This is a genomic window from Tistrella mobilis, assembly GCF_039634785.1.
GTDB classification, from domain to species: Bacteria; Pseudomonadota; Alphaproteobacteria; order Tistrellales; family Tistrellaceae; genus Tistrella; species Tistrella mobilis.
On sequence record NZ_JBBIAB010000005.1, the window covers coordinates 1 to 115343 of the forward strand.

Sequence of the window (115343 nt, forward strand, 5' to 3'; positions counted from 1 at the left end):
CAAAGACTTCGAGAACCTCTCACGGATGGCTTTGGCATTCCTCCGCCTCGCGATGATCCGGATCATGATGCGCAGAATCGCAAGGAGCCGGAAATCATAGATAACTTCTCGGACGGACTCTTACGGAATCGACTGAGCTAGACCAACCGGGCCCTGTCATGACATCTGCGCGAGTGGTGTCGGTCCCCGGATCATAAGAGACTGCCGCGATGGCAAGGCCCGTATATTGGCGATAGTCTTTAAGAGGGATCTTAAAGACAGAGGCGACCCTACTGGTGACGTTAAGAGCGGAGAGATCCACCGTACAGTTACGCAACGTGATCTGGGGAGTCAGGATGCGGCCAGGGAGGAAGCCGCTTTCTGATGGATCACCGTATGCAGGATCGCCAGTGAAAAACGCATCATAAAGACCGGGGCCCATGCGCGTGTCGGCCATCAGAAGATTGCTGTAGCCGATCAGATGTGCCACTGGCCCCTTGATACCACCGATGAAGAAGCGGTGGACTTCCGTGCCCGTTGCGTCCTCCAGGTAGAAGCCGGGAGCGTTGTCCTCCACTTCGCTGCCGAACGATTGATCAATCTTGCCGCCCTGAAAGTAGATGCCACGGCAATTCTTCAGCGCGATCGGTGTTGCGGTTGTGTTCTCCCATCGGCAATCATTCAGATAAATATTGTTGGGAGCAACGCTGCCTGCTCCCACATCTTTAAATATTGACAAAGCGGCACCCGTCATCACAGGGGCGCCGAGTTTGCCGACTCTGTGAAAAACCAAACGAGACAGGGTGATGTCCTGAGAATTTAGGATGCGGAGTGCGGTAGAAGGTGATGTTCCATCTTTTCCATAGAAGGTAACATCCTCGATGAGGCTCTCATGTGCACCACGAATGCTCAGCATGGCGCCCGTGCCCAGGTCACCGGCCCTCAGCTGCAACCGTTCCATCACGATGCCGGTACCGTTGAGTTCGTATTTCCACGCTCTCAAACCGTCGGCATCTGCCGGCATATCTTGAAAACTGATGAGAGAGAAATTTTTTCGGGCGCCGGTAACTCTCATGCCCCGATTGATGAATAGTGTCTTCGTAACCTTGTAGGTGCCGGGCGGGAAGTGGACCGTGACTAGATCTTTTCGGCCCGGATGAGTGGGAGGTGGGTCGGCTGGCGGGTTCATCTGGTCGTCGACAGCATCGAATCGCCGTGCTGCATTGAGTGCAGCCTGGATGGAGTCCGAGTCATCCCTGCTGTTGTCACCTTTCGCGCCCCACCATTTGACGCTGAGGGGTTCTGCGCTTTCTACAACGCGCAACCAGCGGCCGGGGCCGAAGGCCGGCTGAAAAGCGAGCCCCTGGTCAGCCTCCATTGTGGAGGTCGGATCATATCGAAAGGTGCCGCCACTTCCGTCGCCGGTCTGATGATATCCGAGGCACAGAATCGTTTTGTACTGGGTAACATCGACCGCAGGAATATCAGCCACCGTATCAACGATGACCATCGAGGTGCTGCTATATGCTGCCATATTCACGCTCCGCATTGGCACGATTGGCGAGGCAGTCCAACGGACCTGTTCCTGGCCTTGCGGATGCAGGGTAGCAGAGACGATGTAAGCCTGATTGCGGGTCATGTCGCCGCATTGCTGCCGCATCACCGCACTTGCCGTGACCTCGCCACTTGACCAGCCGGGCTCGACGCGGTCTTAGTATGGCCCGAGCGCGGGAGCGTGGCCGGAAGACGCCGCGCCTGGCGCCGCGGTCGGTACCGGCCGGTGGCGATCGCGGTGAGGAACTGCGACGACTGCCGGTCTGACACCCATAGCGGACGCTGACGAGGAACGAAGACGGCATGTCACTGGGGCTGAACGCCGGCCGCCGCCGCGAAAAGCGGCGCCGGCGGATGATGATGCTGAAATGGCTGGCGGGGCTGGCGATCATTGCCGGTGCGGGCGCCTATGCCTATCGCACCGGCGCGATGCTGGCCGAAGGCGAGGTCCGGCGACTGGAACAGTCCGTCGCCGACCTGAATGTCAGGCTTTCGGAACTGGGCGCCGAGAATGCCCGCCTGCGCGAAGCGCGCGAAAGCGCGCTGATCGAGGTGGAACAGTGGCGCCAGCGCTATCAGAAGGATGTCCCGACGGGGCAGCTGGCCGAGATCCTGACCCGTGTGCAAAGCCGGATGGCCGACGGGGTGAAGCCCGAGCGGCTGAATTTCGTGATCGGCGCGGTCAGCAACGAGCGGCGCTGCGAGGGCGGCCCGGTCACCAAACGTTTCATTCTGCCGACCCCGCTTTCCACCGGCAGCAATGACGCGGTGACCTTCGCCGACGGGCTGATCACCGTCACCGGCCGGGGCGAGACCTCGGTCAACGACAAGGGCGACCGCGAGGCCTGGTTCGATCCGTCGCAGCCGGTGACGCTGCGCTTCATCGAGATCGGCGGCCGGGCGACCGAGGCGACGGGCACGCTGCCCTTGCAGCACAGCATGGTCATCGGCGACCGCGAATACCGCTTCGCCATCCGGGCCAGCAATCGCAGCTTCGTCGAGGTGTCGTCGGACGTCTGCGCCTATCCCTGAATGCCGACGCTGAACGGGGGCCCGGAACCCCGGTCCGCCGCCCGCCCCGCCGTCATCGAACGATCATGCCGCGGTCATGGGGGCGACATCTCGCCGGGGCATCCTCTGCCCCGGCTTCCGCGGCGGCCCGATGGTCGGGCGGAAGCGGCGATTGCATTCACGGAAAGGCCGACCTTTGCCCCGGGCTCGCCCCCGGGGCATTTTTTTGCGTCGCCACCGGCTTCCGGGAGGCTTGCTCCGGATCAGGGGGCATGCCAACGTCTCGGCCCAGAGCTGATATCTGACCGGTTCCGGAGACGAGAGGATGATCCGCACGGGTTGGCGGCCGCTGACGGCCGCAGATCTCGACCGTTTGAACGAGATTGCCGATGCGGTGCATCTCGATTTCCCGGAACGTGCAGAGGTTCCGGCCGAGCGGCTGCGCCTGTTTCCGGCCGGCTGCTTCGCCGCGATCGCCGACGACCGGATGATCGGTTATGCGGTGACCCATCCCTGGATCGACGGCCGGCCGCCGGCATTGGACAGCCTGCTGGGCGCGATCCCCGGCGACGCCGACTGCCTGTATATTCACGACGTGGCCCTGCTGCCCGCGGCGCGGGGGCGGGGGCTCGCCCGGCAGCTGGTTGGGATGCTGGACCGGCTGGCCCGCGATCATGGCCTGCCGCGTCTGACATTGACGGCGGTCGGCGGATCGGCACCCGGATGGGCCGCGATGGGTTTCAGGGCGCGTGACGTGGCGCCGGGCTCGCCGCTTGCCGTGAAGCTCGCCAGTTATGAAGCCGATGCCCGCTATATGACCCGGGAGCCGGACACCCATGGATGACCGCCTGATCGCCATCGAAGAACGCATGGCCCATCTGGAGCGCATGCTGGACGAGGCCTCGGCCGAGATCCTGCGCCAGGACCGGCTGATCGACGGGCTGGTCCGGCGGATCCAGCGGCTTGAAAACCGGCTTGCCGAGCTTGCGTCCGGCATTGATGACGGGCCGGAGCCGGGCGCCTCCTTCATCCCCTGATACATACCCCGATCCACAGATCGATCGGGGGCGGGCAAATTTTTGTCGGGTCATCGGGGCGCGGCGGAATGCCGCAGTGCTGCCGGATTTCCGTGGCCTGCGCGGGGGCCGGCCCGGCCGGCGGTGTGGCCGCACGGCGATTTCTTCTTGAAGCCTGCGTGTCCGGGCAACAAGTGATTCATATCGGAGCCTGAATGAACCCGCATCGCTCCGGTCCGGATGGCATACGGCAGGGCCGTTCGGGAACCGATCGCGGCTCTGAACCGCGACATGCGCGATAGACCTTCACGTCTGCCGTCGTTCGGCGATCAGGGTGACCCTTATCCGGCCGCATGGGCCGGTCGATCCGACGTCGGCGGACGCGAACCAGACGCAAGGGCTCTGGCTGGCCCCCGCGGCAATCGCTTCAACGGACGGGAAGGGCGATCATGGAGCAGCCCAAAACCTCTTTCGCCAGTCTGATCGAGAAGGACCGCGAGGAACGCACCTCGCAGGAATGGTCCGGCACTTTTCTGGAATACCTGGAAAAGGTCCGGGACAATCCCGAGATCACCAAACTGGCGCATGCCCGCATTTACGACATGATCATGAGCAAGGGCGTGGATCTGGTCGGCGGTGCCGACGACCCGCGCCTGCAGCGCCTGTTCGGAGACGAGCCGGTGAAGACCTACCGGTTCTTCTCCGACGAGTTCTTCGGCATGGAACGCACCATCCAGCAGTTCGTGCGCTATTTCCATTCCGCCGCCCTGCAGGGCGAGGAAAGCCGGCAGGTGCTCTATCTGATGGGCCCGGTCGGTTCGGGGAAAAGTTCGCTGGTCGAACGGCTGGAACGCGGGCTGGAGGAAGCCCCGCCCATCTACGCCATCGACGGCTGCCCGATCCGCGAGGAGCCGTTGCATCTGATTCCCCGCCATCTGCGCCGGGAATTCGAGAAGATGCTCAACGTCCGCATCGACGGCGATCTCTGCCCGATCTGCCGCTGGCGGCTGAAGGAGGAGTTCAACGGCCGGTATGAAGAGATGCCGGTCAGAACCGTTTCGATTTCCAAGCGCGCCCGGCGCGGCATCGCGGTCGTGCCGCCGGTCGATCCCAACAACCAGGACACGTCGGTCCTGATCGGGTCTGAAGACATCTCGAAACTCGATCGCTTCTCCGAGGGAGATCCGCGGGTTCTGGACCTGAACGGCGCCTTCGACGCCGGCAATCGTGGCATCGTCGAGTTCATCGAGGTCTTCAAGAACGAGACCGAATATCTCCACGCCATCCTGACTGCGACCCAGGAGAAATTCGTGCCCGCCCCCGGGCGGCACGGCACGGTCTATGTCGACGAATGCATCGTCGCCCACTCGAACGAGGCCGAGTGGCAGAAGTTCAAATCCGACCACACCAACGAGGCGATCCTGGATCGTATCGTGATGATCCGGGTGCCCTACAATCTCAGGCTCTCGGAAGAGGTGAAGATCTATTCGAAGATCCTGGGCAAATCGGGCTATCGCCATCACATCGCGCCGCACACGCTGGAAGTGGCTGCGATGTTCGCAATCCTGTCGCGGCTGGCGCCGACGCCCAAATGCGATCTGATGACCAAGCTCAGGCTTTATAACGGCGAGGAGGTGGTCGAGAAGGGCCGGGCGAAGAAGATCGATGTCGACGAACTGCGCGACGAGGCGATTTCCGAAGGCATGAGCGGCATTTCCACCCGTTTCATCGTCAAGGCGGTGGACAATGCCCTTGCCGACAGCCCCGACGGCATCACGCCGATCCATATCCGCGAGGCGCTGATCGCCATGGTCAAGGGCAGCGAAATGCCCGACGACCGGCGTAAGCACTATCTGGAGCTGCTGCAGGACACCATCCACAAGGCCTATCTGGAGATCCTGGAGAAAGAGATCACCCGCGCCTTCGTGTATGCCTATGAAGAGCAGGCCGAGACCCTGTTCCAGAACTATCTCGATCATGCCGAAGCCTATATCAACCGCACCAAGGTCAAGGACCGCAACACGCGGGAGGAGCTGCAGCCCGACGAGGCTTTCCTGAAGTCGATCGAAGAGCAGATCGCGATCATCGGCACCGCGGCCGAAGGCTTCCGGCAGGAGGTCATCGCCTATCTCTGGGCAGCCACGCGCCGCGGCGAGAAGGTGCATTACTCGTCCTATGAGCCGCTCAAGGATGCGATCGAGCGCAAGCTGACCAATTCCGTGCGCGACATCAGCCGCATCATCACCAAGGCCCGGACCCGCGACGAGGATCAGCGGGAGAAGTACGACCAGCTGGTCAAGAACCTGCTGGGCAATGGCTACAACAGCTATTCGGCCGACGTGGTGCTGAAATACGCCGCCAACAATCTCTGGAAGGATTGAGGCGGGCGGCGGTCCGATCCAGCAGATCGCGGCCGGCCGGCGGGCCCGTTCCGGGCGTCGCCGGCCGATCGCGGCAGCAGAGGGATGGCAGAGCTGCATGGCGACGATTTTCCGGGACTATGCCCAGAGCGAAGGCCTGCGCAGTGACCGCAGCGCCGGTGACCGTCAGCGGCATCGCGACAAGGTCCGCCGGGCAATCCGCGACAATATCGCCGATCTGGTCGCCGAGGAGGCGATCATCGGCCAGTCGCGGGAGAAGACGATCAAGGTGCCGATCCGCGGCATCAAGGAATACCGCTTCATCTTCGGTGACAACCAGGGCGGCGTCGGCCAGGGCGATGGTGATACCGCCGAAGGCCAGGTGGTCGGCAAGGCCGGTGACGGCCAGGGAAAGCCCGGCCAGGGCCCCGCCGGCGACCAGGCCGGCCGCGACGTCTACGAGACCGAGATCACGCTCGACGAGCTGATCCAGATCATGTTCGAGGATCTGGAGCTGCCCGACATGGAGCGGCGCAAGCTGCGCGAGGTGATTTCGGAGCGCACCCACCGCCGCAAGGGCTATCGCAAGAGCGGCATCCGCGTTCACATGTCGAAACGGCGGACGGCGATTGCCCGCGTTCGCCGGCGGATGGCGACCGGCACACCGCCCGTCTCGGATCCTGATCTCGATGCAGCCGAGGACGCCGAAGACGAGCTGCCGGAGGATGAGATGGCGGAGGATGAGATGACGGGTAACGACGGTGCGGCCGTCGCCGGTACCCGCTTCCGCTTCCGCAAGGACGATCTGCGCTATCACCGCATCCGCCCGCAGGTGGAGCCTGAAAGCAATGCCGTGGTGATCTGTATCATGGATACCTCGGGCTCCATGGATACGATGAAGAAGTATCTGGCGCGGAGTTTCTTCTTCATGCTCTATCAGTTCGTGCGCACCAAATACGACACGGTCGAAATCGTGTTCGTTGCTCATGATGCGGTGGCGCGCGAGGTGAACGAGCATGATTTCTTCCATCGTGGCGAAAGTGGCGGCACGCTGATTTCCAGCGGCTATGAAAAGGCCCTGGAGATCATTCGCGAGCGCTATCATCCGTCGCTGTGGAACATCTATTCCTTCCACTGTTCGGATGGCGACAACTTCCCATCGGACAATGACCGGACGGTCGCGGCTGCGAACGAGCTGTGCGAGGTGTCGAACCTGTTCGGCTATGGCGAGATCAAACCCAATGCCTGGCGGTTTCGCGATGCCACGATGCTGGACGTCTTCCGCCGCGTGACCGCGCCGAATTTCCACATGCTGTCGATCGAGCGGAAGGAGGATGTCTGGCCGGCCTTCCGGGCTTTCCTGACCAAGGAGAAACGCCCGGAGGAGGCACCGGCCGAGGCGGCGGCGGGCGCCTGATGGCGCATCCGCCATGCCGCGCCTCGTTGTTCCTCGTCTCGTCGGACATGACCGGGAGGGCCTGCCCCCATGGGCATGAGCTGGACCATGCGCGATCTGGAAGAATGGGATGCGCGCATCCGCGACAAGGTCGCGGAATACGAACTCGATTGCTATGATCAGGAATTCGAGATCTGCGACCGTGACCAGATGATCGGCTTCATGGCCTATCACGGCATGCCGTCGCACTATCCGCACTGGTCGTTCGGCAAATCCTATGAACGCCAGCGCACGCTCAACGACCTGGGCGTGGCCGGCCTGCCCTATGAAATGGTGATCAACAGCAGTCCGAGCATCGCCTATCTGATGCGCGACAACTCGCTGTGCCTGCAGATCCTGACCATGGCCCATGTCTATGGCCATAACGACTTCTTCAAAAACAATTTTTACTTCGCCCGCGGCACCCGCGCGGAACTGATCCTGGGCCAGGTGAAGATGCATGCCGATCGGGTGCGCAGCTATGTCGAGGATCCCTCGATCGGGCTGGAGGCGGTGGAGAAGGTTCTGGATGCCGCCCATGCGCTGTCGTTCAACATCGGCCGCAACCCGGCCGTGCCGCGGCTGTCGCCGGCCGAACAGCGCGCCCGGGCGCTGGACCGGGCGACGGGCACACCCGACCCCTATGCTGCGATCCATGCCCGCAAACGTCCGGACGAGGCGGCGACAAACGCCGATCTGGAACGGCTGCCGCTGGATCCGGACCCCGACCTGCTGCTGTTCATTCGCGACCACGGCGCCTATCTGGCCGACTGGCAGCGCGATCTGATCGGTATCGTGGACGAAGAAGCGCGCTACTTTCTGCCCCAGATGGAAACCAAGATCATGAACGAGGGCTGGGCCAGCTTCTGGCATCGCGCGATCATGAACACGCTGGGGCTGCCGCCCGACATCCACATGGAATTCCTGGTCCGCCACAATCAGGTGGTGCGGCGCATCCCGGGCGACGTGAACCCCTATTGCCTGGGGCTCGCGATCTGGGACAGGCTGGTGGCCGAGGAAGAGGGGGCCTGGGATCCGCGGCGCGGCCTGCCGGCAGCGCCTGCGGCTGCCACCCGGCAGAAGCTGTTCCAGATCCGCGAAAGCGAGCGGGATGCCAGCTTCCTGCGGCGCTTCCTGGACGAGGAGCTGATGCGCGATCAGGACCTGTTCGCCTATGAACCGCGCGGCAATGATCTGGTGGTGGCGAAAGTGTCGAATGAAAGCGGCTGGCGCGAGGTGCGCGACCGGCTGATCCGCCAGACCGGCACCAATGCCATGCCGATGATCCGGGTGCTCGACGGCGATTACGGCCGCAGCCGCGGGCTGCTGCTGGAACACGTCCATGACGGCCGGGATCTGCAGCTGGGCTATGCGGAGAAGACCCTGGATCACGTCTACACACTTTGGGGTCGAGAGGTGCACCTCAAGACAACGGTGAATCGCGAGACGGTGATTCTAAGTCGCGGAACGGATGGGTTCCGCACGAGGGTGGTTCGCGACGAGTGACCTTATGTTGACAAGCTGCATCATTGGTGGTTGAGTCCATCGTCGACTTCGCTCCGACAGCGAACAAGAACACCGGGAAAGCGATCAGGACGGGCCCGATGGTGTCTTCATCACCATGGGGCCCGATACCGTGGTCGAAGCGGCGTAACCGTCTCCGGCGATGGCCGGAGGGGGTGGCGGGTCAAGAGGTTCGACGACGTGGCCTGGGGAGGCGTGCAGTTTTCGCGCGAGCCGTCAGAGACCGGCATGCCCGCCGATGCGGGGCAGCCGGAGGGGGCATCTGTGTCTCCGGTTCTGCCTGCGCCGCCGGTTCTGACCTTGCCGGCCACCGCCTGTGCCGGGCTTGAGCCCGCACTCATCGCCGCGGCCCTGTTGTTTGCGGGCGTCGGCATCTGCGCAGGTCTTCATCTGAGCGGTATCGTGCAGCTGCCCGGGGCGGCCCTTGGCGGCGGCCTTCTGTTGCTTGCGGTCGCCGGTGCGCTGGTCGCGGGCGGGCTGTGGTGGCGCTTCAGGCGGATCTCGGCGTCGCCGCACCATCTGATCGACGGAACCGGGCTTCTCTGGGATCGGACGAATGACGGCGTGGTCCTGTTCGATGCCGCGGCGCGGGTGATCGGATGGAATGGCGGCGCCGCCCGGATGACCGGGCTGGATGCCGGCCGGGTGGGGGGCTACACCATCCATCATGTTCTGGCGGGCGAGGATCTGCCGCGGCGGCTGGAGGCGATCCGGGATCAGGTGATGGAGACCGGCAGCTGGCGCGGTGCCCTGGATTTCCGCCGTCCCGACGGCGCGATCGGGCGGTGCGAGACCCTGGTCATGCGTCTCGCCTCGCCCCAGAGCGGCGGCGCCGTGTCGATGATCGCGATTGCGCGCGACGTTACCGACCAGACCGAGGCGGAGCGGGCGGCCGATCTGAGGGACCGGCGGCTGAAGGCCCTGATCGAGAACGTGCTGGACGTGGTCCTGGTGCTGGAGCGCGACGGCAGCGTCGCCTTTGCGAGCCCCAGCACGCGGCGGGTTCTGGGGCGGGCACCGGGAGAGGTGGCGGGGACCGCCTTTGCAGCACTGCTCCATCCCGAGGATCGCAGCCGTGTCGCCGAAGTCTATCGCGCGGCTCTTGCAGACCCTGGTGTGACCGCCGTTCTGGAATTCCGCCTCCGGCATTCGCTGGGGCACTGGGTGACGGTGGAGGCGATCGGCCGCAGCCGGATCGAAGATCCGGCGGTGGGCGGTGTGGTGGTCAATCTGCGGGATGTGACCGGCCGCAAGCGGGTGGAAGTGGCGCTCAGGGCCGCCAAGGAACAGGCTGAGTCGGCCAACCGGATCAAGTCGCAGTTCCTGGCCAATATCAGCCACGAGCTGCGCACCCCGCTGAATGCGGTGATCGGATTTTCAGAAGTTCTGACGGCGGGTTATGCCGGAGACCTCAGCGCCAAGCAGAGGGAATATGTCGAGGATATCCGGGTATCGGGCCAGCATCTGCTGTCGCTGATCAACGATATTCTGGACCTGTCGAAGGCCGAGGCCGGCAAGCTGGAACTGGTCGAGGAACAGGTCGTGGTCGATGCGCTGATCGGCCAGGCGGTCGGCATGCTGCGGGAACGGGCCGAGGTGGCAGGCATCAGCGTGTGTTCCGAGGTTCTGCCGGGGCTGCCCGTGCTTTCCGGCGACGGCCGCAAGATCAAGCAGATCGTGCTCAACCTTCTGTCCAATGCGATCAAGTTCACGCCTGCCGGCGGGCGGGTCACGATAACGGTCGGCCGCGGCAGCGATGGCGGGTTGCGCATCGTGGTGGCGGATACCGGGATCGGCATGTCGCGCGACGAGCTGGATGTGGCGCTGGAGGCCTTCGGTCAGGTCGACAGCAAGCTGAACCGGCGGTTCGACGGCACCGGGCTGGGCCTGCCGCTGGCCCGGATGCTGGCCGAACTCCATGGCGGTTCGCTGACACTCGACAGCGAAAAGAACATCGGCACCACGGCGACACTGCTGCTGCCGGCCGCGCGATTGGGCGGTGCCGTCGGGTTGGGAGCCGCTGCCGGCGGCTGCCCGCCGGATCGTGCAGCGGCGGGACCGTCCTGATATCGGCCGCGTCCGGCGTCAGCCGGTCAGCAGATCAGGATGGCGGCGATAGGTCCAGACCGAGGCCGGCCAGAGATTGAACGGTATGAAACGCGTGCGACGGCCGTCTACCCGGGTCCGGTCGAAGGGCACCGGGCTGTCATACCAGTAGGTGAACTGAACGAAGCGGCCGGCGGCCGGTCGGGCGAGGTCGAGCGCGTCTTCCAGCAGCCGTGTCCGCAGGGCATCGGGCCGGCCACGGAGCGGCAGGCCCGAGACCACGCCTGCAATCTGCGGTTCGGCACCGCCGCCGATTTCGGTGGTGATCAGCCGGCGCATGTCGAAGGCCGAGCCGTTGAGCACGGTGGCCTGCGGGAACATGCGGCGGACATGGTCGGCGAAGCTGGGGTTGAGTTCGATCAGGATCAGGCGGTCTTCCGGAATGCCGCGGTCGAGCAGCGCCCGGGTCACGACGCCCGTGCCGGGGCCCAGTTCGACCACCGGCCCGTCGGCCGCGGGGTCGATCTCGGCGGCCATGGCGGCGGCGAGGGCGCGGCTCGAAGGTTGCTGGGCTCCCGTGCGGAGAGGGGCGCGCAGGAATTCACGCAGAAAGAGGCTGTCTGCCATATGTCGCCATCCGTTCATGCGCGCGCGCCCCGCGGCTGGAACGGCCCGACCGGGGCGGGTGCTGGTTCATCTGAAACGTCATCTTCTTTTATAGGAAGCCGACGGATGCACCCGGGTGATAAGGCGAGGACAACTGCATGGCCTTGTTGGGACATGCAGTGCCGTGCACGGAAGAAGCACATCCGCCTTCATCATAGACATGAAGCTGATCTGCGATCCATGGTTGATGAGATCATGGTGCCGGCCCCCGCCGTGCCCTGCGATCGAGGGTCAGTGAAAATCACGCGATCGCAGGCGGATCTGGCCGGCGGGCGCGGTTGTCGTCGGCGCGGTCGCGTCCAGCCGGATGCCGAGGGCCGCCAGATGTTCGGCCGCGGCCCGGTCGTCGGCACGTCCGACCGCGGCGGTCAGCATCGGCTCGGCATCGGCCAGGGTTTCGACCAGCAGATGGATGATCTGCCCCGATCGCTCCAGCCGGCCGCGCGCGGTGAGCACCCGGCCGGTATGAACCAGGACGCGATGGCGATCACGAATGTCGGGCCGAACGATCAGATTGGCATAGCCGGTTTCATCTTCCAGCGTGATGAACACGATGCCCTTGGCGGTGCCCGGCCGCTGGCGGGTGGTGACCAGCCCGGTCACCGATATGCGCCGCCCGCTGGTGATGCCGCCGAGCGCCGAAACCGGTACCACGCCGCTGCGGTCCAGCTCGGCGCGGATCAGGGTAATCGGATGGCGGCGAAGGGTGAGGCCGGTCGAGGCATAATCCTCGACCATCGCCCGTGCCGCCGGCGTCGGCGGCAGAGGAGCCGGCGCCTCTGCCGGCCTGCCGCCATCATCCAGCCCGGCGAACAGCGGCAGGGCTGCCCCCGCCTCCATCCGTCGCAGCGCCCAGAGCGCCCGGCGCCGATCCAGCCCCATGCCACGGAAACCGTCGGCTTCGGCGATGCGCATCAGGGCAACTGGTGCCACCCCCGCCAGCCGGGTGACGGCGGCCGGGCTGTCATAGCCGTCGGGCGGTCGCCGCTCGGCGATTCGCCGCCCATCTGCTTCCGCAAGCCCCTTCACCAGACGGAAGCCCAGGCGTAGCGCCGGCAGACCTGCCGCACCGGCGGCGGTGGTGGTCGGCTCCAGCGTGCAATCCCAATCGCTGCGGGCGATGTCGACCGCCCGGATCTCCACCCCATGGGCTGCGGCATCGCGCACCAGCTGGGCCGGTGCATAGAAGCCCATGGGCTGGCTGTTGAGCAGCCCGCAGGTAAAGGCCGCCGGGTGATGGCATTTCATCCAGGCCGAGACATAGACGATCAGGGCAAAACTGGCGGCATGGCTTTCCGGAAAGCCGTACTCGCCGAAGCCTTCGATCTGGCGGAAGCAGCGCTCGGCAAAGTCGCGGTCATAGCCGCGGGCGACCATCCCTGAGACCAGCTTGTCGTGGAAACGGTTCACCGATCCGGTGCGGCGGAAGGCGGCCATGGCCCGGCGCAGTTCGTCGGCTTCTTCGCCGGTGAAGCCGCCGGCGACCATGGCGATGCGCATCGCCTGTTCCTGGAACAGCGGCACGCCCATGGTCCGCTGCAGCACCGCCTTCAACTCGTCCGACGGATAGTCCACCGGCTCCAGCCCGTCGCGCCGGCGCAGATAGGGGTGAACCATGTCGCCCTGAATGGGCCCCGGCCGGACGATCGCCACCTCGATCACCAGGTCGTAATAGGTCCGCGGCTTCAGGCGCGGCAGCATGTTGAGCTGGGCCCGGCTTTCCACCTGGAACACCCCCACCGCATCGGCCCGGCAGAGCATGTCATAGACCGCCGGATCCTCGGGCGGGAGGGTGGCCATGGTCCAGCTCTGGCCGGTGGTCTGCCGGATCAGGTCGAAACCCTTGCGCACCGCGGTCAGCATGCCCAGCGCCAGCACGTCGATCTTCAGGATGCCGAGCGCATCCAGATCGTCCTTGTCCCATTCGACGAAGGTGCGGTCGGGCATGGCGGCATTGCCAATCGGCACCGTCTCTTCCAGCGGCCGGCGGGTGAGCACGAAGCCGCCGACATGCTGCGACAGATGGCGCGGAAAGCCGAGCAGGCTGCGGGCAAGCGTGATGGTCGCCCGGATCCGCGGCGCATCGGGATCGATCCCGGCAGCCCGCAGGGCCTCGCGGTCGAGCGGCTCGTCGGAATGACCCCAGATCTGACCCGAAAGCCGGCCGGCGGTATCCTCGTCCAGCCCCATGGCGCGGGCGACCTCGCGCAGCGCACTTTTCGGCCGGTAGCTGATGACCGTGGCGGCAAGTGCGGCATGGTCGCGGCCGTATTTTTCATAGAGATGCTGGATCACCTCTTCCCGGCGTTCATGCTCGAAATCGACGTCGATATCGGGCGGCTCGTCGCGGGCGTCGCTGATGAAACGCTCGAACAGCAGGTCGACCCGGGTGGGGTCGACGGCGGTGATGCCGAGCAGGAAGCAGACCACGGAATTCGCTGCCGATCCGCGCCCCTGGGCCAGAATGCCGCGATCGCGTGCGAAGCGCACGATCTCGTCCACCGTCAGGAAATAGGGCGCATAGCCCTTGCGGCCGATCAGCCCGAGTTCGGTTTCGACCCGTTTCCGGATCCCGGCCGAGGCTCCCTCGGGATAGCGCCAGGCGAGCCCTTCCCGCGTCCGGCGCTCCAGGGTCTGCTGGGGTGTTTCGCCGGGCAGGCCGGTCTCCATCGGATATTCATAGGAGAGTTCGTCGAGCCTGAAGTTCAGCCGGTCGGACATCCGGCGGGCAGCTGCAAGGGCGTCGGGATAGCGGGCGAAGCGGCGGGCAATCTCAGGCGGTGGCTTCAGATGGCGTTCGGCATTCCGGGCGAGCCGCCGGCCGGCCCGGTCGATGGTCACATGCTCGCGGATGCAGGTCATCACATCGGCGAGCATCCGCCGCTCCGGTACATGCATGCGCACGTCGCCGGTGGCGATCATGTCGATGCCGAGCCGGCCGGCCAGCGCATCGACCCGGGCGATGCGGGCGTCGTCATCGCCGGCAAGCAGATGGCGCGCCCCCAGATGCACCGCATCGGGGAAGGCGGCCGCCAGCCGGCTGGCGGCCGCGGCATGGGCATCCCAGTCGGAGTGGGGGCCGGTTGCAGGGCACGACATCGGCGGCAGCAGGATGATCTCGTGATCCTCCGCCATGGCCAGAATGTCGGCCAGGGTCAGCCGGCAGGCGCCTTTGGGCGCCCGACGCTTGCCCAGGGTCAGCAGGCGGCAGAGCCTGCCATAGGCTTCCCGGTTGCGCGGGTAGAGCAGCATCGGCGGCGCATCTTCGGGGTCGAGCCTGGCGCCGACATGCAGGGCAAGGCCCAGCTTGCGGGCCGAGACATGGGCCCGGACCACGCCGGCCAGGCTGGACCGGTCGGCGATCGCAACCCGGTCATAGCCGAAGGCGGCAGCGGTCGCGACCAGTTCCTCGGGATGCGACGCCCCGCGCAGAAAGCTGAAACAGCTGGTGATCTCGAACTCGACATGGGGGACGGGCTGCATCGGTGCGGAACCTGTGGCGACAGCTGAGGGTCCAGGGACAATGGTCTGAAAAATCAGGCAAAGATGCCGTGGACGAACCAGTCGTCTGCGGCTGCGGCGTCATCGGCGGCCCCGTCCCCGTCGAGCACCAGCCCGGCCGATCCGCGGCTGCGGAACACCCAGAGCCTGAGCCCGTCCTCGGTCTCGACCCGGTAATAGTCGCGGGCCTCGGCCGGGGCGCCGGGGCTTTCCCACCAGGGGCCGGTCAGCCGTTCGGGGCCGTCGGCCAGATGCACCCGATGCAGCCGGCCGCGCCAGCGCAGCCGGGCCGGCGGATCATCGGGCAGGGCCGCCACCACCAGGGCCGGCTCGGGCCGGGCGAGCAGCCGCGCCGGCCGGGGTGCCGTTACCCGATGGGGGCCGTCGTCGATCCGGACAACCCGCTGCGGGGCGATGGCAGCGGGGATCAGCCTGATCGCCGTTTCGGGCATCACCCCGGCTTCGATCCTGACCGCCCGGACCCGGCCATTGCCGAGCCGGGCATCGATCCGGTCGATCAGGGCGGCGACGGCAGCGCTGCCGGTACCGGCTGAAAGCGGGGCCTGGCCAAGCCCCGGCAGCGATCGGTCCAGATCGGCGAGCGGCTGGACCACGGGTGCCGCCAGAACCATGACCTCGATCCCGAGGCCGGGATCGATCCGGTCCAACCGTTCGGCCAGCAGCCGCATCATGTGCCGTGGCTCCCGGCTGGCGAGCGCCAGGCCCAGCTCGGCGCGCTGCAGGCGGCCGTCGACCAGATGGACCGACAGCGCCAGCCGCCGGGCACCGAGGCCGGCGGCACCCAGATCGGCCACCAGATCGTCGACCAGGGCGGCGGTGGCGGCAGCGATATCCTCGGCCCGTCCGATCGGCTCCGCCCAGCTGATCCGCACCTCGACCGGCGCCGACGGCCGGCGGGGATGCAGGGGATCCGGCGCCCGGTCGTACAGCCGGTCGAGCAGGTCGAGCAGCCCCGGCCCGAAGCGTTCGGCAACCGAACTGCGGGGCAGCGCATCCAGGGCATCGACCCGCCGGATGCCGAGCCGCGCCAGACCTTCCGCAACCCGCCGCAATCTTTCCCCATCCAGACTGATCATCTCCGGCGGCAGGGGGCCGACCAGCCGGGCGAGGGCGGCCCGGGTCTCGTCGGGGCCGGCCCGGTCATGTGCCACCACCACGGTGGCATCGGCCGGGGGATATGCCTGTACATGTGCCTGTACGTGGGCCCGGGCCCGGGCGAGGGCAGAGGCGGCGAGCGGTGTGGGGGCGATCGCCGCGGTCAGGCTGAAGCCGCGCCCGCGGATCAGGGTACCTGCCCGGGCGATCAGACCGGCCTCCCCCCGGAAGAGATGCGCAACCCCGGTGATGTCGAGAAGCAGCCCCTGATCGCCGTCGAGGCCGACTGCGGGCGAAAAGCGGTCGGCAAGATCGGCAAGCCAGGCCAGGGCCCGACGGTCGCCCCGCGGGTCTGCCGGGGCGAGCAGGATATCGCCGGCGGTCCGCGCCCGGGCTTCGGCCAGCGTCATGCCCGTCCGGACCCCGGCGGCCCGGGCGGCGGGATTGGGGATGGTGATCATCGGCCCGCGCGGGCCCGGGGCATGACAGGCGGCTGGGCCGTGGCGCCAGTGCCGGGCAGCATCGGCATCGCCGGCCGCCTGCGCGATCAGAATCTGGCGGTCGACGGCGAGCAATGGCAGATGCAGAGCCAGAATGCGCCGGCCGGAGCCGGCGCCGGCGGGGCGTGCGGGATCGGGGTGAGGGCTGGACATGAGAGATACTGAACCCCGGGGCAAGGCGGGACAGCGGCCCCGTGCCGGCGCGGGCGTCCGGTTCCGGGGGCGGGTCAGCCGGCGGTGAGCGGCCGGTTGCCCAGGCTGCGGGTGAGGGTACGGCCGAACCAGCCGCCGGTCCCGGCCTGGCGGGTCGGCAGGCCGTGTACGACCTGGCGTGCCGCCGCGGCACCCGGACCGTGGATCACGTCCAGCATGCCCGCACCGGTCGTATCGTCCCGGTTCGCCTCCGGCCCCTCGGCCGCCCAGGCGACGGTGAAGCGGGCGGGCAGGGCGCCGCGCGCACGGAGCAGGTCCAGCCGCCAGTGCAGCCGGCCGATCGGGCGGGCGGCATAGCCTGCCGCAGCCGGCCATTGCGCGGCTGTGCCGGGGGCCGTGGTCACCGCCCAGCGACTGGCGGCGGAACTGGCCGGCAGACGGTCGAGCAACAGGGCGGGATCGGCATCATGGGTGGCGGTGGCGGCAAGGATCCCGGCGGCGACCGGGCGGAGCATCAGGGCCGGTGCCCCGCCTTCGGCGGCGGCGAATTGCAGGCGCCGGGTGGCGAGCGGGTCGGCATCGGCGACCTCTCCCACCACGGCGGCGACCGCGCCGCTGCGCACCGCCTCTTCCATCACCCAGAGCCGTTCGGCACTGCGCCGGGCCGGCACCACCAGCAGCCGGGAGGGATCGAGCCCGAAACCCGCCAGCCCCGGCGCATAAGGGGGCGGCCAGCCGCCGACCCAGAGAACCGGGCCGCTGCGCAGGCGCGCTGCCGCCGCGGCCCAGCTGGCGGCAAGCCCCAGCCCGGCACCATGGGCGGTGCCGGCTGAAGGATGATCCCCCGCTTCCGCGGTCACGATTTCATGCAGCCGGGCCAGGCTGAGCCCGCCTTCGCCCAGGCGGGCATCGATGGCGGCATGACCGGTGCCGATCACGGCGCCCGCCTGGCCACGGTCATCTCCGGTGGTGGCATTGCCGCGGGTCTCGATCCGGGCGATCACCGCCCGCAGCTGCTCGACCCGATCGGGCACCGGGGCTGCGGCAAGACCGGCTGCCGCCGTGTCGTCGAGTTGATCGTCGCTGGCCTGGGGGTCGGGGTCGACCGCGGCCCGCGCGGTTGCTGCGGCAGCGGCCGCGAGCAGGCGCGAAGGCCTGACCCGGATGGCGGGATCGCGCCGGGTGAGGGTGGAAGGGGGTGCGAGACGGGTCGCGGATCCGAAAGCCATGCCATCCTCCGTCGTTGGGCCGCCTTCCGGCACTGGCCACGGGGTGAAAGGAACACCGGCAGAACCGGCCGGTGACGAAAGGAGCGGTGGTGCCGAAATGAGAGCAGGGCAGGTGGTCCCGGCGACCATCAGGTGCAGCTCCGCCATGGCCAGGCTGTGCGGCCGGCCGGGCTGCACGGCTATGGAAGAGGCGGTGCCGGCGACCCGGTCATCGGCCGCGGCCGGTGTGCGCGGACGGCGGGGGCCATCCCTGAAGATGCGGACCACCCGGCCTGGTGCCGGCGCGATGGTCGTCGGCCTGATCGGTATCATCGCTGCCTTCCTGCAAGAGGGGCCGGTGATGCAGGCCAGGCCTGTGCGGGCCGGACTTGCGGGGCCGTTCCAGCGGACCGGGGGGGCGTCCGTTTGTTCTCTTTTTGTTCTAGTCCGGCTCGCAGGTGGAGTCAAGCGGGGGGCAGACATCCGGTGGCTGCGGCCGATGGCTGCGACAGATCGGCATCGGATGACGGTTTCGCTTGCCTCGACCGGCCGGCCGCGCGAGCATCGGAGTGTAACGAGGCCGTCATATCGCCGGATGGCGATACGGAACGGCCCGCGATCTGACGGGGCCGCCTTCGCTGCGGGCATCCTGCATCGCCGCCGACGGTTCCGCTGCCAAGGAAGGGACGGATCGTCCGATCCGCTCCGACGCGCGGCGCGCCTCTTCTGTGCCGACTTGTCCTGCTGCCGCCCGCGCCCGTGACACCCGACATCGGACGACCTCCATCCGTTCCGGATGCTGGGGAGGATGCCATGTCCACCAACACGGCAGAGGGCAGGCCCGCGGGGGCCCTGCCCGACAGAGTTCCGGCGGCGCCGCGGTGCGCCGTCCTCATCGGACCTTATGGAACCGGCAAGACCAGCCTGCTCGAGGCCATGCTGTGGATCTCGGGCACCACCGGCCGGCTGGGCCGGGTGGCCGACGGTACCGCCCGGGGCGACGCCTGGCCCGAAGCACGCGGCCAGATCTCGGGCGGGTTGACCCTCAACACCGCCCGCATCGACTATCTGGGCGAGCGTTGGACGATGCTCGACTGCCCCGGGGCCGCCGATTGCCGCCAGGATATGCGCGACTGCCTGACCGTCGCCGATGTGGCGGTGGTGGTCTGCGACCCCGATCCCACCCGGGTCGAGGCGCTGGCGCCGATCTTCACCCTGCTTGAGGAAATGCGCGTTCCCCACATGGTGTTCATCAATAAGGTGGATACTTTGAGCGTGCGCGTCGCCACCATCCTCGACGCCCTGCAATCCGCCAGCCGCCGGCCGCTGGTGCTGCGCGAAGTGCCGATCCGCGAACGCGGCGCCTCGGGCGAGGAGCGGGTGGTCGGCCATGTCGATCTCGCCAGTGAACGCGCCTATCGCTATCGCCCCGGATCGGCATCGGAAGTCGTGCGGCTGCCCGCCTCGCTCAGCGCCCGCGAGCAGGAAGCCCGGCAGGTGATGCTCGAAACGCTGGCCGATTTCGACGATGTCCTGCTGGAACAGCTGCTCGAGGAAACCCATCCCGACCGCAAGACCATCTATCGCGATCTCGGCCGGGAATTCGGTCGCGAGACCATCGTGCCGGTGTTCTTCGGCAATGCGCTTGAAGGCTTCGGGGTCCGGCGGCTGATGAAGGCGCTGCGCCACGAGACGCCGGATGTCGCCGTCACCGCCTGCCGCGAAGGCGTGCTCGACCCGGTCGATGCCGGGGACGAGGGGGAAGATGCGGTCCTGCGCGGTCATGACGACGGCCGGATGCGGGCCCGGCTGTTCAAGGTGCTGCATCTGCCGCATCTGGGCCGGGTCGGGATTGCGCGGCTGTGGTCGGGCCGGCTGGCCGAAGGGGATGACTTTGCCGGCCAGCGTCTGGGCCAGATCGGCATGTTCGACGGCCCGGCCATGATCCGGCGCACCGATGCGGCGGTTGCAGGCGAAGTGGTGGTGCTGCCCCGGCTTGAAAACGTGCCGGTCGGCGTGACGGTCGATGCCAAAGGTGTGATCGCCGAGGGGGGAGCATCGGTGCCGATGCCGGTGGCCGGCCTGGTTCTGGCGGCGACCAGGGCTGCCGACGAAGCCAAGCTGGGCGCCGCCCTGGCGCGGCTGGTGGAAGAGGATCCGTCCTATCGGATCGATGCGCGCCCCGACATGTCCGAAACGGTGCTGATCGGCCAGGGGGCCCGTCATCTGGCCCTGGCGGTGGAGCGGTTGAAGCTGCGCTTCGGCATCGAGGTGGAGACCCGGCCGCCCCGGATCGCCTTCCGCGAGGCACCGCGCCGGCCGGCGGCCGCCCGGGCGCGCCACAAGCGCCAGAGCGGCGGCCATGGCCAGTTCGCCGATGTGTCCCTGGAACTCACGCACCTTGGCCGCGGCGAAGGTTTCCGGTTCGAGGACCGGACCGTCGGCGGCTCCGTACCGCGCAATTTCGTGCCCGCCGTGGAGGCGGGCGTGCGCGACGCGATGGTCAGCGGGCCGCTTGGCTTCCCGGTGGTCGATCTGGCGGTCTCTCTGACCGATGGCCTGCATCACGCGGTCGACAGTTCCGACATGGCCTTCAGGACCGCGGCCCGCATGGCGATGATCGAGGCTCTGGGCGAGGCGGATCCGGTGCTGCTGGAACCGGTGAGGCCGGTGCGGATGACGGCACCGGGCAGTGCCACCGCCCGCATGCATGCCGCCATTCAGTCCGCTCGTGGTCAGATCCTGGGCCTGGAAGCGGTGGCCCAGCCCGTGGGGTGGGACCGTCTGGAAGCGATGGTGCCCGATGCCGAATTGCCCCGGTTGATCGACGATCTGGCGGCCGCGACACAGGGGCTGGCGGTGATCGAAGCCGGTGAAGCCATGCTCCAGGAGGTGCCGGGCAAGCTGGGGGAGAAGCTGGCCAGAACCCACGCCGCCTGATCGCCCGATCCACCCGACCGTTGGCCATCATCCATCATCGCCCGACCCCTACAGGGGGCGGGCGATGATGGGTGTCGGGCATGGTCTTGAAAAATGCCACGATGCCGGGCTCTGCCTTGCGTCCGCCACGGGGGCCTGCAACACTTCCCGGGCTGGATGAGGGGCCGGGCTGGATGAGGGGCACGGTCGTGTGATGGATCGCGACCGGCGGGCGAGAACGGCAGGGGCCCGGTGGCCCCGATCGCGCCCGATGGCTTCGAGCGCAAGAGGGCATCGCGCAGGTGCGCATCGGCTGGCATCGGGACAAGACTCCATCCGCACAGACAGTGGCGGCCGGAGACGCAGATCATGATGACGGCGGGGCTTCGGCATCGCTGTCGCATTCTGCTGTCAATACGTCCGATGTCAGCTTTGGCCGGCTGATCCGGCCGATCCTGGGGGTGATGACCATCGGTCTGGTTCTTGTGGGCGCGATCGTCGTGACCGCAGCCGGCGTGCAGGACCAGACGGCACTGAACCAGCAGCAGCGCCTGATCCGCGATCTGCTGAACGCCCGCATGTCGACCCTGGAACGGACCGTGGTCGACTATGCCTGGTGGGACGAGGCCCTCGCCGCAACGACCCCTCCGCTTGACGACGTCTGGCTCGACGATAATTTCGGGGCCTATCTGCGCAGGACCTTTGCCGTCGACGGCAGTCTGGTGATGGGAACCTCCGGACCACCAGTCTATCTTTCTGCCGGTGAAGGATTCTCTGCGGACGAGATCGATATCCTTCCGTCGATGCTGGCACCCCTGGTTGAAACCGCTCTGGCGACAGGCGGGCAGGAGCCGCGGCCTGTGAAACGGACGATCAGGATCGACGACAGCATCGTTTTTGCGGTGGCCGCCCGCATCGCGCCTTTCGCAATCGAGGGCACGGTTCCGCCAACCGAGGAGCCCGATCACGCATTGGTCATCTTTCAGCGTCTGGATCGCAATTTTCTGGGGCATGACGTAATCGGGGGGCTGCCTGATGTGGCCCTGGCCCTGACGATGCCGCAGGGGGATGCCGCCCTGGCACTGGATGGTCCGGATGGTGCCCCCGTCGCCTGGGTCACCTGGAGGCCCGACCAACCCGGTCGGGCCCTTCTGGAGAGCATATTGCCGCTGGTCGTCATCGCGCTTCTGCTGATGTCGGCGCTGGTCTGGAGTGCGGCCGCCCGGGCGCGTCTGGCCGTGGGGAGCCTGACACATAATGCGCGGCTGCTTGCGGACCGCAACCGGCGGCTCAGCGAGCAGGAACAGCGCTTTCGTGATGTTGCCGGCATCGCCAGCGACTGGATCTGGGAAACCGATGTGGAAGGCCGGTTCATCTACGTTTCCCGCCGGATCGTGGATCGACTGGGGATTCCGGCCGACCGGCTGATCGGCACCCGCCGCGCCGAATTACCGGCCATGGCCTGGCGGCGCGCCGAAGAGCGGCGCTGGCGACGGCACCTGGACGAGATGGCAGCCGGTGTCGCCTTCGACGGCCTGCGCTACGAATTGCTGGATGCCCATGGGCGTCGCCGGGTGATTGAAGAAGCGGGGCGGCCGATCCTGGATGCGCGCGGTCGGGTGATCGGCCATCGCGGTGTCTCGACCGACATCACCGATCGCATGGAGGCGGAAGCCCGGGCCTGGGCTGCACATCGCCTGATGCTGGATGCGCTGGACAGCACGCGCGAGGGCATCGCGATCTATGATCGCGACCTCAGGCTGGTGATCGTGAACCGCCGCATGGTCGATCTGTTTCAGGTGGTTGCGGATCTTCTGGTGCCCGGCACCCTGCTCGAGGATCTGGTGCGCGCCGCGGTCGATCGCGGCGCCTATGGCGGCGACAGCCGGTTTTCGGTCGAGGCGGCGATGCGCCGTTACGGCGACATCGTCCACCATCGCAGCGATGCGCTGATCGATGTCCACATGGCCGATGGTCGCCTGCTGGAGTTGAGCGAGCGTGCCACGGCCGATGGCGGGCTGGTGGTCGTCGCCCGCGACGCGACCGATGTTCGCCGGCGTGAACGCGCCCTGGCTGAAAGCGAGGAGCGGTTCCGGGCAATTGCCGAGGCGGCGCCGCTGCCGATGCTGATCGTGATGCAGGAGGGCCGGCGCCTGCTCTTCGCCAACCGTGCGGCGGTAGACGCCTTCGGACTGGACGATCTGGTCGGCGGCCAGACCGAAGGCGGGTTGATCTTCGACCGGCTGTTCGCAGACCCGGGGGCGGCGGCGCTGATCATGGCCGAGTTGAGCGGCCGGGCCGCGGCGGAGCGGGTCGAAGCCCCCATGATCCGGGCCGGCGATCGCGCCTTCTGGGGCCTGCTCAGCGCCTGTGCCCTGCGCTATGGCGGTGCGGCATCCCTGCTGGTGGTGGTGCACGACATCACCGATCGGCGCATGGCCGAGGATGCGCTGCGCAGTCGCGAGACCCGCCTGCGCCGCCAGAACGGGGCCATTGCTGCGATCGCCCATGGTGGTGGCCTGTTTACCGGCGACCCCGCCAGCGTCATCCGGGTGGTGAGCGAAACGGCGGCGGAGATCATCGATGTCGGCCGGGTTTCCGTCTGGCTGGCGGATACGATGCAGACCCGGGCGGGTACGCACGCTCCGGATCCGACCGATTTCATGTGCATCGATCATTTCGATGCGCGTGCCGGCAGTCATCTGCCGACCGATGGACGGCACATCTCGGTGGCCGGAATGCCGCGCTATTTTGAGGCATTGCTGCCTGAACGCGCGCTGGTGGTGGGGGATGCCCGTTTCCATCCGGCAATGACCGAGGTGATGACACTGCCGCGCTTTGGCGACAGCCTGGGCGCGCTGATGGATGCGACCGTCCGGGTCGACGGCCGGGTGGTCGGCATCCTGTGCTGCGAGCATTTCGGCTCCCCCCGGCATTGGGCGCAGGACGAGGTCAATTTCGTGGGCTCCCTGGCCGATCTGATTGCCCTTGCCCTGGTGGGGGCAGAACGCAGGCGCGCCGAGGCCGCCCTGATGGAGGCCAAGGAGACGGCCGAGCTGGCCAATCGTGCGAAAAGCGAGTTCCTGGCCAATATGAGCCACGAGCTGCGCACCCCGCTGAATGCGGTGATCGGCTTTTCCGAAATGATCGCGCTTGAGACGCTGGGGCCGGTCGGCAACCCCCGCTATCTGGAATATGCCCACGATATCACCGAGAGTGGCGGCCATTTGCTGGCGGTGATCAGCGACATCCTCGACATGTCGAAGATCGAAGCGGGGCGCCTGGATCTCGACGAGCGGCCGGTCGATCTGCGGGCAATGGCATCGCGTGCCCGGGGGATGGTTCAGGCGCGTGCCGATGCCGGCGGCATCACCCTGGAGACCGAGCTGCCGCCCGGCCTGCCACCGGTTCTGGTGGATGAGCGGCGCATGAAACAGGTGCTGCTGAACCTTCTTTCCAATGCGGTGAAGTTTACCGAGCCGGGAGGCGGGGTGACCCTGGCGGCGGTGCCGGGCAGGGATGGCGGCATGGACATCACCGTGACCGACACCGGCATCGGCATCGCCCCTGAGGATCTGCCCAAGGTGTTGACCCCCTTCGGGCAGATCGAGAGTGCCTTGAGCCGTCGTTTTGAAGGCACCGGGCTCGGCCTTCCCCTGTCCAAGGCGATCGTGGAGTTGCATGGTGGCCGGCTGCTGCTCGACAGCCGGCCTGGCCAGGGAACCACCGTCACGGTTCATCTGCCTGCGGCGCGGGTGGTCGGACGCGGCGGGCTCTGGTTGATGGGCGCCCCGGGCCGGCATCCTGCACCGGGGTGATCACGCGCGGGACCAGGCCCTGCAGGACAGGCGGTCCCGGCTCTGGCGGCAGGGGATCCCCCGGTGGTGGTGGCGGCAGGGCCAGAGCCGAAAGGGCCGTACCCAATACCGCCACACGCGCCAATGCCGTCACCGGCGGACAGAACCGGGCCGATCTCACTACATCAGCACCTGAACGAGACAGGTATCGGTTGCGGCCAGATTGTAGATATTGCTGCCGGTCACCTGACAGGCGGCCGTGCTGGTGACCACCGATCCGGTACCCGGCAGTCCGTCATCCAGTTCCACATCCAGCCGACGTGCCTGATCGACGGTCAGCAGGGGCGTTGAATTACCAGTGGTTGAGCCAGTGGTCATGCTGCCGATTCTGAGCCACACCCCGCTCGTTGCCCCAACCGTCGCCGAGACCAGCTGGTATTGTCCGCCCAGAGGCGTGGACGGCGCTGATGTGCCGCCTGGCGACATCTTGAGATTGGTCAGGAACTGAGCGGCGGTCAGATGACGCCAGGCCTCGAGGCTCTCCTGGTCGGCACCACTGCCTGACAATGTGCCATCACCGTTTCCTCCTTCCGCGTCCATGGCCAGAGTCCGACTATCCAGAAAGTCGCCGGGCAGGGCGCCATAGCGTTCCTGAAACTGACTGAAGGCGGTGCGGATGGCACCGACCTCCGATACGAAGGCCTGAACACGACTGTTCCCGACCATGCCCTGGGCCTGCAGAACGGTACCGACCAGCAGGGCGATGACCACAAGCGCAATGGCCACCTCGACCAGGGTGAAGCCGCGATCGTCTTCGGTTATGCCGGGCCCGGCGGCGGGATGGTTCGGATCGGGATGACCGGCTGCGGAACGGGTTCGGATGCTCGTCATTGTGGTGTGCTTTCACTTTCCGGGATGGACCGGCCGGGTGTCGGGGCCGGTCTGGTGGATGGCGGTGTGGTTGCAGGGGAGGGGGAAGCTGCAGGAAAGGGCAGGGGCCGCGGATCGGTGGTGAAGCCGCGATACAGGTCGATATCGGCGGGGGCGATCGTGCCGCCGGTGTCGTCGGGCAGAATCGTGGCGCGCAGGAAGACCACCAGTTCCACCGTATGGCTGGCATCGGTATCGGCGCGGAACAGCCGCCCCACCCAGGGCAGATCCTTCAGCACCGGGGCGCCGCTTTCGTCGAAGCGCGCGCGCTCTTCCATCAGCCCGCCCATGATCATGATCTCGCCCGACCGGATGCGCAGAACCGAGTCCAGCTCGCGGACCTCCACCACCGGCACCAGGCTTTCCACCTGGTTCTGAGAGGCGATGGCGACGCCCGGATCGGCGACCTCCCGGGCGATGCGGGTGATGGTCGGCCGGACGGTCATGACGACCGAGCGTTCATCGGCCGCGATTGCCGGTTGCACGCTCAGCACCAGCCCGATGGGTACGGTGTTCAGCTTCGAATTGACCGTCAGGGTCACGTCGCCGGTGTCGTCATCGGTCTCACGCTCGACGTCCAGGGTGAAGTAGACCGCGTTCTCGGCGACCTTGAGCAGCGCCGTCTGGTTGTTGAGCACGGTGAGGCGTGGGCTGGAGAGCGTGCGCACCGCACCGAAGCGGGCGGCCAGCCCGACCAGGGCGTCGATGTCGGATCCGCTCACCCGGATGCCCAGGACATCGTCGACCCCGTTTGCGATCCGCGCGGCCGGGGCGCCGAACCGGCCGGCGATGGCGACGTCTCCCGACAGGATCGCGGACCAGTCGATTCCGGCCTCGTAGCCTTCGTCGAGTGCGACCTCCACGACACGGGCCTCGATCAGAACCTGCCGTCCGGTGGTCCGGCGCAGGCCGGCGATGACCCGGCGGACGATGTCCTGGGCGTGGCGGTCGCCATAGACGGCGATTACGCCGGTGCGTGGGTTGACGCTCAAACGGGGCCGGCGGTCATCCGCCGGATCGGCGACCTGGGCGGCATCATCGCCGGGAATGCCGAGGGCGGCCGCCAGTGTGCGTATGGCATCGTTCCAGAAGGCGCCGTCCGTATGGTTGCGGATGGCGATGGACGAGCCGTTGCGGTCGGCCGTGCCGCCGCTGCCGGTGCCGACGGTGCCGAGTTCCGACGAGGCCGCGACGCCGCCATCCACCCGGCGAACCATGTCCGGCTGATCGATGCGGTAGATGCGGACCACCGGCCGATCGCGTTCGACCAGAAGCACGCCGCCTTCGATCCGGTAGACGAAATTCACCTGACGGCCGATCGCCGCCAGTGCCTTGCCGAGCGGCACGCCCGAGAGGCTGACCCGGACCATGCCGGCAAGGGTCGGATCGACCACCACGCCCACACTCGCCTGATGGGCCAGATCTTCCACCACCTCGACAATCGGGATCTGGCCGGCGACCCGGATGTCGACCGGGCGGGACAGAATGGCCCGGGCTTCCGGACCAGGCGCCGGATCGTCCAGCTCGCCATCCCCCTCCAGCGGGGGCAGTTGTGGCGGTATCGGCTGCGGAGCCGGCCTTGTATCCGGCGGTGGTGTCGCTGCAGGCACGCCTCCGATCGCCCGATAGTCGCGGCGCTCCAGACCCAGCGCCCGGTCGCGCGGATCGGCTGTGCCACAGGCGGTGAGAGCGAGGAGAACGAGGACGAGCAGAAAGGGCCGGGTGAGGCCGGGGGCAGCGGTCATGGACAGACCTCATCAGGCAGGATCCCGTCGATGCCGAGACAGATCTCCCGCCCGAGGGCGAGAGGGACCGCGCTTCTGCCTTCCGCCAGGCGGATGCTGACGGTGTCCCGGCCGACCGCATCGACCACGGGCTCGCCGGGACGGGCCGGCCCCGCCATTGCAATCCGCCGGCCGTTGATCCAGACCCGCCAGTCCGACCCCGGTCCGTGGGCAATGCCGTCGAGCTTGATGCGGCGTGCGACCGCAGGCGGCTCAGCCGCAGTCGGTCGGTCCGGGCTGCTCAGGCGGCGGCGGTGTTCCGACGGCTCCAGGGCAAGGGCGACAACGGTTCCAGGCGGGTCCGGCGGGATGGCGGGCGCCGCAAGGTCGCGGCGGGTAAGGAGAGGGGTCAGTGGATCCATGGCCTGGCCGTCGGGCAGGGAGGGCAGGCTGGCCGGATCGATGGTGGCGAAACGCAGAATGGCGCGGGCATGCGCCCTGCCTTCATCCGGGCGATCGGCCAGTTCCAGACGGTCGATCACGGCGCGGCCCGGCAGGACAGCCCGCATGGCCGCAAGCCCGGCACGGATTTCAGCATCCGAGGAGGCCGTCAATTCGGCGGTGACCAGAACCGGCCTGAGCCGGGGCAGAGCCTCCGCTGCGGGCGGATGCGGCAGCCGACGATCCGCCGGCCGGGGTGCCACCGCTTCGGCTGGGGCGTCGGAAAGCGACAGGCTGACGGTTCCGATGCCGGCCGCCATGGCCAGATCGTTCAACTGCCGGAGCAACGGGGCCGGCGCCGGCGGTGCGAAGAGTGGCCGCGGATCCGCTACAAGCCGCGCCACTCCCTGATCCAACCGCCAGGCCGCGGCTTCGGCCTGCCGGAAACGCCCCCGTGCCGCCTCGGCGGTCCGGGCCAGATCATCGGCATGCGCCCGTACCCGTTCCACCTCCAGTGCCATCGTCAGATCTGCGGCGATCACGGCCAGGCAGCCCAAGGCCAGAGCCGCCAGCCGGCGCGCGCGCACGGCCAGGCGGCCAGCGGGATCTTTGTCCATGGCCGCGGGTTGGCGCCGGGCGGCATGCCGTCGGAAGCGTCGGGCGGAAAGCCGCGGCCTGCAGGCCGTACCGGATCTGCCGGCATCGGCCGGAAGGGGGGTCAGGATCAGCCGGCCGCGGAACGGGCCACCTTCGGGGGCCGTGTCCCCGGCAGGGTCCGTGTCGCCACCGCCACTGAGTGCCGGAGCCTGGCGGATCAGGGGCGGGCGGCCGCCCGGGCCGGGTGGCGGGTCGGCAACCGTGGTCATGCCCAGCCCGGCGGCCGCGACGGTCTAGGCAAAACGCTGTCGCAGGGCGTCGGCCGCCGCGGCATCGTTGCGGGTGATCTCGATCTCGAGCGTCAAGCGGCCGGCCTCCGGGCCGGTCCCGTCGCGTCGATGATCCAGCCCCGTGATGGCCAGGCCTTCGGGCCTGAGCACCGCCAGGCGGTCGAGCACGCAGAGCAGGTCCACCGATGCCGCCTGTTCCATGGCGGCAAGCCCAGCCAGTGCAGAGGCAACGCGCATGCCCCCGGCCAGACGTCCAGGATCGGTGCCGCCCGCCGCTGCCGTGCGCAGATCGAACTCCGTGGCGAGCATAAGGTCGCGCTGGGCGGCAACCATCGCCTCGTCCACCAGGCCGGCAGCCTGCAGGCCGGGCAGGATCAGGGCGGCAAACAGCAGACTTGCGGCCGCCAGCCCGGCCAGAGTCCGGCTGCGGATCGGCTGATCACGCCAGGGCCGGGCAGCGACCGTGCCGGAGGCCGACATCGGCCCGAAGGTCCGGATACGCAGCGGTGGGGCCTCGTCAAGCAGGGCTGCGAGGGCCAGCCGGGTGAGCGGCCCCGGCTGACGACCTCTGTCCGGGCTGGTGGGGCCGGACATCGTGGCGACTGGCATGGCGACGACCGGCGGCCGATGATGGCGCAGCTCTGTCTCCTCCCCCTCAGGGAATGGGGTGACCAGCGGCGCATGGTCGTCGATCAGCAGCGTGATCAGATCGGGGGTGGTGTGATGCCGATGCAGGTGGCGACGGACTGCCCGGCTCCCATCCATGGCGGCTTCGACGGGGGTGAGGCCTGAAAGCGGGCGGCGGCTGGAGAAGACCGGCAGACCGGCTTCGCAAAGGATCTGATCGATCGCGTCGCCGGACGGCTGATCGGACGGCACCGGTACGTGCAGGGCCAGCCACTGCGCGTGGTGACTTTTTGCCAGGGCCATTCCGGCCGTCATTACCGGCGGCAGCGGCCGGAGATGCAGCCCGGCAATCGCCGCCGACCTGGTGCAGGCCTCAACTTCTGCCGAGGCGGGGACGAAGGCGAGTGCCAGCCTGTCCGGTCGGCGGGACGGATCGATGGCCGTCGCGCCACCGCCCATGCCGCCACCGCCCATGCCGCCACCGCCCGCTCCGCCGCCGGGCGGCAGGGGACGAATGGTGACGAAGCCGCGATCAAGACCGAGTTCGCCTGCAGCGGCGATGATGCGGCGGGTTTCGATCTGCCGGCGGATCCGTTGTCCCAGCCGGGGCAGGGCAATTGTTGCGACCCGTGGCCGGTCGTCTTCAACGATCAACGGCAGCGTACGGCGGAGCCCCTCGCGGCGCCCCGTTGCGGCCAGGGCGCGCCAGGCGGCCGGCGTGTCCGGGCCCGGGCAGAGGGTGACATCGTTCGGGCCCCGCGTCGCCAGCCAGAGCCGGCGGTCACGATCGAGCAGCAGAGCCCGGCGGGGCGAAGAGGGCAGGCGCAGTCTCATCCACCCACCTCCGCCAGCCCGGAATACAGCGCACCCAGCACCAGCCGGCCGATGCCGGCGACGACCAGTGCCAGAAACATGACCAGGGCCGGTTCCAGCAGGGCGGTCAGCCGATCGACCGAGCGTTCGATGCTGCGGTCCAGGGCGCGGGACGCGCTGCGGGCGGCGTCGGGCAGCCGACCGGCTGCCGCGCCCGCAACCAGCGGCGCCTGGGCGACGGCAGGCCAGGGTTCGAGCAGTGTGAAGGCCTCTGCCGGCGGAACCCCGCGAATGATCAGGCGGCGGACATTGCCGAGCTGCCGGGCAAGTTCGGGATCTGCGGCGCCGATGGCCGCCAGTTCCAGCGCCTCGGTGACGGGCGCACCGGCCTCGGCGGCCAGGATCAGGGCGCGCAGGCTGCGTGCCGCCGCCAACTGATGGCGCAGCCGGACGATCGGGGTCCAGCGGTCGAGCAGTCGGGCGACGGCCGGATGCCGGCGGACGATCAGCAGCCCGGCCACCAGTGCTGCGGGCAGGCCGATGATGACCCCGATGGTCAGGCCCGGAGCGTCACCCACGGCGATTGCCAGCTGCAGCGTCGGGTCGTCGCCTGCAACGCCGAGCTCGGCCATCAGCCCGGCAAGTTCAGGCAGCGCACCGCCGATGAGGGCGACGAGAGAGGCGAAGGTGGTGACGGCCAGCACGATCGGATAACGCAGTGCCCGGGTGATCCGGGCATGAATGGCGGCTTCGGTCTCGTGATGATGGGCAAGATCGTCGATCGCCGGCGCCAGCCGTCCGGTGCGCGCGGCGACCGCAAAGACCGCCGCGGCTACGGGCCCGAGATCCCGTTCGGCTTCGGTCGCGGCCTCGGCCGGGCTCTGCCCGGCGCGGATGGCTGCAGCCATGCCGCCGAAGCCCCGTGCAGCCGTGCGGGAAATGCCGCCCTGCGCCGCGGCATCCAGCGCGGCCGGCAGGTCACGTGCGGCTGCCAGGTGCAGGCCGACAGCAGACCAGGCTTCGGCAAGTGCTGCATGACGTTCGGCCGGGCCGGCCACCAGGCTGCCGGAACGGGCAAGTTTTTGCCAGAACCGGGCCAGCCCCTCCCGAACGGGACGGATCGATAGCGGATCGAGCCCGCGCGCCTCCAGCTGGCCAAGGGCCGTATCGACATCATCGGCCAGAATGCGGCCATGGAACAGGTTGCCGTCGGCGTCGACCGCGCGGAACCGCCAGTGACGCAGGACGGTGTCCCGTGGGTCCGCTGTTGGGAGTTGCATCATGGGCCGGGCGGAATCGGAGCGGTTGATCATGGCCGGTCCAACGGTCCCACCACCGCCTCTATTTCATCACGGGTGCTGAGGCCGCGCCGCTCGATCTCGCGGGCGTCGGCCAGCAGGCTGTGATGACCGCATCGGCTGAGATGTGCGGCCAGGTGCGGGCGTGCCGCATCCCCGGCAAGCAGGTCTTCGAAGGCGTCGTCGGGGATCAGCAGTTCGGCAACCGGTATCCGGCCACGAAAACCGGTGAAACCACAGGCTGGACAGCCGCTGCCGACGGTTCCCGGCCCGGGTGAGCAGTCCGGGCAAAGCCGCCGTACCAGCCGCTGGACCAGGATTGCCGCCAGAACACCCGCCAGCCGGCGCGGTGCAAGCCCCAGATCGCGCAGCCGATCGATGGTGCCCAGGGCATCGCCCGCATGCAGCGTGGTGTATACCCGATGGCCGGTGACGGCGGCACGATAGGCCATGGCGGCGGTGGTCTCGTCGCGCATTTCACCGATCAGCAGCACGTCGGGATCCTGGCGCATCAGCGACCGGATGCCGTCGGCGAAGCTCAACTCCGGCAGACGCGACAGGTCGGTCTGGCGAATGCCGTCCAGCGGATATTCCACCGGATCCTCCAGCGTCGCGACCGCAAGGCGTCGGCGGTCTATCAGGCCGGTCAACGCGCGCAGGGTCGTGCTCTTGCCGCTGCCGGTGGGGCCCGCGACCACCACGATCCCGTCGGGCCGGCGGGCAATATGGCGCAGCCCTTCGACGATGCGCGACGTGAGGCCCAGACCTTCGAGCTGGCGCAACCGGCGGTCGGCATCCAGCAGCCTGAGAACCACGGCCTCGCCGTGCACGGTGGGATGGGTCGCGATGCGGATCTCCACCGCCAGGCCGTCGATTTTGCTGGTGATCCGTCCGTCCTGGGGACGCAGGGTGACGACCGCATCCAGCCCCGCCATCACCTTGAAACGGGTGACGAGCCCTGAGGCGATGGCGGCATCCAGCAGGCGGAACGGGGTCAGCACGCCGTCGATCCGCAGGCGAATGCCCAGATGTCCCGGCGCCGGATCGAGATGCAGATCGGACGCGCCGGCCCGGACGGCGGCGGCGATCAGCATATCGGCAAGGCGTGTCACCGCGCTTTCTTCGGCATCGGCGGACGGCCGGTCGCGGAACGGGTCTTCGGGCATGTGCTCGGCCGCGATCGTCAGGCCGGGGGTGGCGCCGCTGCCGGCCGCCGCGGCAATCATGGCGTCGATCATCGGATCATTGCGATGCAACCGGCCGATCAGGCGGGCGAAGGCGGTTCGCCCGATAACCATGCGCCGCAGCTGCCCCGCATGGCCGAGCCGGCGGCGAATGGTTTCCGCTGCCGTGAGATCGTCGGGATCGATCATCGCAAGCAGCAGTTCGCCCCGTTCGACCCCCAGCGGAACGGCACCGGCGGTGACCAGCATCTCGGCCGACAACCCGGCCGGATCCGACGGCACCGGATGACCGGGCCAGGCGGCCAGGCCCGATTCCGCAGCCAGCACCGCCACGAGATCGGCCTCGTCGACCAGCCCCATATGTTCGATCGCACGCAGCAGTGATCCTCCGGGAAGCCGCTCTGCCTCGCGCCGGACCAGCCGGGCGGCATCCGCGGTCAGCAGGCCACGCGCCATCAACGCATCTGCCAGATCTCGTCCCCCAGTCTCCGACTTGCTACCGCTGATCATGTTCATAATGAAAATCCACTACCTATACAATTAAACCAAAAGATGTGGATCTAGATCGTTCAAGATGCATTATTGCCAACTACATCTCGTTTAAAGATTGCATACGCAAGGGGTCACGATTTGTCGAGTCTGAATCGCCTGAGACGCGTGAATACCGAAGACGGTTTCGTCTTGGTAGAAATTGCCGTCGCTGTGTTCGTGCTTGCTCTGCTTCTTGGCAGCCTTCTGCCGCTCCTGCGGGCGGAGATTGTCTCGGCACGAGGGGCGGCGACCGATCGACGAATGACGGCGGTCATGGCCGTTCTGGCGGCCGAGCTGGCCCGGAATGGTCGCCTGCCATGCCCTGCAGGCGGCATGGACGGCGTGGCGGAGACTGCCTGCAGCGGTGCCGCAATCGGCCGGGTGCCGACCGCGAGTCTCGGGCTGCCGACGGCAGCCGTTCAGGACGGCTGGTCGCAGCCATTCACCTATGCCGTGGATGCGCGTGCAACACAGACGGCGGATCTGACGGACTGGTGTGGCCGGGCCGACGGCTTCGATGCGCTGACGCTGGACGGGGCCACCCCACACCATCCCGTGGTGCTGCTTGTGGCACATGGGCCGGGTGGTGGCGCCTGGCTGGCCGGGGGCGGACGGGCACCGGGTGCCGCGTCGGACGCCGAGATCGAAAATGCCGATGACGATGCGATTTTCGCAACCGTGCCGATCGTCGCCTCAGGTCCCGACAGGTTCGACGATCGCATTCTGGCCTATGCGGAGCCTGCATTCACAAGCATGCATGACATCCATTGCCCCGTCGCGGCCGTCGGGTCGGGGCAGGGGGGATGATCAGCCGGCCGCCACGGTTGCCCGTGCGGCCGTGACCTCGGCTTCCAGCCGGGATGCCGCGGCCGTATCCGGGGCACCCACCTCCAGCGACGCACAGGCGGCGGCCAGACGGTGATAGCCGTAATTGGCCGCCAGCCCCTTCAGGGCATGCAGGGCACTGCGCCATGCATCCGCATCCCCCGTCGTGGCGGCTGCGGCGATCTGTTCATGGGTGCTGGCCGCACTTTCGGCGAACATGCCGTAAAGGGCGCGTGTCCGTTCAGCGCCGAGGGCCTTTTCGATCTCGTCGCGCCGCACCGGGTCGAGCACCGGGGCGGTCCTGTCGACGTCGTCGGATGGCTCGTCTTGCGTAGCCGGCCCGGAGGGCGGCCGTCCGTCATAAAGCAGGCCGGCCAGGGTGTCGCGCAGTTCGCCCCAGTTCACCGGCTTTGCCACAAAGGCATCGATCCCTGCGTCCAGATAGCGTGAGCGGTTTTCCGGCATCGCGTCGGCGGAGAGCGCCAGGATCGGCACCTTGCCATCCTCTCCCGGCCGTGCGCGGATCCGGCGGGTGGCCGTGACGCCGTCCATCCGCGGCATCTGCATGTCCATGACGATCGCATCGAAGGCGGTTCCGGCCGACATCTCGACCGCCGCCGCGCCATCCTCTGCCACCGCCACGTCGAAGCCCATGCGTTGCAGGGCCTCGTTCAGGAGTTCCCGATTGACCGGGTTGTCCTCGGCGATCAGGAGCCTGCGACCCTTGAACGCGGGCACGGCCATCAGCGTGCCGGCGTTGTGCCTGTCTGTCGATCGGGCGGGGCCGTCCGGATCGGGCTCCCGGCCGGCGGCATGTCCGCTCCGGGTCCGGCAGGGGAGCATGATCGTGAAGACGGACCCGACGCCGGGCAGGCTGTCGACGGTGAGTTCGCCGCCCATCGCCGTGGTCAGCCGACGCGAGATGGCCAGTCCCAGACCGGTTCCCGACGGCGGTGTCGCATCGTTCGGGGCGGTGGTGGCGTCAGAGCGATCCGTCGCCTGAACGAAGGGTTGGAAAATCGCATCCAGCGCATCTGCCGCAATGCCGATGCCGGTATCGGCGACCGCAATGGACAGGAAAGAGGGTGGATCACCCTCGCCCTTGACGTCGACGCGGATTTCGACGAAGCCGGTCTCGGTGAACTTGATGGCATTGCCGACCAGATTCATCAACACCTGCCGCAGGCGCATCGGGTCGGCCAGCACCGTCTCGGGAACAGCGGCGCCTCGGCGGATCGACAGATTGATCCCCTTCTGCGACGCCCGGCCTTCGAACAGCCCGACGACATCATCCAGCAGCCGGCCGATCACGACCGGTTCCTCGTGCAGGACCAGGCGCCCCGCCTCTACCTTCGAGAGATCCAGAATATCGTTGAGCAGCGTCATCAGCCCTTCGGCCGACCGGCGCATCGCCGTCACCCACCGCCGCTGCCGGCCATCCAGATCGGTGGCGGCCAGCAGATCGAGCATACCCAGTACCCCGGTCATGGGCGTGCGCAGCTCGTGGCTCATATTGGCCAGGAACATCGATTTGGCCGCGTTGGCGCGCTCGGCCGAGGCGCGTGCGGTCCGCAGATCCTGTTCAATACGATGCAGTCCGGTGCCGTCGATCGCCAGCACATCGGCGATCAGCCGGCCGTCGGCCATGGGGCGCGGTGTGGTGGCATAGAGCAGCACCCAGCGCGTCACGCCGTCACGGCCGTGAAACGGCAGGCCGAAGCCGGGCGGCGTATCGCCGCGGATCGCGGCCCGGATCGCGGGCAACAGGCGCTGATCGTCGCGCCGTGCCATTTCATCCAGCCGGCGCGGATCGGAACAGATCAGATCGGGGGAGAGGCCGCCGGTCAGATTGCGGATGCCGGCCCCGGCATAGAGCACCGCAATATCGCCGCCCGGATCCAGGCGGATCTGCAGGATTGCCCCCGGTACGTTGTCGGCGATGGCCTGAAAGCGCCGCCGTTCCGACGCCAGCGCCCGTTCGGCGGTCAGGCGCCGCCGTTCGACCGTCAGAAGCCCTCCCAGAACCACGGTGGCAATGATCCCGCTGAGGACGAGAAGGGGGCCGAACTGCCTCAACAGGCGACCGTCATGAACCAGGCCGTGGATGGCTGCGATCAGCACCATGGCCGGCACACCGACCACGGCACCGGCAATAAACAGATCGAACATCCGGATGCCGGTCTTGCGCCGCAGCGCCCACCAGCCCACCGACATCAGGCTGACCACCACCAGCGACAGGGCCGTGGGGATCGCGATCGGCCCGCCCTGCAGCAGCCGGGATGCAACCGTCGTGGCACCCACCACTAGCGTTGCGACCGGGCCGCCGAACGGAGCGGACAACAGAACCAGAACGGCCCTGCCGTCGAAAGCGATGTCGGGGGCGATCTCCACAGGGATCGCCATCGAAATCAGGGCCGAGATCGCGAAGATCAGCCCGACCACGATGCCGCGCGTCAGCCGGCTCATCTGCAGGCGACACTGTCCGAACGCACCGAAGGCGAGGGCGGCAAGCGCGATCACGCCCAGATTCTGTGTCAAGGGCAGCAGCAACGGGCCCCAATGCTGCATGAACATGTGACGGGTGGTCCCTGGGTGACGTCCATGGCGTGCCGCTGCCCGTCGCCGGTCGTGCCGCCTGTCGGCATTTTACACCGCCGCGATGTGCCGCGGTACTTGCAACGATGCATTTTCTTCCGAAACCGACAGTTGATTAAGAATAACAGTCATAATCCGGACGTGATCGCCGTTCAGCTGGAACCGCAACGGCTGTACAGGCATTCTGAGAGGGGGCGCCCTTGACGCCGCCAGGCTTTACGTTTACGTTAACGTCAAACAGCAGCCGGCTTGAGCCGGCCCGCATGGGGAGGTAAGGCATGAGCACCGACGATCTGGTCCGGCGCATGCAGGAGAAGGCCGCCAAGGGCGGGGCTCTTGGATCGACCGTCAAGTTCGAGCTTGAGGACGGGACGATCTTCATCGACGGCCGGTCGGCCCCTGCCGAGGTTTCGGCAGAGGATCGCGATGCCGACTGCACCATCCGCTGTTCCGCGGAAACCCTGGACAGGCTGATGACCGGCGATCTGTCGGCGACCATGGCCTTCATGACCGGCAAGCTGAAGGTCGAGGGCGACATGACGGTTGCGATGAAGCTGTCGTCGATTCTCTGAGTATACGGTCGGCTGCGGACGTCGTTCGACGCCTGCGGCCGGCGATCCGATGCTTCCGTCTGTCGACACCGGGTGTGTCCGGCAGATCCCCCCGGAAGCAGGTAAGGGGATGCAGGCCTTGTGGCTGCATCCCCTTTTTCGTGTCCGGACCCGATCAGGGACCGGTCCGGATGAAAAAGGCGGGACCCGGAAGGATCCCGCCTTTTCCACGCATGCGCCCGAGGCCGCCTGATCAGCCGGCCTGCTTCATCAGCCAGTCGCCATAGGCCTCACGCAGTTTCAGCTTCAGCAGCTTGCCGGTGGCGGTATGGGGCAGCTCCTCGACGAAAATCACGTCGTCGGGCAGCCACCACTTCACGACCTTGGTCTCCAGGTAGTCGAGCATGCCCTGCTTGTCGAGCGTCGCACCTTCGCGCCGGATCACCAGCAGCAGCGGACGTTCCTGCCACTTCGGATGGGCAACGCCGATGACCGCCGCTTCCTTAACGTCGGGATGGCCGACCGCCGCGTTTTCGAGATCGATGGAGCTGATCCACTCGCCGCCCGACTTGATGACGTCCTTGGCGCGGTCGACGATCTGGGCATAACCGTCCTGATCGACCGTCGCGATGTCGCCGGTGTCGAACCAGCCGTCCTCGTCGAGGATGTTCTCGTCATCGCGACGGAAATAGGACTTCAGCACCCAGGGACCGCGGACCTTCAGATGGCCGAAGGCGACACCGTCATTGGGCAGCTCGTTGCCGTCATCGTCGGTGATCCGCATTTCGACGCCATAGGCCGGCTTGCCGATCTTGGTCTGCAGCTTGTACTTGGCCTCCTGGTCCAGCGTCAGGTGCTTGGCCTTGAAGGTGCAGGCGGTGCCGATCGGGCTGAGTTCGGTCATACCCCAGGCATGGAGCAGGAAGGTGCCGTGCTTTTCCTGGAACTTGCGGATCATCGACTCAGGCGCGGCGGAACCGCCGACCACGGCGATGCGCACGCCTTCCATGCGCCGGCCGATCTCGTCCAGATGGTTGAGCAGGGCGAGCCACACGGTCGGCACGCCGGCCAGCACGGTCGGGCGCTCCATCTCGATCAGTTCGGCAAGACCGGGACCGTCCAGCCGCGGCCCGGGGAAGATCAGCTTCGCGCCGACCATCGGGCAGGCATAGGGCAGGCCCCAGGCATTGACATGGAACATCGGCACCACCGGCAGCACGGCATCGGTCGCCGAGATGCCGAGCGTGTCGGTCATGCACACGCCATAGGAATGCAGCACGTTCGAGCGGTGGGAATAGAGCACCCCCTTGGGGTTACCCGTGGTGCCCGAGGTGTAGCACAGCGACGAGGCGGTGTTCTCGTCGAAGCTGGGGAAGGCGTAGCTGTCGGAGTGATCCGCAATCAGCTCTTCATAGCAGATCGCGTTGGGGATCGACGTCTCGGGCATGTTGGCCCGGTCGGTCAGGATGACCACCGCTTCGACCGTCGGGATCTTGCCGATCAGCTTTTCGATGATCGGGACGAAAGTCAGGTCGACCAGGATGACCCGGTCTTCGGCATGGTTGACGATGTACTCGATCTGCTCGAGGAACAGGCGCGGGTTGATCGTGTGCAGGATCGCCCCCATGCCCGAGACCGCAAAATAGGCCTCGAAATGGCGATAGCCGTTCCAGGCCAGGGTGCCGACGCGGTCGCCCATGGCAATGCCGAAGCGCGAGGCGAGTGCATTGGCAAGCTGCTGCACGCGCTTATAGGCATCCGCATAGGTGTAGCGGTGGATGGGGCCTTCGCAGGTCCGTGACACGATCTCCACGTCGCCGTGAAACCTGGCGGCGTTCCTGATCAGCGGTGCGATCAGAAGCTGCGTGTCCATCATCTGGCCGCGCATGGATCCTCCCTTGGGATATGCAGTGGCGCCGCTCCGTCTTCCGGAGCCGCGTCGGCCGGCCGCGCCTGAACGGCCGTGTCCTGGAATGTCCGTCGCAACCCATGCCGCACGATACCGCTCCCCCAAGCGGGCCGCCGGTCGTTGTACGGGTTGCCGGCGGGGGCCAGACTACCGCGTCGGTACCGCTTTGTGAACTGGCTTGCACCCTGGCGAAGCCCGCAGAAAACCGCCATTTGCGCGCTTCCCGCAGCAGGTTCCGAAGAGGCGAAGATCTTCGCGTGTGCCGTGGGGTGATCCGTCTGGTGACCCGGGCATGGCCTCGTCAACGCAAGAGGCTGAGCGGTGTGCCGGAGACAAGAAAAAACCCTGCAGGCGAACCTGCAGGGTTTTTTCAATTGGCTCCCCGAGCCGGACTCGAACCAGCGACCCGGTGGTTAACAGCCACCTGCTCTACCGACTGAGCTATCGGGGATCAGTGCGTCCGGGGCCTTCGGTAGGGCATCCCGTCCGTGTCGTCTGTGGGCCGGGCTTTTATCACCGCCTTGCCCGCCTGTCCAGCTTTATTTTCGGTCGCTTCCAAGCTCTGTTCGGAAGTCTCCGGTATGCCGGCATCCTGCCGGGGCAGGATGGAAGAGTTGGAGGCCGGGGGCGGGATCGAACCGCCGATCGGGGATTTGCAGTCCCCTGCATTACCACTTTGCTACCCGGCCACCGGGTCTTCACTGCGGGCTGCCGTTCCGATCCGTGATCTGTCGATCCATGATCTTTCAGGCAGCGATGTCTTCAAGCCGTGTCGCCGACTTGGCGTCGATGACCGTCCCGTGACGGATCGCGTTTATAGAGAGGTCGGCTGGTGCGGTCAACCCCGCAATCGCTGCCTCACCGACGATCCGTCGCGAAGCCCAGTCTATCGGCTTGGATGGCCCCCGTCACGGCTCGTCTGCATCTGCGGCGGACGGCGTGATTGTCATCCCCTGCGGCCCCCGGTATAAGTTGCGGCGATGCGTCACCCGATGCCGCGTCGTCGTCTGACCGACCGGAAGCAGCCGAGAGCCCATAGCATGCACGACTACAGCGATGCCCGCCGCAACATGGTGCTGAGCCAGCTCCTCACCAACAAGGTCACCGACGAACGCGTGATCGAAGCCATGGGCGCGGTTCCGCGCGAGCGCTTCGTCCCCGCGAGCCATCGGGCCGTGGCCTATGTCGACGAGGATGTGGCGGTCGGCCATGGCCGTTTTCTCATGGAGCCGATGCTGTTCGCGCGGCTGCTTCAGGCCGCCGACGTGAAGTCGAACGAGGCGGTGCTCGACGTCGCCTGCGCCACCGGCTATTCGACTGCGGTTCTCGCCCGCCTCGCCTCGGCGGTGGTGGCGCTGGAGGATCAGCCCGAACTTGCCGAACAGGCGGGTGAACTGCTCGATCAGCTGGGGGTCAGCAATGCCGCCGTGGTGTCGGGCCCGGTGGTCGACGGCTATGCCGCCCAGGCGCCCTACGACGTGATCGTCGTCGAAGGCGCGCTGGAGGTGGAGCCCAAGGCCCTGCTGGACCAGTTGGCCGATGGCGGCCGCCTGGTCGCGGTGATGAACGACGATGGCCGCGTCGGCCGCGCGACGATCTTCACCAATTATGCCGGGGCGATCGCCCGCCGGACCCTGTTCGATGCCTCGACGCCGCATATCGCCGCCTTCCGCAAGAAGGTCGGCTTCGTTTTCTGACGACGGGACCATCGTGCATCCCGGGTGACGGGACCCGGAATGCGCGACTGCCGGGCGGGGAGGCCCGGTCGACATCCACGGATGGGGAGACGGGACGGTGAAACGATCGGTACTCGCGGCGGTGCTCGCCGCCGGCACCATGCTGGCGACGCCCTTCGTCGCTTCGGCTGAATCGCTTCAGGATGCGCTGGTCTCGGCCTATGCCGGCAATCCGCGCATCGATGCGATCCGTGCCCAGCTGCGCGCCGTCGACGAGAACATCCCCACCGCTCTGGCGGGTCGCAGGCCGCAGGCGCAGATCCAGGCGAGTGCCGGTCGTGCCGGAACTTCGGTCCAGAACAGCAAGACATACGGCACAGATCCGCGCTCGGTCACCCTGCAGATCACCCAGCCGGTCTGGACCGGTGGGCGGGTGGATGCACAGCTGGGCCAGGCCGAGGCGCAGGTGCTCGCCACCCGCGAGCAGGTGCGGGCGATCGAGCAGGACGTCCTGCGCGAGGCGGCGTCGACCTATGGCGATGTTTTCCGTGATCGTGCCGTGGTCAATCTCAACGAGAACAATGTCCGCGTGCTGGAGCGTCAGCTGCAGGCGACGCGCGACCGGTTCGAGGTGGGCGAGGTGACCCGGACCGACGTCGCCCAGGCCGAAGCCCGGCTGGCCAGTGCCCGGGCCGATCTGACCGCAGCGCAGGGCGCATTGGCGAGTTCCGAGGCGACCTATCTTCGCGTCGTCGGCCGCACGCCCGAGACGCTGGAGCCGCCGCGTCCCTTTCCGGAGCTGCCCGTCACCCGCGCCGACGCCATCGGCCGCGCCCGCGACGACAACCCCTCGGTGCGGGCCGCCCGTTACACCGTCGATGTCGCCGAGCAGCAGGTGAATTCGGCCCAGGCGACCCGCATGCCTCAGGTCTCGGTGGTCGGCAGCCATCAGCGCGAGCGCGACAGCTCTTATGCGCTCGACCGGACGGAAGACAGCCGGATCGTCGCCCAGGTCACCGTGCCGCTCTATCAGGGCGGCGGCGAGTTCGCCGGCATCCGGCAGGCCAAGGAAACCCGTGCCCAGCGGCGCGGCGAGCTGATGACGGCCGAGCGTCAGGCCGTGGAGGGTGCCACCGCCGCCTGGGAGCAGCTGCGGTCCGCTCAGGCCTCGATCGCCTCGCTGGACGCCGCCGTGCGTGCGGCAGAGATCGCACTGGAAGGCGTGCGAGAAGAGGCAGCCGTCGGCGCCCGCACTACGCTCGACGTGCTCGATGCCGAACAGGAGCTCTTTATCGCCCGGGTCAATCTGGTTCGGGCGCAGCGCAACGTCATCGTCGCCGGTTTCGAACTGGCGGCGGCGGTGGGTGCGCTCGACATCCAGGCGATTTCCGCCGATGTACCCGTCTACGACCCCCAGGACAATTACCGAGAGGTACGCGAAGCCTGGTGGGGGACGGGCGACTGACCGGAGGGATTGCCCTCCGACCCACCCCGAATGTCGGCCCAACCGGCCCCGCCCGCAGCGGGGCCGGTTCGTCGTTGCTGGCATTCATCGGCCGACTGCCTTAGAGTGGCGGCAACCGGACACGCGCGAGGAGCCCCAAGGGGCCGATGACCGACAGGACTCAAAACCAGGAACCGTCGATGGAGGAAATTCTCGCCTCCATCCGGCGCATCATCGCCGAAGAGGACGGTGAAGAGGGTGGTGCCGCGGCACCGGCTGCGGCCGGTGGTACGCAGCCGCCGCGGGACGATCGTGAGGATGTGCTCGACCTGATCGATGTGGTCGAGCCCGATCCCTTCGACGATCCGGCGCCGGAGCCCGAACCCGATCCGCGCGGCGGCAACGATTTCGACGAGGACGATTTCGGCCCCGGCCCAAGCTTTGCGGCGTCTGCCGACGACGATCTGTTCGACGACGAGCCCGCCAGGCCCGAGGCACCTGCGGCCGATCCCTGGGATGCGCTTCAGGACGACGAGGATGACGACTTCGCCTCGGAACCGGAGCCGGACCCCGAGCCGGAACCCGAACCCGCGCCGCCGCCCCGTCCGGAGCCGGCACCGGCACCGCGGCCTGCGGCAGCCGATGGCGACGGGCTGATGTCGCAGGCGGCAAGTGCGGCGACGGTCGCGGCCTTCGCGACGCTCGGCCAGGCCCTGACCGGCGGCGGACCGACCGAGGGGCGGCCCCAGGCGGCCTTTGGCGGCCGGACGCTGGAAGAGCTGGTCGCCGACATCCTGCGCCCCCTGCTCAAGGACTGGCTGGACCAGAACCTGCCGCCGATGGTGGAACGTCTGGTACGTGAGGAAATCCAGCGGCTCGCGGAACGCTCGCTGCGTTCGTGAACCGCAGGCTGTCCGGCGGGCGTGCCCGCGGGCACGCCCTGATCACGCCGGACGGGGACGAAAGGCCGGATCATCCGGCCGACGCCGCGCCCGGCCCTGCACAGATCGGCGGCCGGTGAGCCTGTTCGGGCCCGACCGACCGCCCCAGAAGACAGCGGAACGGAACGGCATGCTGGACAAGACCTTCAGGCCTCAGGAGGCCGAGGCGCCGATTTACGAAGGCTGGCGCAAGAGCGGAGCCTTCCGCGCGGATGTGCGCTCGGGGGCGGACCCGTACACGATCATGATGCCGCCGCCGAACGTCACCGGCAGCCTGCATATCGGCCACGCGCTGACCTTTACCATCCAGGATGCGCTGATCCGCTATCGGCGCATGACCGGGCGCGACACCCTGTGGCAGCCCGGCACCGACCATGCCGGTATCGCGACCCAGATGGTCGTGGAGCGCCAGCTGGCCGAGCAGGGCATCACCCGCAACGATGTCGGCCGCGACGGGCTGATCGACCGGATCTGGACCTGGAAGGAACAGTCGGGCGGCCGCATCCTCGACCAGTTGACCAGGCTGGGGGCCTCGGCCGACTGGCCGCGGGAACGCTTCACCATGGATCCGGCCTTCTCCGCCGCGGTGCGCAAGGTGTTCGTCACCCTGTACAAGCAGGGGCTGATCTACCGCGACAAGCGGCTGGTCAACTGGGACCCGAAGCTGAAAACTGCGATCTCGGATCTGGAGGTCGAGCCGAAGGAAGTGAAGGGCAATTACTGGCACCTGCGCTATCCGCTGGCCGACGGCTCGGGCCGCCATATCGTGGTCGCAACCACGCGCCCCGAGACCATGCTGGGTGATACCGCCGTTGCGGTGCATCCCGACGACGAGCGCTATGCCGACCTGGTCGGCAAGGAAATCCTGCTGCCGCTGACCGGCCGGCGGATCCCGATCGTCGCCGACACCTATTCCGACCCCGAGAAGGGGTCGGGCGCGGTCAAGATCACGCCGGCGCACGACTTCAACGACTTCGAGGTCGGCCGCCGGCACGGTCTGGACATGATCAACGTGCTCGACGCCGATGCCCGCATCGTCGACGAGCCGGTGATCCCGGCCGCCTATCGCGGTCTCGACCGGTTCAAGGCCCGCGAGCGGATCGTCGCCGATCTCGAGGCGGCGGGGCTGCTGGAGGGGATCGAGCCGGTCACCCATACCGTTCCCTATGGCGACCGTTCGGGCGTGGTCATCGAGCCCTGGCTGACCGATCAGTGGTATGTCGATGCGCCCAAGCTCGCCATCCCGGCGGTCGAGGCGGTGGAGACCGGCAAGACCGTCTTCGTGCCGAAGCAGTGGGAAAACACCTATTTCGAATGGATGCGCAACATCCAGCCCTGGTGCGTGTCGCGCCAGATCTGGTGGGGCCATCGCGTGCCGGCCTGGTACGGGCCCGACGGCACGGTGTTCGTCGAGGAAACCGAGACCGAGGCCAAGGCCGCCGCGGCGGCCCATTACGGCGAGACCGTCGATCTCACCCAGGACAGCGACGTGCTCGACACCTGGTTCAGCTCGGCGCTCTGGCCTTTCGGCACCCTCGGCTGGCCCGAACAGACCGCGGAACTTGCCCGTTACTATCCGGGCGATGTGCTGGTGACCGGCTTCGACATCATCTTCTTCTGGGTCGCCCGGATGATGATGATGGGCCTGCACTTCATGGGCGACGTGCCGTTCCGCACCGTCTACATCCACGCCCTGGTCCGCGACGAAAAGGGCCAGAAGATGTCGAAGTCGAAGGGGAACGTCATCGACCCCATCGACCTGATCGACAAATACGGCGCGGATGCGGTGCGTTTCACCCTGCTGGCGCTGGCGGCCCAGGGCCGCGACGTCAAGCTGGCCGAAGCGCGGGTTGCGGGGTATCGCAACTTCTCGACCAAGCTCTGGAACGCGGCACGCTTCGCCGAGATGAACGGGGCGGAGAGCGTCGAAGGCTTCGCCCCGACATCGGTCAGCCATGTGCTGAACCGCTGGATCGTGGGCGAGGCGGCCCGGGCGACCCGGGCCGTCACCGAGGCGATGGAAGCCTTCCGCTTCAACGAGGCGGCCCAGGCCGCCTATCGCTTCACCTGGGATATCGTCTGCGACTGGTATCTGGAGCTGGCGAAGCCGATCCTGCAGGGCGGCGAGACCGCGGCTCTGGCCGAAACCCGGGCGACGCTCGCCTGGGTGCTGGACCAGATCCTGCTGCTGCTCCATCCCATGATGCCGTTTATGACTGAGCAGCTCTGGGAAACCCGTCCCGGCAGCCGCGCGCCTGCGCAGGCGATTACCGGTACCTGGCCGGTGCTCGATCCCGCGACGCTCGCCGATCCGGCGGCCGATGCCGAGATCGGCTGGCTGATCGAGGCGGTCTCCGCCGTGCGCAGCGTGCGCTCGGAGTTGAACGTGCCGCCGGCCGCCAAGGTGCCGGTGCTGTTCCGTGACGCGTCCGAGGCGACCCGCAGCCGTGCGGCGACCCATGGCGACGCGCTGGCCCGCCTGGCCCGGGCCGAGCGGATCGAGTTCGTCGACGGCGAAGTGGCGGGCACGGTGGAGACGATCGTGAACGGCGAGGTGGTGCTGCTGCCGATCGCCGACGTCATCGACGCCGCTGTCGAGATCAAGCGTCTGGAAGGCGAAATCACCAAGCTCGACCGCGACATCGCCGGCATCGACAAGCGGCTCGACAACCCGGCCTTCGTCGCCAAGGCGCCGGAAGAGGTGGTGGAGGAGAATCGCGAGCGGCGCGCCCAGGCGGTTGCCGATCGTGAGGCGCTGTCGAAGGCGCTGGCGCGCGTCCAGGCGATGCGCCGGAACTGATCCACTGATCGCACCGGACGGCCGCATTCTTCCCGGATGCGGCCGTTCGTTTTGCCTCAGACATATGATGACCTGAAGTCTCGGAGCCCCCGCCCGATGTTCGTCGTCCATGATCTGTCCGGCCTGGCGCTGCTGGTCGGCGCAGCCTTTGTCGCCGGCGTGCTGAACGCCCTGGCCGGCGGCGGCAGCTTTCTGACCCTGCCGGCCCTGATTCAGGCCGGCGTTCCGCCGGTCATGGCCAATGCCACGGGCACGGTGGCCTTGCTGCCGGGATATGTCGGCAGCTGCTGGGGCTATCGCGCCGAGATGGGCCCGGCCTTTCACGGCCGCCGGCCCTGGCCGCTGCTGATCGCCGCACTGGCGGGCGGCCTGCTGGGGGCCGGGCTGCTGGTGGTAACGCCGGACGATGTGTTCCGCGGGCTGGTGCCCTGGCTTCTGGCGGCAGCCACCCTGCTGTTTGCCGCCGGCGACCGCATCGCCCGCGCACTCACCCGCATGGGGGCCGGGGGGCCGGCGCAGATGGTGGCCGGGCTGTTCCTGGTCTCGGCCTATGGCGGCTATTTCAACGGCGGGGTGGGTATTCTGCTGCTGGCGCTGTTCACCGTCATGGGCATTGCCGATCTCAACGCCGCCAACGCGCTCAAGAACCTGATGTCGGTGGTGCTGACGACGATTGCGGTGGCGGCCTATGCCGCGGCCGGTGTGGTTGCCTGGCAGCCGGCTCTGGTGATGGCGGTGGCGGCGGTTGCAGGCGGCATCGCCGGTGCGCGGCTGGGCCGCCGCATTCCGCGGCCCTGGCTGAAGGCGGTGATCATCACCATCGGTGTCGCGATGACCATCGCCTTCTTCCGGGCCGGCTGACGGGCTGCCGTCAGCGCGGCTCGTTCCAGTGGATCATCGGCAGCCCCGCCACGGGCGCCCGGAAGAAGGGAATGGTGGTGCCGCGCAGGCTGCCCAGATAGACGGTCTGCAGGTCGGGGCCCCCGAAGGTGACGCTCGCCATCCAGGGGGCGATGGTCCCCTGGGCCTGCATCATGTCGTCGACGGTGATCGTGCCCGCGTCGAATTTGGCCATATAGGCGCGGGAGATCTCGGGATCGCCGTCGTCCAGCAACACCCGCAGCTCACCCTCTGGCGTGATCGCGACCAGCCGGTCGACCATGATCAGCGTGCACCACAGATTGCCGAAGGCATCGAAGGCGATGCCGTCGGGGCATCCGCCCAGATGGGTGGGGCCGAAGATCTCGCGATCGGTCAGCCGCACCCCGGCCGGATCCTCGACCACCCGCATCCGGGTGATGTGCGGGCCGGTGGTCTCGACGATGTAGAGCCAGTCTTCGTTTGCGTCGAAGCGGATCTCGTTGGTGAAGGCGAATCCCTCTGCCACCACCCGCAGCCCGTTCTGGTCGACCACCGCGATATAACCGTCGCGCACGCGCCGGGCGGCGGCCTCGGTCCAGGGATTGACCCGGGTGGAGACCGTCAGCCAGATCCGGTCGCGGCTGTCGCGCAGGACGAAATTCACCTTGCCGATCGGCTGGCCGTCGATCGTGTCGTAAAGCGTGCGGACCTCGCCGTCGCGGGTCATGACTTCAAGAAGATCGGTGCCGAAATTGGAGATCAGGATGTCGCCATTGCGGGCGAAGGCGAGCCCGTTGGGCAGGGTGCCCTGGGTGAATTTGGCCTCGAGCGCGCCGGCCGTGGCCTGATCGGCGGTGGCGAAGCGGGCATCGGCACGCTGGGCGATGAAATGCTGACTGCCGTCCGCGGCGATGCGGGTGACACCCCCGCGGGCATCGGCCGCCCAGAGCGTGCCGTCACGTTCGGCCAGGATGCATTCCGGGCGCTGCAGATCGCGGCCGATGGTGCCGATCCGGTCGCGATCGGCGGTGAAGCCATCCAGCGGATTGCGGGACATGAGCGGGCGTCTCCTTCCCTGAAGCCGTCAGCCGGTTCAGGGAGCGGCCTTCTATGAGCCATGCACTACCCGATACCGGGCCGGCGGATGCCGGCGCATGATGGGACAGTGTTCCGCCGCAATCTGCAAGACTGAACCGCCTCTCCGCCCACCTCAGAGCGTTCGGGGCGCCCGATGCAGGTGCCAGCTTTCCGGAAGCGTGAAGCCGGGCAGGTCGCCGCGGATCAGAGACAGGGCGACGGCCGCCACTTCCTGATCATAGGCCTTGCCGCCATGGCGGGAGAGTTCCTCGGTCACCGCCGCAAGGTCCAGATGGCGTCGATAGGGGCGGTCGGTCAGCATGGCGTCGATGACATCCGCCACCATGACGATCCGCACCGGCAGGGCGATCTGGCGGTCGGTCAGCCCGCGTGGATAGCCGCTGCCGTCCAGCCTTTCATGGTGATCGGTTACGATGGTCCGGACGATTTCAGGCAGATCGATCCCGTCCATCATCTCGATGCCGATGCGGGCATGGGCGCGGATCAGGGCGTATTCCTCCTGCCGCAACCGCCCGGGCTTGACGAGCAGTTCGGTGGGCACCCCCAGCTTGCCGACATCATGGAGGACGGCACCGAGCCGGATCATCTCGCGGGCTTCGTCGTCCAGATCGAAGGCGGCGGCGATCGCTTCCGACAGCTCCGCGACCTGGCGCTGATGGCCGGCGGTATAGGGATCCCGCGTCTCCACGGCCGTGGCGAGCGCGTCGACGGCGGTCTTCAACGTCCGGGTCAGGCGCCGGCGCAGCGCTTCCTGTTCCACGACCAGGGCATGGGCGCGTTCGCTCAACTGATGGATGACGGTGATGTCGTTGCCGGTGCCGATGACCCGCCTGACCATGCCGTCCGGGCCGCTGAGCGGAATCAGCGTGGTGCGCCACCAGCGTCGCCCGGCCGGCAGTTCAAGGCATTCCTCGTAGGTCAGCGGCACCCGTTCGGTCACGCAGACTGCGTAATTGCGGCAGACCTGGGCGGCGACGTCGTCGGGCAGGAACTCGTCCATGCGCAGCCCCGCCTTTTCGCGAAAGCTCAGGCCGGTGGCATGCGCATGGGCCGCATTGTTCGCACGAAAGATGAAGCCGTCCTCCGCGGGATCGACCACGAAAGCCGGCGCGGCGATCAGATCCAGGATCGTCGCCAGATCGTCACCCGTCGCATTCAGCAGCAATGTCGCGATGCGGCTGGAAGAGCCGCCGGCCTCGCCGTCTTCAGTCACGTGTCGCCCGTCCCGCAGAGTATGAAGCGACCCAGACTATCATCCTCCATTCCTGAAAGAACGTTTAAAGCGGTGGATGAGATGCGCGTATCAGGCGTGCGGCACGTTCATGGCATGTCGAGGCCGAGATCCAGGATCGGCGCGCTATGGGTGAGCCAGCCGGCCGAGATCAGGTCGACGCCACTGGCTGCGACGGCGCCGACCGTCTCGCGGGTGATCCGGCCCGAGGCTTCGGTGATCGCACGCCCGCCGATGCGGGCCACGGCCTCGGCAAGTTCTGCCGGCGTCATGTTGTCGAGCAGGACCGCATCGGCGCCCGCTTCCAGGACCTCGTCCAGCTGATCCAGGCGGTCGATTTCGACCTCGATCTTCACCAGATGGCCGACATGGGCGCGGGCGCGACGGATGGCGATGCCGGCACCGCCTGCGACCGCGATGTGGTTGTCCTTGATCAGCACCGCGTCATCCAGACCGAAGCGATGATTGGCACCGCCGCCGGCCCGCACGGCGTATTTCTCGAGCGCGCGGAGGCCGGGCGTGGTCTTGCGGGTGCAGGTGATCCGGGCCCGATGGGGGGCTGCGGCGGCAACCAGGCCGGCGGTGGCGGTGGCGATGCCGGCCAGCCGGCAGGCGAGGTTGAGCGCCACCCGCTCCGCCCCCAGCACCGAGCGGGCAGGCCCCTCGATCGTCATCACCACGTCGCCGGGGGCCACTGCGGCGCCGTCGGGGATGATGATCCGCGTCTCCACCCCGGGGTCGAGCAGATGGAAGGCGAGGGCCGCGACGGTGCCGCCCGCCATCACCCCGGGCTGACGTGCGGCCATCACCGCCGCCATGCGGGCCTTGGCGGGGATCACGGCGGCCGAGGTGATGTCGCCGGCACGGCCCAGATCCTCGGTCAGGGCTGCGCGCAGGATCGGCTCCACCAGGATGTCGGGAAGAGGAGAGAGGTCAGGCAGGGACATGGCGGCGCTCCCGGAGGGCGAGGGGGGTGGTGTCTGCGCGCTGATGGGCGCCGACGCTGTCGGGGCGGTCACGGGCGGCTTCCGCGATCAGACGGCAGACCAGGGCGCGGTCGGCAATCGCCGCCGGCAGCTGCGGGTCGGCCTCGATGGCGGCTGCAAGACCGATCAGGTGGTCGAGCCCTGCGGCATCGCGCAGCACGCCGGCCTGACGGGACATTGCGGTACGCAGGCGCCCGATCGCGACCGCGCCCTCGCCGGTTCCGGCCCGGCCGGTGCGAAGGGCCGGCCGGATGACCGGAGCGCGGGCATCGGGGGAGGTGGAAAGAATGTCGCGAGCCACCCAGCCGCCGCAGACCAGGGCTTCGAGCAGCGAGTTCGACGCCAGACGGTTGGCGCCGTGCAGCCCCGTCGCGGCCACTTCGCCCGCGGCCCAGAGGCCGGGAATGCCGGTGCGGCCGGCGAGATCCACCGCAATGCCACCCATATGGTAATGCGCAGCCGGCGCAACCGGGATCGGCTGCGATGCGGGATCGATCCCCGCCTTCCTGCAGGCCGCGGCGGCGGTCGGGAAGCGCGCGGCGAAGCTGGGGCCGATCGCGGTGCGGGCATCCAGGAACACCCGATCGCCCGCGTCGATGGTGGCGGCGACCTGCCGGGCGACGACATCGCGAGGGGCGAGGTCGCCACCGGGGATGCCGGCCATGACCGGTCGTCCGGCGCCATCGATCAGCACCGCCCCGGCGCCGCGGATCGCTTCCGAGGCGAGCGGCATGGGATCGCCGCCGAGATCCATGGCGGTCGGGTGGAACTGCACGAATTCCAGGTCGCGAAGCCGGGCGCCGATCCGGGCGGCGAGGGCGAGGCCGCGGCCAGTGGCGCCGGGTGGATTGGTGCTTTGGGCGTAGAGCCCGCCGATGCCGCCGGTGGCGAGCACGATGGCCGGGGTACGGATCATCAGCCGGCGGCCGGCCAGATCGACGATGATGCCGGCGATCCGGCCCCGGGCATCGGTCAGCAGGGCCGTGGCTTCGGCATTGTCGAGCCGGCGGATGTGGGGTGCTGCGGCCGCCCGGGCGGTGAGCGCGGCAAGGATCGCCCGGCCGGTCGCATCGCCCCCGGCATGAAGGATCCGCGCCCGGCCGTGGGCGGCTTCCAGACCGCGGGCCGGACGGCCATCGGTACCGGGGTCGAAGGTCACACCCGCGCTTTGCAGCCAGTCGATGCAGCCGGGTCCGGCCGCCGTCACCAGGGCCGCGACCAGGGGATCGACCAGACCTGCGCCGGCGGCCGCGGTATCGGCGGCATGAAGGGCCGGGCTGTCGTCCGGTCCGGTGGCGGCGGCTATGCCGCCCTGGGCCCAGCCGGTGGCTGCAGGTCCATGCGCCAGAACCACCACCTGGCAGGGGGCGAGATTGAGCGCCGTGGCGAGACCGGCGGCACCGGCGCCGACCACGACCACGCCGGTCGTCAGTGTTTCGGTCGGTGGGTCGAGAGGCGTGAACATGGCCGTCACCGGATACTGAGCATGCGTTCCACCGCCCGGCGCGCATCCCGGGCGATATCGTCGGGCACCGTGACCTCGTGGCTCATGGTTTCCAGCGCGCGCCGGATGCCGGGAAGGGTGATGCGCTTCATATGCGGGCACATGTTGCAGGGCTTCACGAACGAAATGTCGGGGAAGCCGGCGGCGACGTTGTCGCTCATCGAGCATTCGGTGATCAGGGCGACGCGCGGCGGGCGCCTGAGTGCGACGAAGTCGATCATCTCGGCGGTCGAGCCCGCGAAATCCGCTTCGGCGACCACCTCGGGCGGGCATTCGGGATGGGCGACCACGGTGACGCCGGCATGTTCCGCGCGCATCCGGCGGATGTCCTGAGGGGTGAAGCGTTCATGAACCTCGCAGGCGCCATCCCAGGTGATGATCCTGACCCGGGTCCGCGCCGCGATGTTTCGCGCCAGATAGCCGTCGGGGATCATGATCACCTCGGGCACGCCCAGGCTTTCGACCACCTTCAGCGCATTGCCCGAGGTGCAGCAGATATCGGAGGCCGCCTTCACCTCGGCGGAGGTGTTCACATAGGTCACCACCGGCACGCCCGGATGCCGGGCCCTGAGTGCCGCCACATCGGCGGCGGTGATCGACTCGGCCAGCGAACAGCCGGCCATGTCGTCGGGGATCAGCACCCGGCGGTCCGGGTTGAGGATCTTGGCGGTCTCGGCCATGAAATGCACCCCGGCCAGCACGATCACCGCGGCATCGGTCGCCACCGCCTCACGCGCCAGGGCCAGGCTGTCGCCGACGATATCGGCGACGCCGTGAAAGATCTCGGGCGTCTGATAGTTGTGGGCCAGGATCACGGCATCACGCTCGCGCTTGAGCCTGCGGATCTGCGCCACCTCTTCGGCATGCACGGCCCATTCGATCTCGGGCATCAGATGGCGGAGCGGGGCCGGCATCGGCACGGCGGGCTGAAAGGCGGTCATCGGCTCGATCTCCCGAAGCATCCCCCGGGGAAGGCATTAATGCTCAAGTTGAGCATTTCCAGGGGGTGAAAAATCCCGGCACGGCCGGGCGGTCAAATATAGTCAGAATGAGCATAAGACAGTCAAGCTTTTCGGGAACGTCTGGCGCCATCCCGGCGTTGCGGAAATGCGTACGCATGGTGCGCGCAGCAAGCATCACGGGAGAGCAGAGACATGTCCGACGAAACCGTTCCCGTCCCCGAACGGAGGCGTCGTCCCTGGGCGCTGTGGATCCTGGCCGCCGTCCTGGTGCTGATCGGCCTGGTGCTCGCCATCGGCGGCGGCTGGCTGCTGGCGCTCGGCGGCTCGGCCTATTACCTGCCGGCAGGGCTTGGGCTGATCATTTCCGGCGGGCTTATGGCCATGCGACGCTGGTCCGGCTTCTGGGTCTATGCGACGGTCTTCGTCGCCACGCTCCTCTGGGCCTTCTGGGAAGTCGGGATGGACGGATGGGCGCTGGTGCCGCGGCTGGTCGGGCCGCTGGTGCTGCTGCTGATCGCTGTCGCCCTGACGCCGATGCTCCGTCCGGTCCGTCTGCATGCAAGCGGGGCGGTGGCCGGTGTGGTGGTGCTGATCGTCGCGGCGGTTCTGGTCGGTGTCGTCGTGGTCCAGAATGCGCCGGAGCGTCAGCTGGCCAATCTGCCGCCCCCGGGCCGGATGGAAATGACCGATCCCTCTCTGCGGGATACCGGGGCCGACTGGCCGGCCTATGGCGGCACCTATTCCGCCCGCCGGTGGTCGCCGCTGGACCAGATCACACCTGCCAATGTCGACGGGCTGGAACGGGCCTGGGTCTACCACACCCGCGATCTGCCGAGCGAGGCGGCCGAGGGGTCCTATGGTGCCGAGACCACCCCGCTCAAGATCGGCGACACGCTCTATCTCTGTTCCGCCAAGAACATCCTGATCGCGCTCGACGCCGAAAGCGGCGAGGAGCGCTGGCGCCACGACCCGGGCGTCGAGGATCGCTTCATCCCCTATACGGCGGCCTGCCGCGGCGTCAGCTACTACGAGGTCCCTGACCGTGACGGGGGGCCCGATGCGCCGGCCGCGGAGATCTGCGCGACGCGGATCATCGAGGGCACGCTCGATGGTCGCATTCTGGCGGTGGATGCCCGCACCGGCGCACCCTGCGTCGGCTTTGGCGAGAACGGTGCCGTCGACATCAAGCAGGGCATGGGCCCGGTGGTGCCGGGCATGGTGTCGATCACCTCGCCGCCGGTGATCGTGCAGGGGGTGATCGTGACCGGCCATCAGGTGCTGGATGGTCAGAAGCGGGATGCCCCCTCTGGCGTGATCCAGGCCTATGATGCCGTCACCGGCGAGCTGCGCTGGGCGTGGGACATGGCCCGCCCCGACATCACCGGTCTGCCGCCCGAGGGCGAAACCTATACCCGCGGCACCCCCAATATGTGGACCACGGCCTCCGGCGACGAAGAGCTGGGTCTGGTCTATCTGCCGATGGGCAATTCGGCGGTCGACTACTGGAGCAGCGACCGGTCAGAGGCGGAGAATCGCTATTCCACCTCACTGGTCGCGATCGACGTGAACACGGGCCGTCCCGTCTGGTCGTTCCAGACCGTGCACAAGGATGTCTGGGATTACGATCTGGGCTCTCAGGCGACGCTGGTCGATTTCCCGACGGGCGAGGGGCCGGTGCCGGCGCTGATCCTGCCCAGCAAGCAGGGCGACATGTATGTGCTGGACCGTCGCACCGGTCGGCCGATCACCGGTGTCGAGGAACGGCCGGTGCCGCAGGGCGGTGTCGAACCCGACGAGCGGTCGGCCACCCAGCCCTTCTCGCTCTACCACACGCTGCGCCGCGAGGATCTGACCGAGGCGAAGATGTGGGGGATGTCGCCGATCGATCAGATGATCTGCCGCATCCGGTACCGTCAGGCGAGCTATAAGGGCTTCTACACCCCGCCGACCACCGACACCCATTGGGTGGAATATCCCGGTTATAACGGCGGCTCCGACTGGGGCGGCATCGCCGTCGATCCCAGCCGCGGCGTGATCATCGCCAATTACAACGACATGCCGAACCACAACCGGCTGGTCCCGCGCGAGGAAGCCGAGCGGCTGGGCTGGGCGCCGCGGAGCGAGGACCGGGGCGAGTTCGGCGGCCAGGAAGGTGCCGGCGATCCGCAGGTGGGCGCCCCTTATGCCATCAACGTCAATGCCGGCTGGCGGCTGCCGGTCACCCTGCTGCTCTGCAAGGAACCGCCCTATGGCGGTATCCGGGCGATCGACATGGAAACCGGCGAGACCCTGTGGGACCGGCCCTTCGGCGAGGCCCGTACCAACGGCCCCTTCGGCATCCCCTCGATGCTGCCGGTCGATATCGGCACGCCCAATAACGGCGGTGCGGTGGTGACCGCGGGCGGGCTGGTCTTCATCGCCGCCGCCACCGACAACCTGATCCGGGCCATCGACATCGAGACCGGCGAGACGGTGTGGTCCGACGTGCTGCCGGCCGGCGGCCAGGCGACGCCGATGACCTACGAGATCGATGGCCGCCAGTATCTGGTGATCATGGCCGGCGGACATCACTTCATGGAAACGCCGATCGGCGATGAACTGATCGCCTACGCGCTGCCCCAGGGCTGAGAGGATCGCGAATGACGGCGAGCGCCGGCACGAAACGAACGATCTATGCGGCACTCGCCGGCAATCTGGCGATCGCGGTGACGAAGTTCGCTGCCGCCTTTTACACCGGCAGCTCGGCCATGCTGAGCGAGGGGGTGCATTCGCTGGTCGATACCTGCAATGAACTGCTCCTCCTCCTCGGCCTCAGCCGCTCGTCCCGGCCGCCGGACGAGATCCACCCGCTGGGCTATGGCCGCGAGCTCTATTTCTGGAGCTTCGTGGTCGCCCTGCTGGTCTTCGCCCTGGGCGCGGGGGTGTCGCTTTACGAAGGCATCCGCCATGTGCTGGCGCCGGAGCCGGCCGAGAATCTGACCGTGAGCTATGTGGTACTGGGGCTGGCCTTCCTGTTCGAAGGCTGGTCCTGGCGGGTCGCGCTGCTGGAGTTCCGGGCGCGGAAGGGCGATCTCGGCTGGCTGACCGCCATCCGGCGCAGCAAGGACCCGACGGTGTTCACCGTGCTGCTGGAAGATACCGCGGCCCTGCTCGGCATCGTCATTGCGGCCGCGGGCATTCTCGCCGCCGATCTGCTCGACATGCCGGAGCTGGACGGGGCCGCTTCCATCGGCATCGGTCTGGTTCTGGCGGCGACCGCCGTCTTCCTGGCGCGCGAAAGCATGGGGCTGCTGATCGGCGAACGGGCGGCGCCGGCGCTGCAGACCGCGATCATCGCGCGCGCCCATGCCGATCCGGTGGTCCGGGCGGTGAACGGCGTGGTCACCGTCCATCTGGCGCCGGAACAGGTGGTGGTGGCGCTGAGCGCAGAATTCGAAGACACGACCACCACCACCGCCATCGAGGCCTGTATCGAACGTCTGGAAGCGGCGCTCACCGCAGACCATCCGCAGGTTGTGGCCCTCTATGTGAAGCCGCAGACGCCCGAGGCCTGGCGGCAGCAGGTGGTGCGGCGCAGCGGAGAGGCAGAGGCGGGGCCTTGACCGGCCGTCTTCCGAACATATAGTGAACATCCATGAAGATGTCGCTGAAAGACCGCCTGGCCATTCTGTCCGACGCCGCCAAATACGATGCCTCCTGCGCATCGAGTGGCGGCGGTCGGCGCGATTCCGCGGCGACCGGCGGGCTCGGCTCCACCACCGGCATGGGCATCTGCCACGCCTATGCGCCGGACGGGCGCTGCATCTCTCTGCTCAAGATCCTGCTGACCAATTTCTGCATCTACGACTGCGCCTATTGCATCAACCGCTCGTCCAGCAATGTCGCCCGGGCGCGGTTCACGCCGGAAGAGGTGGTCTGGCTGACGCTCGAATTCTATCGACGCAATTACATCGAAGGGCTGTTCCTGTCCTCGGGCATCATCCGCTCCCCCGATCACACGATGGCCGAGCTGGTGCGGGTGGCGCGCGAACTGAGGCTCACTCACGGCTTTCGTGGCTATATCCATCTGAAGACCATCCCCGATGCCGCGCCGGAGCTGATCGCCGAGGCCGGTCTGTTCGCCGACCGGCTGTCGATCAATGTCGAACTGCCGACCGAGCGCGCCCTGGCCGAGCTGGCGCCCGAGAAGCGGCCGCGGGAGATCCGTCAGGCCATGGGCGACATCCGGTCCCGGATCGAAGAGGGGGCCGAGCCGACGCTGCGCACCCGCAAGCGCCGGCGCTTCGCCCCCGCCGGCCAGTCGACCCAGATGATCGTCGGCGCCTGTGAGACCAGCGACGCCGAGATCCTGGGCACGGCCGGCGGGCTCTACGATGCCTATGGGCTGCGTCGGGTCTACTACTCGGCTTTCAGCCCGATCCCTGAAGCCTCGCGCCGGCTGCCGCCGGTTCGCCCGCCGCTGGAACGGGAGCATCGGCTCTATCAGGCGGACTGGCTGTTCCGCTTCTATGGCTTCGCGCCGGGCGAGATCACCGCCGGTCGGCCGGACGGCATGCTGGATCTGGAGATCGATCCCAAACTCGCCTGGGCGCTGGCCAATCGCCGGCTCTTCCCGGTCGACGTCAACCGGGCCCCGCGGGAGATGCTGCTCCGGGTGCCGGGCTTCGGCGTGAAGACGGTGGCCGCGATCCTTTCCGCCCGGCGGCACCGCCGGCTCGGGCTCGACGATCTGGGGCGGTTGCGTGTGTCGCTGCCCAAGGCGAAGCCTTTCATCACCGCCCGGGGCTGGACGCCGCTCAGGCTGATCGATCGCGAGGATCTGCGGGCATTGGTGGCGCCGCCGGCGCAGCTGGCGCTGTTCTGAACCGGGAGGAGCCGCATGCGGGTCGTGTTGACCGGACGGGGAGATTTCGAGGAATGGCGGCAGGCGGCGCGCGCCCTGCTGATGGCCGGGGTGCCGCCCGAACGGGTGGCCTGGGAACCGGCAGACGGCGGGCAATTGTTCGATCCGCCGCCGCCCCTTCCCGATCCGGCCCCCGGCGCCGCGGCGCCGGGTGTGCCGGCGGGGTTCCTCAGCCTTGCCCGGTCGGTGATCTGCCATGCCGATCCGGTCCGGTTCGGACTGCTCTACCGTCTGCTCTGGCGTCTGATGCAGGACCGGCGGCTGCTTGGGCTGCGCACCGATCCGGATGTCGTCGCAGCCGCCCGACTGGAGAAGGCGGTGCGGCGCGATGCCCATAAGATGACCGCTTTCGTGCGCTTCCGCGAGGCGGGGCCGCCGGGCCCGACCGGCCGGCGGCGCTTCGTCGCCTGGTTCGAGCCCGATCACTACGTCGTTGCCCGCACCGCCCCCTTCTTCCGGGGCCGCTTTGCCGATATGGACTGGATGATCCTGACGCCGCGCGGCAGTGCCGCTTTCGACGGCGCCACGCTGACGGTCTCGGCCGAACCCGCCACGCGCCCGGATCTGGCCGACGAGACCGAGGCGCTGTGGCTGACCTATTACGCCGGCATCTTCAATCCGGCCCGGTTGAACCCCAGGGCGATGCGCGCGGAAATGCCGGTGAAGTACTGGGCGAACCTGCCCGAAGCCGCCTTGATCCCAGATCTGATCGCCGGGGCGGAAGCGCGGGTGCGGGGCATGGCCGAAACGGCCGGGCGCCCGGCGCCGGCCTTTCATCATCGTCTGGCGGCACGGCGGGTGAAGACGGGCGCACGCGACGGCGCCTCACCGGGAGAGTTGTCACCGGGAGACTTGCAACCGGGACCGGCGCAGCCCATGCTTGCCGATCCCATGGTCGCCCCCGGCGGCCCCAGTCATGACAAGGGAGGCGGCCCCAGGGGCCGTTCGTGATCATGCGCCGCAAGCGTCGCGCCAAGATCGTCGCAACCGTCGGACCCGCGAGTGCGGACCCGGCCATGCTCGAGGCGCTGTTCCGCGCCGGGGTGGATACTTTCCGGCTGAATTTCAGCCATGGCAGCCATGACGACCACGCCCGGGTCCATGCCGCCATCCGGGCGCTGGAAGACAAGCATCACCGGCCGATCGGCATTCTGCAGGACCTTCAGGGCCCCAAGATCCGGGTCGGCACCATCCGTGACGGCCGGATCGAGGTGACGCCCGGTCAGGCGCTGCGCTTCGTGCTGAACGGCAGCGAGGGCGGACCGGAGGCGATCCCCTTGCCGCATCCCGAGATCTTTGCGGCGGTGCTGCCCGGCCATCATCTGCTGATCGATGACGGCCGGGTCCGGCTGCGGGTCACCGGCCTTGGCGACGATCATATCGATGCCGAGGTCGAGATCGGCGGCGTCATCTCCAACCGCAAGGGCGTGAACCTGCCCGGCACGGTGCTCGACATGTCGCCGCTGACCCCCAAGGACCGCGCGGATCTGGCCTTCGGGCTGGAGCTGGGGGTGGACTGGGTGGCGCTCTCTTTCGTGCAGCGGCCGGGTGATCTGCTGGAAGCGCGCGGGCTGATCGGCGATCGGGCAGGGCTCGTCGCCAAGGTCGAAAAGCCCTCGGCGCTGGACCATGTCGACGAGATCGTCGCACTCGCCGATGCGGTGATGGTCGCCCGGGGCGATCTGGGCGTGGAGATCCCGCCCGAGGACGTGCCCGGCCGGCAGAAAGAACTGGTGCGCGCCTGCCGCTTCGCCGCCAAGCCGGTGATCGTGGCGACGCAGATGCTCGATTCGATGGTCGCGGCCCCGACGCCCACCCGTGCCGAAGCCTCGGACGTCGCGACGGCGATCTATGACGGGGCGGATGCGGTGATGCTCTCGGCCGAATCGGCCGCCGGTCAATATCCGGTGGAAGCGGTGGAGATGATGGACCGGATCATCCGCCGCACCGAGCAGCACAAATTCTACCGCAGCATCGTCGATGCCTCGGGCCCGCGTGAGGAAACCAGCGCGCCGCATGCGGTGGCCGCTGCCGCTGCCGACCTTGCCGTGGCACTCGGCGCCCCGGCGCTGGTGGCCTTCACCTCCAGCGGCACGACTGCGGCCCGCATCGCCCGCCGTCGCCCCGCCGCACAGATCCTGGCGACGACCCCGAACCTGCCGGTCTCGCGGCGGCTTTGCCTGCTCTGGGGGGCGCACAGCGTGCTCTCGGAAGAAATCCATTCCTATGAGGAGATGGTGGAGAAGGCGACCCGCACGGTGATGGAGCAGGAACTGGCCGGGCCCGCCGATCCGGTGGTGGTGGTGGCGGGCATCCCCTTCGGGCAGGCGGGGTCGACCAACAACATCCGGGTGGTCCGCGCCGACGGAAACTGACTTTGCCGTCCCGCCGCGAGGTGCGGGAGACGGGGCGGAACCGCATGATCCGGTTCCGTCTTTCCCACCTGATCCGACCGAGAGGCCCCCATGCAGCATGACCCGATCGCCCGGCTGAACACCACCGACTGGAGCGCCGTCGTCGGCGATCTGGATGCAGGCGGCCGGGCAGTGCTGCCCGGCCTGCTCGATGAACGGAGCTGCGCGGCGCTTGCGGGGCTCTACGAGCGGGAGGAGGGTTTCCGGTCGGAAGTGATCATGGCCCGGCATGGCTTCGGGCAGGGCCGCTACAAGTATTTCGCACATCCGCTGCCCGAACTGGTTTCGGCCATCAGAGAGACGGCCTGGCCGTATCTGGTGCCGATCGCCCATGGCTGGCATCAGCGGATGGGCCTGGACGTCCGGTTCCCCGACACGCTTCGCGACTTCATCGCCCGCTGCCACGCCGCCGGCCAGAGGCGGCCGACCCCGCTGCTGCTCGACTACGGCCCCGGGGACTATAACTGTCTGCACCAGGATCTCTATGGCGTGCATGTCTTCCCGCTGCAGATCGCGGTGCTGCTTTCGGCGCCCGGCCATGACTTCACCGGGGGCGAATTCGTGATGACCGAGCAGCGCCCGCGCATGCAGTCGCGGCCCGATGTCGTGCCGCTGGGGCAGGGGGATGCGGTGGTCTTTGCGGTCAATCAGCGGCCGGTCAGGGGATCGCGCGGCGATTATCGCGTCACCATGCGCCACGGGGTGGCACGGGTGCGGAGTGGCCGGCGGCGGACGCTCGGCATCATCTTCCACGACGCGGCCTGACGGAGGGGACCGGCCTCATGCCCGCCAACGGTCTGCTCTTCGACGATCTGCCGCGGCGGAGCGCGCCCGGCGCGCATCTGCTCGACGGTTTCGCGCTGCCGGTCGCGGCCGACCTGCTGCAGGCGGTGGAGGTGGTCACCGCCGCGGCGCCGTTCCGGCATCTGATAACGCCGGGCGGGCGCCGCATGTCGGTAGCCATGACCAATTGCGGCCGGCTCGGCTGGGTGTCGGACCGGCGCGGCTATCGCTACGATCCGGTCGACCCCGAGAGTGGCCGCCCCTGGCCGGAGATGCCGGCGCTCTTCGGCCACCTTGCCGATCGGGCCGCAACGGCGGCCGGTTTCCCCGGCTTCCGGCCCGATGCCTGTCTGATCAATCTCTACACCCCCGGCGCCCGGCTGGGCATGCATCAGGATCGTGACGAGGGCGATCTCACCCAGCCGATCGTCTCGGTCTCGCTCGGCCTGCCGGCGGTGTTCCAGTTCGGCGGGCCGTCGCGCAGGGACCCCGTCACCAATATCGAACTGGTCCATGGCGATGTCGTGGTCTGGGGCGGCGCCTGGCGGCTGGCCCATCACGGGGTGAAAGAGCTGCGCGACGGGTCCCACCCGGCGACCGGGCGGCGGCGGATCAACATCACCTTCCGCTGCGCCGGAGGCGGGCGCTGATCAGTCGGGCAGCGGCTGCCAGATGATCTCGGGCTTGTCGCGGAAGGCGAAGCGGGCGAGGTGGATGGCGATCACGTCCTGGGTGCGGGCAAGGTCGGCGGGGCTGCCGGCCGTGCAGGTCACCTGCAGATGGTCCGGGGTCGCGGCCATCCGGGCGACCGCCCCCCAGGGGAAATCGGCCCGGGCGGTGTCGCCGGTGACCTCTGCCGGCACCTTGTGGCGGAAATGCCGGCAGAGCAGGGTCATGTAGCGCTGGCCGAGCCGGGTGGCCACGCGGGCTTCGGAACGGGGCATGAGACGGCCTCCTTGGGGGCGTTCCTGGTCGTTCAGAAGCTGGCCTTGAGCGACAGCAGCACGTTGCGTGGCGCGCCGTAATAGTTGAACAACCCCGCACCGCCGACCCGGTCGTAATAGACTTCGTCGAAGATGTTGTTGACCGAGAGCGTAACGTCATAGCCGGGTGCGAAGCCCCAGCCGGCCTGGAGATCGGTCACGACATAGCCGTCTTCTTCGATCTTGAGATTGCCGGCGACATTGTAGAACGAGCTGAGCCAGCGCACGCCGCCGCCCAGATGCACGCCCGCCATCGGCCCGTCCTGGAAGGTGTAGCGGGTGAAGGCCGAGACCACATGCTTGGGCGTATAGGTGCTGTAGGTACCGCCGGATGCGGTGGTGGCGTTCTTGAGGTACTCGGTGCGGGTATAGGCATAGCCCGCCTCCACCTCCCAGCCCGGCAGGATGGTACCGGCGATCTCGGCCTCGACACCGCGGGATTCGACCTCTGCGCCCTCGGCATAATAGGTGGTGCCGGTCACCGCGACCGCCCGATCCTTGTCGCGCATCCGGAAGACGTCGAACGTGCCGATCAGCCCGCTGTCGCCGAGCCTGGCCTTCACGCCCAGTTCATACTGCTCGCCGGTGCGCGGGTTGAGTGCTTCCAGGGCGGCATTGGTGCCGGTCTGCTGCTGAAAGATGCCGGAATAATTGGCGTAGAGGGCAATGTCGGGCGTCAGGTCGTAGACGATGCCGACATCGGGGATGAACTCTGCGCTGTCTTTGACGCTCGACACCGATCCGGTGTTGCGGTTGGTCACCCGGGTCTCGGCCCAGGCCAGACGGCCGCCCAGAAGGACGGTCCAGTCCTCGACGGGGCGGATGGTGGCCTGGCCATAGATGCCGAACTGTTCGGGTTCGGTGCGGGTGCGCTGGCTGATGGCGATATCGGGCTCGGCGATGTCCGGGGACGGGTTGTAGACATTCACGGTACCCAGGCCGCGCGCGGAACCGGCGTCCAGGGACTGGACGTAACGCCGCCAGTCGGCGCCGATCAACAGTTCGTGGCGCTGCCCGAAAGCTTCGATCGGCTTCAGATAATTTGCGTCCAGCGCATAGGCGCGCTCTTCGTAGTGGCGCTGAATGGCGATGATATTGGTGGTGCCGATCGCAGGATCGACTGCGGTGGAACCATAGGCATATTTCAGATCGACACTGCGATCGGCCACCCGGCCGCCGATCTGCAGCCGACTGTCATCACCGAAGCGATGGGTAAGGCTGGCCGAAGCTTCGTTGGAGCTGTTCTCGAACCGGTTCCAGTCGGCACCGACAAAGGTCGACCGGCTGAGGCCCAGCGACCGGCCGGTGGTGGAAACCGGCAGGCCGCTGAACGGGGTCGCCTCCCGCTCCTGCCGCCAGGCGCCGAGCGAGAGCAGGGTATCCTCGTCCAGATCGGCATCGATCGCGGCATAGCCGACACCGACCTGATTTTCGGTCACGTCGGTGAAGCTCTCCCGGTCCTGATAGGCGCCGACCACCCGGCCACGGATCGAGCCGTCGGCGGAAAGCGGGCCGGAGACGTCGGCGACTCCGCGGTAATTGTTCCACGACCCCGCCTCCAGCGTGCCCCGGGCCTGGAAGCTCTCGGTCGGCCGCTTGCGGACCAGATTGACGATGCCGCCGGGTTCTCCCGTGCCGCCGAACAGCACCGACGGGCCGCGCAGCAGCTCGACGCGATCGAAGATCGCAAGGTCGGGCTGGGTGCCGTAGATGCTGGAGATCGGTGCCGGCAGGCCGTCGACCAGGGCGTTGTCGATCTCGTAGCCACGCACGAAGATGCTCGACCGGCCAGGATCGTTGGTCAGCGCCAGAAAGCCGGGGGTGCGCCGGGCGACGTCTTCAAGCTGGGTCATGTTCTGGTCGTCCATCCGCGCGCGGGTCGCGACGCTGATCGAACGGGGCACTTCGCGAATGTCGCGCACCTGCTTGCCGCCCACGGCGACACGATCGGAGCCATAGCCGGTGCTGCCCTCGGTCCGGCCGGGATCCGACGGGAAGCTCCGCTCGTCCTCCACCTCCAGCGACGGCAGGCTCTGCGCATCCTCGGCGCGGGCCTGGCTGACCATCAATGCCCCCGTGGCGACGGTGGCGAGCAGGGGCAAAACGAGGAACGGGCAGGGCTGGCGCATGGGTCACAGGTCTCCGGCGGAAGGGCTTGCTTTGCCCCAATTGCGAATGAGTTTCAATTACGATCTTGCGCCGGTATGCGCCACGGTCCTGGCTTGTGCAGCCGCGGCGAAATCTTGTGCGGCCGTGTCAGGGGGCATGGGCCCCGTGCAGGGGCTTGCACGAGCGCGTGGCATATATGAGAATAAGTCGCAATCGCGTATCTGAAGGAGATGATGCCATGTCGCCGGGGGAGGGGGTGGAGCCCGCAGCTTTGGCCGGCGGCGGCCTGACCGTCGCCCATCCGCGGCCGGGCTTGATGGTGCACACGACCGACGGTATCGAGCGGGATGACCGCGTCCATGACCGGCTGATCGTGCCCTCGCTCACTGCGGTGATCGTGCTCGACGGGCTGGTCGAGGCGAGTTTCGGCGGCCGTCGCCAGATCTGCGTCGCCACCCCCGATGCCCCGGCGGCCTTTGCCGTGGCCCTGGCCGAGCCCGATCTGCTGCGCCGCCAGTTCCACACCGGCGCCCATGTCCGCAAGGTGACCCTTCGCCTGGAACGGCCCTGGCTGGAGGCCGCGGGCGTCGAGCCCGGGACGGCGGCCGGACGGTTCTGCGGCCGGCATCTGGCCGCGGTGTCGTGGCGGCCATCGGCCCGGCTTGCGGCGCTGGCGGCGGCCCTGATCGCGCCCGAGCCGATGACGGCACCGGTGGCGCGGCTGGTTGCCGAGGCCCATACGATCGAGACGGCGGCCGGCATTCTGGCCGCCGTCGCCGGCGAAGATGCCACAGCGGAAGAAAGCGGGCTGAAACCGGCCGATCTGCAACGTGCAGGCCGGCTGCGCGAGCGGCTGGAGATGCTGTCGATCGCGTCAGAACGCGAGGGCAGCGCCCCGACCCTCGCCGAGATTGCGGCAGACTGCGGCGTGAGCGTCAGCACCATGCAGCGCCTGTTCCGCGCCGCCTATGGCACCTCCATCGCCGGCTGGCTGCGCGGCCGCCGGCTGGACCATGCCCATGCCGATATCGCCGCCGGCCGGTGCAGCATTGCCGAAGCCGCCTTCCATGCCGGCTATGGCGATGTCGCCAACTTCACCACGGCCTTCCGTCGCCGCTTCGGGGTGACGCCGGGGCGGCTTGCCCGGCAGGCGTAACGCGCGACGCGGGCTTGACGCGGGCGCGTGGCGGGCGTGCTATGGGGCGGTTCCGTGACAGACGCCCGTCCCTGAAGGTGCGCATCCGATGACGACCCCGCCGACCCCGCTTTCCCCCGGCAGCCCGGCCACGCATCTGCCCGATCGGGCGACGGTGATGCATGTCACCCATCCGGGCGGCCCCGATGTGCTGGCGCCGGCGACCGTGCCGCTGAAGCGGCCGGGACCGGGAGAGGTGCTGATGGCGACGCGGGCGATCGGCGTCAATCATCTGGATCTCTATTACCGCGACGGCACCCTGCCGCTCGAAGGCGGCGGGGTGGACGTGCCCGGCCTTGCCTCGGTGGGCGAGGTGCTGGCGATCGGGCCGGGTGTGGATCGTTTCGCACCCGGCGATCGCATCGCCCATGCCGGGCCGCCGCTCGGCGCCTATGCGACCCATCGGGTGCTGCCGGTGGGGCGGGTGGTGCGCTTCCCCCATATGATCCCCTGGGAGGTGGGGGCCGCAGCGCTCTTTCCCGGCATTGCCGTGCATATGATGATCTACGGCCTTGGTCTCAGGCTGGACGGGCGCGTCGTGCTGGTGCGTGGCGCCGGCGGCGGGGTCGGGCTCATCCTGGTGCGCTGGGCCGCCGCCATGGGCGCGCGGGTCATCGCAAGTGTCGCCAGCCGTGGCAAGGCCGAAGCGGTGCAGGAAGCCGGTGCCGAACGCGTGGTGGTGGGGACAGGGGCCACCGCCCTGGCCGATGCCGGCCGGGCCGCCGCCGAGCTGACCGGCGGGGCCGGTGTGCATATCGTCTTCGACGGGCTGGGCGGGCCGGATTTCGCGAAGCTGGTGGCGCTGGTACGCCCCTTCGGCCGGATCGTCAGCTTCGGCCAGGTGGCAGGGCCGATTCCGCCGGTGGATGTCGGCGTGCTGGGGCCGATGCGGGCACTCGGGCTCGACCGGCCCGGGGTCTTTGCCTATATCGCCGACCGCGAACGTCTGCGCGAGGCGACGTCTGCGCTGTTCACCGCCCTGGTCGAGGGGCTGCTGTCGCCCACCGTCGCCGGGGTCCTGCCGCTGTCACGCGCGGGCGATGCCCATGCGCGGCTGGAGGCGCGCAGCGTTACCGGTTCTCTGGTGCTGATTCCCGACTGATCTCAGGCCGGTGCATCGGCCTCGGGCATCGGGTCGTCGGGCCACAGCATCTGTGGCTGAGGCTGGGGGCTGTCATAGGTGGTGGTGCGGCCCGGGGCACGGCGGATACGCTCGTTCTGCAGGCCCAGAAAGACCGGGGCGGCATTCAGCCGGTGCAGGGTGCATTTGGCGTTGAAGAAGCCGCAGGGCCGTCCGTCCGGCCGGTCGATCTCGTAGCGCTTGATGGTGAAGACGCCTTCGATCAGCCGGTCGCCGGTGAGGTAGGTCACCAGGCGGTTGAGCGCGGCCCCGCCCATGCGTTCGCCCTCGATCCGGTCGAGCAGGCTTTGCGCATGGGTGATGAAGCGGGGCGTATCGACCATGCGGTAGATCTTGCCCTGACGCACCGGCCCTTCGACCAGCGGCGCCTGGAAATCGCCGATCAGCAGCTGGTCGTCGGTCGCGACCGCCAGCATCTGGCGCAACTGGCGCACGGCTTCGCCCATGACCACCGGCTGGGTGCCGGGGCGGTCGTTCTCGGGCGGGAAGACCTCCAGCTGGCTGCCGACATGGAAGGCGGCGGCAAGTCCGCTGCCCAGCTGTTCCGGCTCACCATCCTCCGCGCCAGCCTCTCGCTCGGCACGCGGGGCGTCTGCGGGCTTCTCCGTCTTCTCCGACCTGTCGGCCTCCACCTTCGCCTCGGTTTCGGCCATCCGTTCCAGCGTGGCATCCGCCAGCACCAGCATCATCAGGGCAAAGAGGGTGATGTCCGGCTTGTGGCCCTGCTGTCGGCTCCACAGCAGCAGGGTGTCGCCGCTCTGCAGGCTGGCGAGATCGATCTCCAGGCCCGATCGCGTCAGCAGCTGCCGGGCCCGGACCACACGGCCCCAAAGGGCGGCGGCAGCCTGTGCCGCCTGCATGGGATCGAGCTTCGACAGGCCGCGGATTTCGAAACCGGCGATGCCGCGGTACTGGATTTCGGTGCAGCCATAGCGCCGGACGGCGGCCTCGACCGCTGCGTCCGGCAGATCCGTGCCCGGCGTGAACGGCAGTTCGATCGCGATCGGCCGGAGCCCCAGAAGCTGCAGGGCCCGGCGCATGCGCGCATAGCTGAACTTGCGCGGACCGACCAGCAGGAAGGGGTCGCGGGCGACCGCCTCGTGCATATGGGTGGTGGAAACCATCAACAGCTCCAGCCGGGTGCCATAGGCATTCCAGGCCAGAATCTGCATCCGCCCCTGTCGTGACTTTTCGGCCAGCCGCCGGTCCAGATCTGCCAGGTGCTGACGCATCAGACGCCGTGCGTCGAGGCCCCCGCCCGTGGCCGTATCGGCCGTGCGTCCATCGGTGCCGGTGGGTCCGTTCGCCACAGCTTGCGCCATCTCGTCTCGATCCGGGAGCAGGTTTGCCGAAGGCCAGCCGAACGGCGGCCTTCGGCGAAGACTAGCCGGGGGATGGTATCCAAGTGGTTAAGACGGTCACCGTTCCGAAACAGGTCACCGCCTGCGTGTCCGCCGTCCCGCATTCGGCCAGATGTCCGCATCCCGCCACGGAGACGGCGGGCCGCCCCAGCTGGTGCGGCCGCGGCCGCGCTCGTCGAAGGTCGGCAGCACCTCGCCGTCGACGGCTGCGAGGACCGGCAGTTCGGCTTCTTCGTCCAGACCGTCCTCGTCGAATGTCTCGCCATAAGTCGGGGCGGGCAGGGCACCGAAGGCGCCGAGACTGGTATAGACCGGCCCCTCATGGCCGAGGCGGCTTTCGTAAAGATGCATGGTATCGACGGTGAAATCCGGGGTGGTGAAACCGGCATGGGCCGCCAGATAGCGGTCGAGCCGATCATCCGGTGATTGCTTCAGTCTTGCAACCGTAACGTGGGGCGTGAAGCGGCGACGCTCCCGCGGCAGGCCCGCGCCATCGATCGCGGCATCGACCCGGCGTTGCAGATCGGCAAGCGGGGCGCCGCCTTCGACCCCGGCCCAGAGCGTGCCTGGGCGCCGGCTGGGGCCGAACAGACCCAGCCCCTTGAGCGACAGGGTCAGCGGCACGACATCAATCATGTCGAGCGCGTCGACGGCATCGGCAACCGACGGTCCCTCAACCTCGCCGATGAAGCGCAATGTGAGGTGGAGATTGGCGGGCGCCGTCCATCTGGCGCCGACAAGGCCGCCGCGCAGGCCGGCGAGCTGGTCCCGTACCGCGGTCGGGAGAGGAAGAGCGACGAACAGCCTGTGCATGGGCATTTCCTTTCGCTCGCGCAGCCGGCCCGGGCGACCGGTCCTGACATCAAGGACGAGCATTACATGACGAGACCCGCCGCGCCAACCCGAAGCGACACCAGGATTGAAACATCTGCCGCGACGCAGCATCCGCGAAGCGGCGACCCGGCCCGCGCCCCCGATGCGCCCCCGGCGCCCGATCCGGTTCCGGCGTCCGATCCGGCGCGGCCGCATCGCCGGCGGCGTCGACGGGGCGATGCCGCCGCGCGCCGCGGAGAGGGGCCGGCCGCGGCGCCTCGGCCGCCGGTGCTGGGCGTGGCGCTGGGATCGGGATCGGCACGCGGCTGGGCCCATATCGGGGTGCTGAACGCGCTTGCCGCCGAAGGGGTGGTGCCGCAGGTCATCGCAGGCGCAAGTGCCGGCGCGGTGGTGGGTGCCTTCCATGCCGCCGGCCGGCTTGCGGAATTCGAGGCCTGGGTCCGTGATCTCACCCGGCTCAAGGTCGTGCGGCTCGGCGATTTCAGGATGGGGTCCGGCGGTCTGGTCGGCGGCGACCGGCTGACCGCGATGCTGCGGGAGGCCTTCGGCGAGACCCGGATCGAGGATCTTCCGGTGGCGTTCGGTGCCATCGCCACCGATCTCGCCAGCGGCCAGGAGGTCTGGCTGACCGACGGCGATCTGGTCGACGCGCTGCGGGCGTCGATGAGCATCCCGGGCATCTTCGCCCCGGTGCGGGCCGGGGGGCGGCTGCTGGTCGATGGCGGCCTGGTCAATCCTGTGCCGGTGTCGCTCTGCCGGCATCTGGGGGCCGAGGCGGTGATTGCGGTGACCCTCCATGGCGATCTTGCAGGCTACAGGCGGCGGCTCAGGATCGATGCGGCGGCGATACCCGCACCAGGTGTCGCCTCGCCCCAGGCGGCGGACGCCGTGCCCCGGCCGGTCGATCCCGAACCGGGCCCCGCCAGCCGCGGCCATCCTGCCCCCCACGCCCATGGGCTTGCCCGCAGCGCCCAGACGGCTGCCGCGGCGGGAACCGCCGATCGCCGCGGGGCCCGCCGCCTGCTGGGCCTCGGCGGGCGGCTGATGGGCCTCACCGGACGCAGCGTCGATCCCGAGCGTCGGGCGGCGGCGGTGGCCGCACGCGTCGGCGGCATCGGCATCGGCGAGGTCATGATGCACTCGATCGGCATCATGCAGGACCGGATTGCACGCAGCCGCATGGCCGGCGACCCGCCGGATCTGGTGCTTGCCCCCTGGGTGGGCCACATCCGCTGGATGGAGTTCGATCAGGGGGCCCAGGCGATCCGTGAAGGGGCGGCATCGGTGGTGCGGGCGCGGGCGGCGCTGCATGATCTGCATCTCGTCCCCGAGGCGCCACCGGCCCACGGAGACCTGCCGGGGTGATGCTTCCCCCACGGCTTCGGGGGATTTGCCATGAAGATGCCGAACGACTATGGTAACGGCCGTCCACCGGGCGGACGTGGCGCTGCCCGTGTGCCCGGACAAGTGTGGCGTCTGAAGGAGGTTCCCGGGGCGTGTCGGAACAGTTCATCCGCGAGATCGAAGAGGATCTGCGTCGCGACAAGGCCCTGAAGCTGTGGAAACGCTTCGGACCCTGGATCATCGGCGCCGCGGTGCTGGTGGTGGTGGGCGTGGCCGCCGATGTCGCCTGGCGCGCCTGGGAAGAAAACCGCCGCAACGAACAGGCCTCCGCCTATGCCGCAGCCGAGGCGCTGGCCGCGTCGGGCAAGCAGGATCAGGCCGCGTCGGCGTTCGAGGCGCTCGCGGCCGATGCCGAGAGCGGCTATGCCGGTCTCGCCCTGATGCGCGCCGCCGAAGCCAGGCTCGCTGCCGGAGATCGCGACGGCGCCCAGGCCGGGTTCGAGGCCGTGGTCGCCCGCGGCGATCTGGATCCCGCTCTCAAGGCGACCGCGACGCTCAAGGCGGCATCGCTGGCCATCCGCACCGAAACGCCCGATCAGATCCGCGCCCGGGTTTCGGGCCTGATCGACGGCGAGGAGAACTGGCGGCCGCTCGCCGAAGAGCTGGTGGCACTCGCCGCCTTCAAGGCCGGCGATACCCAGCGGGCGGGCGAGATCTTTGCGCGCCTGGCCGACGATGCCGATGCGCCGCAGGATCTCCGCGGCCGTGCCGCCTCTTACGCCCGCGTGCTCGGAGCCCCCATCGCTTCCGAGGCCGCAGCCGAGGCTGCCCCCGCCGATGCCGCATCGACCGACGCAGATCAGGAGCCTGCGAAATGACCAGTCTTCGCCCCGGACGGCAGGTGGATGCCGTCCGTCGCCCGTCGCGGCCGGTGCGCGCAGCGGGTGTTGCGGTGTTGACCGCGATGCTGCTGTCGGGTTGCGGCAGCTGGTGGGGATCGGATGACAAGCCGGCGCTGCCGGGCGAACGGATTGCCGTGATGCCGGAAAAGGCCGACATCCGGATCGATCCGGCGGTTGCGTCCGAAGCGATCACGGTACCGCCGGCCTGGCAGAACGGCGAATGGCCGCAGACCAGCGGCTACGGCAACCATGCGATGCATGCGCTGGCCGGCCCGGAAACCCCGGTAGAGGCCTGGCGCGGGGATGCCGGAGTGGGCTCTGGCGGGGCCAAGCGCCTGATGGCCCAGCCGGTGATGGCCGATGGCCGCATCTTTGTGCTCGACGCCGATTCGAATGTCGTGGCACTCGATGCCTCGACCGGTCGCCGGGTCTGGTCGGTGGAGCTTGCGCCCGACAGCGACCTGCTGGAGGGCGCCTATGGCGGCGGTCTGGCGATCGCCGACGGGCGGATCTACGCCGCGACCGGCTTTGGTGACGTGGTGGCGCTCAACCCCGCCGACGGTGTCGAGCTGTGGCGGACGTCGATGCACACCCCGTTCCGTGCCCCGCCGGCGGCGGGTGAGGGCCGCGTCTTCGCGCAGAGCTTCGACAACCAGCTGATCGCCCTTGCCGGCGACAGCGGCCGCGAGCTGTGGCGCCATGGCGGCGTGCCGGCGACCCAGATGATCCTGGGCGGGGCGGCCCCCGGCGTTCTGGGCAATCTGGTGGTTGCGGCCTATTCGAGCGGCGATCTGGTGGCGCTGCGCGGTGACAGCGGCCGGGTCGGCTGGGCGGAGACGCTCGCGGGCTTCGCCGCGGCCGGATCGTCGCTGAGCGCGCTGACCGATATTCTGTCGGACCCGGTGATCGATCGCGACATGGTCTTCGCGGGCACCGTCGGCGGCCGGATTGCGGCCTTCGACGTTCGCTCGGGCCTGCGGGTCTGGGAGCAGCCGTTCAAGGTGAACCAGACCCCCTGGGTGGCCGACACCACCGTCTATGTGGTGGTGGACTCGACCCGCCTGGTGGCGATGCGCCGCAGTGACGGCCGGGTGCGCTGGGTGGTCGATCTGCCGGCCTTCGAGGATCCCGAGGATCGCGAGGATCCGATCCGCTGGACCGGTCCGGTGCTGGCCGGCGGCCGTCTTTATCTGGCGTCCAGTGCCGGTAGCCTTATGGCGCTGAACCCGACCGACGGCAGCAAGACCAGCGAAACCGATGTCGGCGGGGCGGTGAACATTTCGCCCATCGTTGCCGACGGCAAGCTCTATGTGCTGCGCGACGATGCGACGCTGATCGCTTATCGTTGACGTGGGGCCCGCGCATCGTCATTGATGCGCATGAACCGATGCAGGGCGCCGACCCCGCAGGCACACGGCCTGCGGGGTCGCGTCCGCTTGGCAGCTTCATCCTGTGGAGCCGGCGGTCGTGACGACCGGGGCGGCTTCGCGACCACCTCATGTCCATTCCGGAGGTCCGCGTCCATGCTGACCGTGGCGCTGGTCGGCCGGCCGAATGTCGGCAAGTCGACCCTGTTCAATCGTCTGGTCGGGCGGCGCATCGCCATCGTCGACGACACGCCGGGTGTCACCCGCGACCGCCGCATGGGCGAGGCGCGGCTCGGCAATCTGCGCTTCAACGTCGTCGACACGGCCGGTCTCGAAGAGATCGAGGATCCGTCGGATCTGAACGCCCGCATGCAGGCCCAGACCCGGACGGCAATCGATGATGCAGATCTGGTGCTGTTCATGATCGACGGCCGCGCCGGTATCACCCCGGCCGACGAGCATTTTGCCGATCTGCTGCGCCGGGTGGAAACCCCGGTCGTCGTGGTGGTGAACAAATGCGAAGGCCGGGCGGGCGATATGGGCCTTGCCGAAGCCTGGGGCCTGGGGCTGGGAGAGCCGATGCCGCTGTCTGCGGCGCATGGCGACCACACGTCGGATCTTTATGACGTGCTGTCGGCCCATGGTGCAGCCCATGCCGAGGCGCTGGAAGATGCGGCTGCGGCCGAAGCCGAGGCTGCGGCCGCCCGTCGTCGCGCGGCGGCCCGCGCCGGCGCCGAGGGTGCCGAGGCGGAGGAACTGGCCGAGCACGGCCCCCGCGAGGTGGGCCTCGACGATTTCGACGATGACGGCTCCGATGTCGATATCGACGAGGATGCGGACGAAGAGACCCTGGCTGCGGCCGAAGAACGGGCCATGGCCGAGATCGGCCGCCAGAAGGCGCTGCAGATCGCCATCGTCGGCCGGCCGAATGCCGGCAAGTCGACCCTGATGAACCATCTGCTGGGCGAGGACCGGGTCCTGACCGGCCCCGAGGCCGGCATCACGCGCGATGCCATTGCGGTCGACTGGCTGCATGCCGGCCGCCGCATCCGGCTGATCGATACCGCCGGCATGCGCCGGAAGGCGCGGATCGACGACCGGATCGAGAAGATGTCGGTCGACGAGACCCTGCGCGCGATCCGCTTCGCCCATGTCGTGGTGCTGATGATCGATGCCGAACGCGGGCTCGAGAAGCAGGACATGACCATCGCCCGGCTGATCGTCGACGAGGGCCGCGCACTGGTGCTGGCGGTCAACAAATGGGACACCGTCACCGACGCCGATGCCTTCATGACCGAACTGCGCCGGCGGATGAGCCATGTGATGCCGCAGGTCAAGGGCGTGCCGGTGGTCACGATCTCGGCGCTGGCCGGTCACAACACCGATCGGCTGATCGATGCCTGTTTCGACATCTACCGGATCTGGAATCGCCGGGTGTCGACCGGCCGGCTGAACCGCTGGCTGGAACGCATGACCGAGAATTACCCGCCGCCGATGGCCAACGGTCGGCGCCTGCGGTTGCGCTATATCACCCAGATCAAGACCCGTCCGCCCGGCTTCGCGATCTTCGTGAGCCAGCCGAAGGAGTTGCCGGACAGCTATGTCCGCTATGTGGTGAACGGCCTGCGCGACAGTTTCGACCTGCCCGGCGTGCCGGTGCGCGTGGTGCTGCGGACGAGCGAAAACCCCTTCGCCGACCGTAAGAAGAAGAGGTGACGGCATGACCGGTCTCGCCATCGGTATCGAGGATGTCCGCGCTGCGGCAGCGCGGCTGGAGGGAGTTGCCCACCGCACGCCGGTGCTGACCTCTGCGACCGCCGATGCGATGACCGGCGCACGCCTGTTTTTCAAACCAGAGAACCTGCAGCGGATGGGGGCCTTCAAGTTCCGCGGCGCCTATAATGCACTGGCGAAACTGAAGGCACAGCCCCGTCCCCCGCGGGGTGTCGTCGCCTTCTCGTCGGGCAACCATGCCCAGGCGGTGGCGCTGGCGGGGCGTCTGCTCGGGCTGGAGACCGTCATCGTCATGCCGTCCGATGCGCCGCTGATCAAGCGTCAGGCGACGGAAGGCTATGGCGGTGAAGTGGTGGCCTATGACCGCTACACCCAGGATCGCGAGGCCATCGGCCGCGAGATCGCCGAAGAGCGCGGCCTGGTGCTGATCCCGCCCTTCGATCATGCCGATGTCATGGCCGGGCAGGGGACCGCCGCGCTGGAGCTGTTGCAGGATGTGATGGCGATGCCGGATGCAGGCGGGCTGGACCTGCTGTTCGTCTGCGTGGGCGGTGGCGGGCTGATCTCGGGCTCCGCGGTCGTGGCAGCCGCCCTGCAGCCGGGCTGCCGGGTGATCGGGGTGGAGCCTGCCGCCGGAGACGATGTCCGCCGCAGCCTCGCAGCCGGGGAGATCGTTTCGATCCCCACGCCACAGACCATTGCCGACGGTGCCCAGACCGCTGCCCCCGGCCGGCTGACCTTCCCGGTGATCCGGGCGCTGGTCGACCAGGTGATCACGGTCGAGGACGCCGCCCTGGTCGAGGCGATGCGCTTCTTTGCCGGGCGGATGAAGCTGGTGGTGGAGCCCACCGGCTGCCTTGCCGCCGCGGGCGCCTTTTCCGGCGCCATCGACATTCACGGACAACGCGTCGGCGTGATCCTGTCGGGCGGAAATGTCGATCTCGGACGCTTTGCCGAGCTGATCGGGCAGGGCTGACCGGCTTCGGCGGCGCCTGCAGTCTTTCCTATATTATGCAATAATGTTGTTCTGGCAGCGGATGCCCGCGCTATTACACTACTTTCACGTGCTTTTCGTGCGGGCGATCGCCGTGAACGGGCAGGGATAAGCGTCGAACGCACCCATTATCATGGTCTTCGCGCGCAGATCCCGTCGGATTCACATAACATATACGCCGCGATTGTCGCAGGGCGGGGGCGCCGCCTGCGTTCGCCGGTATCGTGTGGGCAGAAGGCCGGTCAGCTCCACCCCTGATCGCGATCATTGGGTCGGATCAGGATCGTGACGGTCTCTGACGCCTGTTCGATGTCGAGAAAGCGGAATGCCGACGACCGGTCCTCGGAGTCCGGCGGCAGGTCATCGATCACTCGCAGCAGTTCCTCCGGAAGGGAGCCAAGCCGCCCGCCAACCGATGTGTCCCCCGCTTCAGCCGCCGACAGCAGGCTGGCGGCGAGTTCCAGAAGTTCCCGCGTGTTCAGTCGCGTCGGTCGCACCTGCCCGGCCTGCGTTCGGCCGTGCGCGTCCTGTTCGGGCATTGCCTGTCGTCCAAATTCTGCGCCGTGGCGGCAAAAACCCTCATCAGCGCAGCCCGAAAGCTGTACCTGAACGCTGGGGTATGCGCCGGCATCGGGGAGGGAGAGGATGTCCGCCGGCTCTGCGGAATTGCGCCACCTGCCGTAGATCGACGGCAGCACCACCCGTCGTCTGAAACCTTAGATGTCCATCCCGGGACATGTCAACAGGTGTTTGCATAACTTGAAGTTGATTTGATGAAGAAGTGATGTCAGATAAAGAGAGCAGGCCCCGCAACAGCGAGGCGACCAAAGCGGCGATCCTCGATGCGGCGCGCCACGCCTTTGCCGCGAACAGCTATGACACGGTCGGCCTGAGGGAAATCGCCCGGGCCGCGGACGTCAATGTTTCGCTGGTCATCCGCTATTACGGATCGAAGGAACGCTTGTTCGCGGTATGCCTGGGCGATGCGGCCTTCGATGCCCTGCTGCGCGACGTCCCGCGCGAGAGGCTGGCACGGGTTCTGACCCGCCTGACCGTGATGGCCGGCCGGCCGGGCCTGCTGGCGGCTGCGCTGACGGAGGAGCATGGGCGCGAGGCGGCCGATCACGACATCGATGCCGCGGTTCTGGCGGCCTGTGAACGGGTCAGCCGGATCCTGATGAGCTCGATCAACAGCCGGGCGGCGATGCCGCTGATCCGTGAACGGCTGGAGGCGGATGTTCTGGACCATCTGGTGGAGCGGATCGGCGGCACCCATGCGCGGGAGAAGGCGCGGCTGGCACTGGCATTGATGGTCGGCGTGGCGCTGGTCCACGGCGTGCTGGATGACGGCAGCCCGCCCTCGGGGGCCGCCCATGGCGACGGCAAGCCGCCCCAGCTTCGCCTGACCGAAGATCTGATGCGCGCCATCATCGAACAGCTTCCCGGCGCCTGACGGTTGGCCACGAAAAAGGGGCGCCGTCAGGCGCCCCGGAAGTTCCGTCGGTCTGGTGCAGGGTGCCGGTCAGTGGCAGCCGCAACCGGGACCATGATCATGGCCATGATGATCGTGCCCATGATGATCGGGGCCATGGGCCGGTGCCTGAGGCGCGGTCTGGGCCACGAAGATCTCGCCATTGGCAGTCAGGCCGGGCAGGGCCAGATCGACGAACAGTTCGGCGATCGCCTCTGGCGGGGTCTGGAGGTCCTTTTCCTCCCCCGGATAGGCGGTGGCGCGCATGCGGGTACGCAGGGCCCCCGGGTCGACCAGATTGGCGCGGATGCGGCTGTTCTCGATCTCCATGGCCCAGGTCTTGACCATGGCCTCGAGCGCGGCCTTGGAGGTGGCATAGGCGCCCCAATAGCCGCGGATCCGGCGGGCGGCGCGCGAGGTGACGAAGATCGCGCGGCCGGCCGTCGACAGCTTCAGCAGCGGCTCGCAGTTCCGGATCAGCCGCTGATTGGCCGAGACGTTGACGGTCATCACCCGATCCCAGTCGCGGGGCTTCTGCTGGGACATGGGCGAGATGTTGCCGAGCAGCCCGGCATTGCCCACCAGGATGTCGAGCCGGCCGAAACGCTCGTAGATCTGCTGCCCCAGGCTGTCGAGCTTGTCGAGATCGGCCAGATCATGCGGCACCAGGGTCGCAGTGCCACCCACGGCCTTCACCCGGTCGTCGGTCTCTTCCAATCCGCCGACGGTGCGGGCAAGCAGGATGACATGGGCACCGGCCATGGCATAGCGTTCCGCAACCGCCGCACCCAGACCGCGCGACGCACCGGTGATCAGGGCGATCCGGCCCTCGAGCGGGCGATCGGCGGGGGCGGCGGGCTGGGTGTTTTCGGTCATCGGTCGCGCTCCGGAAGCTCTGGGGGTCGGCAGCTGCGGTGTCGGCTCAGGCGAAGTCGCTGCGCAGGCGGAACTTGGCGTCGCTGCCGTCCACCTGGCCGTCGGTCAGCGGCAGGGCATAGTCGCCGGTGAAGCAGGCATCGCAATACTGCGGCTGAACCGGATTGCGGCCCTCTTCACCCATGGCACGGTACAACCCGTCCATCGAGATGAAGGCCAGGCTGTCGGCATTGATGAACCGGGCCATCTCTTCGATGTCCATGCGCGCCGCCAGCAGCTTTTCGCGGCTCGGCGTGTCGACGCCATAGAAGCACGGATGGGTGGTGGGCGGCGAGGCGATCCGCATATGGACCTCGGCCGCACCGGCCTCGCGTACCATGTTCACGATCTTGGTCGAGGTGGTGCCGCGCACGATGCTGTCGTCGACCAGCACCACCCGCTTGCCCTTGATCATCGGCACATTGGCGTTGTGCTTCAGCTTCACGCCCAGATGCCGGATCTGATCGGTCGGCTCGATGAAAGTCCGGCCGACATAGTGGTTGCGGATGATGCCGTAATCGAAGGGAATGCCGCTCTGCTCCGAGAAGCCCAGCGCCGCCGGCACGCCGCTGTCCGGCACCGGCACGACCACATCGGCCTCGACGATGCTTTCCAGGGCCAGTTCGCGACCGATGCGCTTGCGCGCCTCGTAGACGCTGACATTTTCCAGCACGCTGTCGGGACGGGCGAAATAGATGTGCTCGAAGATGCAGAACCGGCTGGCGGTCTTCGGGAACGGCTTGATCGAGCGCAGGCCGCTCTGCTCGATGACCACGATCTCGCCCGGCTCAACGTCGCGGACGAATTCGGCACCGATGATGTCGAGTGCGCAGGTCTCGGAGGCCAGCATCATGGCGCCGTCGAGCTTGCCGATGACCAGCGGGCGCACCCCCCAGGGGTCGCGCACGCCGATCAGCTTGTCGCGGGTCAGGGCCACGATCGAATAGGCGCCGTGAACCTGGCGCAGCGCGTCGATCAGCTTGTCCACCACATCGGTATAGAGGCTGATCGCGATCAGATGCACGATCACCTCGCTGTCCGAGGTGGACTGGAAAATGCACCCGCGCTGGACCAGCTGGCTGCGCAGGGTCAGCGCATTGGTCAGATTGCCGTTATGGGCAATCGCAAGGCCACCGAAGGCGAAATCGGCATAAAGCGGCTGGATGTTGCGCAGGCCCGCACCGCCGGTCGTGGCATAGCGGACATGGCCGATGCCCATATTGCCGGCCATCTGCGCCATCAGCCGTTCATCGGCGAAGGCGTCGCCGACAAGGCCGACCGCACGGTGAGGATGGAACTGGTCGCCGTCGTAACTGACGATGCCGCAGGCCTCCTGGCCGCGGTGCTGCAGGGCATGCAGGCCGAGGGCTACGTGACGGGCAGCCTCCTGATGGCCGTGAATGCCGAAGATGCCACATTCCTCGCGCAGATGATCCTCATCTGCATGGACCAGGTCCCGGCCGTCGGGCCCGGATCGGAAGGGATGGGTGATGATCATCGCCTCGCACCGATTTCGACGACCGTCTTGGGACTTGCGGTCGCTCCGTCAGCCGGATGCGGTCAGTTGCCCTGGCCTTGCGTGCCCTGGCCGCCCGCAGGTGCGGGCTCGATCGCATCGAGCAGGCGGTTCATATCATGTCTCTGCCCTTCGCCGTAACCGATTTCACCGCCGGAGGGGGTTGCACCTGTCACATTGCCCGAGGGGTTGTTCTGCGCAGGAGCCGTTCCAGGCGCGGTGTCGCGCGGCATGCCGGGCATCGCACCGCCCAGCGTGCCACGCACGGCATCGCCTGCGGCACCGGCCGCAGCACCCGCCGCCTGGTCGGCGCGCTCCAGGAACTGGCTGCGCATGCGCTCGGGCACCAGTTCCTGAATGATCCGCGCCGCTTCGACCACCGCGGGACGGGTTTCCGACTTCCGCACCCATTCGGGCTCACCATTCGGGCCCCAGACCCAGAGCAGGCCCAGATAGATGGCCGCCATCACCGCCAGGCCGCGGGCGACACCGAAACCGGCGCCGAGCAGGCGGTCGAGGAAGGTGAAGGGGCTGCCCGAGACCACGTCGCCGATGGCACGGGTGATCACCGACAGGATCAGCAGAGAGACCAGGAAGATGACCGCGATCGTGGCGATGTCGCCGGCGGTCTCGCTGGCGATGAAATCATCGGCAAGCGGGCGCAGCGGATCGAAGAGATAGGCCGTGATCAACGCGGCGCCGACCCAGGCGACGATCGACAGCACCTCGCGTACGAAGCCGCGGATCAATGCCACCAGGGTCGAAAGTGCGACGATGGCGAGCACAACCACGTCGGCGAGCGTCAGGGACATCCGGGTCTTCCTTCAACAGGGGCGGACGGCAGGGAGGGCAGGGAGGCCCGCTTCCGTCAGTCGATCGTTCCGCGCGGCTGGCCGCGCCGGCCGGGCCGAGCAGCGCCGTCCCGGTCGCCGGCCTGATCGCCGGCAGGTTTGGGGGCGTATTCGCCATTCGGCCCCACGAAGAGTTCCACCAGTTCGGCCAGGCGCTTCAGCGGCCGGATCTCGACGGGCATCTGCCGGCCGACGCCGGCCTTGGGAACGAAGGCGCGGGTGAAACCCAGCTTGGCGGCTTCCTTGAGCCGCGCCTCCATCTGCGAGACCGCACGCACCTCGCCCGAGAGCCCCACTTCGCCCAGCACCACCGTTTCCTTGGGCAGGGCCCGATCGGTGAGCGACGAGAGCAGTGCTGCTGCAACTGCGAGATCGGCGGCCGGTTCAAGGATGCGCAACCCGCCTGCAACGTTCAAGTAGACGTCGTTCGACCCGAGCGAAAGGCCGCACCGCGCGTCGAGCACGGCGAGGATCATGGCCAGGCGTCCGCCATCCCAGCCGACGACGGTGCGGCGCGGCGTGCCGAGCGTCGAGGCGGCCACCAGGGCCTGGATTTCGACCAGCACCGGCCGGGTGCCTTCCAGCCCCGCGAAGACGGCGCTGCCCGATATTTTCTCGTCGCGATCGCCCAGGAAGATGGCCGAGGGGTTTTCCACCTCCATCAGGCCGAGGTCGGTCATCGAGAACACGCCGATCTCGTCGGTGGCGCCGAACCGGTTTTTGACGGCGCGCAGGATTCGATAGGCATGGCCGCGCTCGCCCTCGAAGTGGAGCACGGTATCGACCATGTGCTCCAGCAGGCGGGGACCGGCGATCTGGCCTTCCTTGGTGACGTGGCCGACGATGATGACCGCGATGCCGCGCCGCTTGGCCAGCTGGATCAGCTCCTGACCGCAGGCGCGCACCTGCGACACCGTTCCCGGTGCGCCTTCCAGACCGTCATGGCGCATGGTCTGGATACTGTCGATCACCGCTACCGCAGGCCTGTCCGCCGGGGTCTTCTCCAGCGTCGAGACGATGTCGCGGATGTTGGTTTCGGCGGCGAGCCTGACCGACGACCCATCAAGGCCCAGCCGATGGGCGCGCAGCCGGACCTGATCGACCGATTCTTCGCCCGAGACGTAATAGGCATCGACCCCATTGCCGGCCAGCGCCGCCAGGGCCTGGATCAGCAGGGTGGATTTGCCGATACCGGGGTCACCACTGATCAGGATCGCCGCCCCCGGGACCAGGCCGCCGCCCAGCACCCGATCCAGTTCACCGATGCCGCAGCGCCGCCGGGGCACGACCTCGACCGGCCCGTCCAGGGTGACGAAAGACAACCCGCGCCGCGCGGAAGCCACGGCCGAACCGCGCCCACCCGCCACCGGCTGGGGCAGGACCTCTTCGACCATGGTGTTCCATTCGCCGCAGGCTTCGCAGCGCCCGGCCCATTTCGCCGCAGTGGCACCGCAGGACTGGCAGACGAAATGCGTGGTGGCTTTGGCCATCGACTGGTTTCCCGGAATCCGTCGCGCCGAAACGCGTCAGGGCCGGCGCAGTTCCATCTGGATCGGCCCGTCGGCACGACCATGGATGAACTGGTCGACATAGGGGTTGCCGCTGTGGTCGATCTCTTCCACCGGGCCGTGCCAGATGATCCGGCCCTGATAGATCATCGCCACATGGTCGGCGATCTTTCGGGCGCTCGCCATGTCGTGGGTGATGGTGATGGCGGTCGCACCCAGGCGCTTCACCTGATTGCGGATCAGATCGTTGATGACGTCGGCCATGATCGGGTCCAGCCCGGTGGTCGGTTCGTCGAAGAACAGGATGTCGGGGTCGGTGGCGATCGCTCGGGCCAGGCCGACACGCTTTTGCATGCCACCCGACAGTTCCGCCGGGGCCAGTTCCGCAACATCGGCGCCGAGGCCCACCAGGGAGAGCTTCTCGATCGCGATCTCCCGCGCCTTGCGCCGGGCCACCCCCTTGCCCTGGATCAGGCCGAAGGCGACGTTCTGCCAGACCGGCAGGCTGTCGAACAGCGCACCGCCCTGGAACAGCATGCCCATGCCGGCCATGACCTCTTCGCGGTCGCGGGCGCCGAGCCCCATGGTCTCGCGGCCGTCGATGCGGATCGAGCCCTTGTCGGGATGGATGATGCCCAGGATCGACTTGATCAGCACCGACTTGCCGGTGCCCGAGCCGCCGATCACCACCAGCGACGATCCGGCATCGATCGAAAGATCCACGCCGCGCAGCACCTGCTTGCGGCCGAACGATTTGTGCACGTCGGCGAGCGCGATCTTCGGGGTGGCGGTGGTCATGTCGCCTGGGGCTCCTCGGGGACGGGGCTGTGGTTCAGCGCGCGAAGAACAGCTCGGTGATGACATAGTTGAAGATCAGCAGCAGGATCGAACTCGACACCACCGCATTGGTCGTGGCACTGCCGACACCCTGGGCGCCGCCGCGGCTGTTGAAGCCGTGATAGCAGCCCATGGTTGCGATCAGGAAGCCGAACACCGCCGCTTTCACGAGCCCTGAGATCACGTCCAGCGGCTCGACGAAATTGAAGGTGTTGACCAGATAGGTGGTGGAGATGAAGCCCAGCTTGTAAACGCCGACCAGCCAGCCGCCCATCACGCCGATGATGTCGGCGATCAGCACCAGTACCGGCAGCATCAGGGTCGCAGCCAGAACCCGCGGCACGATCAGGTATTTGTAGGGGTTGGTGCGCAGCGTGGTCAGCGCATCCACCTGTTCCGTCACCCGCATGGTGCCGATCTCGGCCGCGATCGCGGCCCCCACCCGGCCGGCGACCATCAGCCCGGCGAGAACGGGACCGAGTTCGCGGGTGATCGACAGCACCACCACGCCTGCGACGGCACTTTCAGCCGAAAAGCGGGCGAAGCCGGTATAGCTTTGCAGGGCCAGCACCATGCCGCTGAACAGCGCAGTCATGCCCACCACCGGCAGGCTGTAATAGCCGATCTCCATCACCTGCCGGCCCATGGCGCGGAAATAGAAGGGCGGGGTGACCAGATGGCGCAGCACGACCAGGACGAAGAGCGCAACGCGGCCCACGGTCTCGAACAGGGAGAGCAGGGCCCGGCCGATGGCGGCAAGCGGGTTCATGGGGCGGGGTCGACCTCCGTCTGCGGCGTGGGCACGCCAATCGGATAAACCTGCGTTTGGCCCGACGCCATCGGCTGCCGGGCATAGCGGCGGCCCAGGCGGGTCAGGATCTCATAACCGATGGTGCCGGCGTCTTTTGCCAGCGCATCGACGTCGCGATGATCGCCGATCAGCTCCGCCACGGCGCCGCCATGGATCAGCGGTTCCGGCAGGGTGCTGACATCCACCGTCACCAGATCCATCGACACGCGGCCGAGGATCGGGGCCCGATGACCGGCAATCACCACCTCGCCCTTGCCTGCGGCCGACCAGGGCCAGCCATCGGCATAACCGATCGCCAGCGTCGCCACCCGCATGCCCGGCCGCGCGCGGGCTGCCGCACCATAGCCGACGCTCTCGAAGCTGTCGATGGTTCGCACCTGCAGCACCCGGGCCTTCAGCCGCACGACCGGGACCATCGGGTTCGGGCGCCCCGGCACCGGATTGACGCCGTAGAGCGCCACGCCCGGGCGGCCGAGATCGAAATGGAAGTCGGGGCCGAGGAACAGCCCGCTTGAATTGGCAAGGCTGAGCCGGCCACGCCCGATCGCACCCGCTACGGCCCGGAAACGGTCGAGCTGGCGCCGGTTCAGCGGATGGGCGGGATCATCGGCACAGGCGAGATGGCTCATGGTGATGCGGATATCGACGCCGCCGAGGCGCGCCGGGTCGGCCGCGAGGGCCTTGAAGCCTGCCTCGTCGAAACCGAGCCTGCTCATCCCCGTGTCGATATGCAGGGCGGCCGGCAGCGGCCCGCCCTGGGCCCGGCCGGCGTGGGTCCAGCGGTCGAGGTCGTCGGGGCCGTTCAGCACCGGACGGAGGTCGAAGGCCAGAAAATCCGCACGTTCTCCCTCGGCCATGCCGTTCAGGATGTAGACCGGCAGGGCATGGCGGGCGGGGTCGGGATCCGCCCGGAGCGCCCGGCGGAGCGTTGCACCTTCCGACAGATGTGCGACGAAAAGCGCCGGGGCACCGGCCCGGGCAAGGGCGGGACCGACGATATCCGCCCCCAGCCCGTAGCCATCGGCCTTGATTACGCCCGCGACCTCGCCAGCCGGGTTGTGCGCGCGCATCAGCCCGGTGAGGCGGGCGTGGTTCTCTGCCAGCGCGTCGAGATCAATCTCGATCCAGGCAGGCGGCGGGGCGGCGGGTGCCGCGGGCAGGGCAGGGGTGGTGACCGGCGTGCTCATTCGCTCGACGGGGCGTTGGCGGCCAACAGGGCTGCGTGGTCGCGATCCAGATTGCCGAAGCGCGTGGTGTTCAGGTCGAAATGCAGCCGCACGGTGCCGATCGGGCCGTGGCGCTGCTTGGCCACGATCACCTCCGCGACGCTGCGCGACATCTCGAACCTGCTTTGCCAGTGGGAATAGCGCTCGGCGAACTTGTCGGGCTTCTCGTCCGGGCGCTGCTTGGGCTCGGCGCGCGCCAGATAGTATTCCTCGCGGAACACGAACATCACCACGTCGGCGTCCTGCTCGATCGATCCGCTTTCGCGCAGGTCCGAGAGCTGCGGCCGCTTGTCCTCGCGCTGCTCCACGGCACGCGAGAGCTGGGACAGCGCGATCACCGGCACGTTCAGTTCCTTGGCGACGGCTTTCAGCCCCTGGGTGATCTCCGATACTTCCTGCACGCGGTTGTCGGTGGCGCGTACTGCCCGCATCAGCTGCAGATAGTCGACCACGATCATCGACAGACCATGCTGCCGCTTGAGCCGGCGGGCGCGGGCACGCATGGCCGGGACGGTGATCGCCGGCGTGTCGTCGATGAACAGCGGGATGCGCGACAGCTCGCGCGCCGCCATCACCACCTTCTCGAAATCCTCGGGCGACATGGTGCCGCGACGCAGCCGGTCGGAAGGCACGCCGGCGGCACCCGCCAGAAGGCGGGCGGCCAGCTGCTCGGCCGACATTTCGAGCGAAAAGAAGCCGACCACGGCGCCGTCGACCTGTTTCGGCTTGCCGCCGGCCTCCTCGGGCTCGGTGCGGTAGGCGCGGGCGGCGTTGAACGCGATGGTCGTCGCAAGCGCCGTCTTGCCCATCGACGGGCGGCCCGCCAGGATCAGCAGGTCCGAGGGTTGCAACCCGCCCATCAGATTGTCGAGATCGATCAGTTCGGTGGCGACACCGACCAGGTTGCCGTCGCGCTTATAGGCCGCTTCGATCTGGTCGAGCGCCGTGCTGAGGGCCCGATCGAAAGAGACGAAGCCGCCCTCGATCTCTCCCTGTTCGGCCAGGGTATAGAGGCGGTGCTCGGCATGCTCGATCTGCTCGATGGCCGGACGTTCGGCGCGGCCGTCATAAGCCTCGTTCACCACCTCTTCACCGATGTCGATCAGCGCCCGGCGGAGCGCGAAATCGTGGATGATCCGCGCATAGTCCTCGACATTGATGATCGAGATCGCAGAGCCGACCAGGCGCGCCAGGTAGGCGGCGCCACCCACACCGGACAGGGCGGGGTCGGCGTCGAACAGCGGTTTCAGCGTGGCGGGATTGGCGATCTGACCGCGCTCCATGAAGCGCAGGATCTGGCCGTAGATCCGCTGGTGAACCGGCTCGTGGAAGTGTTCGGGGCGCAGGAAGCTGCTGACCCGATGGGTGGCTTCGTTGTTGATCAGCAGGGCGCCCAGCAGCGCCTGTTCGACTTCGGCATTGTTGGGGCGGCTGCGGACCGCGAGCCCGCTGCCGGCCGCATCGGACCCTGCCGTAAGCGCCGTGGAGGCGCCGGCGGTGACGGCGGGCAGGCCGGCTGCGTCGAAATCGGTATCGGTCATCGGCCTCGGGATCGGTGCAGAAACAGATCAGGTGGTGGGCGACCGGTGGCCGGGACGGGTTGGCCCGGCCACCGGTCGCCCACGGTCGCGATCATGCACCGGCGGGCGTCGGGATGAAAGGCTTCTGAGGGCAGGGCCCCCTGGCGGGCCAGGGCGTCGCGTCAGCAGGCCACATGCAGCTCGTGCCGACGCTCCCGCGCGGCCCATTCGCGTTCGGTGTCGGTGATGTAGTCGCGGGTCAGCGGCACGGCATCCTGGCGGCGGGCCAGCTGAACCTGGAACACCACCTGACCCCAGTGACGGAACGAGGCTTCGCAGCCTGCCAGATAGAATTCCCACATCCGGCAGAACCGCTCGTCATACAGCGCCAGGACTTCGTTGCGGTGCTCCATGAAACGCTCATACCAGTGCTTCAGCGTTTCGGCATAATGCAGACGCAGGATTTCGACGTCGGTGACGACCAGTCCGGCGCGCTCGATCGCCGGCATCATCTCCGAAAGTGCCGGGACGTAGCCGCCGGGGAAGATGTACTTGCGGATCCAGGAATTGGTGACGCCGGGCCCGTCGGTGCGGCCGATGGTGTGAACCACGGCCACGCCGTCATCGGTCAGCAGGTCGTAGACCTTGCGGAAATACTCGTCGTAGTGCTTCAGGCCGACATGCTCGAACATCCCGACCGACACGATCCGGTCGAAACGTTCGGAGAGGTCGCGGTAATCGGTGAGCCGGAAATCGGCGCGCTGGGAGAGGCCTGATGCTTCTGCGCGGGCGCGGGCCACCTTGTGCTGTTCTTCCGACAGCGTCACGCCGACCACCTCGACATCGGCATGACCCGACAGATAAAGCCCGAGACCGCCCCAGCCGCAGCCGATGTCGAGCACCTTCTGCCCGGGTTGCAGCAGCAGCTTTGCCGCCAGGTGCCGCTTCTTCTGCCGTTGCGCCGTCTCCAGATCGTCATCCGGCGTCTGGAAATAGGCGCAGGAATACTGACGGTCGGCATCCAGGAACAGCCGGTACAGCTCTTCGGACAGGTCGTAGTGATGGGCGACGTTGCGTCGCGCCCGGTTTCGCGGATTGTGCTGATAGAAGAAGTTGATCAGCCTCGTTGCCCAGACCGGCCAGTGATGGGCATGGGCCGACTGTCGGGCATAATTCTTCACGCCCAGATCGAGCAGGGCGCGCACATCCCCGTCGATGATGTCGAACTGGCCGTTCATATACCCTTCGCCGAGGGCCATCGACGGGTTGACTGCCATGCGCCGGAGCATGGCAGGGTCATGGATCTGGATGCGGACATGCGGGGCGGTGCCGTCGCCGAAGCGGTGACTGCGTCCGTTCTCGTCATTCACAACCAGCGTCCCCGTGCGGATCAGTCCGCCGAGGAAGGTCAAACCGGATATCACGGTCAATCGCCTCCGTCAGGAGCCGTGACCGGGCCGTGGCGAAAGACGCCGGGTCTATGCGGGGGCAACTCCACGCGTGCGGATGCCGGAAACCGTGCGGGAGGAGCACGGGCCGGGTGTTGTGGGTCAGCCGACGCGCGGGGGATGGTCCGACGTCGCTCGCCGGTCCGGGCCGGCGTATTTTAGACACGTTCCAATCTTATGCCCCTTCAAAAGCGCCCGTCAAATGTCTACGGACTTGATGTGCCGCGCTGTTGAATTTTTGCCACAGCATCCGGATGGGGCAGATCTCTCGTAAAATCCGCAGGCCCTGTTGCGGTTCCAGAAAACCGTTTTGTCAAAACGATACGGCCGCGTCCCGGATGTACCGGAACGCGGCCGCATGTGTCGGCCCCAAGGGGCCCGACGGATTGTCGGGGTGGAAGAGGATCAGACCTCTTCCTCCTCCTCAACCTCGTCGGCCTGATAGGCAGCGCTTTCCTCGGCGAGCTCATAGGCATCGTCGAGCTGCTCGTCGGCCTCGGCCGCGCGGCGCTGCTGGTTCAGGAAGTCGTCCATGCTGCGGACGACGATGATGGTCACGTCGACCACAACGTCGGGGTGCAGCGAGATGGAGACGGTCTGGGTGCCCAGGGTCTTGATCGGCTCGCGCAGCTGAACCTGGCGGCCGTTGATCTCGAACCCGAACTGCTCCACCGCGATCGCGACGTCGCGGGCGGTGACCGAACCGTAGAGCTGGCCGTTGTCGGCCGCCTGACGGACGACCGGCAGAACCTGGCCGGTCAGCTTCTCGGCCAGCACCTCGGCCTCGCCGCGACGCTGATCGTTCAGCGCCACCAGGGCCTTCCGCTGGGTCTCGAAATAGGTGAGGTTCTCCTTGGTCGCGCGCATGGCCTTGCGCTGCGGCAGGAGGAAGTTGCGCGCATAACCCGGGCGGACCTTCACGCGGTCGCCGATCTGGCCCAGGTTCTGAATGCGCTCAAGCAGGATCACTTCCATCGGATGTACTCCTAAGGCTGTGTCAGGCGGCACCGGAGCGACGGCGCAGCCCGGCCCAACGTTCGACGAAGCCCAAGACAAGGATCAGCAGGATCGGCCAGTACAGCATCAGTGCCAGCAGATAGACCGCAGCGAGGATGAACCCGCCGCCGCGGACACCGCGGGCAAGCCCGTGTGCCACACCCAGACCGAGGACCAGATAGGGCATCGCGGCCAGCACCGCGGCAACTCCGGCAAAGAGGCCGAAATCACCGTCGCCGCCGGTGGCGATGGTCAGTGCGACGCCGGCGACCAGCACCCAGCGAACCGCCTCGGGCGGATCGAAGGAGGCAAGCGGCGGCACGGGCCGCATCGATCCCCCGAGCAGCCGGTCCGCGGCGAAGCGGCCGAGCATGCCGGAAAGGACCATCTGCACCACCCAGAAACACGCAGCGAAGGCGACGAAACGCCCCGCCAGACTTTCGGCCAGAACCGCGGCATTCGCCGTGGCGGCATCTGCCGCCATCAGCTCGATCAGCGGTTCCAGCGTCCGCGCGACCTCGCCGCGCAGGCCACCCTCGGCACCGGCTGCGAACAGCCATCCCCCGGCAACCAGCGCGCCGGCAAGCGCGATGGCCACCGTCATCAGCCGTCCTGCCGGGTACCATTCGGTTCCCCCCGCACCATCGGGGCGGGAAAGCAGGGCGAAACGGGCGATGACAAGCACGGGCAGCGCGGTGACCACCGCAAAGCCCAGGCCGTAGAGAACCTGCTCGGGCCCGGCCAGAGCCGCTGCGGTGGCGGCGCCTGCGATGGTGCCGGCCACAGCCGAAATCACCCCGCCGGGCAGCCCGTAGCGGAAGGCGGCGGCGAAGAGCGGGGCGGGCGCCAGATAGGCTGCGATCACGCCCAGCACCCCCGTCACGACCAGCAGGCTGCCGACGCCCGAAAGGGCACCCGCCGCCAGGGTGATGGAGAGGTCGCGCGACAACCGCATGGGCGTCCTGTTCCGCTATCCGCCTCCGAAGCCGGGGCACCGTTACCGGTACCGGGTCGAAGGTCGTGTTTCCGGGACCATCCGGACCTGATCAGTCGGTCGGTCCATCGGATCCCGTCGATCACCGTCTTGAGCGGACGGCGTCGGAAGGGCTGATGGGTTACTGCACCACGAAGGGCAGGAGGGCGAGAATGCGCGCGCGCTTGATGGCGCGGGCGAGCTCACGCTGCTTCTTCGCGGACACGGCCGTGATCCGGCTCGGCACGATCTTGCCCCGCTCCGAGATGTAGCGGCTGAGCAGCTTCACGTCCTTGTAGTCGATCACCGGCGCATTCGCACCGGAGAACGGGCAGGTCTTCTTCCGGCGGAAGAACGGGCGACGCTGGCCCTGAGCCGCCGGAATCGTGACGGCGCTCTGCGACTTGTTGGAAGCCATGACGATCTATCCTCGCGATTTCTGATACAGGATCAGCGGTCGGCGCGCTCACGACGCTCGAAGCGGTCGCCGCGATCACCACGATCGCCGCGATCACCACGGTCGCCGCGGTCACCACGCTCGAAGCGGTCGCCGCCACGGCGCTCGCCACGCTCACCGCGTTCGCCACGCTCACCGCGGCCACGGCTCTGCATCATCACCGAGGGCTCCTCGGAGACTTCGTCGACGCGCACGGTCAGATAGCGGAGCACATCTTCCTGGTAGCGGAGCATGTACTCGATCTGAACCAGCGCCTCGGCCGAGGCCTCGATGTTCAGGTGCAGATAGTGGGCCTTGCGGTACTTCTTGACCCGGTAGGCGAGCTGGCGAAGACCCCAGTTCTCCTGCTTGATCACGCGGCCCTGGGCGTTCTCGAGGATGGTCTTGATATCCTCGCCCAGCTTCTCGACCTGCTGGGTCGAGGCGTCCTGACGGACGATGATCGTCGTCTCGTAGAAGGGCATATAATGGACTCCTTACGGCTTTTTCCTGCCCGACGCCCCGGTCTCCGACGATCGCCTTCCGGCGTGTCGGACCGCCCGGGCGGGACGGGCTCAGCCGACATCACGCGATGCCGGCAAGGAGCGGTGTTGTGCATCCGGCCATGCCATGATGGCGTAGACGCACGACATCCCCACCACCGGATCGAGAGACCCGGTGTGGAGGCGCGCACTATACGTCATGCCCTTCGGCGCGCAAGGCAAATCGCCGCCGGCGGCCCGTCTGGCGGGTGGTTGGGTACAAGGCGGCTCACGGTGGGTGCCGATACTCGCCCTGCGATCACAAATTTCCCGCAAAATACGTATCAAAGGTTGATTTCGCCTCTCGCATCTTCCGCGGCGTCGGCTAAACTGAGACCGACCCGGCGTTGGATGTTCCGCATCGCAAAGCCCCGGAAACTGCTGGCCGTGCCAGTCATGACGGCCATATCCGGTGTGGTGGGACGATGCGGTTCTTGACAATCGGTCGCGGTCGCGGTCATGACTTGGCGACGACCGGCCGGGCCTGCGGGCTTCGGTCCGGCGATCGGGTCGACAGCCAAGACTGAAGCGAGGCTCCATGGCACGTGCGTTCGTCTTTCCCGGACAGGGCTCGCAGAAGGTGGGCATGGGACAGGATCTTGCAGCGGCCTTTGCCGCGGCCCGTGAGGTCTTCGAGGAGGTGGACGAGGCGCTGAAGCAGCCGCTGACCCGCCTGATGTTCGAAGGCCCGGCCGAGCAGCTGATCCTGACCGAGAATGCCCAGCCGGCGATCATGGCCTGCTCGATGGCCGTGGTCCGCGTCCTCGAACGGGAAGGCGGCGTCGATCTGGCCCAAAAGGCCGCCTTCGTGGCCGGGCATTCGCTGGGCGAGTATTCGGCGCTTTGCGCGGCCGGGGCGCTGGACATCGGCGATACGGCCCGTCTGCTCAAGATCCGCGGCCAGGCCATGCAGATGGCGGTGCCTGTCGGGCAGGGCGCCATGCTGGCACTGATGGGCGTGGACCCCGACGAGGCACGGGCCATCGCCGACGAGGCAGCCGGGTCCGGCGAGGTCTGCGTCGCCGCCAACGACAACGCGCCGGGCCAGGTGGTTCTGTCGGGCCACAAGACCGCGATCGACCGCGCGGTCGAGGTCGCCAAGGCCCGCGGCAAGCGGGCGATCCCGCTGGAGGTGAGCGCACCTTTCCACTGCCCGCTGATGCAGCCGGCCGCCGAGCGGATGGCCGATGCCCTGGCGCAGGTGGAGATCGACGCGCCGCGCCTGCCGCTGATCGCCAATGTGCTCGCCGCCCCGGTTTCCGATCCGGACCGCATCCGCGGTCTGCTCGTCGACCAGGTGACCGGCATGGTTCGCTGGCGCGAAAGCGTGCTGGCGATGAAAGAGGCCGGCGTCGAGGAAACCGTGGAGCTGGGGGCGGGCAAGGTTCTGTCTGGTCTCACCAAGCGCATCGACCGCGCGCTTTCGGCCCAGTCGGTGGGAACGCCGGCCGAGATCGAAGCGTTCCTGAAGTCTCTCTGAGGACGGCCTCTTAACCGTCCCGCGATCTTTCCCGTCCACCACAGTGATGGATCATCCATGTTCGATCTGACGCAGCGCACCGCGCTCGTGACCGGGGCCACCGGCGGCATCGGCGCCGCCATCGCCCGCGCTCTCCATGCCCAGGGCGCCGTGGTCGCGCTGCACGGCCGCCGCGCGGACGCGCTGGAAGGTCTTGCCGCCGAGCTTGGCTCGCGTGTCCATGTCCTGCCGGCCGACCTCGCGGCGGACGGCGCGGCCGAGCAACTGGTGAAGGATGCCGAAGCCGCCATGGGCGGGCTCGACATTCTGGTCAGCAATGCGGGGCTGACCCGCGATACGCTGCTGATGCGGATGAAGGACGCCGATTTCGATCAGGTGATCGACGTCAACCTGAAGGCCGGCTTCCGTCTGGCCCGGGCCGCGATGAAGGGCATGATGAAGCGCCGCTACGGCCGCATCGTCGCCGTCACCTCGGTCGTCGGCCATATGGGCAATCCGGGGCAGGCGAACTACGCCGCCTCGAAGGGCGGGCTGACCGCCATGATCAAGGCGATCGCGCACGAAGTTGCTTCGCGCGGGATCACCGCCAATTGTGTTGCACCCGGTTATATCGCAACGCCGATGACCGACGTGCTGACTGACGAGCAGAAGACCGGTCTGCTCGAGAAGGTGCCGGTGGGCCGTCTCGGTTCGCCGGAAGACGTCGCCGCGGCCATCGTCTATCTGGCGAGCGCCGAGGCGGCTTACGTGACCGGTCAGACGCTCCACGTCAACGGCGGCATGGTCATGATCTGACCGCCGGGCCGGGGACGCAAACCGGACCAGCCCCGTGACCTTCATTGCCGCGGCATGTCCGCCGCGGCTGGCCAAGGTGCGGAAAGTGTGCTACAGCCCTGTTCGATTTCGGCGGGGCTGCCAGGCACGAGACAAACGGCAGTACGGCGCTACGCCCGAACGAACGCCACTTGCCAGTGAGCTTGAGGGACGACGACTGATGAGCGACATTGCTGAGCGCGTGAAGAAGATCGTGGTCGAACATCTCGGTGTCGACGAAGAGAAGGTCACCGAGACGGCCAGCTTCATCGACGACCTCGGTGCCGACAGCCTCGATACCGTCGAACTCGTGATGGCCTTCGAGGAAGAGTTCGGGATCGAGATCCCCGACGACGCCGCGGAGAAGATCCTGACCGTTCAGGACGCCATCAAGTTCATCCAGGAGAACCAGTCCTGATCGGACAGGTCTCCGGGCGACGTGCCGGCCATCAGGCCGGCACGGCCGCGCCCGCTTCCATGCGGGTGAGCTGATCCTCCGGAGCCGGTGCTGCGATGCCGATCAGGCGTCCCCGCAGCCGGCTCCGCCGCGCAACCCTGACGGGCCGCGGAGATCCGCTATGAAACGGGCGTGGTCGGCCGGTCCGGAACGGAATCGGCTGCAACGCCCGCTTCTGGCGTTCCGGCGGGCGTCGCGCCGCCGGCACGCGACCCATTTCAGGCAGAAAGGACGCGCTGACCGAGATGAGACGTGTCGTCGTCACCGGGCTGGGTCTTGTCACTCCGCTCGCGGTCGGGGTGAAGGCGAGTTGGGAGCGTCTGCTCGCCAGCAAGTCCGGAATCCGTCACATCGACAGCTTCGATGTGTCCGACCTTTCCGTCCGCATCGCTGCCATGGTGCCCAAGGGCGCCGGTGACGATGCCTTCCGTCCCGAGGACTATGTTCCCGCGAAGGACGTGAAGAAGATGGACGAGTTCATCCATTACGCGCTGGGGGCCGCCGACGAGGCGATCCGCGACGCCGGATGGGCTCCGGAGGCCGAGGAAGAACTCGATCGCACCGGTGTCATGATCGGCTCTGGTATCGGCGGCCTGCCGACCATCGCCGAAGGCGCGGTCACCATGGAACAGCGCGGTCCACGCCGCGTGTCTCCGTTCTTCATCCCGGCCGCGCTGATCAATCTGGCCTCGGGCCAGGTCTCGATCAAATATGGTTTCCGCGGGCCGAATCACGCCGTGGTCACCGCCTGCTCCACCGGTGCGCATGCCATCGGCGATGCCGCCCGGCTGATCATGTGGGACGATGCCGATGTGATGGTGGCAGGCGGCTCGGAAGCCGCCGTCTGCCGCATGGGCATTGCCGGTTTCGCTGCGGCCAAGGCTCTGTCCTCCGGCTATAACGACACGCCTGAGCGTGCGTCGCGACCCTGGGACAAGGGTCGTGACGGCTTCGTGATGGGCGAGGGTGCCGGCGTGGTCGTGCTCGAAGAGCTTGAGCATGCCAAGGCGCGTGGCGCGAAGATCTATGCCGAAGTCGTCGGCTACGGCATGTCGGGCGATGCCTATCACATCACCGCACCGTCGGAAGACGGCAATGGCGGTTTCCGCGCCATGCAGGCGGCGATGAAGCGGGCGGGGCTCAACCCCGACCAGATCGACTATGTCAACGCCCACGGCACCTCCACGCCGCGCGGTGACGTGATCGAGCTGGCGGCGGTGAAGCGCCTGTTCGGCGAGGCGGCCTACAAGCTGTCGATGTCGTCGACCAAGTCGTCGATCGGCCATCTGCTGGGCGCTGCCGGCGCTGTCGAGGCGATCTTCTCGATCCTCTCGATCCGCGACGGTGTCGTGCCGCCGACCCTCAATCTGGACAATCCGGACGAGGGCTGCGACATCGATCTGGTGCCCCATCAGGCCAAGGAACGCGAGGTGCGTTATGCCCTCTCCAACTCCTTCGGCTTCGGCGGCACCAACGCCTCGGTGATCTTCGGCCGGCCCGAATGAGCCGCTCCGAGTGATGCCGACACTATGATCCGGGATCTGCGGGCTCTGCCGTGCGCTTCCTGAAGCATCTCATCATCGCCCTCGTCTCCCTGGCGACCCTGGTCGTCGCGGGGGCGGGGGCGTTGTTGTGGTGGGGCTCCGTCTGGCTGGAAACGCCCGGGCCGCTGACCGAGGCCCGGACCGTGCTGCTGCCGCGGGGGACAGGCGTCGCCGGCATCACCCGTGAACTGGCCGATGCCGGGGCGATCGACCAGCCGGCGGTCTTTCGGGCGGCGGTGGTGCTGCTGGATGTGCAGACCCGGCTGAAGGCCGGTGAATACCGGGTCGAGCCGGGGCAGAGCCCATCCGACATCATCGACATGCTGGTCGAAGGCAGGGTCGTGCTGCACCGCCTGACCCTGCCCGAAGGCATCACGCTTCGCGCCGCCTGGGAGGCGGTGGCCGGCGACGACCTGCTCAGCGGCGACATGCCGCCGATGGAGGGGTTCGCCGAAGGCGGGCTGCTGCCCGAGACCTACACCTATACCCGTGGCGATGATCGCGGCGCCCTGATCCGCCGGATGAAGGCGGCGATGGACAAGGCACTGGACGAGGCCTGGTCGGCAAGGCGGCCGGATCTGCCGCTGTCGACGCCCGAAGAGATGCTGATCCTGGCCTCGATCGTCGAGCGGGAGACCGGCATTCCCGACGAGCGGCCGCTTGTGGCCGGGGTGTTCGTGAACCGGCTGAAGCGCGGCATGCGGCTGCAGTCGGACCCGACCGTCATCTATGGCCTGAGCGAGGGCACCGGCCGGATCGACCGCGGTATCACCCGGTCCGATCTGGGCAATGCCCATGATTGGAACACCTACGAGATCGACGGTCTGCCGAAGACGCCGATCGCCTTGCCCGGCCGTGCAGCGCTGATGGCCGTGGCCCAGCCGGCGGAAACCGATGCGCTGTATTTCGTGGCCGACGGCACGGGCGGCCATGTCTTTGCGCGCACGCTGGCCGAGCACAATGCCAATGTCGCCAAATGGCGCCGGATCGAGCGCGAGCGTCGCCGGGCCGCGAAGGCGGCGGCCGGCGACTGACGCCTCAGCCGCAGACGGTGTCCGGAGTCCGCCCACGGGCGGCGGGATCGATTGCATCGCTCCAGGCATCGAGAACAGCCGCTCTGGCCGCCTGCGTCTGGCGCGCCTGACGCAGAGCCACGCGAAGCGTCGCCCGCAGATGCCGGGCATCCTGATCCCCGTCATCGACCAGGGCGTCCGGGGCCATCCCGTCCTGCAGTGCGGCCAGGAACCGCTGACGCAGCGCCAGCACCCGCGGATCGCCATGCGCCGTCATCAATTCCTGAAAGGCCTGATGAGCGATCGGGTCGAAAGCGCGCGGCCGACCGAGGGCATCGCGCAGCGGATTGCACGCATGCAGCGTCAGACCGGCGACCAACCCGTCGGGGATCGGCGTATTGGCGGAGGCGGCGCGACCGGCGGCCAGCAGCTTCGGCAGAAGATGGGTGTGGGGTCCTTCGGGAGAGGTTTCCCCCGTCTTCGGAACAGCCTGAAATACCTCGATCCTTGCCAGGCGGGTCATAAAGACCCGATGGGCCCCGGTGGCTGCGGCGGCTCGGCGCGGCCCCGGATCCTCTCCTAGCAGCAGCCGGCCGGCCAGCCCGCGGAGGACCGAGAGCGCCTCGGGCGTCGAGGCGCGCAGGCAGGCCTCGGTATGAGGAATGCCGAGGCCCAGATCGAACAGGATGCCGTTCCGGTCTTCCGGCCGCACGGCATCCGCATCGGGGCCGAGTTCGGTGACCACCGTCCGGGTCGGCCCGGCGGCGGCGGCTTCGGGCAGGCAGAAAGCGATGGCCGACGACCAGCCGACGCCGTCGGAGGACGGGGTCTCGTAGGCCAGCGGCCGGACATCGCTCCGCAGCGTGATGGCGATGGCACCACGGTCAGTCGCCAGCCGGCGGCGCTCGGGGTCCTCTGCGGCATCGACCGACAGCGGCTCGTCGGCATCGCGCATGAACTCGGCGATGGCGCCGAAGCTGCCTGTGCTCCAGGCCTGGGCCGGATCGGCCAGAAGCCGTCCGATCAGCGGGCCTGCTGCATCCTCATATGCGGAGATGGATGCGTGAGGCATGTCGTTGTCTCCCTTGACTTTTCCGGTAGCCGGGTCCGGGCCCATGGCACGACCAGCAGATGGCCGTCGGCCTGGCCGTGCAGGGCGCGGATGCCATAGGCCTGTGCCAGCCTGTCGGGGGTGAGCACGGCTTCAGGTGATCCGTCGGCAATCAGGCGGCCCTCTGCCAGCAGCACCAGCCGGTCGCAGAACCGGGCGGCAAGCCCCAGATCATGCAGCACGGCCACCACCAGCCGGCCATCGCCTGCAAGGGCTTTGAGCAAGTCCATGACATCAAGCTGGTGTGCGGGGTCGAGGGCTGCGACCGGCTCGTCTGCGAGCAGGATCGGTGCTTCCACGGCCAATGCCCGGGCCAGAAGAACCTTGAGCCGTTCACCGCCCGAAAGTCGGTCGACCCGGCGGCCGGTGAAACCCTGCGTGCCGGTTGCCGCCATGGCTCGGGCGATTGCGCGGCGGTCTGAGGGCCTCCGGCCGTCACCATGAGGCAGGCGGCCGAGCGCGACCACGGCTTCTGTCGGCAGCGGCCAATGCACATCGGCGCCCTGGGCCAGATACGAGATCCGTCGCGCCCGGGCGGCGGCGGACAATTGGTGCAGCGGCTGCCCGCCGAGCAGCACACTCCCATGCTGCGGGGTCAGAAGACCGGCGAGCAGGCGCAGCAGCGTGGTCTTGCCGGCGCCATTGGGGCCGATCAGCCCCACCAGTTGCCCCGGGCCGAACGACAGGCACAGATCCTTGAGCCGGGCGCGGTCCAGCCCTGAAACGGTGAGGTGTCGCGCCTCGAGGGTCATTGCGTCCATGGGGTCAGCCGTCCTTTCGCGCGGTCTTCAGGATCAGGGAGGCGAGGAAGGGTGCACCGATCAGGGCCATCATCACCCCCAGCTTCAGTTCGGGACGGGTCGGCAGCAGGCGAACGGCGATATCGGCCGAGAGGGTGAAAGCGGCGCCAGCCGGGGCTGCGATCAGCAGCAGGGCGCCGGGGCGATGGCTGACCAGCGGCCGCAGCAGATGCGGGACGATGAGGCCGACGAAGCCGACTGCGCCCGCGACCGCGACACCGGGCCCGACGGCAAGGGCCGTGCCCAGAATCGCCGCAAGCCGGGTGCGGGTGACATCGAAGCCGAGACTTGCGGCCGTGTCCTCGCCAAGGGTCAGGGCTTCGAGCGCCCGTCCCAGCCGGGCGAGCATCACCAGGCCGATCATCACCGGCGGCACCGCCAGCCAGACATGATCCATACTGCGGTCGCTGAGCGATCCCATCAACCAGAAGACGATTTCGAGCGCCGCATAAGGTGACGGTGCGAGATTGAGGGCGAGGGCGGTGAGGGCTGCGGCGAAACTGCCGATGGCGACGCCGGTGAGGATAAGCGCGGTGGTGCCGGCCCCGCGTGCCGCGATCACGGCCAGGACCAGCGTGGCGGCGAGGGCGCCTGCAATGCCGCCGAGCGGCAGGGCCAGCGACCAGGCAGCCGCCGCACCGCTGTAGAAGGTGGCGACGGCACCCAGACCTGCCGAGGCAGAGACACCGACCACGCCCGGATCGGCGAGCGGGTTGCGCAGCAGCCCCTGCAGAGCTGCACCGGACATGGCGAGCCCGGCGCCCAGCACAATCGCGAGGATCGCCCGGGGGAGGCGCAGCTGGACCAGAATCAGCGCATCCAGCGTGTCGCGGCCATGGGCGACGTCGGCCATCGCGCGCGGAAGATCCAGACCGTCCGGCCCGGCAGCAATGGAGGCCAGCGTCAGAAGGGCGGTGAGGAGGAGAAGCGCCGCCGATATCCGGCCCGTGGTCAGCGTCATGGTCGCGATCCTCGCCGGCGTGCGGCGAGCGACCGTCGCGCGGCCGACAGGCGACCGACCGCCTCTGCGACCCACGGGCCCGGGCAGACCCAGAGGGCGGCCGGCAGGCTGGTGATGGTCATGCCCGCTGCCCGCGCCCGGAAGGCCGGATGGTCGAGCACCTCGCGCGCAAGGGCCGGTGGTGCATCCCCGTCGGAATCGAGCACCAGCAGATCGGGTTTCAGGCGTAACAGCCGTTCGAGGCCGATCCGGCCATCGCCATCGACCGGCGCATCGGGGGCCAGATTGCGGAGACCGGCCGCGGCCAGGATCTCGTCCTGCAGGGTTCCCGCTCCGGCGACACCGCCGCCGGGGCGCAGAACCACCACGCCCGGAAGCGGTGTGTCTTTCGCATCCAGGGTCGCCTCGCCAAGCATCCGGTCCATGGCATCGAGCATCTCCCGGCCGGCATCGGGGTTGCCCACGGCCGCCGCAAGGCTGGTGACCTGGGACCGGATGCCGGCGAGGCTGGTCGCCTCGTCGAGCAGCAGCACCGGGATGCCGGCCCGGCGCAGCATCTGCGTGGTCGTCAGAGTGGTGTAGCGGCCGGCGACCACCAGATCCGGGGCGAGCCGGGCAATCTCCTCTGCCCGGCCGTGATTGAGCACCAGCCCCCGCGCCGCTGCGGGATCGATCGCCGCCGGCCCCGCGGCCAGCCAGGTAACCGATACCAGCCGGCCGGGCGGCGCCAGGCGCAGCAGCAATTCATCGGCACACAGGTTCATCGACACGATCCGCCGCGGCCCGTCCCCGGCGAAAGCCGAGGGCGGGGCCGCGAGTACCGGGCCGGTCAGCAGAAGCCCGGCCGACAGAAGCCCTGGCAGGCGGTACGGAAGGCGCCGTGCCGGCATGGGCTCAGAACCGCATCCGCAGGCCGGCATAACCTGCGCGACCACGTGAGCCGTAGCCCAGAACCTCCTGATATTCCTCGTCAAAGAGATTGTCGATCCGGCCGAAGATCTCGACCGTGTCGGTGAGATCATAGGCGGCGGTCAGGTTGACGAGGGTGTAGTCGTCGAGGGTGACGGGGTGTCGCGCATAGCTGGCGTCATAGGCCCAGTCCTTCTGCTCACCGTTATAGATCACCGCGATGCCGGCCCGCGCGCGATCATCAAGGAACCGGGTCATCAGGTCGGCACTGGCAATGTGTGGTGCGCGGCGAACCAGCTCTTCGCCATGGGAGTCCTTACCATCGGTGTAGGTGTAGGCCAGCCGCAGATCGATCCAGGCAAGCGGGCGGATGGTCATCGAGGCTTCCACGCCGTTGATGCGCGACGTACCTGGCAGATTCTCCGACGAGGGGCCGTTCCCCTGGATCAGGTTCTTGATGTCCTGTCGGAACCACCCGAGGTCGACCACCAGGCGGCCGTCGAGGAAGCTGTGTTCGACGCCGGCATCCCAGCCGGTCGCTTCCTCGGGCTTCAGGTTGGGATTTCCCCTGTAAGTGTTTGTATAGCCGTAGAGTTCGAACAGCGTCGGGTTCTTGATGCCCGTACCGTATGACGCGCGGAGCCTGGTGTCGGTGCCGGGGATCAGCCAGGCCGCTGTGGCCCGCCAGCTGTGCTGGTCGTCGAACAGGCCGTTCCGGTCGTAACGGCCGGCGGCCGACAGAAAGAGCTGGTCGTAGAGGCCGAGCCGATATTCGCCGGCGAAGCCGGTCGACTCGTAGTCGTGTTTCACGACCGAGCCCGGCGCCCAGGAACTCCAGGTCCGGGCGCTTTCGCGCTCGTGATCGAGGCCGAAACTCAGGTCGTGGCTGACGGCGCCGGTCTCGAAGCCGTAATCGGTCTGATAGTCGGCTTTCACACGGCGGCCCAGATAGGTGCTGGTGATGAGATCGCCGTCGCGATAATTGCGGTCATGTTCCGTAGTTGCGAGGCCGATCTTGTGGCGCCACCGGCCATCCGCCATGGCGTAACGGGCCTCGCCGCGCAGAAAGGTCTGGGTACCGGTGGTCAGGTCGTCGGGATCATCTTCGGGGATGGTGCTATAGGCATCGGTATCAGCGCGATAGCGCACGGTCCGGCCGACCAGGGCGAACTCCACGTCTTCCGCCGGTCGCCAGCCGAATTTCGCGAAAGCGGACCGGTTGCGATAGCCGTCCTTCTCCAGATTGCCGGCGCGTTCATCGGCGGAGGAGATGCCGTCGGTTCGGAAGCTCTGGGTCGAGACCAGCGCGTCGAAGGTCTGGTCGCCATAAGAGACGGTACCGACCGCTTCGCGGGTGTCGAAACTGCCGGCCTCGGTCCGCACACTGCCCGAAAGCGGGCCGGACCCACGTTTGGTCGTGATGTCGATCACGCCACCCACGGCATCCGAGCCATAGAGCGCGCTCTGCGGCCCGCGCAGCACTTCGATCCGCTCGATCTCGTAGGCGAGCAGATGACCGAAATCGAAATCGGAATCACCTGACGGATCGGAGACTTCGATGCCGTCGATCCGCACCAGGGTCTGATTGGCTTCCGAGCCGCGGATGCGGATCTGCGATGTGCCACCCACCGACCCGGTGCGGCTGACCGCAAGGCCGGGCACCAGACGCAGGGCATCGTCGACCTGACGGATCTGCAAAGCCTCGATCTGTTCTGCGGTGATGACGGTGACGGCGCTGCCGACGGTCTCGACCGGCACCGGGCTGCGGGCGGCGGAGACGGAAAGCGGGGCGAGCCGCGTGGGCTCGTCGGTTCCAGTCTCTTCGGCAGCGGCCAGGTTCGTAATTGCCAGCGGAGACAGCGTGATCAGTGGCAGTGCCAGGCCGGCACGAAGCAGACGGCGCGACCGGTGGCGGGCGGGCGGACGATTGGTGGACACGGGGATACTCGACCTCGTTCGACTGCATCATGCGGTCACTGCGAACGAGGCCGGCAGGGTGGCTGGACGGGGCGGGAAGGGGAAGCCTTTGGGGGCTTATGGGGTCTTCATGCCGCGCCGCCACCGCTTGCAGAACCCATCGGTACACCCCGCCCGACGTGCTCGCCCGTGACCGCGAATGACGGCAGGTCTCCTGGCTCGCGGGTCGTCGCACCACCGTCACCTTCCCGGCCCCCGTCGGGGCCAGTGGTTTTCGAGACGGGGCGCTCTCCGCTTACAGTTGCGGGGGCAGCCGCGGAATTGCCGGATTATGATACCGGCGCACCGCATTCCCTTTTCATCCCGCGGAACGACCGCAGGACACCGTCAGTGGCGATATCCTGGCGCGAAGATCGACCGTATGGCAAGTGCGATGTGATATTCGCGTGTTTTCGCCGGATGGTTGCAGCGGCCGTCACTTCCCAGGCAGGCCGCCGAGCAGCCGGTCCGCCCAGGCGGCCGGCAGGGCGGCGAGCAGCCAGCAAAGGGCCGCCAGTTGCCACGGAAAGGCGATGCGCGCCCGGTTGCGGTCGAGCCCGCGGCGGATGATCCGCGCCGCCCGGTCGGCATCCATCAGGAAGGGCATCGGAAAGCGGTTGCGGGCGGTCATCGGCGTGCGCACGAACCCCGGGCAGACGACAGACACCCGTAGCCCGCCATGGGCAAGGCGCGGACGCAGCCCTTCGCCCCAGGCCTTCACAGCCGCCTTTGATGCGGCATAGGCAGGGGCTCCCGGCTGGCCGCGATAGCCGGCGAGGCTGGCGACGATGGCGATCGCTCCCCGCCCGCGACCCAGCATCAGTTCGGCTGCGGGCAGCACGGTGTTGACCACGCCGTCGACATTGACCGCGAAGATGGCCCTGGTGACCTCTGCCGAAACCGCGCCGCCACTGCCGGTTTCGTTGCCCGAGATGCCGGCATTGGCGATCATCAGGTCGAGGGGCGCGCCTGCACCGATCGCGGTCACCCAGGCTGCGACGGCATCGGCATCGGTGACGTCGAACCGCGCCACATCCACCTCGGCGCCCCGGCTGCGCGCGGCCGCCGCCACGGCTTCCGTGCGGTCCGTGTCGCGGCCATGCAGGGAAAGCCGGATGCCCGGCCCGGCATATTCCAGCGCCAGGGCAGCGCCCAGGCCGCTGGACGCGCCGGTGATCGCGATATGGCGGGGCGTGGGGGATGCGGTCATGGGACGCGGGTGGTCCTGGTGGACATCCGACGGGCAGCGTCGGAGACTGTGACGTGATCAGACCCGGATGGTCATCCGAGGCTTGGCGGGGGCGGGACGGGTTCGTATAGTCCGCCCGTCCGACCCGCCCCTGATCATCGCTCATCCTCGGGAGATTGGCCATGGCGCTTGCCAGCATGACAGGATTCGCCCGCGCCGATGCAGGCGATGCCCGCTATGGCTGGAACTGGGAAGTCAAGAGCGTCAACGGCCGCGGGCTGGACCTGCGGATCCGGCTGGCGCCCGGTTTCGACCAGCTGGAACCGGTCGTCCGCAAGGTCGCCCAGGACCGCATCCGCCGCGGCCATGTCAGCGTGCAGCTGGGCCTGGTGACCCATGCCCGGGGCGCGCGTCTTCGCATCGATCCCGAGGTCGCCGACGGGCTGGGCGAGGTTCTGACCGAGCTTCAGCGACGCTTTCCCAAGGCGAAGGTGCCGCGGCTCGACGGCCTGCTGCGGGTGCCCGGCCTGCTGCAGATGGTGGAGCAGGAGGAGAGCGAGGCCGTTCGGGCGGCGCGGGAGCATGCGATGACCGAGAGCCTGATCGCCGCCTTCGATCGTCTGGTCATTGCCCGCGCCCAGGAAGGGGCGGCCCTGACCCGGTTGCTGACCGAACATGTCGATGCGATCGAGGGGCTTGTGACCGAGGCTGCCGGCCTGGCCGCCACCCAGCCTGCGACCATCCGTGCCCGGCTGGAGGAACAGCTGCGCAGCCTGCTGCAGGACCGCGCGGGTGCTGCCGAAGACCGGATCGTTCAGGAAGCCGCGATGCTGGCCGCCAAGGCCGATATCCGCGAAGAGCTGGACCGGCTGGTCGCCCATGTCGCCCAGGCACGGGAACTGATGGCCGCCGACGAGCCGGTCGGGCGCCAGCTCGATTTCCTGGCGCAGGAATTCAACCGTGAGGCCAATACGCTGTGTTCGAAATCTTCCGACACGGCGCTGACGCGGATCGGACTTGCCCTCAAGACCCGGATCGATCAGCTCCGCGAGCAGATCCAGAACGTCGAATGAGCTTCGACATCACCGCCTCTCAGGGACCATGCTGCCGATGACCGACACCACCGCCGCACGCCGCGCCCCTCATGATCGCCGGCGTGGCTTGATGCTGGTGCTCTCCTCGCCTTCGGGCGCCGGCAAGACCACGCTGTCGCGCCGCCTGCTGTCGCAGGACGACGACATCACGCTGTCGGTCTCGGTGACCACCCGCCCGATGCGCCCGGGCGAGGTGGACGGCGTCGACTATCACTTCATCGATCGCGCGAGTTTCGATCGCATGGTGGCCGAAGAGGCGCTTCTTGAGCATGCGACCGTGTTCGAAAACAGCTATGGCACACCGCGGGCCGCGGTAGAGGCGACGCTGGCCGACGGCCGCGACGTTCTGTTCGACATCGACTGGCAGGGCACCCAGCAGCTGGCCGATCGGGCGCGCGACGACCTTGTGACCGTCTTCATCCTGCCGCCCTCGATCGCCGAACTGGAGCGCCGCCTGACCACCCGGGCCCAGGACAGTGCCGAGGTGGTGGCCAAGCGCATGGCCAAGGCGGCGGATGAGATGAGCCACTACGCCGAATACGACTATGTGCTGGTCAACGAGGATGTCGACCGTACTCTGGCGGATCTGGAGGCGATCCTCAGGGCGGAGCGCCTGCGGCGCCGACGCCGGCTCGGCCTCAGCGGCTTCGTGAATGCGATGCGCGAGGGCGCCGGCCGCTGAGAAAGCGCGCCGGTACCTCGACGCATATCAGGCGAGCCCCAGCGCCCCGCGGATACCGGGTGAGAGCTGGGCCGCCAGATAGACCAGATAGGCGGCAAGGAAGATGCCGGATTCCCGGCGTCCGATGCGCCAGCCGGTCCAGGCGAAGAAGAGCAGCAGAACGGTGGCTGCGGCCATCGCCCAGAGATCCAGTGCCAGCACCTCGGGCGGAATCGGGATCGGCTTGACCAGGGCGGTTACGCCGGCGATGCCCAGGATGTTGAAGAGATTGCTGCCGATGACGTTGCCGAAGGCGACGTCGCCATGGCGGCGGATCGCGGCCATCACCGAGGTGACCAGTTCGGGCAGCGAGGTGCCGATCGCGACCAGGGTGAGGCCGATGACGGCTTCCGACATGCCGAATTCGCGGGCGATCTCCACCGCCGACCCCACCAGGAAGTCGGCCCCGAGCATGACGCCCGCGATACCGATCGCGGTGATCAGCAGCCCCTTGGGCAGGCTCATGGCCTTCACCTGCGGCTCGTCCGAAACGAAATCCGCCTCGGCTGCATGCATGCGGGCTGCAGCGTCGTTGCTTCGCCGGTCGGAGATGTAGCTGAACAGCGTGTAGCCGGCGAGGCCGACGAGAAAGATCACGCCGGCTATCCGGCCAAGCTCGCCGCCCAGGCAGGCGACGATGAAGGCGATGGTGGCGAGGGCGAGCGCGGTACCGTCGCGGCGGAAGGCGGACGGGTTCACGACCACCGGCAGGATCAGCCCCGAGACGCCGAGGATCAGCAGGATGTTGGCGAGGTTGCTGCCAACCACATTGCCGATCGCGATCCCCGGCGCGCCTGCAAGGGCGGCCTGAAGGCTGGCGACCAGTTCAGGGGTCGAGGTGCCGAAGCCGACCAGCGTCAGGCCGATCACCATGGGAGAGATGCCGAGACGGGTGGCGGTACCGACGGCGCCGCGCACCAGCAGTTCGCCACCCAGGAACAGAAGTCCAAGGCCGGCAGCGAGCAGAAGATAGGTCATGCGGTCTCCGGTCGAGAGGGAGGCCGGACGTGGCCGGTGCGAATGTCGGTGACACGGCCGGAATATTCAAGGGCCCCCCAATTCAGGGGGCAGACGTGCCCTGCCATTCAGCTTCATGTGTTGAAGGCGCAAGCGCCTTGCCGGGTGCCTCGACGCCATGTGGCGGTAAACATATTCATCGACAGCCCGAGGGGGTGTCGGCAGGCGGTGCCGCGCGCGCTCGTCTGCGATGCCGGCGCGTCCGGGCCCATGGAGTACGACGATCATGGCGGATGTGGCCGCGAACACGAGCACCACGGCGAATTTCGCCGTCGGGGCCAACAGCATGCAGTATTCCGGGCGGTTCGAGACCGCGGGCGATGTGGACTGGATCCGCCTCAGCCTGACCGCGGGAACGGTGTATCGCTTTTACGGGTCCGCACAGACCGACGCCAACCCGGATGCCGGCGACATTCTGATGTATCTGCGCCGGCCCGACGGCACCCATATCCTCTCCGACGGCGAGGACGGGGTCGGCCTCAATGCCTACTTCGAATATGTGCCGGCGACCTCGGGGACGTATTATCTGGCGGTCGCGGAGTACGAAGAGGTACCGGGAACCTATGACGTGACCGTCCTGTCCTTTTCCGGTGCCCAGTCGGCAGCCTCGCCGGATCAGTTTCTGACCAGCGGTGGTGACAGCGCCGTCTCGTCCGGCAGCGATGCAGTCCGGATCGCCGGGCAGGGCAACGACTATCAGAACAATTTCTTCCGTATCCTCGGCGAACAGGGCAACGACTCGCTCTGGGGCGATGATCGCGTCAACGTCATCTCCGGAGGTTTGGGAGATGACGTGGTGTTCGGCCGTGGCGGTTCCGATGAGATATGGGGGGGCCCGGGCAATGATCTTCTGAACGGGGATGGCGGCAACGATCAGATCTCTGCCGATGCAGGGGACGACGAGGTCAATGGTGGCGAGGGCGATGACTATCTTGCCGGCCATCTGGGTGAAGACACGCTCAGGGGCGGGAACGGGTACGATCTGTTGACCGGTGGCGCCGATGATGACCGATTGGACGGCGGGGCGCTCGACGATCAGCTCTATGGCGATGACGGCGACGATTTCCTGATCCCCGGCACCGGAAATGACGATGTGGAAGGTGGCCCCGGCGTTGATCTGATCTATTACGGCGACAATTCCGGTCCGGTGCACGTCAATCTTGTTCAGGACGTCACCACTGACACGAATGGCAAGATCGACCAGTTGACCGGCATCGAGGCCGTCTGGGGATCTCCCTTTGCGGATAGGATCAGAGGCGATGCCGCCATCAATCGACTGCTTGGTCAGAATGGCAATGACGTGCTCGAGGGGTTTGGCGGTGGAGATGAACTGGTAGGTGCCGCCGGAGACGACGTGTTGCGAGGCGGTGGAGGGGCAGACCGGCTTGACGGCGGTGCCGGCGTTGATGCGGTGAGCTACACGGACTCAGCCGCGGCGGTACAGGTCGACTTGAGCCTCGGGACGGGGGCTGGGGGGATGCCGCTGGGGATCTGCTGACCTCTATCGAAATTGTCCACGGCACGACGCTGGCAGACAAACTGTCCGGCACGTCTGGGGGGAGACCCTCAGAGGGTTCGGCGGTGATGATGTCCTCAGAGGGCGTGGTGGCGCCGACCTGCTGGAAGGGGTGCCGCCGGAGCGCTGACGGTCGAAGTTCAGGATGCCTCGACGTCGCTGGTTCTGATCGACATCAATGGTGATCTGGTCGCGGAGATGGCGATTCTCGTACGAGGCATGGGCTCAGGACTCGCGGAGGATTTCGCGCTGTGACCCGAGGGCGCTGGTCGTTTGTTTACGTCCGATCAGCCAATGCCCTGGCCAATGCGCAAAAGCCTTCCACTGATACCGTCTCAGCTCGCCGGGTGGACTCAATGCCGGCCGCAGCCAGAAGGCCTTCTGCGTCTCCCAGCACCTTGAGGCTCTGACGGAGCATTTTGCGCCGCTGTCCAAAGGCAGCGGCTGTCACAGCCGACAATGACTTTAACTCTGCGGGGGCCAGCGGTTCGGGGCGGGTCTCGAAGACCAGCACGGTCGAGGTCACCTTGGGCGGGGGCGTGAAGGCACGCGGGCCGATATCGAAACCCTTGTAGATGCTGAAGCGCCATTGTGCCAACACCGACAGCCGGCCGTAATCCTTGCCGCCCGGACAGGCGGTCAGCCGGTCTGCGACCTCCTTCTGGTACATCAGCACCATGCCGGCGATGCGTTCCGGCCGCTCGGCCCATTGAACGGTCAGCTGCGTGGAGATGTTGTAGGGCAGGTTCGAGGCGATCCAGCAGCGCCCGTCGTCGCCGACCGCGTCGAGCAGGCTTCCGGGATCCATCGCCAGGGCATCGGCTTCGATGATGGAAAAGCGGCCGGGACAGGCATCGATCAACGGCTGCAGTGCCTGGACGGCACGGCCGTCGCGCTCAATCGCGATCACGCGGGCGGCAGGGCCGGCGAGCAGGCCGCGGGTCAGGCCGCCCGGCCCGGGGCCAACTTCAATGACGGTGCGACCGGCAACCCCGTTCTCACCCTCTGCCAGCTTCGCGATCCGGCGGGTGAGGTTGAGGTCGAGAAGGAAGTGCTGACCCAGCGATTTTCGCGCGTCGAGGCCCGCGGCCGCGATCACATCCCTGAGCGGGGGCAGGGCGTCGAGCGCCGATGTCGTATCGCGCACCGCAGCGGTGTCGGCCGGAGGCGTGGAGGTCATGACGGCTCTGTAATTCAGGCAGAAGGGGAGATACGGGCCCGCGCGGCAGCCATGGTGCCGGCAAGGCGGATGGCGGCGGTCAGGCTGTCGACACGGGCCGTGCCACGGCCTGCAAGATCGAGCGCCGTGCCGTGATCGGGCGAGGTTCGCACGATCGGCAGGCCCAGCGTCACATTGACGCCGCCATGGAAGTCCAGGGTCTTGGCCGGGATCAGCACCTGATCGTGATACATGCCCAGAACCGCGTCATAGCCCGCCCGGGCCTCTTCGTGAAAGAGGGTATCGGCCGGCAGCGGCCCCCGGGCATCGATACCGGCTGCCTTCAGCCGCTCGATCGCCGGGGCGACGATCTCGATATCCTCCCGGCCGAGCGTGCCGTCTTCGCCTGCATGCGGGTTGACGCCGGCAAGGGCGAGCCGAGGCCGGGCGATGCCGAAATCCCGGTGCAGGGCCTCGGCGGTGATGGTGGCGGTCTCGACGATCAGGTCAGGCGTCAGCAGGGCCACCGCCCGGACCAGGGCCTCGTGAATGGTCACAGGCACGACCCGGATGGCGGGGCTTGCGATCATCATCACCGGCCGCATGCCGCCACCACACCGGGCGGCGAGGTATTCGGTATGGCCGGGATAGGGAAAGCCCGCGTCGTAGAGGGTCTTCTTCTGGATCGGATTGGTCACCACGCCATCGACCGCGCCCGCCATGGCGAGGTCTACAGCGTGGTCGAGTGCCTCGACCACTGCCCCGGCATGGGCGGGATCAGGGCGCCCCGGGGTGGCAGGCGAGGGAAGTCGGACGGGCAGAACCGGCAGGGCGTCGTCGAAAGCCGTCAGGGCGTCGCTGGCCGACGCAATCTCGCGGATCGGCACCTGCCATCCAAGCTTGCGTGCAATCCCGGCCAGCCGGTCGGGGTCGTCGAGGGCAAGGAAGGCCGGCAGGGCGAGATCCGCCCGGCGCATCCAGGCGGCGAGGGTCAGCTCGCCGCCGATGCCGGCCGGCTCTCCCATGGTGACGGCCAGGGGCCGCCTTGGGGCATCATCAGACGCGGACATCGATGAACGCCTGGCGGCGAAGGTCGTGCAGATGGCGCTGGGCCATCGTGTCGAGCCGCTGGCGGATCAGCGCCTCGCGAATGGTATCGCGGTCCGGAAGCCCGGCGATGTCGCCACTGCGGTCGCAGACCACGAACACGCGCACCATGCCACCACCGGTAATCGGCCCGGAAACCTCGCCGGGGCCCAGATTGATCACCGCCTGACGCAGCGCCGGCGCCAGATCCCCGACCTTCAGCCGACCGAGATCGGTGGTCGGATCCGCGCCCAGATCCCTGGCGATGCCGTCCACTGCCTCGCAGGAGGACAGATCGGCCGTGGCCGCCTGCAGCCGCTCGGTGGCGGCACGCTGGGCCGCCGGGTCGTCGCCGGTTTCAAGCGCGATCTGTTTCAGCGCGATTTCGATCTGCGAGGCGTCGCCGCCCGTCACCTTGCGGGTGTCGGCGACCGCCACGATGTGATAGCCCTCGGGCGTGCGGATCGGCGTCGAGACGGTGCCGGCCTGGGCATTGGCAAGGAAGGCGTCGATCTCCGGCGCCAGCTGACCGGGCAGAACCCAGCCGACATCACCCGACTGCTGGGCGGTGACGCCATCGGAAAACTCGCGCGCCAGCGCCGAGAAGGGGGCGCCTGCCTTCAGCTGCTCAAGCAGCCGCTCGGCATTCTGGCGCACCTCGGCCTCGCGCTGCGGGTCGGGCACGCTCAGCACGATTTCGAGCACGCGATACTCGGTCTGGCCGGCATTGGCGCGGATGCGATCGAGCACCGCGTTGATTTCATCCTCGCCGACCACGATCCGCGGCCGCACCTCGCGCGCGACCACCTTTTCCCACGCGATTTCCGAGCGCAGACGGTCGATCACCGTGGAGGGCACGATGCCCTGAGCCCGCAGCCCCTGCTCCAGCGTGCCGGGCGCGAAGTTGTTGCGGGTCTCGATCTGCGCCTCGGCGCGCGACAGCTCGTCGGCGGTGACGTTGAGACCCAATCGACGGGCGGCCTGAAGCTGCAGGCGCTCGTCGATCAGCTGACGGAGGATCTGTGGCGCAAGGCGCTGACGGGTCTGCTGATCGTCCGGCAGCCGGGAGGTCTTGACGACCATGTCCATGCGGGCGGTCAGATCGAACACCGAGACGATATCGTCATTGACGACGGCCGCGACCCGGCCCGCCGTCTGCGCGAGCGCCGTGCCGGGCCCTGTCGCCACCACCCCGCCCAATGCGGTGGTACCGGCGAAGGCGGCCAGGAGCAGAATGCGCAAGGGCTTCATCGAACGTCCTCTGTGCTCGTTCGTGTGCATGTCAGTAGGTTCCGCCCAGGGTGCGCAGCACCACCCGGACCAGCACATCGGTGGAGGGCTGGATGTCCCGGTCGCGCGAGAAGCTGCGCCGGACTTCGGAAACGATATAGAGGCAGTTGTCGAGATCGACGGCGAAGCCCGCCCCATGATTGATCGAGCGGTCATTCTCCAGATCGCGGCGCAGGCTGCCGAAGATCTTGAAGTCGTCCGTAATATCGTAGCCGGCGCTGAAATACACCTCCTCGCGGTCGGTGTAATCCTCGGTGACTTCACGCTCATCGGCCCTGAGGAGCGTATAGGACAGATCGAAACTCGCCCGGTCAACGATCCAGGCCGCGCCCAGGTCGGTGCGGCGAGGTTCGAAAGTGTCCTTGTCGAAGCGGAACCGGTAATAGAGATCGAGGTTCGGGTTCGGCGTGACCACCACCCGGCCCACATAATCGGAAACCTTGTCCTCGAGCCCGCTGCCGGGCGCGAAGGTGTCGTCGGCCTTGGCCCTGAGCGACTGACCCACCAGACCGGTGATCTGTCCACCATCGCCGGTGTAATGGCCCACCCGCAGGCCGTAGCTGACGCGCGGCCCGCCTTCGACGCGGTCATAGCCTGAGAAGCGCTGGGTCGAGAACAGGTTGGTCTCGTCGAACTCGAAATCGCGGCTGTCCTCGTTGGGGATCTTCCACGAATTGCCGCCATAGGGGCTGATCACCCCCATCACGATCGGTTCGATCATCTGCCGGGTCTCGCCGTCGGAGCGAACCATCGGCAGGCGCCAGTCCAGCGCGATCTCGGGCAGGATACGGCCGGCGGTGCCGTTGAAGCTGCGGCCGTCATCGGTCAGGTCGTCGACCACATATCCGTCGCCCCGCAGATTGGCGGTCAGCGTGTACACCCCGCCTTCGCCGCCGATATAGCTGCGATTCCACCCGCCGCCCACCGTGGCGCGATAGCTGTCGGTCCCGTCCTGACGCGACAGGCCGGCAAAGCTCGACTCCATCCGCCACTGACCACCCAGCGGGGCCATGCCGGGCGCGCCGAGGCGGCTCCATTGCGCCATCGGCAGGGCTGTCGGCAGCTCCGATTGACGCTGCGTGCTGCGGAGGCCCTGGAACCAGTAGCCGGCAATCTGAGCGTAATCCCGGCGGTTCAGCTCTTCGGCGTAAAGGGTGGAGGTCAGGGTTTCACGGTTGGTGATGTCGTAGACCCGCAGCACCGTGTCGTCGCCGGCCCAGATACCGTCAAAGCCCCATCGCCAGGTATCGGTCAGATCGAAACGTCCGCGGCCGGCGATGTAGCCGCGGACATTGTCGCGCGCGACATCGTCCGTTGCATCGGCGATCATGCCTTCCAGCGCATAGGCCCCGTTGTCCAGGGCCCGCCGGTATTCGGCACTGAGGCCTGCACCCTGGTCGGTGGTCCACATCGGCGTGACCGTGGCATCGGTCGCGGGGTCGATCACGATGTAATAGGGGATGTCGATCCGGCTGCCGAGCGTGCTGTTCGAGCGATAGGTCGGCGCCAGCACGCCGCTGCGGCGATCGACCGTCGGGTCCGGATGGCTGAAATAGGGCGTATAGGCGATCGGCACGCCCAGCAGTTCCAGCGTCGCATCGCGATAAACGATGTCGCGGGTCTGCTCGTCATGGGTGACCTTGTCGGCCTTGATCTGCCAGAGCGCCGGCCGGTCGGGCTTGTCCTCGCAAAGTTCGCAGGCGGTATAGGCCGCCTTGTCCATCTGCGTGAAGCGGCCTTCCCGGGTGCTGCCGGCGGCAACCAGAAGCGTCTGGTCGGCGAGCCGGGCCTTGAGATCGCGGGCGATGCCCTTCGCGAAGCCTTCATCCAGCTGGGCATAGCTTGCGAACATGACCGAGCCGTCAGGCTCGACCATCGCCACATTGCCCTGCGCCGTGACGATACCGTCGCGCCGGTTGTAGGTCAGGCTGTCGGCCCTGACGATCCGGTCGCCCTGGGCGACCTCGACATTACCGCGCGCGATCACGAGCTCCAGCTCGCGCGCATACTCCACCTCATCCGCCTGAAGCAGGATCGGCTCGTCGGAGGCAAGAGAGGGCAGGGCCTGGGCGTGGGCCGGATCAGGCAGGGCGCTCAACACGACGACGGCGGCTGCGGCCAGAAGATCGGCGCGCAGGCGATCGAGCGTGGAGCGGCGGCGGGTGGAAGCAGGTCCGGCGACCAAGGCTAGCCGTCCTCCAGATGCAACAGGGTCGCTATGCCGAACAGCGCCGCAACGCCGGCCGGAGTCCAGGCGGCCAGCACCACCGGCAGGCCTCCGGATTGGCCGAGAGCATAGACCACGCCCGTGAGGAAATACAGCAGGAAGCCGGTGAAGACACCGCCGGCAATGGTGATGCCGGCACCGCCCCTGCGGGTGAAACGCAGACCGAAAGTTGCCGAGATGATGACCATGGCCATCATCAGCAATGGCAGGGCCAGGACCGAGTGCCAGTAGAGCCGATGCTGCAGCGCACTGAAGCCCGCATCCCTGAGCTGCGCGATGAAGCTCGGCAGCGCCCAGAACGACATGGTTTCGGGATTGGCGAAGCTGTCCAGGATCTGCTCGCGCGTCATCTGGGTCGCCTGTTCCAGGCTGTCGACCCGTTCCGGCATCTGGTCGGGCGCCGAAACGATCGCATTCTCGACGTGCCAGACCTGATTGCCCAACGTCGCACGGGCTGCGTCGATCCGGTCGCGGAAGGTCTCGTCCGGCCCGTAGCGGAAGATCGTGACATTACCGAGATCGGTGCCCGCAGCGGCCATGCGGGTGGCATGGATGACCACCGGCGCGCCGTCCAGCCGCTCGCGCAGCCACAACCCGCCGGGACCGACCGACAGAAGACTGCTGTGGCCGCCGATATATCGGGCGTCGAGCGATTCGTATCTGGAGGTCATCATGGCGGCGAGAGGATTGAAGATGGCGACCAGGAACGCCCCCAGCAGCAGGGCTACCCCGACGGGCGGCGCCATGAACTGCCAGACGGACACACCAGCCGCCCGCGCCACCACCAGTTCGTTCGTGCGGGTGAGGCGCGAGAAGGTGATCATGCCCCCGATCAGCACCGCGAAAGGAGCGATCTTCTGCAACTGAAACGGGTTTTTGAGGATCGCCATCCCGATCAGCGTCGTGACCGGTACATCGTCTCCGGCGGCCCGGCGCAGCAGTTCGATGAGGTCGACCACCAGCACCAGACCCATGACCACGGCAAGTACCAGCCCGACCGAATTCAGCATATGGCGGGCAAGATAGAGGCTGAGTGTGGTGGACACATGCCGGCGCGGGGTCGAAGGGGCCCGGCCTGCCCGCACGCGGCCGACATTGGATGATGGCTGCGTCATGCCCGGGCCTCCTCGGCCATCCCGTCAGGGGCCTGGGGCGGAATCCGCCGCGGATGGCGCCCCAGCATGAGCCAGAGGGCGATGGCTGCGGCGCCGAAAATCGAGAGATAAAGCGGGATGGCGGCAAGCGGCGCCGTGACGATTGCCGAGGTCAGCATGATACCGGCGAGCTGTACGGCAATCATCGCCGTCGCGGCCACCGCCACCCTGGTCCATCGGCTCCGTCGGGAAAATTCGCCGGCAAGCAGGGGGCCGAGGGCAATCAGGGTGAAGGCGAGATTGTAGAGCGGCCAGGCCAGGCGCTGATGCAGCTCGCTGCGCAACTCGCCGCGGAACTTCTCTGAAATGCCGGCCTCGGGGTTCAGAAGCTGCGACAGATAACGCTCGCGCCGGTCCGGTGCACCGGGGGCCGCATCGCCCGCAACGAGTGCCAGGTCGACGGTGTAGCGGTCGAAATAGAGAAAGCTGACCCGCCCGTCGGGGCTGCGTTCCTGCCGGTTGCCGTCGACCAGCACGATCCGCTGGCCGGTATCGGTGGCGACCAGGCCGCCCCTTGCCGCCATCATCGTGACCGGGGCGGCCTTGTTGCGCTCGTCCTGCACCAGAATGCCCGCCAGTTCGCCCGAGGGCAGGCGCTCGCGGACGAAGACCGTCAGCCCCGGCACCGGCGAGTTGAACCGCCCTTCCTGGAGCAGCACGGCGGCCACATCGCTGCGGATCGAGATCTGGAGTTCCCGGAAATCCCGGGTGAAGGTCGGGACGATGTAGAGCGACAGCAGATACCCGATCAGGGTGAAGACCCCGGCCAGCATCATCGCCGGCCGGATCAGCGCCCATGGCCCCAGGCCGGCGGCCCGCAGCACCACCAGTTCCCGGTCCGAGATCAGCCGGGAATAGACCGTCACCACCGCGCAGAACAGGGCGATCGGCATGATGATGGTCAGGAAAGTGGGCAGCAGCAGAATGGTGAGCTGAACGAAGACCAGTGCCGAAAGACCGCGGTTGACGATCAGATCCAGGAAGCGCACCGACTGCGTCAGCCAGACCACTGCGGCAAGGCCTGCGGTGATGGCGAGCGCCGGCAGCAGCAGCTGTCTGAACAGATAGCGGGTGGCAAGCGGCATGTAACCCGGCATGGAACCCCTGGGCTGGGAAGCGGCTTCACCGTCCATCCCCGGGCGATGACCGGGTGCGGCGAGAGATGCGGAACGGGCGGGTCGTGATGTGTCCTGCGGCAGGATGCAGAGACACCGCCCGCCGGGCGCAACTTATCTTGGCCGACGCCCAGGGTCCAGTGCCCGCCTTCGGGGAGGGCCGTATCGGATATGCGTCACCGGTCTTCTGCCGGAGGGACACACCGCCTATATTGCCCGGAGGCACCCGTTGGAGAGCGGTCCGCACCAGGATCACCTTCAGGCGTGTCCGAGCCATGCACAGGAACCCGGAGAGGCAGGCATGACCATCAGCTTCGCGACGTCGTCGATTCCAGCCGACGGCACACTCGTTCTTCCCGTCTCCGAAGGTCGGGCGCTGACGCCCGCGGGGCAGGCGGTCGACGAGGCGACCGGCGGCGCGCTGGGCCGGGCCATGGCGGCCGCCCGTTTCGAAGGCAAGGCCGAGCAGCAGGCCGTCGTGCTGGCGCCACATGGCGTGGGGCTCGATCGGGTCGTTCTGCTCGGCATCGGTAAGGCCGGAGAGTTCGATGCGCTGAAGGCGCTGAAGCTCGGGGGCAGGGCGGTGCGCTCGGCCGCCGGTGCTGCGGCGATCGCCGTCGATATTTCCGGGCTCGACGGAGATCAGGCGGCGCTTGCGGCCGAGGTCGCGCTGGGCGCCCGGTTGCGCGCCTGGCGGTTCGACCGCTATCGCAGCAAGAAGGAGGGTGACGACGCCCCGGTCGATCCGGCGGTGACGGTGATGAGCGGCGCCGGTGCCGAGGCTGCCGGGGCGTTCGAGGCCCGCAATGCCGCCGGCGACGGTGTCGATTTCACCCGTGAGCTGATCTCGGAACCCGCCAACATCCTCACGCCCCGCAATTTCATGGAGCGGCTGAAGGATCTGGCCCGGCTCGGCATCGATGTCGAGGTGCTGGATCGCGACCGCATGGCGGCGCTGGGTATGAACGCCCTGCTGGGCGTGGCTCAGGGCAGCGTCAACGAGCCCTATCTGGT

Annotated in this window: 89 protein-coding genes, 2 tRNA genes and 1 riboswitch (1 of these 92 running past the window's edge); of the genes, 40 read left to right on the forward strand and 51 right to left on the reverse strand. The window is 67.8% G+C overall.

Annotation, left to right across the window (positions count from 1 at the left end; translation table 11 throughout):
* Positions 1–94: 94 nt before the first annotated feature.
* Complete coding sequence (locus WI697_RS08175; protein WP_345958111.1) at positions 95–1618, reverse strand: glycosyl hydrolase family 28-related protein; 1524 nt, start codon at positions 1616–1618, stop codon at positions 95–97.
* A gap of 218 nt (positions 1619–1836) precedes the next feature.
* Here WI697_RS08175 and WI697_RS08180 point away from each other — a divergent pair, with 218 nt between their 5' ends.
* From WI697_RS08180 to WI697_RS08210, 7 genes are all read left to right on the forward strand, one after another.
* Entirely contained in the window at positions 1837–2565 is a 729-nt protein-coding gene (locus WI697_RS08180) for a hypothetical protein (protein ID WP_062761388.1), read from the forward strand.
* Positions 2566–2869: 304 nt separating this feature from the next.
* Positions 2870–3388, forward strand: a complete 519-nt coding sequence (locus WI697_RS08185; protein ID WP_345958112.1) for a GNAT family N-acetyltransferase — start codon at positions 2870–2872, stop codon at positions 3386–3388.
* Complete coding sequence (locus WI697_RS08190; RefSeq protein ID WP_062761386.1) at positions 3381–3581, forward strand: SlyX family protein; 201 nt, start codon at positions 3381–3383, stop codon at positions 3579–3581. The genes WI697_RS08185 and WI697_RS08190 overlap by 8 nt, the downstream gene beginning before the upstream one ends.
* A 428-nt stretch (positions 3582–4009) precedes the next feature.
* Positions 4010–5941, forward strand: a complete 1932-nt coding sequence (locus tag WI697_RS08195; protein WP_345958113.1) for a serine protein kinase — start codon at positions 4010–4012, stop codon at positions 5939–5941.
* 97 nt (positions 5942–6038) lie between these two features.
* Entirely contained in the window at positions 6039–7337 is a 1299-nt protein-coding gene (locus WI697_RS08200; protein ID WP_345958114.1) for a YeaH/YhbH family protein, read from the forward strand.
* Between the two features lie 69 nt (positions 7338–7406).
* Entirely contained in the window at positions 7407–8861 is a 1455-nt protein-coding gene (locus WI697_RS08205) for a SpoVR family protein (RefSeq protein ID WP_062761383.1), read from the forward strand.
* 282 nt (positions 8862–9143) lie between these two features.
* Positions 9144–10946, forward strand: coding sequence for an ATP-binding protein (locus tag WI697_RS08210; protein WP_345958115.1), 1803 nt, complete (start codon positions 9144–9146; stop codon positions 10944–10946).
* Positions 10947–10964: 18 nt separating this feature from the next.
* Here the strand turns inward: WI697_RS08210 and WI697_RS08215 are convergent, their stop codons facing one another.
* The 4 genes from WI697_RS08215 to WI697_RS08230 all read right to left on the reverse strand — a co-directional run bounded on the left by WI697_RS08215 (position 10965) and on the right by WI697_RS08230 (position 18090).
* Positions 10965–11552, reverse strand: coding sequence for a class I SAM-dependent methyltransferase (locus WI697_RS08215; protein WP_345958116.1), 588 nt, complete (start codon positions 11550–11552; stop codon positions 10965–10967).
* A gap of 270 nt (positions 11553–11822) precedes the next feature.
* A complete protein-coding gene (locus WI697_RS08220) occupies positions 11823–15074 on the reverse strand; it encodes an error-prone DNA polymerase (RefSeq protein WP_345958117.1) in 3252 nt (1083 codons plus the stop codon).
* 53 nt (positions 15075–15127) lie between these two features.
* On the reverse strand, positions 15128–16861 hold the full coding sequence (locus WI697_RS08225; protein WP_345958118.1) for a Y-family DNA polymerase: 1734 nt from the start codon (positions 16859–16861) through the stop codon (positions 15128–15130).
* A 74-nt stretch (positions 16862–16935) separates the two neighbouring features.
* Complete coding sequence (locus WI697_RS08230) at positions 16936–18090, reverse strand: ImuA family protein (RefSeq protein ID WP_345958119.1); 1155 nt, start codon at positions 18088–18090, stop codon at positions 16936–16938.
* Between the two features lie 792 nt (positions 18091–18882).
* Here WI697_RS08230 and WI697_RS08235 point away from each other — a divergent pair.
* Positions 18883–21009: an elongation factor G gene (locus WI697_RS08235; protein ID WP_345958120.1), complete on the forward strand. Its 2127-nt coding sequence runs from the start codon at positions 18883–18885 to the stop codon at positions 21007–21009.
* Between the two features lie 443 nt (positions 21010–21452).
* Positions 21453–24806, forward strand: coding sequence for an ATP-binding protein (locus WI697_RS08240; RefSeq protein ID WP_345958121.1), 3354 nt, complete (start codon positions 21453–21455; stop codon positions 24804–24806).
* Between the two features lie 159 nt (positions 24807–24965).
* Here WI697_RS08240 and WI697_RS08245 read toward each other — a convergent pair whose 3' ends face one another.
* From WI697_RS08245 to WI697_RS08270, 6 genes are all read right to left on the reverse strand, one after another.
* Entirely contained in the window at positions 24966–25676 is a 711-nt protein-coding gene (locus WI697_RS08245; protein WP_345958122.1) for a type II secretion system protein, read from the reverse strand.
* Entirely contained in the window at positions 25673–27460 is a 1788-nt protein-coding gene (locus WI697_RS08250) for a hypothetical protein (protein ID WP_345958123.1), read from the reverse strand. The genes WI697_RS08245 and WI697_RS08250 overlap by 4 nt, the downstream gene beginning before the upstream one ends.
* Positions 27457–28497, reverse strand: a complete 1041-nt coding sequence (locus WI697_RS08255) for a hypothetical protein (protein ID WP_345958124.1) — start codon at positions 28495–28497, stop codon at positions 27457–27459. The genes WI697_RS08250 and WI697_RS08255 overlap by 4 nt, the downstream gene beginning before the upstream one ends.
* Before the next feature lie 273 nt (positions 28498–28770).
* On the reverse strand, positions 28771–30228 hold the full coding sequence (locus WI697_RS08260) for a hypothetical protein (RefSeq protein ID WP_345958125.1): 1458 nt from the start codon (positions 30226–30228) through the stop codon (positions 28771–28773).
* Entirely contained in the window at positions 30225–31490 is a 1266-nt protein-coding gene (locus WI697_RS08265) for a type II secretion system F family protein (RefSeq protein WP_345958126.1), read from the reverse strand. Before WI697_RS08265 ends, WI697_RS08260 begins: the two co-directional genes overlap by 4 nt.
* 26 nt (positions 31491–31516) lie before the next feature.
* The gene (locus WI697_RS08270) at positions 31517–33145 is read right to left on the reverse strand and encodes a GspE/PulE family protein (RefSeq protein WP_345958127.1); all 1629 of its coding nucleotides are present in this window, start codon (positions 33143–33145) and stop codon (positions 31517–31519) included.
* Between the two features lie 201 nt (positions 33146–33346).
* On the opposite strand from WI697_RS08270, the gene WI697_RS08275 reads away from it, so the two are divergent.
* Positions 33347–34027, forward strand: a complete 681-nt coding sequence (locus tag WI697_RS08275) for a hypothetical protein (RefSeq protein ID WP_345958128.1) — start codon at positions 33347–33349, stop codon at positions 34025–34027.
* Here WI697_RS08275 and WI697_RS08280 read toward each other — a convergent pair whose 3' ends face one another.
* The gene (locus tag WI697_RS08280; RefSeq protein WP_345958129.1) at positions 34028–36619 is read right to left on the reverse strand and encodes a hybrid sensor histidine kinase/response regulator; all 2592 of its coding nucleotides are present in this window, start codon (positions 36617–36619) and stop codon (positions 34028–34030) included.
* Between the two features lie 299 nt (positions 36620–36918).
* Between WI697_RS08280 and WI697_RS08285 the strand changes: the two genes are divergently transcribed.
* Complete coding sequence (locus tag WI697_RS08285) at positions 36919–37212, forward strand: SCP2 sterol-binding domain-containing protein (protein ID WP_345958130.1); 294 nt, start codon at positions 36919–36921, stop codon at positions 37210–37212.
* Positions 37213–37444: 232 nt separating this feature from the next.
* Here WI697_RS08285 and WI697_RS08290 read toward each other — a convergent pair whose 3' ends face one another.
* The 3 genes from WI697_RS08290 to WI697_RS08300 all read right to left on the reverse strand — a co-directional run bounded on the left by WI697_RS08290 (position 37445) and on the right by WI697_RS08300 (position 39789).
* On the reverse strand, positions 37445–39079 hold the full coding sequence (locus WI697_RS08290) for a 3-(methylthio)propionyl-CoA ligase (protein ID WP_345958131.1): 1635 nt from the start codon (positions 39077–39079) through the stop codon (positions 37445–37447).
* Positions 39080–39475: 396 nt separating this feature from the next.
* Positions 39476–39551 (reverse strand) — tRNA-Asn (locus WI697_RS08295).
* Positions 39552–39715: 164 nt separating this feature from the next.
* A tRNA-Cys gene (locus WI697_RS08300) sits at positions 39716–39789 on the reverse strand.
* Positions 39790–40140: 351 nt separating this feature from the next.
* Here WI697_RS08300 and WI697_RS08305 point away from each other — a divergent pair.
* From WI697_RS08305 to WI697_RS08325, 5 genes are all read left to right on the forward strand, one after another.
* Positions 40141–40797 carry a protein-L-isoaspartate O-methyltransferase family protein gene (locus tag WI697_RS08305; RefSeq protein WP_062765350.1) on the forward strand — a complete coding sequence of 219 codons (657 nt, stop codon included), beginning with the start codon at positions 40141–40143 and terminating at the stop codon, positions 40795–40797.
* Between the two features lie 97 nt (positions 40798–40894).
* Entirely contained in the window at positions 40895–42241 is a 1347-nt protein-coding gene (locus WI697_RS08310; RefSeq protein ID WP_345958132.1) for a TolC family outer membrane protein, read from the forward strand.
* A 146-nt stretch (positions 42242–42387) separates the two neighbouring features.
* A complete protein-coding gene (locus WI697_RS08315; protein WP_345958133.1) occupies positions 42388–43122 on the forward strand; it encodes a DUF2497 domain-containing protein in 735 nt (244 codons plus the stop codon).
* A 169-nt stretch (positions 43123–43291) separates the two neighbouring features.
* A complete protein-coding gene (locus WI697_RS08320) occupies positions 43292–45961 on the forward strand; it encodes a valine--tRNA ligase (RefSeq protein WP_345958134.1) in 2670 nt (889 codons plus the stop codon).
* Positions 45962–46057: 96 nt separating this feature from the next.
* On the forward strand, positions 46058–46822 hold the full coding sequence (locus WI697_RS08325; RefSeq protein WP_062765338.1) for a sulfite exporter TauE/SafE family protein: 765 nt from the start codon (positions 46058–46060) through the stop codon (positions 46820–46822).
* Positions 46823–46832: 10 nt separating this feature from the next.
* Here the strand turns inward: WI697_RS08325 and WI697_RS08330 are convergent, their stop codons facing one another.
* The 5 genes from WI697_RS08330 to nadA all read right to left on the reverse strand — a co-directional run bounded on the left by WI697_RS08330 (position 46833) and on the right by nadA (position 52582).
* Positions 46833–47879 carry an SMP-30/gluconolactonase/LRE family protein gene (locus WI697_RS08330; RefSeq protein ID WP_345958135.1) on the reverse strand — a complete coding sequence of 349 codons (1047 nt, stop codon included), beginning with the start codon at positions 47877–47879 and terminating at the stop codon, positions 46833–46835.
* Between the two features lie 153 nt (positions 47880–48032).
* Positions 48033–49133 carry an HD domain-containing phosphohydrolase gene (locus tag WI697_RS08335; protein WP_345958136.1) on the reverse strand — a complete coding sequence of 367 codons (1101 nt, stop codon included), beginning with the start codon at positions 49131–49133 and terminating at the stop codon, positions 48033–48035.
* A 107-nt stretch (positions 49134–49240) separates the two neighbouring features.
* Entirely contained in the window at positions 49241–50098 is an 858-nt protein-coding gene (nadC, locus tag WI697_RS08340; protein WP_062765330.1) for a carboxylating nicotinate-nucleotide diphosphorylase, read from the reverse strand.
* Positions 50085–51602 carry an L-aspartate oxidase gene (locus WI697_RS08345; protein WP_345958137.1) on the reverse strand — a complete coding sequence of 506 codons (1518 nt, stop codon included), beginning with the start codon at positions 51600–51602 and terminating at the stop codon, positions 50085–50087. The genes nadC and WI697_RS08345 overlap by 14 nt, the downstream gene beginning before the upstream one ends.
* A gap of 5 nt (positions 51603–51607) precedes the next feature.
* Positions 51608–52582: a quinolinate synthase NadA gene (gene nadA / locus WI697_RS08350; protein WP_345958138.1), complete on the reverse strand. Its 975-nt coding sequence runs from the start codon at positions 52580–52582 to the stop codon at positions 51608–51610.
* Between the two features lie 213 nt (positions 52583–52795).
* Here nadA and WI697_RS08355 point away from each other — a divergent pair, with 213 nt between their 5' ends.
* The 7 genes from WI697_RS08355 to alkB all read left to right on the forward strand — a co-directional run bounded on the left by WI697_RS08355 (position 52796) and on the right by alkB (position 61353).
* The gene (locus tag WI697_RS08355) at positions 52796–55231 is read left to right on the forward strand and encodes a membrane-bound PQQ-dependent dehydrogenase, glucose/quinate/shikimate family (protein ID WP_345958139.1); all 2436 of its coding nucleotides are present in this window, start codon (positions 52796–52798) and stop codon (positions 55229–55231) included.
* An 11-nt stretch (positions 55232–55242) separates the two neighbouring features.
* Positions 55243–56205, forward strand: coding sequence for a cation diffusion facilitator family transporter (locus WI697_RS08360; RefSeq protein ID WP_062765320.1), 963 nt, complete (start codon positions 55243–55245; stop codon positions 56203–56205).
* 32 nt (positions 56206–56237) lie between these two features.
* Positions 56238–57467 carry a putative DNA modification/repair radical SAM protein gene (locus tag WI697_RS08365; RefSeq protein ID WP_345958140.1) on the forward strand — a complete coding sequence of 410 codons (1230 nt, stop codon included), beginning with the start codon at positions 56238–56240 and terminating at the stop codon, positions 57465–57467.
* A 15-nt stretch (positions 57468–57482) separates the two neighbouring features.
* Positions 57483–58457, forward strand: a complete 975-nt coding sequence (locus WI697_RS08370) for a TIGR03915 family putative DNA repair protein (protein WP_385999858.1) — start codon at positions 57483–57485, stop codon at positions 58455–58457.
* A gap of 2 nt (positions 58458–58459) precedes the next feature.
* The gene (gene pyk / locus WI697_RS08375) at positions 58460–59881 is read left to right on the forward strand and encodes a pyruvate kinase (RefSeq protein ID WP_041604894.1); all 1422 of its coding nucleotides are present in this window, start codon (positions 58460–58462) and stop codon (positions 59879–59881) included.
* 90 nt (positions 59882–59971) lie between these two features.
* The gene (locus WI697_RS08380) at positions 59972–60685 is read left to right on the forward strand and encodes a 2OG-Fe(II) oxygenase (RefSeq protein WP_345958141.1); all 714 of its coding nucleotides are present in this window, start codon (positions 59972–59974) and stop codon (positions 60683–60685) included.
* Between the two features lie 17 nt (positions 60686–60702).
* A complete protein-coding gene (gene alkB / locus WI697_RS08385) occupies positions 60703–61353 on the forward strand; it encodes a DNA oxidative demethylase AlkB (protein WP_345958142.1) in 651 nt (216 codons plus the stop codon).
* Here the strand turns inward: alkB and WI697_RS08390 are convergent, their stop codons facing one another.
* The gene (locus tag WI697_RS08390) at positions 61354–61647 is read right to left on the reverse strand and encodes a DUF2218 domain-containing protein (protein WP_062765307.1); all 294 of its coding nucleotides are present in this window, start codon (positions 61645–61647) and stop codon (positions 61354–61356) included.
* Between the two features lie 32 nt (positions 61648–61679).
* A complete protein-coding gene (locus WI697_RS08395; RefSeq protein ID WP_345958143.1) occupies positions 61680–63815 on the reverse strand; it encodes a TonB-dependent siderophore receptor in 2136 nt (711 codons plus the stop codon).
* Positions 63816–64033: 218 nt separating this feature from the next.
* On the opposite strand from WI697_RS08395, the gene WI697_RS08400 reads away from it, so the two are divergent.
* Both WI697_RS08400 and WI697_RS08405 read left to right on the forward strand, forming a co-directional pair.
* The gene (locus tag WI697_RS08400) at positions 64034–64951 is read left to right on the forward strand and encodes a helix-turn-helix transcriptional regulator (protein ID WP_345958144.1); all 918 of its coding nucleotides are present in this window, start codon (positions 64034–64036) and stop codon (positions 64949–64951) included.
* Between the two features lie 88 nt (positions 64952–65039).
* Positions 65040–66092 (forward strand): zinc-binding dehydrogenase, encoded by a 1053-nt coding sequence (locus WI697_RS08405; protein ID WP_345958145.1) that lies wholly within the window; start codon positions 65040–65042, stop codon positions 66090–66092.
* Between the two features lie 2 nt (positions 66093–66094).
* Here WI697_RS08405 and WI697_RS08410 read toward each other — a convergent pair whose 3' ends face one another.
* Together WI697_RS08410 and thpR are read right to left on the reverse strand one after the other, a co-directional pair.
* Positions 66095–67453 (reverse strand): hypothetical protein, encoded by a 1359-nt coding sequence (locus WI697_RS08410; protein ID WP_345958146.1) that lies wholly within the window; start codon positions 67451–67453, stop codon positions 66095–66097.
* A gap of 114 nt (positions 67454–67567) precedes the next feature.
* Positions 67568–68305: an RNA 2',3'-cyclic phosphodiesterase gene (thpR, locus tag WI697_RS08415; RefSeq protein WP_062765292.1), complete on the reverse strand. Its 738-nt coding sequence runs from the start codon at positions 68303–68305 to the stop codon at positions 67568–67570.
* A gap of 66 nt (positions 68306–68371) precedes the next feature.
* On the opposite strand from thpR, the gene WI697_RS08420 reads away from it, so the two are divergent.
* The 5 genes from WI697_RS08420 to WI697_RS08440 all read left to right on the forward strand — a co-directional run bounded on the left by WI697_RS08420 (position 68372) and on the right by WI697_RS08440 (position 74649).
* Positions 68372–69691 (forward strand): patatin-like phospholipase family protein, encoded by a 1320-nt coding sequence (locus WI697_RS08420; RefSeq protein ID WP_345958147.1) that lies wholly within the window; start codon positions 68372–68374, stop codon positions 69689–69691.
* A gap of 131 nt (positions 69692–69822) precedes the next feature.
* A complete protein-coding gene (locus WI697_RS08425; RefSeq protein ID WP_345958148.1) occupies positions 69823–70548 on the forward strand; it encodes a tetratricopeptide repeat protein in 726 nt (241 codons plus the stop codon).
* Positions 70545–71921 (forward strand): outer membrane protein assembly factor BamB family protein, encoded by a 1377-nt coding sequence (locus WI697_RS08430; protein ID WP_062765284.1) that lies wholly within the window; start codon positions 70545–70547, stop codon positions 71919–71921. Before WI697_RS08425 ends, WI697_RS08430 begins: the two co-directional genes overlap by 4 nt.
* Before the next feature lie 174 nt (positions 71922–72095).
* Positions 72096–73655, forward strand: coding sequence for a ribosome biogenesis GTPase Der (gene der / locus WI697_RS08435; protein ID WP_062765281.1), 1560 nt, complete (start codon positions 72096–72098; stop codon positions 73653–73655).
* Positions 73656–73659: 4 nt separating this feature from the next.
* Positions 73660–74649 carry a threo-3-hydroxy-L-aspartate ammonia-lyase gene (locus WI697_RS08440; RefSeq protein ID WP_345958149.1) on the forward strand — a complete coding sequence of 330 codons (990 nt, stop codon included), beginning with the start codon at positions 73660–73662 and terminating at the stop codon, positions 74647–74649.
* A gap of 260 nt (positions 74650–74909) precedes the next feature.
* On the opposite strand, the gene WI697_RS08445 is transcribed toward WI697_RS08440, so the two are convergent.
* Complete coding sequence (locus tag WI697_RS08445) at positions 74910–75368, reverse strand: hypothetical protein (RefSeq protein WP_156503221.1); 459 nt, start codon at positions 75366–75368, stop codon at positions 74910–74912.
* An 83-nt stretch (positions 75369–75451) separates the two neighbouring features.
* Here WI697_RS08445 and WI697_RS08450 point away from each other — a divergent pair, with 83 nt between their 5' ends.
* Positions 75452–76120 (forward strand): TetR/AcrR family transcriptional regulator, encoded by a 669-nt coding sequence (locus WI697_RS08450; protein ID WP_296717924.1) that lies wholly within the window; start codon positions 75452–75454, stop codon positions 76118–76120.
* Positions 76121–76189: 69 nt separating this feature from the next.
* On the opposite strand, the gene WI697_RS08455 is transcribed toward WI697_RS08450, so the two are convergent.
* From WI697_RS08455 to rpsF, 13 genes are all read right to left on the reverse strand, one after another.
* Entirely contained in the window at positions 76190–77014 is an 825-nt protein-coding gene (locus WI697_RS08455; protein ID WP_345958150.1) for an SDR family NAD(P)-dependent oxidoreductase, read from the reverse strand.
* A gap of 46 nt (positions 77015–77060) precedes the next feature.
* On the reverse strand, positions 77061–78551 hold the full coding sequence (gene purF / locus WI697_RS08460; RefSeq protein WP_062765266.1) for an amidophosphoribosyltransferase: 1491 nt from the start codon (positions 78549–78551) through the stop codon (positions 77061–77063).
* A 62-nt stretch (positions 78552–78613) separates the two neighbouring features.
* Positions 78614–79381 (reverse strand): CvpA family protein, encoded by a 768-nt coding sequence (locus WI697_RS08465; protein ID WP_014745395.1) that lies wholly within the window; start codon positions 79379–79381, stop codon positions 78614–78616.
* 56 nt (positions 79382–79437) lie between these two features.
* Complete coding sequence (gene radA / locus WI697_RS08470) at positions 79438–80910, reverse strand: DNA repair protein RadA (protein WP_345958151.1); 1473 nt, start codon at positions 80908–80910, stop codon at positions 79438–79440.
* A 36-nt stretch (positions 80911–80946) separates the two neighbouring features.
* Positions 80947–81726, reverse strand: a complete 780-nt coding sequence (locus WI697_RS08475; protein ID WP_014745393.1) for an ABC transporter ATP-binding protein — start codon at positions 81724–81726, stop codon at positions 80947–80949.
* A 34-nt stretch (positions 81727–81760) separates the two neighbouring features.
* Entirely contained in the window at positions 81761–82534 is a 774-nt protein-coding gene (locus tag WI697_RS08480; RefSeq protein ID WP_062765262.1) for an MlaE family ABC transporter permease, read from the reverse strand.
* Positions 82531–83763: an alanine racemase gene (gene alr / locus WI697_RS08485; RefSeq protein WP_345958152.1), complete on the reverse strand. Its 1233-nt coding sequence runs from the start codon at positions 83761–83763 to the stop codon at positions 82531–82533. The genes WI697_RS08480 and alr overlap by 4 nt, the downstream gene beginning before the upstream one ends.
* Positions 83760–85343, reverse strand: coding sequence for a replicative DNA helicase (locus WI697_RS08490; protein WP_062765256.1), 1584 nt, complete (start codon positions 85341–85343; stop codon positions 83760–83762). The genes alr and WI697_RS08490 overlap by 4 nt, the downstream gene beginning before the upstream one ends.
* A gap of 161 nt (positions 85344–85504) precedes the next feature.
* Positions 85505–86746, reverse strand: a complete 1242-nt coding sequence (locus tag WI697_RS08495) for a cyclopropane-fatty-acyl-phospholipid synthase family protein (RefSeq protein ID WP_345958153.1) — start codon at positions 86744–86746, stop codon at positions 85505–85507.
* A 429-nt stretch (positions 86747–87175) separates the two neighbouring features.
* Entirely contained in the window at positions 87176–87745 is a 570-nt protein-coding gene (rplI, locus tag WI697_RS08500) for a 50S ribosomal protein L9 (protein WP_062765254.1), read from the reverse strand.
* 22 nt (positions 87746–87767) lie between these two features.
* Entirely contained in the window at positions 87768–88721 is a 954-nt protein-coding gene (locus WI697_RS08505) for a hypothetical protein (RefSeq protein ID WP_345958154.1), read from the reverse strand.
* A gap of 160 nt (positions 88722–88881) precedes the next feature.
* Positions 88882–89157: a 30S ribosomal protein S18 gene (gene rpsR / locus WI697_RS08510; RefSeq protein ID WP_014745386.1), complete on the reverse strand. Its 276-nt coding sequence runs from the start codon at positions 89155–89157 to the stop codon at positions 88882–88884.
* 32 nt (positions 89158–89189) lie between these two features.
* Entirely contained in the window at positions 89190–89660 is a 471-nt protein-coding gene (gene rpsF / locus WI697_RS08515) for a 30S ribosomal protein S6 (protein WP_062765248.1), read from the reverse strand.
* A 595-nt stretch (positions 89661–90255) separates the two neighbouring features.
* Here rpsF and fabD point away from each other — a divergent pair.
* The 5 genes from fabD (at position 90256) to mltG (ending at position 95045) form a co-directional block, all read left to right on the forward strand.
* Positions 90256–91197 (forward strand): ACP S-malonyltransferase, encoded by a 942-nt coding sequence (gene fabD / locus WI697_RS08520; protein ID WP_014745383.1) that lies wholly within the window; start codon positions 90256–90258, stop codon positions 91195–91197.
* 57 nt (positions 91198–91254) lie between these two features.
* A complete protein-coding gene (fabG, locus tag WI697_RS08525; protein WP_014745382.1) occupies positions 91255–91992 on the forward strand; it encodes a 3-oxoacyl-[acyl-carrier-protein] reductase in 738 nt (245 codons plus the stop codon).
* Between the two features lie 199 nt (positions 91993–92191).
* Positions 92192–92428 carry an acyl carrier protein gene (locus WI697_RS08530; protein ID WP_014745381.1) on the forward strand — a complete coding sequence of 79 codons (237 nt, stop codon included), beginning with the start codon at positions 92192–92194 and terminating at the stop codon, positions 92426–92428.
* Between the two features lie 284 nt (positions 92429–92712).
* Entirely contained in the window at positions 92713–93972 is a 1260-nt protein-coding gene (fabF, locus tag WI697_RS08535; RefSeq protein ID WP_062765245.1) for a beta-ketoacyl-ACP synthase II, read from the forward strand.
* A 50-nt stretch (positions 93973–94022) separates the two neighbouring features.
* Positions 94023–95045 (forward strand): endolytic transglycosylase MltG, encoded by a 1023-nt coding sequence (gene mltG, locus WI697_RS08540; protein WP_345958155.1) that lies wholly within the window; start codon positions 94023–94025, stop codon positions 95043–95045.
* A gap of 4 nt (positions 95046–95049) precedes the next feature.
* On the opposite strand, the gene WI697_RS08545 is transcribed toward mltG, so the two are convergent.
* From WI697_RS08545 to WI697_RS08570, 6 genes are all read right to left on the reverse strand, one after another.
* Complete coding sequence (locus WI697_RS08545) at positions 95050–96096, reverse strand: DUF6925 family protein (protein ID WP_345958156.1); 1047 nt, start codon at positions 96094–96096, stop codon at positions 95050–95052.
* Positions 96048–96896, reverse strand: coding sequence for an ABC transporter ATP-binding protein (locus tag WI697_RS08550; RefSeq protein WP_409351430.1), 849 nt, complete (start codon positions 96894–96896; stop codon positions 96048–96050). The genes WI697_RS08545 and WI697_RS08550 overlap by 49 nt, the downstream gene beginning before the upstream one ends.
* 4 nt (positions 96897–96900) lie before the next feature.
* The gene (locus WI697_RS08555; RefSeq protein WP_345958157.1) at positions 96901–97896 is read right to left on the reverse strand and encodes a FecCD family ABC transporter permease; all 996 of its coding nucleotides are present in this window, start codon (positions 97894–97896) and stop codon (positions 96901–96903) included.
* Positions 97893–98660 carry an ABC transporter substrate-binding protein gene (locus tag WI697_RS08560; RefSeq protein ID WP_345958158.1) on the reverse strand — a complete coding sequence of 256 codons (768 nt, stop codon included), beginning with the start codon at positions 98658–98660 and terminating at the stop codon, positions 97893–97895. Before WI697_RS08560 ends, WI697_RS08555 begins: the two co-directional genes overlap by 4 nt.
* Positions 98661–98790: 130 nt before the next feature.
* Complete coding sequence (locus WI697_RS08565) at positions 98791–100743, reverse strand: TonB-dependent receptor plug domain-containing protein (RefSeq protein ID WP_345958159.1); 1953 nt, start codon at positions 100741–100743, stop codon at positions 98791–98793.
* A 166-nt stretch (positions 100744–100909) separates the two neighbouring features.
* Positions 100910–101126: riboswitch (cobalamin riboswitch) on the reverse strand.
* Positions 101127–101197: 71 nt separating this feature from the next.
* The gene (locus WI697_RS08570) at positions 101198–101971 is read right to left on the reverse strand and encodes an SDR family NAD(P)-dependent oxidoreductase (protein WP_062765226.1); all 774 of its coding nucleotides are present in this window, start codon (positions 101969–101971) and stop codon (positions 101198–101200) included.
* A 161-nt stretch (positions 101972–102132) separates the two neighbouring features.
* Between WI697_RS08570 and WI697_RS08575 the strand changes: the two genes are divergently transcribed.
* Together WI697_RS08575 and gmk are read left to right on the forward strand one after the other, a co-directional pair.
* Positions 102133–103023 carry a YicC/YloC family endoribonuclease gene (locus WI697_RS08575; RefSeq protein ID WP_014745372.1) on the forward strand — a complete coding sequence of 297 codons (891 nt, stop codon included), beginning with the start codon at positions 102133–102135 and terminating at the stop codon, positions 103021–103023.
* A gap of 28 nt (positions 103024–103051) precedes the next feature.
* Positions 103052–103726, forward strand: coding sequence for a guanylate kinase (gene gmk / locus WI697_RS08580; RefSeq protein WP_345958160.1), 675 nt, complete (start codon positions 103052–103054; stop codon positions 103724–103726).
* Positions 103727–103753: 27 nt separating this feature from the next.
* On the opposite strand, the gene WI697_RS08585 is transcribed toward gmk, so the two are convergent.
* Entirely contained in the window at positions 103754–104743 is a 990-nt protein-coding gene (locus tag WI697_RS08585; RefSeq protein WP_345958161.1) for a calcium/sodium antiporter, read from the reverse strand.
* A 265-nt stretch (positions 104744–105008) separates the two neighbouring features.
* On the opposite strand from WI697_RS08585, the gene WI697_RS08590 reads away from it, so the two are divergent.
* The gene (locus tag WI697_RS08590) at positions 105009–106280 is read left to right on the forward strand and encodes a calcium-binding protein (RefSeq protein WP_345958162.1); all 1272 of its coding nucleotides are present in this window, start codon (positions 105009–105011) and stop codon (positions 106278–106280) included.
* 295 nt (positions 106281–106575) lie between these two features.
* Here WI697_RS08590 and rsmA read toward each other — a convergent pair whose 3' ends face one another.
* From rsmA to lptF, 6 genes are read right to left on the reverse strand one after another with little or no spacing between them, the layout of a single operon-like run.
* Positions 106576–107478, reverse strand: coding sequence for a 16S rRNA (adenine(1518)-N(6)/adenine(1519)-N(6))-dimethyltransferase RsmA (gene rsmA, locus WI697_RS08595; protein ID WP_345958163.1), 903 nt, complete (start codon positions 107476–107478; stop codon positions 106576–106578).
* A gap of 14 nt (positions 107479–107492) precedes the next feature.
* Complete coding sequence (pdxA, locus tag WI697_RS08600) at positions 107493–108527, reverse strand: 4-hydroxythreonine-4-phosphate dehydrogenase PdxA (protein ID WP_345958164.1); 1035 nt, start codon at positions 108525–108527, stop codon at positions 107493–107495.
* Complete coding sequence (locus WI697_RS08605) at positions 108514–109794, reverse strand: peptidylprolyl isomerase (protein ID WP_345958165.1); 1281 nt, start codon at positions 109792–109794, stop codon at positions 108514–108516. Before WI697_RS08605 ends, pdxA begins: the two co-directional genes overlap by 14 nt.
* A gap of 31 nt (positions 109795–109825) precedes the next feature.
* On the reverse strand, positions 109826–112018 hold the full coding sequence (locus tag WI697_RS08610; protein ID WP_345958166.1) for an LPS-assembly protein LptD: 2193 nt from the start codon (positions 112016–112018) through the stop codon (positions 109826–109828).
* Between the two features lie 2 nt (positions 112019–112020).
* Positions 112021–113175, reverse strand: a complete 1155-nt coding sequence (gene lptG, locus WI697_RS08615; protein WP_345958167.1) for an LPS export ABC transporter permease LptG — start codon at positions 113173–113175, stop codon at positions 112021–112023.
* On the reverse strand, positions 113172–114311 hold the full coding sequence (gene lptF, locus WI697_RS08620; protein WP_062765200.1) for an LPS export ABC transporter permease LptF: 1140 nt from the start codon (positions 114309–114311) through the stop codon (positions 113172–113174). Before lptF ends, lptG begins: the two co-directional genes overlap by 4 nt.
* Before the next feature lie 319 nt (positions 114312–114630).
* Between lptF and WI697_RS08625 the strand changes: the two genes are divergently transcribed.
* Positions 114631–115343 carry the start of a leucyl aminopeptidase gene (locus WI697_RS08625; protein ID WP_345958168.1) on the forward strand. It continues 772 nt past the right edge of the window, so 713 of the gene's 1485 nt are visible here — the first part of the coding sequence; the start codon lies at positions 114631–114633; its stop codon lies beyond the right edge, outside the window.

Excerpts from the sequence above, each read along its gene's own strand:
- WI697_RS08405 (WP_345958145.1), top strand. The coding sequence starts at position 65,040 with ATGACGACCCCGCCGACCCCGCTTTCCCCCGGCAGCCCGGCCACGCAT.
- WI697_RS08440 (WP_345958149.1), top strand. The coding sequence starts at position 73,660 with ATGACCGGTCTCGCCATCGGTATCGAGGATGTCCGCGCTGCGGCAGCG.
- der (WP_062765281.1), top strand. The coding sequence starts at position 72,096 with ATGCTGACCGTGGCGCTGGTCGGCCGGCCGAATGTCGGCAAGTCGACC.
- WI697_RS08370 (WP_385999858.1), top strand. The coding sequence starts at position 57,483 with ATGCGGGTCGTGTTGACCGGACGGGGAGATTTCGAGGAATGGCGGCAG.
- lptG (WP_345958167.1), bottom strand. The coding sequence starts at position 113,175 with ATGACGCAGCCATCATCCAATGTCGGCCGCGTGCGGGCAGGCCGGGCC.
- WI697_RS08395 (WP_345958143.1), bottom strand. The coding sequence starts at position 63,815 with ATGCGCCAGCCCTGCCCGTTCCTCGTTTTGCCCCTGCTCGCCACCGTC.
- WI697_RS08225 (WP_345958118.1), bottom strand. The coding sequence starts at position 16,861 with ATGTCCAGCCCTCACCCCGATCCCGCACGCCCCGCCGGCGCCGGCTCC.
- WI697_RS08410 (WP_345958146.1), bottom strand. The coding sequence starts at position 67,453 with ATGGCGCAAGCTGTGGCGAACGGACCCACCGGCACCGATGGACGCACG.
- nadC (WP_062765330.1), bottom strand. The coding sequence starts at position 50,098 with ATGTCCCTGCCTGACCTCTCTCCTCTTCCCGACATCCTGGTGGAGCCG.
- WI697_RS08245 (WP_345958122.1), bottom strand. The coding sequence starts at position 25,676 with ATGACGAGCATCCGAACCCGTTCCGCAGCCGGTCATCCCGATCCGAAC.
- WI697_RS08570 (WP_062765226.1), bottom strand. The coding sequence starts at position 101,971 with ATGACCGCATCCCCCACGCCCCGCCATATCGCGATCACCGGCGCGTCC.
- WI697_RS08530 (WP_014745381.1), top strand. The coding sequence starts at position 92,192 with ATGAGCGACATTGCTGAGCGCGTGAAGAAGATCGTGGTCGAACATCTC.
- rpsR (WP_014745386.1), bottom strand. The coding sequence starts at position 89,157 with ATGGCTTCCAACAAGTCGCAGAGCGCCGTCACGATTCCGGCGGCTCAG.
- WI697_RS08505 (WP_345958154.1), bottom strand. The coding sequence starts at position 88,721 with ATGCGGTTGTCGCGCGACCTCTCCATCACCCTGGCGGCGGGTGCCCTT.
- WI697_RS08205 (WP_062761383.1), top strand. The coding sequence starts at position 7,407 with ATGGGCATGAGCTGGACCATGCGCGATCTGGAAGAATGGGATGCGCGC.
- WI697_RS08220 (WP_345958117.1), bottom strand. The coding sequence starts at position 15,074 with ATGCAGCCCGTCCCCCATGTCGAGTTCGAGATCACCAGCTGTTTCAGC.
- WI697_RS08490 (WP_062765256.1), bottom strand. The coding sequence starts at position 85,343 with ATGACCGATACCGATTTCGACGCAGCCGGCCTGCCCGCCGTCACCGCC.
- WI697_RS08365 (WP_345958140.1), top strand. The coding sequence starts at position 56,238 with ATGAAGATGTCGCTGAAAGACCGCCTGGCCATTCTGTCCGACGCCGCC.
- WI697_RS08575 (WP_014745372.1), top strand. The coding sequence starts at position 102,133 with ATGGCGCTTGCCAGCATGACAGGATTCGCCCGCGCCGATGCAGGCGAT.
- WI697_RS08185 (WP_345958112.1), top strand. The coding sequence starts at position 2,870 with ATGATCCGCACGGGTTGGCGGCCGCTGACGGCCGCAGATCTCGACCGT.
- WI697_RS08175 (WP_345958111.1), bottom strand. The coding sequence starts at position 1,618 with ATGACCCGCAATCAGGCTTACATCGTCTCTGCTACCCTGCATCCGCAA.
- WI697_RS08360 (WP_062765320.1), top strand. The coding sequence starts at position 55,243 with ATGACGGCGAGCGCCGGCACGAAACGAACGATCTATGCGGCACTCGCC.
- WI697_RS08585 (WP_345958161.1), bottom strand. The coding sequence starts at position 104,743 with ATGACCTATCTTCTGCTCGCTGCCGGCCTTGGACTTCTGTTCCTGGGT.
- WI697_RS08315 (WP_345958133.1), top strand. The coding sequence starts at position 42,388 with ATGACCGACAGGACTCAAAACCAGGAACCGTCGATGGAGGAAATTCTC.
- WI697_RS08560 (WP_345958158.1), bottom strand. The coding sequence starts at position 98,660 with ATGAACCTGTGTGCCGATGAATTGCTGCTGCGCCTGGCGCCGCCCGGC.
- WI697_RS08265 (WP_345958126.1), bottom strand. The coding sequence starts at position 31,490 with ATGATGCAACTCCCAACAGCGGACCCACGGGACACCGTCCTGCGTCAC.
- WI697_RS08235 (WP_345958120.1), top strand. The coding sequence starts at position 18,883 with ATGTCCACCAACACGGCAGAGGGCAGGCCCGCGGGGGCCCTGCCCGAC.
- alr (WP_345958152.1), bottom strand. The coding sequence starts at position 83,763 with ATGAGCACGCCGGTCACCACCCCTGCCCTGCCCGCGGCACCCGCCGCC.
- WI697_RS08430 (WP_062765284.1), top strand. The coding sequence starts at position 70,545 with ATGACCAGTCTTCGCCCCGGACGGCAGGTGGATGCCGTCCGTCGCCCG.
- WI697_RS08590 (WP_345958162.1), top strand. The coding sequence starts at position 105,009 with ATGGCGGATGTGGCCGCGAACACGAGCACCACGGCGAATTTCGCCGTC.
- rpsF (WP_062765248.1), bottom strand. The coding sequence starts at position 89,660 with ATGCCCTTCTACGAGACGACGATCATCGTCCGTCAGGACGCCTCGACC.
- pdxA (WP_345958164.1), bottom strand. The coding sequence starts at position 108,527 with ATGTCCGCGTCTGATGATGCCCCAAGGCGGCCCCTGGCCGTCACCATG.
- purF (WP_062765266.1), bottom strand. The coding sequence starts at position 78,551 with ATGATCATCACCCATCCCTTCCGATCCGGGCCCGACGGCCGGGACCTG.
- WI697_RS08605 (WP_345958165.1), bottom strand. The coding sequence starts at position 109,794 with ATGAAGCCCTTGCGCATTCTGCTCCTGGCCGCCTTCGCCGGTACCACC.
- WI697_RS08455 (WP_345958150.1), bottom strand. The coding sequence starts at position 77,014 with ATGACCGAAAACACCCAGCCCGCCGCCCCCGCCGATCGCCCGCTCGAG.
- WI697_RS08180 (WP_062761388.1), top strand. The coding sequence starts at position 1,837 with ATGTCACTGGGGCTGAACGCCGGCCGCCGCCGCGAAAAGCGGCGCCGG.
- WI697_RS08550 (WP_409351430.1), bottom strand. The coding sequence starts at position 96,896 with ATGGACGCAATGACCCTCGAGGCGCGACACCTCACCGTTTCAGGGCTG.
- WI697_RS08290 (WP_345958131.1), bottom strand. The coding sequence starts at position 39,079 with ATGCGCGGCCAGATGATGGACACGCAGCTTCTGATCGCACCGCTGATC.
- gmk (WP_345958160.1), top strand. The coding sequence starts at position 103,052 with ATGCTGCCGATGACCGACACCACCGCCGCACGCCGCGCCCCTCATGAT.
- rsmA (WP_345958163.1), bottom strand. The coding sequence starts at position 107,478 with ATGACCTCCACGCCTCCGGCCGACACCGCTGCGGTGCGCGATACGACA.
- WI697_RS08200 (WP_345958114.1), top strand. The coding sequence starts at position 6,039 with ATGGCGACGATTTTCCGGGACTATGCCCAGAGCGAAGGCCTGCGCAGT.
- WI697_RS08260 (WP_345958125.1), bottom strand. The coding sequence starts at position 30,228 with ATGAGACTGCGCCTGCCCTCTTCGCCCCGCCGGGCTCTGCTGCTCGAT.
- WI697_RS08325 (WP_062765338.1), top strand. The coding sequence starts at position 46,058 with ATGTTCGTCGTCCATGATCTGTCCGGCCTGGCGCTGCTGGTCGGCGCA.
- WI697_RS08545 (WP_345958156.1), bottom strand. The coding sequence starts at position 96,096 with ATGCCTCACGCATCCATCTCCGCATATGAGGATGCAGCAGGCCCGCTG.
- alkB (WP_345958142.1), top strand. The coding sequence starts at position 60,703 with ATGCCCGCCAACGGTCTGCTCTTCGACGATCTGCCGCGGCGGAGCGCG.
- WI697_RS08465 (WP_014745395.1), bottom strand. The coding sequence starts at position 79,381 with ATGTCCCTGACGCTCGCCGACGTGGTTGTGCTCGCCATCGTCGCACTT.
- WI697_RS08400 (WP_345958144.1), top strand. The coding sequence starts at position 64,034 with ATGTCGCCGGGGGAGGGGGTGGAGCCCGCAGCTTTGGCCGGCGGCGGC.
- WI697_RS08355 (WP_345958139.1), top strand. The coding sequence starts at position 52,796 with ATGTCCGACGAAACCGTTCCCGTCCCCGAACGGAGGCGTCGTCCCTGG.
- WI697_RS08420 (WP_345958147.1), top strand. The coding sequence starts at position 68,372 with ATGACGAGACCCGCCGCGCCAACCCGAAGCGACACCAGGATTGAAACA.
- WI697_RS08190 (WP_062761386.1), top strand. The coding sequence starts at position 3,381 with ATGGATGACCGCCTGATCGCCATCGAAGAACGCATGGCCCATCTGGAG.
- WI697_RS08305 (WP_062765350.1), top strand. The coding sequence starts at position 40,141 with ATGCACGACTACAGCGATGCCCGCCGCAACATGGTGCTGAGCCAGCTC.
- WI697_RS08330 (WP_345958135.1), bottom strand. The coding sequence starts at position 47,879 with ATGTCCCGCAATCCGCTGGATGGCTTCACCGCCGATCGCGACCGGATC.
- WI697_RS08380 (WP_345958141.1), top strand. The coding sequence starts at position 59,972 with ATGCAGCATGACCCGATCGCCCGGCTGAACACCACCGACTGGAGCGCC.
- nadA (WP_345958138.1), bottom strand. The coding sequence starts at position 52,582 with ATGACCGCCTTTCAGCCCGCCGTGCCGATGCCGGCCCCGCTCCGCCAT.
- WI697_RS08555 (WP_345958157.1), bottom strand. The coding sequence starts at position 97,896 with ATGACGCTGACCACGGGCCGGATATCGGCGGCGCTTCTCCTCCTCACC.
- fabG (WP_014745382.1), top strand. The coding sequence starts at position 91,255 with ATGTTCGATCTGACGCAGCGCACCGCGCTCGTGACCGGGGCCACCGGC.
- WI697_RS08450 (WP_296717924.1), top strand. The coding sequence starts at position 75,452 with ATGTCAGATAAAGAGAGCAGGCCCCGCAACAGCGAGGCGACCAAAGCG.
- fabF (WP_062765245.1), top strand. The coding sequence starts at position 92,713 with ATGAGACGTGTCGTCGTCACCGGGCTGGGTCTTGTCACTCCGCTCGCG.
- WI697_RS08270 (WP_345958127.1), bottom strand. The coding sequence starts at position 33,145 with ATGGCGCGTGGCCTGCTGACCGCGGATGCCGCCCGGCTGGTCCGGCGC.
- pyk (WP_041604894.1), top strand. The coding sequence starts at position 58,460 with ATGCGCCGCAAGCGTCGCGCCAAGATCGTCGCAACCGTCGGACCCGCG.
- WI697_RS08475 (WP_014745393.1), bottom strand. The coding sequence starts at position 81,726 with ATGACCACCGCCACCCCGAAGATCGCGCTCGCCGACGTGCACAAATCG.
- rplI (WP_062765254.1), bottom strand. The coding sequence starts at position 87,745 with ATGGAAGTGATCCTGCTTGAGCGCATTCAGAACCTGGGCCAGATCGGC.
- WI697_RS08215 (WP_345958116.1), bottom strand. The coding sequence starts at position 11,552 with ATGGCAGACAGCCTCTTTCTGCGTGAATTCCTGCGCGCCCCTCTCCGC.
- WI697_RS08195 (WP_345958113.1), top strand. The coding sequence starts at position 4,010 with ATGGAGCAGCCCAAAACCTCTTTCGCCAGTCTGATCGAGAAGGACCGC.
- lptF (WP_062765200.1), bottom strand. The coding sequence starts at position 114,311 with ATGCCGGGTTACATGCCGCTTGCCACCCGCTATCTGTTCAGACAGCTG.
- fabD (WP_014745383.1), top strand. The coding sequence starts at position 90,256 with ATGGCACGTGCGTTCGTCTTTCCCGGACAGGGCTCGCAGAAGGTGGGC.
- WI697_RS08345 (WP_345958137.1), bottom strand. The coding sequence starts at position 51,602 with ATGTTCACGCCTCTCGACCCACCGACCGAAACACTGACGACCGGCGTG.
- radA (WP_345958151.1), bottom strand. The coding sequence starts at position 80,910 with ATGGCCAAAGCCACCACGCATTTCGTCTGCCAGTCCTGCGGTGCCACT.
- WI697_RS08250 (WP_345958123.1), bottom strand. The coding sequence starts at position 27,460 with ATGACCGCTGCCCCCGGCCTCACCCGGCCCTTTCTGCTCGTCCTCGTT.
- WI697_RS08240 (WP_345958121.1), top strand. The coding sequence starts at position 21,453 with ATGACCATCGGTCTGGTTCTTGTGGGCGCGATCGTCGTGACCGCAGCC.
- WI697_RS08255 (WP_345958124.1), bottom strand. The coding sequence starts at position 28,497 with ATGGACAAAGATCCCGCTGGCCGCCTGGCCGTGCGCGCGCGCCGGCTG.
- WI697_RS08280 (WP_345958129.1), bottom strand. The coding sequence starts at position 36,619 with ATGTTCATGCAGCATTGGGGCCCGTTGCTGCTGCCCTTGACACAGAAT.
- thpR (WP_062765292.1), bottom strand. The coding sequence starts at position 68,305 with ATGCACAGGCTGTTCGTCGCTCTTCCTCTCCCGACCGCGGTACGGGAC.
- WI697_RS08230 (WP_345958119.1), bottom strand. The coding sequence starts at position 18,090 with ATGGCTTTCGGATCCGCGACCCGTCTCGCACCCCCTTCCACCCTCACC.
- WI697_RS08285 (WP_345958130.1), top strand. The coding sequence starts at position 36,919 with ATGAGCACCGACGATCTGGTCCGGCGCATGCAGGAGAAGGCCGCCAAG.
- WI697_RS08320 (WP_345958134.1), top strand. The coding sequence starts at position 43,292 with ATGCTGGACAAGACCTTCAGGCCTCAGGAGGCCGAGGCGCCGATTTAC.
- WI697_RS08480 (WP_062765262.1), bottom strand. The coding sequence starts at position 82,534 with ATGAACCCGCTTGCCGCCATCGGCCGGGCCCTGCTCTCCCTGTTCGAG.
- WI697_RS08390 (WP_062765307.1), bottom strand. The coding sequence starts at position 61,647 with ATGCCCCGTTCCGAAGCCCGCGTGGCCACCCGGCTCGGCCAGCGCTAC.